Here is an 87,756-nt window from a genome sequence, read left to right as displayed (position 1 = left end):
TGCCATCAGACTCGCTCGAAACCGTATTCAACCCGCACACATCATCGCATGGTCATTCTGGCGTAGAGCTCATCAGGCGGCCGCTCAGCGCGCGCACGTCAAAACAAAAAGGCAACTGTAATGCTAGCCGATCGGCCTTAAACAGAGTATTGAGTTACTTATGCAACTTTCCGTATGTCAGCCGTTATTTTTATGGTCAATGATCCCACTCCTACAGCGGCTACCGGCTCAACAAAGGGTGCTATGCGAATTACCTCGAAGGTTGCGGCGGGAGCGCTAATTCCAGCGTTTGCAACGATTATCTTTAACGTCCTGAACTTCTTCTTTGAGAATTACCAGACTAGACCCCTGCCACAATTGCCGCATTCTGTTTTCGATATAGGGGTGGGTTGTGCGTTTTCGTTGGTTGGTATTTGCGTGGCTGCGAAAGAGCACTCCCTAACCAACTCATTTCTAATCATATTCGTTGGTCTGCTACTAATGATCCTCGCGGGACAACTCCTTAACTTATTTTTGGGGTGGGACAAATCGTACATTGTTTGGGTCACTAACATAACCGCGCTTCTTACGTTGTCTTGGGCAATAAGCGAGGTTGAGTAGAGAAACGACATGGAACATGAACAAGAAGTGCATCCGCTGACGCAAGCAAACAAACATTCTGATGTCGGAAGCTTGGGCCTCCAACAAAAAGTCAGGACGGCTGTCGTGTCGGCTCTAATCGGTGTAATTGGCCTCATGTTGGGTGCCGCTGTTACTTTTATGATTGCAGAATTCGTACGGCTGGTGCCCGGCAAGATCGGAAATTTTGATTTTGTCAAAGACACCCTTTTTACGTTGGTGCCTTCTGTTTTGGGTTTGGCGGCATCCATCGGTGTATTTTATTTCGGTCGAAGGGCTAGGTGACGCCGCTACTCGACCGGCTGCACCGAATGCAGGTGATCCGGATGGTCTTTCGTGGTCGTAGCCGAAAGCCGGAAGAAGCATTGGCCTGCAAAGAACGCCTTTAGCCCTCGGAATTGCTCGGGGGGCGGATTGACCTCGGACGCGTGGACCGACTGATCCGGACTTCCAGTAAGGAGTTGGCGGATTGATCGCTACTGTCGCTTGAGAGCCACGTAGTCGCGCGCCATCATAATGCGGCTCGTCCGACGCTTTACGAAATACAAAATCCTGCTACAAAGGCAAATGGCACGAGCGCAAATATTGTAGGTTTTTCAAGGCTGAAGCTGGGCATCGGCAGTACCCACCCAACTGTACCAACAAAATCAGTTCGTTCTTCGTTCGCTGCGCGTTTAGGTGGTGATTTTGGATAGCGCGTGAGCGAACGGCGTCCGAGCCCGGTTCCTTGTGAACGGTAGGGATATCCGGCATCGTGGAGAACGACGGGAGGATTTACCGCGCGGGCACCTCCGCCGCGGGCGGATCGCCAGGCTTTGCGCGGTCTGGTTTGACGAATTGTCCGGCTAAAGTCGCAATCATCAAGATCGCTCCGAACAACATTAAGGATGTCACAACGCGGTTGCTTCTTCGTCGCGCGAGGTGGTCTGGAAGCGGAAATTGGTAACTCACCCGAGCGTGTTCATCGGCCAATAATGAAATCCTGTTTTTGAAGCCTTTACTCGAGCCATCAAAAAAGAAGCTGCCGGTCAGCAAGTGAATTGCAAGTTTACCTTCGGGCTGCAAATCGCCCAACTTGATCGGGGTGTCCGCCTTCGCCTCGATCAGCGCTCCGTCACCAATCTGAATCCATCCTCTGCTGGGCGCGCTAAACGTAAGATTGGTGAGCTTTTTGCGGCTGTTGTTTTTCAGCTCCATCTTGACGTAACCCTCTGCATTGAGGATGCCGCGAATTGTTTTGAGAATGTTCCATCGTTCCTCGTCCGTCGGGCTGTTATTCCTCGAGAGATTTTTGATTTCTTCGTACAATGCATCCATCGCGCGCGACTGATTTACGGTGACGCACACAATAAGTCGCGAGGACCACTCGAAAATCCAAGTCAATACACGCGGAACGATAAATGAAACGATCCCAGCTCCAACGAGCCCCCAAATCGCCCAGTTCGTCCAAGCCGTCGTATCCACGTTCTCCCCCTTCGGTCCCTGTTTTCGCCAACTCTATTGGTAAATAGTTTCGAGCTGATGGTACATGATCTCGTCCACTCGGCAGGCCGCCCGGTAAATCTGGGTTCGGCTCTTTTCTTGTTTGTCTCGCTCCAAACATTCGAGCACAAGCGGTCGAACGTCCGCTATCGCCTTAAAATCGTTTGGCAGACCGTGAAGGGCATGGGCGAATGCGCTGAGCTCTGCGTCATTTTTCGGAACAGACATTTTGCCTGCTAGAAAGTCGGACAATATAGCTTTCGGCCTGCCCGTATAAATCTTGTAGGCCGACTGAGTGCCGCGCAACCGATGAACGATAGCATCTCGGCTAGCGGGCATGCAGGCCGCTAAGCCGCGTAAATCTTCGACTAGATCATCAATGCTCATGGATAGTTGATGCGCATAATGCCAAATGGGCATCCACTTTCTTTGATAATAGGTTTGCGCGTGCAAATATTGGAGGGGTTCACTCACCAGATTTCCGAGGAGGAAATTTTCGATAATCGAGTGTGGCGTGATGTTTTCTCTTATGACATGAACTCGATCTCTGTCCGCGGCTGTTATCGGCTGGACGTCGCCGACAAGTCGCAGGGTGGGTGCGCCTTTGGTCTGCGTAAAATCTCCCTCGCGCACGAATTGGATTGACGGCAGCAGTTCCTTGTCAATGACGAAGCTGCCTGTCCGCCCAAACACTTCGCCAGTATCGAGATCGATAGTCGCGCCCGCGCCCGAAGCGACGCGCGTCATTCTCCTGCTGAATTCGGCGACCGCGCGAGCTTCGCGCTCTTCGATAATTGCCCTTAGTTCTCCCGGCTTGATCTGCCGCGTTTCGCCGACATACCGGAAATAAACAGCGCCCTCTCGCAGATCGGTTCCCATGCTCTTCAGTGCGATCACTGGCGCCCTTTCATGCTTCTCGACGTAGAGAACTCCGATCTTCTTTCCTCCGATTACAATCGAAACACGCGCAACTCTGGGAACGGGATCGAGGAAACTGACCAAGTGCGAGTTCAGCATCGATGGATCAAGTGTTTCGAACTTGTCGTCTGTCATTCCGTCGGCCGTATTTGCTCCATCCTTGACACCGAACAAAATGTGGCCGCCCCGGTTATTTGCTAAGCCCGCGATAGCCCGAATGACCTTGCCGCTAACTGAATAATTGAGTTTGCACTCGACCCTGTCTGTTTCGCCCGCGCGAACATGCCAGACGCTTTTGCGTTTTTCGAATAATGCTTCGATGTACTCGATGTCAGTCGGAGACTGCGGCCCCTTGGGATAAATGGCGGCGTGCTCTGTATCCCACTTGGTTAAAAACGCGGCGAGTTCGTCGTCGTTAGCGGCGGCGACGTCTTTGGCATAACTACCATCCTTGATCTGCGTAATGCGGCCAGAGCTAATAAGACGATCAGCATGGTTGAAATAGAAATGAACCTGATCGTTCTTCATGCCTTTGGCGAGCATGGCGCGTACTAAGCCGACCTCGACGTCGGTCATGTTTCTCTTTTTTGCCATTTCCAGCCCCCGTCAGTAGAAACAAATCTACATGAGTGGGTTCGGGAAGATACTCAATCCCAAATAGTACCAATGCCTACTTGACCCAATCCGGCCAGCATCCATCTTCCTCATGCCGGCCTGTGCGATTGGTGCAGGTCTGGTCGAGCAGTCGCTGCCCGACATCCTTCCATAGCGCATGCCGCCCGTAAACCTGGCCGCGTCAGCCTTTTGGATTTCGACGCACAGGGCGTGAATTATGGTCAGCGCATCGTGATGCGTGACACCACCGACTTATCGGGTGATCCGTCTTGCTTCAAACCTGGTGTTCCGAGTGCGAACGCGATGACGAGCAGTAAAACACTCGCGACGATTATGCTAAGGAAGTAGCGATCCATCGACATCAACGACTTGCTTTGAGGCTCGTTCCGGCTTCGCGCCAAACGGCGGTAGAGGCCGGCAACTGAAGCGGCCTTCCGTCACGTCGCGGGCGGCTCAATGTCCGGTGCAATGGGCGTCAAGTCAGGCGGCGCGCCTGGTTCGTCCACTTGCAATTTAAGATCAGCGGCCTTGTCCAAAAGAGCTGCGGAAATCTTGGGGTCCGTTGTTGCTTTAGCCATCCCAAACAGGATCGCCGCTTGACGCACGAAGTACTCTTTTCCGATCACCTTGCTGTCCCCGTGGTATCCCAGCGCCGACGCCATTACGCGCCAGCCGGGGATTCGTTCCGGGGAACTGTTACAAACCGAACTTTATTTAGTTCCATCCTCTTAGGCGGACTTTCGGGCGAAATAGGCATTTTCCCGAGCAGAACAGGGGACAGCTTAGACACGAGAAAGATACGAGCCAGAGATGGCTACCGGGAACAAGTGGCAATGCTCCTGAATTATGTCGACGTCTGGAGGATACCGGACACATGCTAAGACGGCCTCAGCGCGTCCCCCGAAGGCGCTGGGGCCGTTTTTGTTTGCATACGTCGCAGGCAGTTATGCGCTTTGCCACGGAACCCCGCGCCGATCGAAGCTTCGGCGCCCCGGTATCGTTTGCGCCGCGTCTATGTTCGTGGCGGACTAGATTCCATTGATCCAGATCAAGACTGGCCGACACCCTATGGGCTCCGACCACGTTTGGGGCCTATTTCGCGCGTTTGTAGACGATCTCAGAAGAGCCGCCAACCGATGTTGAGGGGTTGGCGACCTTCAATTCGTCCGCAGCAATTGTGAATGCTCGCGTCTGTTCGGTTTCTGCCCGATTTGGGAACGAACTGCCCTCAAATTTCAGCGTGTAGTTTTTTTTCGTTTCGTCGACCGTGTATGTGCCGAAGGTGGCAATGCTTCCCTGTACCACGGCTTTGTTTTCCTCGGGCGTACCCTTGGCGCGGTTATTCGACGCAAACTTCGGAAGATCGGAGCGCACAATTTGCGACGAGAAGTACCCGTTCTCGGTGAAGATCAGCAGCCCTTTTGGATTGGTGCCCCACGCCGGACTGCCGTCCGGAAGTTTGGTTGTAGAGGAGACGAACGTCCAGGTCCCCACGAGTTGCTCCTTGATCGACCTCTGTTGACCAACGACGTTGCTCGGCAGCAGGGCGACTCCCAAGACCATCAGTACAGACGTGCCGAACACACTGGGCCGATTCATATTCTCCTCCCTGTCTCTCGAATTGGCTCCGCACGAACCTGAGCTATCTCGGGGGGGATGGCATGGCCGAGGAATGGTGGTCGACGATCAGCCAACGCTCGCCGTTCTTGACGTAGGTGAAGCTGTAGCGCGCGGGCAAGTTCTTCGGCTCGCCATCCTTGACATATGAGAAGGTATAGTAGCCGGTATTCACCGCCGCATTCCCGTACACGCGGATCAGCTGATCGCCGAAGGCGACCTTGAGGCTGGGCAGAACCTTGAAGGCGCTCACGAAGTAATCTCGTAGTGCCGCCCGGTCGGAGCGCACGGTCGGCGACAGCGTGCCCCAGAGTACGGCATCGTCCGAATACAACGGTAACATCTTTTCGGGATCGGCTCCGCCCAGAGCCTGTCCCCATGCCAAGGTCGCTGCCGCCACCTCCGCTTTCGGCTCGGCCAACGCGCTGGAGCCGAACGATAACAACACCATGCACAGGGCAAGTGCTGCACTCGCTACTTTTGGAAAAGATCGCATGAAATCCTCCCTTGCGAGCCAGATCGTTCCGCTTGAGACGGCCTCTTGCAATGCAAGCGGCTACTGTTTGCGCGGATCGTCAGCTGGGTTGATGTAATCGATGCCACCTGGGCCGATAAATTGAACTTGAAGTATCCCTTCCTCGCTTCCGGTCCAAGCGTAATGCGCGTGTTTTGCGGGGTACACCCATAACGAGCCTGGCTTTAGGAGATCACCCTTCTTTTCGAATTTTTCACCATGGCTGGTGCCGACGTCGCCGCTTATGATTGTCACAACTTCGGAATAGGGATGTGTATGCGGAGGCATTTGGAAATTAGGTGGAAACTTGATGCGTAAGACGACAACGTCGCCCGCCTTCGTGGGATCACCGACCAAAGTTGCAATCTGAACCCCCTTCGGAAAGGCTGGATTATCCTTCCATATGAGCGCATCGGGCATCACCCGGACCGCAGTATTTTGCGCCATTGCCGGAATCGAGAGTGCAATTAAACCGGCCGCCGTTAGCAGCAATTTTTTCATGCGAGTTCCTCCCAAGCTATAAGCAGCAAGAGACGCAAATCGCAATGCGCGGTCAACGTGGAAACTAGGATTGAAGCTGCGCACCACAACGTTGCGTGCGTCAACACGAGTCAAACTATATCATTAGCGGCCGGCGAACCATAAGTCAGAGATGTTGACTTAATAGGTGCCAAGAACAATCCGTATCCGCTTTGGGGGTACTTTCGGACTTGGACGCGCGCAGTTCGGAGGTCCGCTTTACCCGATAAGCCGACATTGCGAGCGTCACGCCGCCGCAGGAAATCGGGTGCCGAGCTTGCGACAGATCACTACTTCGCCATCGCGCTTCAAAAACGAGCGCAGAGTAACCCCTGCGGAATGCCATACAGTCCACGGGTCAGCCTCGACTATGAGCGGATCATTGCCCAGCGCCATGGCCCGCAGAGATGCAGCAGTACTATGTAAGCTGCAAGATTTCCGGTGACACTCTTTGCGTCCTGCTGCTGTTCGCGATCATAAATCTGGCGAACCGTGAATTTCTCTTCTTCGGTCAACCTTACGAGCGAGGCGATTTGCAATTTATTGACCTTAACGACGTCTAACCGCATCGCCTGTTAAAACCCCTTAGTTTGCAGGGTTTTCTTGCATTTTGTCGGCCGATCTTATCATCCTCTTAAGGTCTCTAACACCGTGCAAAATTAACGGGCTGTTTAACGGCAGCTGCTAGATGTGGGGGGAGGACTGCGGGTCGCGCAGGCCTGTCGATTATTTGTGGCGTAAGCATTGAGTGGGGGAAAGATGGCGGTTGATTTGTCCATGCCGGTTCTGGTGGTCGATGACTACAGCACCATGATCCGCATCATCCGAAATCTTCTGAAGCAGCTCGGCTTCGACAATATCGACGATGCCAGCGACGGCTCGGCGGCGCTGAACAAGATGCGCGGCAAGAAATACGGGCTCGTGATTTCCGACTGGAACATGGAGCCGATGACCGGCTACGACCTGCTCAAGGAAGTCCGCGCCGACCCCAATCTGGCCACCACGCCCTTCATCATGATCACGGCCGAATCCAAGACCGAGAACGTGATCGCCGCCAAGAAGGCCGGCGTGAACAATTACATCGTCAAGCCGTTCAACGCGGCGACGCTGAAGACCAAGATCGAGGCGGTCTTCCCGGACATGGCGACGGCGTAAGGCGCCTGGTCTCCAGCTCGCTCCAATTCTCGTGATGCCCGGCCCAATCCCGGGCATTGCTGCGCTCCCATGAGTCCACGCCCTACCAGGTCTTGGCCCTACCAGGTCTTGCGTTTTCGGATGATGTAAGGCCCATTCCTACTTTGCATGGGGTTGTTTTCGCAATTTTGAGTCCGGTGCAGCGATGCACCTACCACTTGAGCTCGCGCATCAGCGCGCGGGGCGGATGGCCGAACAGCTCCTTGACCGAAGCGGGATCGAGCTGATCGATGCCCTCGAATTCCTCGGAATGGATGCCGCGGGTGAGGAACAGACAATCGATCCCGAAGCCGAGCGCGCCGGTGAGGTCGGTCCGCACCGAATCGCCGATCGCCAGCACACGGTCGAGCGAGGTCGGCCGGCCGCGGCGTTCGGCGGCGAGCGCCATGGCGCGTTCATAGATCGGGCGGTGCGGCTTGCCGTAGAAGATCACCTCGCCGCCGAGTTCGCGATAGAGCTCGGCGATCGCGCCGGCGCAATAGATCAAGCGGTCGCCGCGTTCGACGACGATGTCGGGGTTGGCGCAAACCAGCGGCAGCTTGTGCTCGCGCGCCTGCAGCATCATGGCGCGGTAGTCTTCCGCCGATTCGGTCTCGTCGTCGAACAGGCCGGTGCAGACGATGTAGTCGGCCTGCTCCAGCGGCGCCATCACGGCGTCTAGCCCGCGATGGATCGACGAGTCCCGATCCGGACCGAGCCAGAACATCTTCTTGCCGGGATGGTCGGCGACGAAATTCCGGGTCAGGTCGCCGGAACTGACGATGGCGTCGTAGGTATCGTCGGCGACACCGAGCTTGCGCAACTGGCGCTGCACGGAATCGGCCGGCCGTGGCGCGTTGGTGATCAGGATGACGGTACCGCCGCGCTGGCGGTAGGTGTGCAGCGCCTCGCAGGCTTCGGGGAAGGACTCCAGCCCGTTATGCACCACGCCCCAGATGTCGGAGAGGATCACCTCCACACCGTCCACCAGGCCACGCAGCTGCTCGATGAACCGCAATGAGGTCATGATTGCGGAAGCCTGTTAGCCCGGTCCCGCGGCGCGGCGCGCCAATGCGGCATTGCCGGTTGCCCGCATCGGGGGCTCTGAGGCCGGGCCGGCGATGGGAACGGTGTTGCTGGAGCCATTGCGAGCGCCGGATTCCTTGTTCGCTGTCGCCCCGCCGGTAGCAGATGCCCCCTCGGGCCGCAACGGGCGCGGCGGCGCAAACAGAAAACCCTGTCCAAACCGCACGTCATAGTCGAGCAGGTCCACCACCGCGCGCTCGCCCTCGATCTTTTCGGCGATCAGGTCGATGCCGAAGCGGCCGAGCAGATCGGAAAGGTCGGAAGGGTGGATGTCCGAGGTCGAGCTCTGCTTGGGATCGAGCAACAATGCCGCCGGCACCTTGATGAAACGGACGCCGCGGTCGGCGAGGTCGCGCGGCTCGATCCGCAAGTCGGTGACGTGATCGATCGAGAAGCGGTAACCGCGCTGCGACAGCGCGGCGAGATTCTCGATTTCGGTCGGGCCGAGGTGGCGGAACGTCGCCTGCTTGAACTCGAGCACGAAGGACGGCGCCAGCGCCCGATTGGCCTCGAGGAAGTCGAGGCATTGCGCGAAATTGGCGGAATTGCCGAGCGTCGCCGCCGAGACGTTGCAGAACACGCCGACGTCCTTGTTGCGCACCATCAGGCGGCGCAACACCTGGATACAGCGCAGCATCACCATATGATCGATCTTGCCGATCAGCCCGCCGGCTTCGGCGGTGGGGATGAAATCGTCGGCGGCGAGGATCTGGTCCTTTTCGTCGCGCAGTCGCGTCACCGCCTCGTAGAAGCGCACCTTGCGCTGCGGCAGCGTCACCATCGGCTGCAGGTAGATGTCGAGCCGGCTTTCCTCGACGGCATTCTTCACCGCGGCAAGCAGCTGCGGCTGGCTGCGCGAGTGCGGAGCGGCTTCCGCGGCCGCCGTGGCCGCAGCCGGCCTTGCAGCCGCAACCGGCGCAGGCTTGACGGCGGGGGCCGCTTGTTCCGGGGCGATCGCCGGTTGTTCCGGCGGTTCGGAATGCGGCCGGCCCGACGGGGCGGGGGGCGCGGCCGCAGCGCCCGAGGCCAGCAGATCCTCATGGCTCGCCACCGAGATGGCCAGTTGCTTGACCAACCCGCCGAGCTCGTTGATCTCGCCGAGGACGGCCTGGATGCGGTCGGAGCTCGCAGAGTTCGCCGACACCACCCGGCCCTCGACCGCGGCGAGCCGGCGGCCGAATTCGGCGACCTGGCGGGCGAGGTCGGCGGTGCCGCGGGAAAGATCGGCGATCTGGCCGCCGACGTCGGAGCGGTCGCGCAGCCGCATCGACACGGCGTTGTAGAGGATCAGGAAGGTCAGCGCGGTGAGCGCCACGATCGCGGAATCGGTGCCGCTGAAGCCGGCCACCGCATGCAGGACGAGGCCGAGGGAGGCTGCAACCAGCACCATGCAGATGGCGATGAAAATCGTCGAAATGCGAATCATGTCGCGCGCTACGCCCTCAGGTCGGAACTGTATTCACCCGGGAAAACACGGAAGTTGCAGGCACGTTCCGCCTTGCGCTCCCCGAGCGGCGCAACCTTAGCATCAATGTTGATTCGCAGAGCTAATGTTCTTTGGGCACGGCCGGAACTGGTGGTGCACAGTCACGCGTCCCGACCCTTATGCGCAATTGCGCATCAGGGCCGGGGCACGGGGCAGCCGCTACGCCGTCGCGCGGATCACCTTGGTGACCTTTTCGATGATTTCGCCGATCTGGTCCTCGGTGATGATCAGGGGCGGGGTCAGCACCAGCGTGTCGCCGGCGACCCGCAGCATCAGGTCATTGTCGTGGAAGGCGCTGTTGAGCCCGGCGAAGCCGCGCTTGCCCGGCGCATCCGCAACCGGCGCCAAATCGATGCCGGCGGTCAGGCCGACGGTGCGGATATCCACGACATCAGGCTGGTTCCGCAGCGACATCACCGCATCGGCAAATTTCGGCTCGAGCCCGTGAGCGCGCTCGAACAGCTTTTCGTCGCGGTAGATGTCGAGCGTGGCGAGACCCGCCGCGCAGGCCAGCGGATGGGCCGAGTAGGTGTAGCCATGGGCGAGTTCGGTCGCATATTCCGGGCCGCTCATGAAGGCGTCATGGATGGTGTCGCGCACCAGCACGCCGCCCATCGGCGCGGCGCCATTGGTGACACCCTTGGCGAAGGTCAGCATATCAGGCACCACGCCGTAGCGTTCGGCGGCAAAAGCGAAGCCGAGCCGGCCAAAGCCGGTGATGACCTCGTCGAAGATCAAGAGGATGCCGTGCTTCTGGGTGATCTCGCGCAGCCGCTTGAGATAGTTTTTCGGCGCCGGCAGCACGCCGGTCGATCCCGCCATCGGCTCGACGATCACGGCCGCGACGGTGTTGGCGCCGTGCAAATTGACGATGCGTTCGAGCTCATCGGCGAAATGCGCGCCATATTCGGGCTCGCCCTTGCTGAAGGCCTGCTTCTCGCGGTCATAGGTCGCCGGCAGATGATCGACGCCCGTCAACAGCGAGCCGAACATCTTCCGGTTGCCGACGATGCCGCCGACGGAGGTGCCGCCAAAACCGACGCCGTGATAGCCGCGCTCACGGCCGATCAAGCGGATGCGGCTGCCCTGGCCGTTGATCTGGTGATAGGCCAGCGCGATCTTGAGCGCGGTGTCGGCCGCTTCCGAGCCGGAATTGCAGAAGAACACGTGGTCGAGGCCTGTGGGCGCCAGTTCCGCGATGCGGCTGGCGAGCTCGAAGGCCTGCGGGATGCCGAACTGGAACGGCGGCGCATAGTCCAGCGCCTCGGCCTGCTTGGCGATCGCCGATGAAATCTGGGTGCGGCCATGGCCGGCATTCGTGCACCACATGCCCGAGGCGCCGTCGATGATCTTGCGGCCGTCGACGGTGAAGTAGTGCATGTCCTTGGCGCCGGCGAGCAGCCGCGGGTTCTTCTTGAACGCCCGGTTCGCGGTGAACGGCATCCAGTGCGCGGCGAGGTCGTTCGGAACCGCGACGGGGGTGGGACGGGGGCTCTTGTCCAGCATGGGCGGCCTCTCTTCTGTTTGGGGCGATGGGCTAATGCCAAACTATCAGTTTCGTCCCTGAACGGGAACGCCAGCACGCCGTGATATTTCCGCGCAATTCCGTAAATTCAGAGGTCGGCGGCGGCGATCCAGAACACTTCGCCCTCGGAATCCGCGGTATCGAGCCAGAGCAGCGGCAGTTGTGGATAGGCGGCTTCGAGTTGCGGGCGGCAGCGGCCGATCTCGCATAACAGCCCGCCCTGCGGCGTCAGGTGCGCTTCGGCCTCGTCGAGGATGCGGCGGACGATGTCGATCCCATCCGCGCCGCCGTCGAAGGCAAGCTTCGGCTCGGCGCGGCATTCGCGCGGCAGATCGGCCATGCCCTGCGCGTCCACATAGGGCGGATTGGAAATGATCAGGTCGTAGCGCTTGCCGCCCAGCGGCTTGAACAGATCGCCGCGGTACAGCTTCAAGCGATCCTGTAGCCCGTAGTCTCCGACATTGCGCGTGGCGACATCGATCGCGTCTTTTGAAATATCCACCGCGTCGATCGCGGCATTCGGAAAATTTCTGCTCGCCAGAATGGCAAGACAGCCCGAGCCGGTGCAGAGGTCGAGCACGCTATGTATCGACGCCGGGTCGCCGATTAGCGAACCGTCTTCCTCGTCATATTCTTCGTTTTCCTGGCGACCGAAATGCGTGTCCAGCAATTCGCCGATGAACGAGCGCGGCACGATGGTGCGCTCGTCGACATAGAACGGCAGCCCGCGCATGTAGATCTTGTTGACGAGATAGGCTGTGGGTTTTCGCGTCGTGACGCGTCGTGCGATCAGATCGAGGATATTCTTGCGTTCGGCTGATGTGACGCGCGCGGTGGCGAACGCCTCGAACTGGTCAGGATGCAGATGCAGCGCCTCGCAGACCAGGAAGGCGGCGTCGGCAACCGGATCGGTGGTGCCGTGCGCGAATACCAGCTCGGCTTCGACGAAGCGGCTGACGGCGTAGCGGACGAAATCGAGCAGCGTCAGCAATTCGCCCGCGCCGACCTTGGGAAATTTCGATGAGCCAGCGCTGCGCTTCGCCGCCGGTTTTGCGCGTTTAGCCATCACAGGGTTTGGTCCAGCGCGCGGCTGCGGCGTCGTCGTGATCGCGCGCCTCGATCCAGCTCGTGCCTTTTTCGCTTTCCTCGCGCTTCCAGAACGGCGCGTTGGTCTTCAGATAGTCCATCAGGAATTCCGCCGCTTCGAAGGCTGCCTGCCGATGCGGCGATGCCGTCACGACAAGCACGATGTTCTCGCCCGGCGCGATGCGGCCGAACCGGTGAATGACGGTAAGGCCCTGCAACGGCCATCGCGTCAGCGCCTCGTCGGCGTGGCGGGCGATCTCGGCCTCCGCCATGCCGGGATAATGCTCGAGCGTCAAAGCAGCGATCGGTTCGCCGTCCTCGCTGCCGCGGCAGATGCCGCTGAACGAGACGACGGCGCCCACATCGGTGCGGCCCTTGGTCAGCGCCGCGATTTCCTGCGCGACGTCGAAGTCGGCTTCCTGGATACGGATGGTCGCGGTGACGGACATGGACAGGGTTAGCCGCCGGTCATCGGCGGGAAAAATGCAATCTCGCGCGCGCCTGATATCACGGCGTCCTGCTTGACATGGGTATGGTCGATCGCGGCGCGGATCACCTTCGGCTTTTCGAAGGCGTAGGCATAAGCCTCGCCGCGGCTGGACAGCCAGCCGATCAAATCGTTCACCGTGCGCACGTCGGCGGGCGGCTCGACGGTTTCCTCTGCCACGCCGATCCGCTCGCGTACCCAGGCGAAATATTTCACCCTCATCCTTCATCCTCCTTGATGAGGTGATGGATGCCGGCGCGGAAATAGTCCCAGCCGGTGTAGATGGTGAAGATCGCCGACACCCACAGCAGGGCGATGCCGATCAGGGTGGTCTGGGGCAGAATCTGCTCGCCGGCCTCGCCTGCGATCAGGAAGCCGATCGCGACCAGCTGGACCGTGGTCTTCCATTTTGCGAGCTTGGTCACGGGCACGCTGACCCGCAGCGCCGCCAGATATTCCCTCAAGCCGGAGACCAGGATTTCGCGGCACAGGATCACGATGGCGGCCCACAGTGTCCAGCCATGGATACTGCTATCGGCTGCCAGCATCAGGAGGCAGGACGCCACCAAGAGCTTGTCGGCGATCGGGTCGAGCATCCGGCCAAAAGCGGACTGCTGATCCCACATTCGCGCATAGTAGCCATCGAGGTAGTCTGTCACCGCGGCGGCGATAAAGACGGCCAGGGCCACCCAGCGCAGCCACAGCGGGCCGTCCAGGATGGACTGGGCGAAAACGCAGCCGACCACCACCGGAATAGCGGCAATGCGGGCGTAGGTCAGGATATTCGGCACGGACAGGGTTTTGCCCTGTCCCCTGGTTGTTGCGATGTTCATCCGTCTTACCAATACCGCTGGAGCGTGAAGGTCAACCGTGCGAACCTAGATCATCTGTCGCAGGCGACGCCCAAATGACATGCCTCTCGATTCGAGGTCTCTCAACCCGGCTGCGCATGGAAAAACTCGAAAATCTTGCGGGCGCTTTCGGCGCTAACGCCTGGAACCTTGCCGAGGTCCGCGATCGAAGCCCGCTCGATCTCCTTCAGCGTTCCGAAGTGATGCAGCAAGGCACGTTTGCGTGACGGGCCGATGCCCGGGATTTCCTGCAGGCCGGCTTCCCGGATGTCTTTTTTTCGCAGTTTGCGGTGCGAGCCGATCACGAAGCGATGCGCCTCGTCGCGCAGCCGCTGGATGAAATACAGCACGGGATCGCGCGGCTCGAGCTTGATGGCTTCACGGTCCGGCATGAACAGGGTTTCGCGCCCGGCGTCGCGGTCCGGGCCTTTGGCCACGGCCATGAGGGAGACCTGGGTAAGTCCCAGACCCTCGAAAATCTCCCGGACGGCGTTGAGCTGGCCGCGGCCGCCGTCGATGATGACGAGGTCGGGCCATTGCGGAAACGAATCATCGTCGGCCTTCGCCTTTGCGGCGTCGCCCTCCGGCGGCTTCAACAGCCGCTTGAAGCGCCGTTCGAGCACCTCGCGCATCATCGCGTAGTCGTCGCCGGGCGTCAGTCCCTCGGACTTGATGTTGAACTTGCGGTACTGGTTCTTGATGAACCCATCCGGCCCGGCCACGATCATCGCGCCGACCGCGTTGGTGCCCTGGATGTGGCTGTTGTCGTAGACCTCGATGCGCTTCGGCACCTGCGGCAGTGCGAGCGTGGTCGCCATCCCTTCCAGCAACCTGCTCTGCGTCGCCGTATCGGCGAGCTTGCGGCCCAGTGCCTCGCGCGCGTTGGTCAGCGCATGCGCGACCAATTCCTTTTTCTCACCGCGCTTCGGCACCGAGACTTCGACCTTGTAGCCGGCCTTCACGCAAAGCGCGTCGGCAAGCAGTGATGATTCCTCGATCTCATGGGACAGCAGGATGAGTTTCGGCGGCGGCTTGTCGTCGTAGAATTGCGCGAGGAACGAGGCCAGCACTTCCTCTGGCGTGAACGACTTCTCCGCGCGCGGAAAATAGGCGCGGTTGCCCCAGTTCTGGCCGGTGCGGAAGAAGAACACCTCCACGCAGGAATAGCCGCCCTCCTGATGGATGGCGAATACGTCGGCTTCTTCCAAGGTGCGCGGATTGATGCCCTGCTGCGACTGGATCGCCGACAGCGCGGCAAGGCGATCACGATACAGCGCCGCGGTCTCGAATTCGAGCTCGGTGGATGCCTTCTCCATCTCGCTGGCGAGCAGCTTCTTTACGGCGTGGCTGCGGCCGGACAGGAAATCGTTCGCCTCGCGCACCAGCTCGCTATAGCCGGGGAAGTCGATCTCCCGCGTGCAGGGGCCCGAGCAGCGGCGGATCTGATAGAGCAGGCAGGGCCGGGTGCGGCTTTCGAAGAAACCATCGGTGCAGGAGCGGATCAGGAAGGCGCGCTGCAGCGCCGTGATGGTGCGGTTGACGGCGCCGGCGGATGCGAACGGCCCGAAATATCGCCCGGGCCTGGTTTGCGCGCCGCGATGCTTGAGGATCTGCGGCGCCCAATGGTCGCCTGATATCAGGATGTAGGGAAACGACTTGTCGTCGCGCAGTTGCACGTTGAAGCGCGGCCGCAGCTGCTTGATCAGATTGGCTTCCAGCAGCAACGCTTCGGTCTCGGTCGTGGTGGAGACGATCTCGACCGTCACGGTCGCCGCGATCATGCGCAGGATGCGTGCCGGCAGCGGCGCGTTGACGCGGGCGTAGGAAGCAAGCCGCTTGCGGACGTTTTTCGCCTTGCCGACGTACAGCACGTCGCTTCCGGCATTAAGCATGCGGTAGACGCCAGGTGAGGTCGGCGCCAGCCGCACCGCGTTTTCGATGGCCGCGTGGCCGACCGCCAGCGGGCCTTCGGCAATCGCCTCGGCGGACTCTTCGGGGGCTTCCGGCAGGCGCCCCTCGTCGTCCTCCTCGGCGGCGGATGTCGCGGGATCGACGTCGGCGGCAGTCAGGTCCTGTGGCGGCAAATCCGATTGGGAACCCCGCCGCGCCTTGCTCGGAGATTTCGGATGGTCGGTAGAATCGTGATCCATGGGCCTAAATTAAGCGCTGCAAGGCGGCATCGCCAGCGCTCGCGGTGCTCCTTTGGGAAAGGCGCCGGTAACGCATTCTTAAGACTGATGAGTGGGCGGTAACCCGGCTTAACAACCCTTTAACTTAAAACTCTCGATAAATCTTACCGGAATAAAGTGGGGTTCCGTAACCAAACCGGTGTCTCGCCCGGCTTGGTCGCGGCAGTTGCGTGGGGTTGCGTGATGAGCAGGTTTGTGTGGGGCGCGCTGGCGCTGGTCGCTACAGGCTGGACCATGTCGGCACGGGCAGCCGACCTTTACGGATCGCGCGCACCCTATACCGTCAACCAGCCGCTCAACGCCTATAGCTGGGCCGGTCCCTATCTCGGCGGCAACCTCGGCTATGCCTGGGGTTCGGTCGCCAACAATCCGACCAAGCCGTCCGGTTTCGTGGGTGGTGTCCAGGCCGGCTACAATTGGCAGAACGGAGCGTGGGTGTTCGGTCTCGAAGGCGACATCCAGGCGACCGGCGCCGAAGAAACCTTCGCGCCGTGGAAGTTCTCCAACCCCTGGTTCGGCACGGTTCGCGGCCGCGCCGGTTACGCGTTCAACAACATCTTGTTCTTCGGCACCGGCGGTCTCGCCTTTGGCGAGCTGCGCGCCACCACCTTTGGCGTGTCGGAATCCCATACCAATGCGGGCTGGACGCTCGGCGCCGGCGCCGAGATGGGCTTCGCCCCGAACTGGAGCGCCAAGATCGAATACCTCTATGTCGATCTGGCCAACAGCAACTTCGTCATTACAGGCGCGTCGAATGGTTACCGGTTCGGCTTGATCCGAGCCGGAGTGAACTATCGCTTCTGAGAACAAAGAAACTGTCGACTACCATCTCCCGGCGGCAGTAAGTCGCCGGGATTTTTTGCCTTCAGGCCGGGTTTACGTGCGCGGGCGCCGCGTGCCTCAACGCTCTGGGCGGCGATGCCGCGCCCAGCGCAAATCTTCACAGCCAAAAATTCAGTCCGCGTCCAACGTGAGCGTCAGATTACGATGAAATCACCAGGTTGACCGCCTTGGGGCCTTTGCCCTTCTTGTCCGGTTCGACCTCGAACGTAATGCGCTGTCCTTCTGTCAGATCCTTCAATCCGGCCCGCTCGACGGCCGTGATGTGCACGAACACATCGCGGCCGCCATCATCGGGCTTGATGAAGCCGTAGCCGCGTTCTCCATTGAAGAACTTGACTATTCCAGTCATGGCCATCGGGAAACTCCTCCCCCGTATTGCTCTGCCGCTACGCGCATCTCGCGTATCGGCCGACCGGACATTCGCTGCCGGAAGCCTGGCCACCTGAGCCGATCGGGTTCACGGCGCCGACCGACCTGGATTTTTATTCGGCCTTGATCACTCCGCCGCAACCATTCGCGGAAGCGGAACGTAAAGCCAGTCCCAATGGCCTGAGCATAATACGGTTTCGCGTAAATTGCCTACGGCCCAATCACACTTTTCAGAGGGAGTACCTCTTCAGGGCTTGGGTGTCTCGAGCCTGAAACGGCCGGCCCCGCCCTGGCCGAGCGGTTTTTCGAGTTCGGGTAGAATTGTCTTCAACTCACCCGCCAGCGTCCACGGCGGATTGACGATCAGGAGCCCGGTGGAGGCGAGGGGGCCGCCCGCCGCCTGCGGCGCAACGGAAAATTCGAGCCGCAGGCATTTCCCGGCCGGCTTGCTGGCGGCGGCTGCGCCCGCGACAAGGCGCGCCAGGGTGTCGGTGGCGCGCCGGCTCTTTACCGGATACCAGATCAGATAGCTGCCGGTGGGCCACTTCGCGTAGGCTTCGGCGAATCCGTCGGCCAGCGTCTCGAATTCGTCCTTTTGCTCGAAAGAGGGGTCGATCAGCACCAGGCCGCGCCGCTCGTTGGGCGGCACGAAGGCCGGCAACGCCGTCCAGCCGTCGAGGTCGACCACCCGCGCCTGGCTGTCGCGGCGCAGCGCATCGATCAGTTGCCTGCGGGCGCCGGGCTCGATTTCGCAGGCCGTAAGGCGGTCCTGCGGCCGCAGCAGCGCGCGGGCGATCAGGGGCGATCCGGGATAGGCCTCAAGCTTGCCCGGCGCGTTGAATGCCCTGACGATATCGAGATAGGGGGTCACCAGCGGCAGCGTGTTGTCCGAAAACCGCGCCTGCAGCACCCGCGCAATGCCGGTCAGCCATTCGCCGCTGCGGCGCGCTTCCTCGCCTGTGAGATCGTAGCGCCCGGCGCCGGCATGGGTGTCGATGACGCGAAACGCGGCCTGCTTTTCCTGCAAATAGGCCAGCATGCGCACCAGCACGATGTGCTTGATGACATCGGCAAAGCCGCCGGCATGAAAGGCGTGTCGGTAGTTCATAGGGGAGGGGTTACGACATCGGGGCGCGGAAAGTAACCCATATCGTCGAAGATGCGAGCGGCGGATGACGTCTGGCGTTGCCGAGGTGTCCGTCTCATCGCGCGATGATTTAACCGGCCATCCACAGAACCGGCCAAAACCATTGCATGGCAGATTGCTGCAAATGCAGCCCATCCGCTAACTTTCTATTTAAGGGTGTATGGTGTTCTGGTGCTCCTGGGAAAGAAGGAAGTGCCTCATGAGTGTGATTGCCGCTGCCTATTCATCGTACACCACTTTGTCGATTTCGCAGGCCGGCACCGCGGCAGCGGATGCAGGCACCAAGAGCAGCACGGCAAGTGTGTTCAGCCGGGCATCGTCATCGGCGCCCGATGCCCCGGTCACCACGGTCAGCATCTCGTACCGCGCAAAGCTGTTGCTGGCGCGGGCGTCGGCAGAACAATCCGCCGTCGATCAGCTTCAGGCACAGCTCGATGCCTTTCGCACCGGTGGGCCGGCAGCGGCGCTTCGCGGCGCCGATGCCAACGACGGGTTGTCGGTCGGCATGGATCTGTTCGAGATTATCAGCGGAGCTGGTGACGACAGCATCCACGTTCAAGCCAGTAACGCCACGATCAATTCCGGCGCGGGCAACGATGTGATCGGTGTCGATGGCCAGGCCAGCGTCGTCGCCGGCGAGGGTGACGATGTCGTCTTCACCTATGGTCATTCGACCGTGGATGGCGGCGCCGGCAATGATCATATCAGCACGTACGGTCATTCAACGGCCGCCGGCGGCGACGGCGATGATTCTATCAGCACCTATGCGTATTCGAGCGTTTCGGGTGGTAGCGGAAACGACATACTCAGAACCTACGGCAATTCCACCCTTGATGGCGGTGCCGGCGACGACAGCCTCAGCGCCTACGATCACGCCAACCTGAGCGGCGGCGCGGGCAATGACTATATCGGCGCCTACGACAATGCGGTTGTCGATGCCGGTACCGGTGACGACACCGTCCGCACCTACTCACATGCGACTGTGTCGGCCGGAGACGGCGATGACCATGTGTGGACCCATGATTATTCCGTCGTCGACGCTGGCGCTGGCAACGATATGATCTGGGCCGGCGGATCTTCGACGGTGACGGGCGGCACCGGTGACGACATCATCAGCGTAACGGGTGATAATTCCACGATCAATTTTGCCAAGGGTGACGGCAACGATGTCGTTCGGATCGACAACGGCAGCGACAGCGTCGATCTCTCGATCAGTGGTTATTCGCTGGATGATGTTATCGTCACCCAGCAGCTCGGTAGGACCACCGTAAACTTCAAGGGCTCGGACGATTCCCTTGTTTTCAATGGATCGGCACGACTGAGCTTCGCCGATCACACCAGCGTGGATATTCGCGCCTGACGCAGCTTTGGCGTCGAGGGGATCCCGGCCATCCACGTGCCCTGCAGACGACAATGAAGCCGTGGATGACCGGGAACGCAGACAACTCTGGGTAGTCTGCGCAGGGTGGGCCGCCATGCCTTGGTATATTGCCTTGGCATGACGGAAGAGGATCTTCAGCCGCCCCGCACCGGCGGCATTACCACCTCGTCGCGGCGGCAGGCGCGGCGGTCGGTTTCCTCGCAGGCGCGGAATTGCATGTCCTTGCTCAGGCAGACCCGTACTTCGCTCAGGCGCCGGCCGGAGCAGGTCACCGAAATCGCCGAACTGCTCAGGCCCGGATTGATCTTGATGAAGGCCGCCTCGAGATCGCCCGGAGCGATGGTCTTCTGCTCCGACAATTGCAGGAATTCCTCGGGGATCTTCACCGCCGCGCGCGCCTTGCGGATGCTCTCGAAATAGGCCCGCGCGCCGAGGCCCGAACAGGTGCCGTGCTTGTCCCACTCGTTGAAGATCAGGCCGGGCGCCGGCATCAGGTCCAGCATCGAGGTCATGATGTTGCGATCGAGCCGCGGCGAGGGCCGTTGGCAATATTCGGGAAAGCCGCGCTCATATTGCGGCCACAGGCCGTGAACCACGAAGGAATAGGGCCGTTCGCACTGGACCTGTGAGCGCCCGCTATTGCCCCGCTCGGCCGCCACCTCGCAGAACGAGGGCGACCATGACAGGGCAAGGACATAAAAATCGAACTCGCCCGGGGCGTTCTGCCGGCGGTCCTGCGCGGACGCCATCCCGGCGGAGACGACGACAAGCGCCAGCGAAATCAGAAGCCGCGAAATAATAACGGATCGGTGCATCGAACGCCCCTCTACTCGACTACCGGGAGCCTAGCAGGGAGCCAGAACATTTCAAGAACAAAATTAGATGATCGCGAACGTCAGCCACCGAAGGCTCTGTTCAATCGGCGCGGAGCAGGGAATCAGGGCCGGGCGGCCCGGCAGCCGGGGCTATAGGCCCAGTTGCGATCAAGTCCGGTCACGCACCATTCGACGCCCTGGCCGAAGCCGGCAAAGCCGCCATCCTCGATGATCGAGTAGTGCACGGTGCGCATCTTGCCGTCGCTCAGCATCACGTCGCCGCTGCAATAGCGGCGCGGAATGTTGTCGGATTGCCAGGGCCGAAACGCGGTTTCATGGATCCGGCCAAAGCCGGTGATCGTCAGCGCCGAATTCCAGAACTTGCCCTCTTTCTCCTGGAATCGCGCCGCGATCGTCGACAGCGCCCGCTCGCATTCGGCGACGCGGCCATCATAGCTGGGGCCGAACAGCCCGAAATTCAGCTCCAGCGGGTTGGCGGCCTGGGCGGCAGGGTTGGAGGCCAGCAGGGCAAGCGCCGCTGCCATCGGGCCAAGTGCTCTAAGGCCAAGTGCTCTGGGGCCGAATGCTCTTAAGGATGTGAACAGGTTGCGCATGGGGAATCCGCCGGTAAGCCAACACGCGAGACGGTGCCGCGAAGCCCTGACGAGGTCAAGTGCAGCGCGGCAACACCTGACGACCAAGTCCGTCTCGTGCTGCAACCATTCTTTTCACGGCCATCAGCGCACACTATGGTGGGCTTCGAGCGAAATGGAGTCTGCGATGCGAAGAATTGTGGCCGCGTGCCTGATTGCCATGTGCCTGGTCGTCATGGGCGGAATGCTGGCGGGCGCGCCGGCGCAGGCGCACTGGTGGGACATCGACACGGTGCCGCCGTTCAAGGGCAATGACACCGGCGGCATCATCGCCTATCCGCTCGCGATGCAGGCCGACGCCCGTCAGCTCGCCGTTGATCACTGCGCTCGTTACGGCAAGGTGGTGAAATTCCTCGGCGTGCAGCCGAATTACGGCGGCTATGTTTCCTTTGCCTGCCGCTGGGTGCCCTATGGTGCCGCCGAGCGGCCGCTGCGCACGCTTTACTGAGCGCGATCCCGCTAGCTTTCCCCGGCTGGACATGTTTTTGCCACGCGAAGCGTGTGTTCACTCGCGCGCACGATATCGTGGAAGAATTCAGGTGGGAGCACAGGCATGAGACGACTGCTTCTTGTAACTTGTTCGGCGCTTGGCCTGCTGGCCCTGTTGCCGGTGAACGGCGCGGTCGCCGTCGAGCTGCCGGTGCGCAAGGCCGGTCTGTGGGAGATGAAGGTGCTGAGTGGCGGCTCGGTGCCCGAGATGACCATGCAGCAATGCACCGACGAGACCACGGACAAGGACATGAGCACCGCCATGTCGCCGGTGGCCAAGGAGATCTGCTCGAAGCAGGACATCCAGAAGACGGCGACCGGCTATGTCACCGATTCGGTCTGCGGCGTCGCCGGCATGACGATCAAATCAAAGGCCGAGATCAACGGCGATTTCAATTCTGCCTACACCGTGAAAACGAGCTCGCACACCGAGGGAGGGATGGGCGGCGCCCCGCGCGACAGCTCCTCGACGATCGAGGCGAAGTGGATCGGCGCCTGCAAAAGCGATCAGAAGCCCGGCGACATCATGATGCCGGGCGGCATGAAGATGAATATCAACGACATGCAAAAGCTGAAGGCGCTGATCCCGAAACAGCCGGCGAAGTAACGAGGCCATCGTAGCCCGGATGGAGCCAACGGGTCGCGCGAATGCGCGCCCAGCGACGAGCGCATTTGCGCTCGCACTGTGATGACAGGCTCCGCGAAATCCGGGATTCTTTGTGCGGGCACGAATGTCCCGGATTGCGCTTGGCTCCATCCGGGCTACTGATCAACGCGTCTACACCGGTACCCTTACCGCCGCTCTCAATCCGCCCATCGGGCTGTCGCTGAGCGTGATGTCGCCGCCATGCGAGCGGGCGATGTCGCGGGCGATGGCCAGCCCCAGGCCGGTGCCGCCTTCGTCCTGGTTGCGGGCATCGTCGAGCCGCAGGAACGGCTTGAACACTTCCTCGCGCATATTGGCGGGAATACCGGGGCCGTCGTCGTCGACCGTCACCGTCAGATAGCGGTGATCGCGGTGGCCGGTGATCGAAACCGTGTTGGCGTGGCGCGCGGCGTTGGAGACGAGGTTGGCGATGCAGCGCTTGAACGATGCTGGCTTCACCGTCACTACGGGCAGGCCGTGGAACGTCACCGTCGCGGTATGGCCGTGGCGCTCGGCGTCGCTGCGCAACTCTTCCAGCGCCTTCGCCATGTCGGTCGGCTGCGCGGTCTCGCCGCTGTCGCCGCGCGCAAAGGAGAGATAGGCCTCCAGCATGCCGGCCATTTCGTCGACGTCCTTGCGCATGCCGTCGACTTCGGGGCTGTCGCCGATCAATGCGAGCTCGAGTTTGAAGCGGGTCAGGATGGTGCGCAGATCGTGGCTGACGCCGGCCAGCATGGCGGTGCGCTGCTCGATCGAGCGCTCGACACGCGCCTTCATTTCCAGGAACGCCTGCGCCGCCTGCCGCACTTCCCGTGCGCCGCGGGGGCGGAAGTTCGGCGCCTCGCGGCCCTTGCCGAAGCTTTCGGCGGCTTCCGCCAGCCGCAGGATCGGCTTGATCTGGTTGCGCAGGAACAGCACCGCGACGATCAAGAGGATCGAGGAGGTGCCGAGCATCCAGAAGATGAAGATCTCCGAATTGGAGGCGTAGGCCCTGCTTCGCTGCGCGAACACCCGCATCACCGCGTCGTCGAGCTGGATGCGGATCTCGACCAGGTTGGACTTGCCGACGGTGTCGATCCAGAACGGACGGCTGATCTGGCGGCTGATCTGCCCCGAGAGCGACTGGTCGAGCAGCGAGAAGAACGGCTTTGGCCCCGGCGTGGGCATGTCGCCCGGCGGGAGGAAATCGACCACGAGCCCGAGCCGCTGCTGCGCGATGCGCTTGAGTTGCGTGCGATCCTTGTCCTGCGGATAAGTCTTATAGATGTCGATCAGGCCCGCGATATCCTGCACCACGGCGGCCGATAAATGCCTTGTCACCGTGTTCCAGTGCCGCTCCATGAACACGAAGGCGACCACCGTCTGCAGCATCACCATCGGCACGATCATGATCAGAAGCGCGCGCGCATAGAGGCCGGTCGGCATCCAGCCCTTGAACGCGTTGCCCATCCAGCCATTGACCGCGGAGACGCGTTGCGATGCGTTGCGAATCAGGGTCAAGCCGGTGTCGAGCGTACTCATGAAAATCGGCTCAGGGCGATGCGACCAGACGATAGCCGATGCCGCGCACCGCCTGCAGGAACAGCGGATTGGCGGGATCGCGCTCGATCTTGCGCCGCAGGCGGTTGATCTGCACGTCGACCGCGCGCTCGTTCACCGTGCCGCCACCGGTCAGCGCCGCGCGCGGCACGGTTTCGCCGGGAGCGACCGCCAAGATGCGCAGCATTTCGCGCTCGCGGTCGGTCAAGTGAATGATCTCCTCGCCCTGGCGCAGTTCGCCGCGGTCGAGATGATAGACGTAAGGGCCGAACGCGATCTGCTCCAGCGCCTCCACCGGCGGCGGCGCGCTGCGCTTGAGGATGTTGCCGATCCTTAAGACCAGTTCGCGCGGCTCGAACGGTTTGGCGACATAGTCGTCGGCGCCGATCTGCAAGCCCTCGATCCGCGCCTCCGCCTCATGGCGCGCCGTCAGCATGATGATCGGCACCGAGGAGGAGGTGCGAATGAACCGCGCCAGCTCGAAGCCGGTTTCGCCGGGCATCATGACGTCGAGGATCAACAGATCAAAATGCAGGCCGAGCAGTTTGGCGCGGGCGTCGTTCGCGCTCGACGCTGTCGTGACGCGATAACCCTCGCCGGACAGAAACCGCGACAAAAGATCGCGGATACGGCGGTCGTCGTCGACCAGCAGCAGATGCGGGGCGTCGTCGGCCATTTGCTGCGTTGCGCGCGCGGTGGCTGTAGCGATGGTTGCTCCTTGCGCCACGATCACTCCCTTGGCTTCTTGCCGGTCCCGAAGATCGCTTCGAGCACCTTGTCGGGGTCTTCGCGATCGATCATCGCGCGCAGGAACTGGCTGATAACAGCGACGCCTTCGGGGTTGATGTCCCGGAGCGCGCGGGTGATGCGATCGGTCTGCAGCCCTGCGAGCTTTGCCACCAAGGCTTCGCCCTTGGGGGTGGCGTAAAGAAGGCGCTGCCGGCGGTCGTTATTGCCGGTCTTCTGGATGATGTAGTCCTCGTCGAGCAACTGCTTGAGTACCCGGCCAAGCGATTGCTTGGTGATCCGCAACACGTCCAGCAGGTCGGCGACCTTGAGGCCGGGATAGCGGTAGACGAAATGCATCACCCGGTGATGGGCGCGGCCGAACCCGAAAGCCTCGAGCTCATGGTCGGCATCGCCGACGAAGTCGCGGTAGGCAAAGAACAACAATTCGATGATGTCCCAGCGCATTTCGCCCGCCCGCTGGGCAGGGGACGTGCCGGCGGCGCCTTGCGAATCGGGGGTGGCCGGGCCCTTTGAGAAATTTATGTCAGTCATGTTGACATATCTTGGGTTCAATGTTACAAAACTACTAGCCACGACGAAACTTTAAGTCGTTTCGAACCTGGCGACGTGTCAGGCAGCCGGAAAAAGTCAGCGATGGCAGCAACGGCCGCAAATGAACTACCGTGAGATTGTCGAGCGGCATTTCGGCAAACATACTGGACTTCGTCATCCCGCAAAAGCATGTCCTCAACCGACATGACGGCGGCGGAAGCCGGCCGCAAGGCTGGTGATGGGTGAAGCCCAGGCCTGTGACGTCCAGACCTATTGAGCCAGCAGGCCCGGAGAGGCCGGCCGGCGCCAGAATCGCGCCGATTCCGGCAGCGGAAAGCAAGGGCAAGGGAATGAGTTTGAAATTCGAAATCCAGCCGACGGCGAATCCGACGCCTGAGAACGAGCGCACGGCAAAGCTCGCGGACCCGGGCTTCGGCCGGATTTTCACCGATCACATGGCGATCGTCCGCTACAACCAGGCCAAGGGCTGGCATGACGCGCGCGTCGAAGCCCGCGCGAATTTCTCGCTCGATCCGGCCACAGCCATCCTGCACTACGCGCAGGAGATTTTCGAAGGCCTCAAGGCCTACAAGCGCGACAACGGCGTGAACCTGTTCCGCCCCGAAGCCAATGCCAGGCGCTTCCGGAACTCGGCGGAGCGCATGGCCATGGCGCCGGTGCCAGAGGCTCTGTTCATCGAAGCGGTCGAGCAGGTCGTGCGCATCGACAGCGCCTGGATCCCGGGCGGCGAGGGCAGTCTCTATTTGCGGCCCTTCATGATCGCGAGCGAGGTCTTCCTCGGCGTGAAGCCGTCCGCGGAATACATCTTCGCCGTCATCGCTTCGCCGGTCGGTTCCTATTTCAAGGGCGGACCTGCGCCGGTGTCGATCTGGGTGTCGGAGAACTACACGCGCGCCGCGATCGGCGGCACCGGCGCCGTCAAGTGCGGCGGCAATTACGCCGCGAGCCTGCGCGCGCAGGCCGAGGCCATCGAGCACGGCTGCGATCAGGTCGTTTTCCTCGATGCGATCGAGCGCCGCTATATCGAGGAACTCGGCGGCATGAACGTCTTCTTCGTGTTCGACGACGGTTCGCTGCTGACGCCGCCGCTCGGCACCATCCTGCCGGGCATCACCCGCGATTCGATCATCGCGCTGGCGAAGGATTCCGGCACGCCCGTGCGCGAAGAGCTCTACACGATCGACCAGTGGCGTGCGGATGCCGCCAGCGGAAAGCTGAAAGAGGCCTTCGCCTGCGGCACGGCGGCCGTCATCTCGCCGATCGGCAAGGTGTGTTCGGCGAGCGGCGAGTTTCTGATCTCTGGCGGCGCGGCTGGCCCCGTCGCCATGGGGCTGCGCAAGAAACTGGTCGACATCCAGTACGGTCGCGCTGAAGACCCGCACGACTGGATCAGAAAGGTCCTGTGACCGGCGGCGGAATTATTCCGCCGCTTCCGCGACAGATCACTTGAGCGCCGGGGGTGCGCGCGTCTCGTCGAGCCGCGCGAGGGCTGATGTGCGGCCAATTGAAGCAGCGCCAATCCGGGAGAGCGCCCATGGGAGTTTCGTTCGACAAGATCGATGGCGTCATCTGGTACGACGGCAGGCTGGTGCCGTGGGCCGACGCCAACGTGCACATTCTCACCCATGGCCTGCATTATGCGAGCTGCGTGTTCGAAGGCGAGCGCGCCTATGGCGGCAGGGTCTTCAAGAGCACCGCGCATTCCGAGCGGCTGAAGAACTCGGCCAGCATCCTCGATTTCGAGATTCCCTGGTCGGTCGCCGAGATCGACGCCGCCAAGCAACTCGTGATCGACAAGAACAATCTGCCCGACGCCTATCTCCGCCCGATCGCCTGGCGCGGCTCGGAGATGATGGGTGTCTCGGCGCCGACCAACACCATCCATCTCGCCGTCGCCGCCTGGAACTGGCCGAGCTATTTCGATCCGGCCGAGAAGCTGAAGGGCATCCGGATCGGCATGGCCGAATACCGGCGGCCCGATCCGGCGACGATTCCGGCGATGGCCAAGGCGTCCGGTCTCTACATGATCTGCACCATCAGTAAGCACAAGGCGGAGCGCCAGGGTTATGCCGATGCCATGATGCTGGACTGGCAGGGGCGGGTCGCCGAATGCACCGGTGCCAACATCTTCTTCATCAAGGACGGCAAGATCCACACGCCGATTGCCGACTGCTTCCTCGCCGGCATCACCCGCGCCACCGCGATCGACCTCGCCGGGCGCCGCGGCATCGAGGTGATCGAACGCCGCATCATGCCGGAGGAACTCGACGGCTTCACCGAGTGCTTCATCACCGGCACCGCGGCCGAAGTGACGCCGGTCTCCGAGATAGCGAATTGGAAGTTCACGCCCGGCAATATCTCCGAGCAGTTGATGGCCGACTACACCGCCGAAGTGCAGCCCAAGGGCAAGGCCACGGCTGCCTAAGGCCCGGATCTCTCTTCCCCTCTCCCCGCCGGCATTGCCTTGGGATGGATGGTTGTCGAACTGGATAGAGGAACTCGGCTGGTCGGGCCGCGTTGGTGATGCCGAAGATTGATGAAGCATTCCCGGCCGATAGCAGCATCCGCGACGCCGCTGCACAAGCTGATCGGAGCGAGCTGATTTTCAGGCGAAATGCGAAGCCATCATGGCCACGATCTTGGAGCGCTCAGAAACGGGCGGACAAGAGCAACACGGAGGGCACATGAGAAACATCGTGAACGAGGACGGCGAGATCATCGCCAAGGCAACGAAAGACGGTACACTGGTCGGCGGTCACCACCGCCTCATAGTGGCGGGCAGCCTCAGTCAAAAACTGTTCTGGCAAGATACCGGCGAACCTGTGAAGCTTGACGCCTTGATGCATCAAAATTCTCATCGACGTATAGCTTGATGCGCTCAGCCCACGTTAGCGAACGGCTTACTTCTTCTCGTCCTTCGGGGCCGGTGCACCGTCCTTGTCCCTTTTGATATTGCCCTTGGTTGCGCTCATGCCGGTGGTGTCCATCGAACCATCTGGCTTGGCGCCGCTCGTCGTTCCGGGCCTCTCCATGCCGGTCTGCGGAGCGGGGCCGGTGTTCTGGGCAAAGGCCGAGCCGCACAGGAGCGCAAGAGCGGTTACGGTAATAAGCTTCCTCATAGATCTCTCCTTTGCAGACCTACAATAATTCGGCGCGCAAAGTGTGGTTCCTGGACCGTGAACTCTTCTGCGGCTTTGTGCGACCAACTCCCCGGATTGCGGATAGAATTCGGTGCGTGAAATGGTGACAATGACCTCAGCCCTCTCAATATGCTCCAAATGCGTCGCGGCGGCTGTCGTTGCGGCGGCCCTCGCGGCTTTCGGCTCCCCGACAGGGGCCGTCATGGCCCAGGACCGTTCCCCGGTGATCGACCTTAGCTCCGGCGACGCGGAGATGAATGCCGCGATCGCAAAGGGGCGGGCCACGCTGCCGACGTTCTGGGCCTCCTACGACGCGCCAAAACCGTCGGAGACCGGTCACTCCCTCAAGGTGCGGTTTCCGAATCCGAGGAATAATGGCGAGCACATCTGGATCGCCGAGGTGAAGAAGACCGCGGACGGCCGCTATTCGGGAAGGTTCGCCAACGCGCGGCGCGATCTGCCCGGCAAGAAGGCAGGTGACGTGACCGAGTTCAAGGAGGCCGACATCTCGGACTGGATGTTCACGCGGAACGGCAAGATCGTCGGTGGCGAGACCATCAAGCCGCTGCTGAAATCAATGCCGAAGGCCGACGCCGACGCGCTTCGCGCGCGGATGGAATCGCCTTAAAGGGGGCCCCGAGGCCAAATGGGACGTTCTGGGCAAAGCCCGCCTGGTGGGTTAGGTGCGTGGGATCACCCTAGTTTTGCCGCCGGCGGTGCCAAAAAGCGGCTTTCCCCGTCAGGGACATGCTGATACCAACGCCGCCCATGGCTGAAAAACCCAAAAAACCCCAGAAGCTCCGCGCCCGCTTGCCGCGCGGGCTGGAAGATCGTGGTCCGGCGGCGATTGCCGCCACGCGCCAGATGGTCGAGAAAATCCGCGAAGTCTACGAGCGCTACGGTTTTGAGCCGGTGGAAACGCCGGCGATGGAGTTCACCGACGCGCTCGGAAAGTTCCTGCCCGACCAGGACCGGCCGAACGAGGGCGTGTTCTCGTTCCAGGACGACGACGAGCAGTGGATCTCGCTGCGCTACGATTTGACTGCGCCGCTGGCGCGTTACGTGGCGGAAAATTTCGACGCGCTGCCAAAACCGTATCGCAGCTACCGCGCCGGCTATGTCTACCGCAACGAAAAGCCCGGCCCCGGCCGCTTCCGCCAGTTCATGCAGTTCGACGCGGATACGGTGGGCTCCGCTTCGCCCGCGGCCGATGCCGAGATGTGCATGATGGCGGCGGATACGATGGAAGCGCTCGGCATTCCGCGTGGCAGTTATCTGGTGAAGGTGAATAACCGCAAGGTGCTCGATGGAGTGCGCGATGCGCTCGGCATCGCCGATGACGGACAATGGCTGACCGTGATGCGCGCGATCGACAAGCTCGATCGGCTCGGCATTTTCGGCGTACAGCAATTGCTGGGTGATGGCCGCAAAGACGAGTCAGGTGATTTCACCAAGGGCGCGGGCCTCAAGGCGGAAGACATTGCCCTGGTCGTCAGTGCGATCGAACAGGGCGCTCAGATCGACGCGCGGCTGCGCGACAGCAAGATCGGACAGGAAGGTCGCGACGAACTCGACGCGATCAGCAAGCTTATTTCGGCATCGGGCTATGGGCCGGATCAGATCGTCATCGATCCTTCCGTCGTCCGTGGCCTCGAATATTACACTGGCCCCGTCTACGAGGTCGAACTCACTCTCGAAACCAAGGACGAAAAAGGCCGCCCGGTCCGCTTCGGCTCGGTCGGTGGCGGTGGCCGCTATGATGGCCTCGTCTCGCGCTTCCGCGGCGAGCCGGTGCCGGCGACGGGATTTTCCATCGGCGTGTCGCGGCTACAGGCCGCGCTGACGATGCTCGGCAAGCTCGACACCCGGCCGGACTTCGGGCCTGTGGTTGTCACCGTGTTCGATCGCGACCGTGTCGCCGATTACCAGAAGATGGTGGCGCAGTTGCGCAATGCGAAGATCCGTGCCGAACTCTATCTCGGCAATCCCAAGAACATGGGCAACCAGCTCAAATATGCCGACCGCCGCAACTCGCCTTGCGTGATCATCCAGGGCTCGGATGAAAAGGCGCGCGGCGAAATTCAGATCAAGGACCTGATCGAGGGCGCGAAAGCCGCTGCCGCCATCGCCTCCAACCAGGAATGGCGCGAGACCCGTCCGGCGCAGTTTTCCTGCGGTGAGGACGAGATCGTCGCAAAGGTGCGCGAAGTGCTGGCGCGCCATGACGTGAAGTGGGGATAGCCATTCATTCCAGGCGTCATGCCCGGCCTTGTGCCGGGCATCCACGTCTTGTTTGATACGGGGGATCGTGGACGGTCGGGAAGGGCTCGGCTATCGCGCGAAGAAAAGCAACGAGGAGACGAGAATGCCTGAGATTACCGTGAGCATGGCCGCCGGCCGCACCGACGAACAGAAGGCCAGCATGATGCGTGACATCACGCAGGCACTGGTCAAGAACCTCGGCGTCGATGCCGACGCGGTGGTGATCCAGATCAACGAAGCGCCGCTGGCCCACAAGATGAAGGGCGGCAAGACGTTTGTGGAACGGGCGGCGGCTGCTGCTGCGGCGAAGAAGTAGCGCGTCTCTTCCTTCTCCCCTTGTGGGAGAAGGTGGCGGACGTAGTCCGCCGGATGAGGGGTTCCATCGGCGAATACAGTGAGAGAGATTCGCTCGCGGAGAAAGACCCCTCACCCGTCTCAATCGCGCGTTTCGCGCGATTGATCCACCCTCTCCCACAAGGGGAGAGGGGAAGGGGAAGCAATCCATGGACGCACGCGACTTCATCAAGATCGGCATGAATGCCGAGCGGACGCTGGTCGTGCCGGCCGAGCGCACGGTCGGGCATTTCGTGCCTGATATGCCGATGGTCTACGCGACGCCGATGATGATTTTGGAAATGGAGATGGCATCGAGCGACGCCATCAGGGCCCATCTTCAGCCGGGCTGGATCACGGTCGGCACCGAGGTCGATATCCGCCATCTCGGCGCGTCGCTGGTTGGGGCTGTGGTGCGCGTCACGGGAAAAGTCACAGCAGTGGAGCGCCGCGTGATCCGCTTCGAGGTCGAAGCCTTCGAGGGCGAGCGCAAGATCGGCGACGGCCGCCACGCCCGCGGCCTCGTCAATGTCGAGATGTTTACCAAGCGGCTGGGTGCGAAGTAGCTGCTTGCCCACCCTACGCACTTCTACTTCGCCAGTTCCTTCGATCGCTTCGTCGCCGCGGCGATGGCGCGGATCATCAGCGGCTGCATTCCGTCCTGGCCCATCAGCACTTCCAGCGCGGCCGCCGTGGTGCCGCCGGGCGAGGTGACGTTCTGGCGCAGCGTGGCGGAATCCTGTTCCGAGCGATGCAGCAATTCGCCGGAGCCGGCGACGGTTTCGCGCGCGAGTTTTGTGGCGAGATCCGCCGGCAGACCGGCCTCGACACCGGCGCGCGCCAGTTCTTCGGCGAGCAGGAACACATAGGCCGGGCCGGAGCCGGAGACAGCGGTCACCGCGTCCATCAGGCCTTCATCGTCGACCCATTCGACCGAGCCGGTGGCGCGCAGCAGCGCATCGGCGGTGGCGCGCTGCGCGGCGCTGACATTCTTCGCCGCGACGGCAACCGTGATGCCGCGGCCGATCGCGGCCGGCGTGTTCGGCATGGCGCGAACCACCATGCCGCCGCAGACCTGTTCCAGCGCAGCGATGGGCGTGCCCGCCATGATCGAGACGACCAGCGTGTCCGGTCCGACGAGCTGCTTCAGCGCCGGCCCTGCTTCGCGGAACATCTGCGGCTTCACCGCGACCACCAGCGTATCGGCGGTGCCGGCGTCGTTCGGATTGAGACGGACGCCCTTGGCGGCGAGCGCCTTGATGTCGTCGGACGGGAGGGGCTCGACGACGATGACGCGGCTTGCGTCGAGGCCGCCGGCCAGCCAGCCGGTCAGCATCGCGCTGCCCATCTTGCCCGCGCCGGCGAGCGCGATGGTGCCGTTGAGGTTGGTGAGGGGATTAGCTGCGGTGACCGACGACGACATGCGACATACTCCCTCGTCGTCCCTGCCTAGTGCGCAATTGCGCACGGGCGCAGGGACCCATAACCACAGGCGGTTCTAGTGAAGCGCGGGAAGGGCTACAAGCAGTTTGCGTGAGCCCAGCGGTCACGGAGTATGGGTCCCTGCATTCGCAGGGACGACGCGGCGTGTGTGGAGGCGGCGAGGCTACGCCTCGCCCTCGGTATCGAACATCGCCGCGCTCATCGCCTCCGCGGCGGTCTTTCCGGCCCAGACCACGAACTGGAACGCGGGGTAGTAGCGTTCGCAGGCGTGGATGGCGCCGGCCAGCATGGCCTCGCATTGCGCGGTCGAGGCGGTCAGCCCGCCCGGCAGCACCAGCGCCTGCCGGTACATGATCATGCCGGTATGGGTCCAGATGTCGAAATGGCCGACCCATAATTGCTCGTTGATCGCCGCGATCAGCCGCTGCACTTCGGCGCGGCGCGCAGGCGGAATCTTCATGTCGAAGGCGGAAGCCAGGTGCAGCGCCTCGATCTCCGCCATCCAGGTGAAAGAGAGCTGATAGTCGGTCCAACTGCCCTTGGAGACGATGGTGACTTCGTCTTCGCCGGAGCGCTCGAACGCCCAGTTGTTCTCGGCGGCAATGTCCTCGACCGCCGCGAGCGGGTTGTTCCGGGAATCGATAATGCCTTCGAGGAGGGACATGCCGTCTCGACCTTGTTTTTGAATTCTTCTGATACGCACGCGGAGCACGGCGCGTTGAACTGATGCGCCGGCGCCGGCTGCAATTCCCCCGATCGCTGATCCTCCCGGGGCCTGCCGAAGCTCAAGTGATGTGATTTGCGGAATCCGCGCAACTGACCCCTGAGTCCGTCCACAGGCCAAAGCCGCGTTGTTCACAGCAGATCGCGGCCATGATTATTAATTTGAGAACAAACCGGAATCGGATTCGAGCGCCGCGGAGTCCGGCGGCCGGAGAAATCGGGCCGGAATGCCACAATGGTTAATTTTTTCTTAATTTTCCCGGAATGACCTGATTTCGTATCGCGACGGGGACGGCCGGCGGGAACGCCGCGGCTACTTCTCGCGCGCGACCAGCGGACACACCTCGATGGCTGTCCCCAGCACCGCGCCTTCGATTTCGACGCACGGCCGGGAAGCATCGACGCGCATGCCATATTGCTCCAGCAATGGCTCGCGGATCGGCTTGCCGCGCCTGTGCAATTCCCATGCGCCGCCCGGCAGCGGATTTTCCAACGCGGTGCGAATGCGGCGGTCGAACTTGCCGTCGGGCATGATGGGCAAGGCAATGTCGGCGATCTGATAGAACCGCGATTGTGATGGCAGAAGCGGGGCGACATAGGCCAGCGGCTTGTCGAGAAGAAGATAGACAGCGGGCTGCTCAAGGGATTTTGAGATGCTCGGATTATAGGGATTGGACCAGGGGCGGCGGAACCAGTCTCCCGGTTGCGACCACAGCGCGATGGCCAAGGCTACGGCAAGCATCACCGCATTCATGCGCACCGAAGATACGCGGAGCGAGGCAGAGCCGGTCGTGGCGGCGATGCAGCGATGGATCAGCAGGACGATCAAGGGTGCGCACAACAGCTCCAGCACGATCGCGTAGCGCTGGATCGAAAAAACGGCGAGCCATGCCGCATAGGAGACGATGAAGAACAACAGGAACTGAGTATCGCGGCGCGTGAAGATATCGGTGCGTGTGACAAGGCCTCGGCCGATGCCGAGCACGATCAACACCGTCGCAACCGCAAACCGCGCGTCGCGGAACGGATATTCCGAGCTCCTGTTGTCGCCGACCAGCCAATAGAAGGGATACGCCAGCGCGTCCAGCATGCTGCGGGGCAGGAATTGCCAGTCCATGATGTTCGTCGGCATCAATTCCCGGGACTGGAATACGGCGTTGAAGAGCGGGAAAATCGGGTTGCCCAGCTCGCGCCACAGCATCAGCCCCCACGCGCCACCCGACGCCAGCGCACCGACCGCGCCGCCAACTCCGAGGCAGAGCGTTGCCAGCAGCGGCCGGCTGGCGACAAGCACGGCGGCGGCCGCACCGAGCGCATAGACGGCATTGGTCAATTTCAGCCCGACGGCGGCGCCGATCAGCAGCCCTGCGAGAACGTAGCGTCCGTGATGCGATCCATCCGCCGACAGGATCAGGACACAGCCGGCCAGAATCGGAAGCGCGGTGAGAATGTCGGAGAAGCTCGTGCCGACCTCCGAAAGCGTCATCGGCCCGACCGCGGCAATCAGGATCGACGCGCCGATCGCGCTCGCCGTCGCTGCTTCCCGCAGCAGGACGCGGACGAGAAAATAGATCAGCAGCAAATTGAGGCCGTGCACCGCGCCGATGATCATCAGGCCGTAGGGCAGCGGCAGCAGATGGCGCAGATAATAAACCGGGAAATAGACGGCCGGATTGAAATAGGTCTGAAAGCCGGCCGGCAACGCGTCAATGCCGTAGCGGTAGTTGATGACCGCCCAGACATTGTACTCGTGGTAGTTCAGCCAATCCCAGTTGACGTCTTCGCCGACAAACCAGGTGTAGATCGCGCCGGCCAGGAGCGAGCCGAGCGCAATGACGATCGGTACCAAGGTCCTGGTTTGAAAAGCGAGCCATTGCCAGGGCCGATCAGCGGGCCTTCCGGCATCCGTGCGGGAAACGTCGGTGGCGAGTGTCACGCTTGCCTCGTTTGTATCGCTGGGATGACCGGAGTTGAAAGACACATCTAGGACGCGTCTTTTTAAGGATTCGTGAATGTATCGCCTCGCATCCGATCTCGCAGACCTGTTCGCAAATTGTGCGTTAACGCCGGTCCGCATCTCCATCGCAACATCGTCGAGATCAATCCGCCGATGGCGCCTTTGCCTGTCTGCCGGGCGTGGCGCTGGCGCGTGCGCGCGGGACGTAGCCGGGAGCGCCGCGGCTTTTATTCCGGCTTGAGGCCGCCGGTGCGGACCACCTTGCCCCACTTCTCGGTTTCGTCGGCGATCAGCCTGCCGAAATCGGCCGGTGAGCCCGGCATCGGCGCGCCGCCGATGGCGGCAAGCTTGGCCTTCATGCCGGGATCGGCGATTGCCGCATTGATTTCCTTGTTGAGCTTCTCGACGATCTCGGCCGGCGTGTTTTTCGGCGCGGCGAAACCGTACCACTGGCTGGCTTCATAGCCGCCCACGAAATCGCCCACGGTCGGAATCTCCGTCAGCTCCGCCATGCGCGCGGCCGTGGTCACCGCGAGCGCGCGCAGCTTGCCGGTCTTGATGTGATCGGCGGTGCCGGGCGCGGCGGCAAACAGGATCTGCACTTGGCCGCCGAGCAGATCCGTCAGCGCTGGGCCCTGGCCGCGATAGGGGACGTGGACCATGTCGACGCCGGTCATCATCTTGAACAGCTCGCCGGCCATGTGCGGCGCGCTGCCGCTGCCCGCCGAGGCCATGTTGACCTTGCCGGGATTGGCTTTGGCGTAAGCGATGAATTCGGGAAGCGTCTGCGCAGGCACTGAGGGGTGGACCAGCACCACCATCGGCACGTGGATGACGCCCGCGACCGGCGCGATGTCGCGGACAAAATTGAAGTTCAGTTTTTCGTAGAGCGAGGCGTTGACCGCGTTCGGGACGGTTGCCAGCAGCAGCGTGTAGCCGTCGGGAGCGGCGTTCACGACCGCCTCGGTGCCGATATTGCCGCCGGCGCCGGTGCGGTTCTCGATCACGAAGGGCTGCCCGAGATGGTCGGCCAGCCACTGACCGATCAGGCGCGCGGTGATGTCGACGCCGCCGCCGGCAGCGAACCCGGCGACGATTTTCGTCGGCCGCGTCGGATAATCGAGCGCGGACGAAAGGCGCGGCAAGGCGGGCGCCGCGATGAGTACGCCGGCGAGTTTGAGGAAATTCCGGCGAAGAAGAAATTTCATGCTGAGCGCCCCCCTGTTGGCAGCAAGCCTATCCCAATTGCCGCGGCCTGAGCAAAGCCGTCCGCGGATCACGCTTGCGCGCCCTGTTCCGGCGGCATGGGGACATGCCTTTTCCCCATGCCAAAGGTGCTTGCTGATTCCCCGGCGTTGGTCATATTCTCAACGCAGGTCGTCCATTCCGGGCGGCCGATGTTCTCAGGGCGGGGTGAAAATCCCCACCGGCGGTAAGGGTGACGTAGCCCAAGCCCGCGAGCGCCTTCTTCTCTCCCGAGAAGAAGGGTCAGCAGATTCGGTGTGAATCCGAAGCCGACGGTTACAGTCCGGATGAAAGAGAACGGTTTGCGGCGGCCTTCGCGCGTTTGCGCGTGGGCTGACGTCGTTCCGTATGCCCTGATTCTGGTCCTGAAAGAGGAAAGCCATGAATCAGATGTTGCAAGAGCCTGAAGTCCAATCCCCAGCCCAAACTGTTGAAGCGAGCCACGTCCCTGACGTGCCCGAGCGTCCACCGGCGCCGGCGCATCCGCGTTTCGTCAAGCCGCAGCGGATCGCCTTCGTGCAGTCGTCCTGGCACCGCGACGTCGTCGAGGAGTGCCGCATCGCATTCCTCGAAGAGATCGAGGCGCGCCATATAACGCGCGCGCAGGTCGATCTGTTCGAGGTGCCCGGTTCGTTCGAGATACCCTTGCATGCGCAACTGCTCGCCAAGACGCGGCGCTACACCGCGATCGTGGCCGCAGGGCTGGTGGTCGATGGCGGCATCTACCGCCACGAATTCGTCGCCGACACCGTGATCAAGGCGCTGATGGATGTGCAGCTCAGAACCGAGGTGCCGGTTTTCTCCGCGGTGCTGACACCGCAGCAATTCCATGACAGCGCCGTGCATCACGACTTCTTCCGCAAGCATTTCGTCATCAAGGGCATCGAGGTCGCGGAAGCCTGCGCCAACACGCTGCACAGTCTGGAACGGCTGCGCGGCCAGGTGGCCGCGGGGATCGTGGGGTAACGTCAATGCGAGCCAACGGGTCGGCCACAGGCCGGACCCGTTGGCTGCTCGCAATGACGAATGCAGCGTCAATTGGAGTTATCGATGGTCAATGCCGGACAAGACCCTTCCGATTGGCTCGGCCTGTCAGGCCGAGTCTGCGTGGTGACGGGTGGCGGTGGCGGGATCGGCCGCGCCGTCGCCGTCAGTCTCGCCCAGGCGGGCGCCCGCGTCGCCGCGATCGATCTCGATGAGCGCGGTCTTGAAGTGACGCGCGAAGAACTCGGCAAGCTTGGTGCCGAGCATGTCATCGCTCGCTGCGATACGACTGACGTCGAGAGCGTCACCGCTGCGTCCGCGACAATCGAAAAATCGCTCGGGCGGTGTCACGTGCTGGTCAACACCGCCGCCGTGCTGCGGCCCGGCGCGCTCGACTCGTTGTCGCTTGCCGAATGGAACGCGGTTCTGTCGGTCAACCTGACCGGCTACTTCGTCTGCGCGCAGGTTTTCGGCCGGCAGATGCGCGCGCTCGGTCGCGGCAGCCTGGTTCACGTGGCTTCGATCGCTGGCAGCAATGCGCAGGGGCAGAGCGGAGCCTACAGCGTCAGCAAGGCCGGCGTGATCATGCTGTCGCGGCAACTCGCCAACGAATGGGGTCCGCATGGCATTCGCAGCAACGTCGTCAGCCCCGGCATGGTGATCACGCCGATGAGCCAGGCCTTTTACGATACGCCTGGGGTCACCGAGCGGCGCGCCGCGGTAGTGCCGATGCGGCGGGTCGGCATGCCGCAGGACATCGCCGATGCGATCCTGTTCCTCGCCAGCGACCGCGCGTCCTATGTCAACGGCGACGAGATCATGGTCGACGGTGGCTACGCCAACATGCTGATGAACCTGGTGCCGCGGCCGGGATTTGAGTGAGGCGCGCGGCGGCGCGTAGGATGGGTAGAGCGAAGCGAAACCCATCAATTCATTGCGCGGAGAGATGATGGGTTTCGCTGCGCTCTACCCATCCTACGACGTCATCTCAGTCGAACAGGCTCGACACCGATTCTTCCGACGCGGTGCGGCTGATCGCTTCCGCGATCAGGGGCGCGATCGACAGCGTGCGGATGTTGGCGGCCTTGGTGACCGCCTCGGTCGGCAGGATGGAGTCGGTGATGACGAGTTCCTTCAGCCGCGAGCCGGCGATACGCGCCGCCGCGCCGCCCGACAGCACACCATGGGAGATGTAGGCGTAGACATCCTTGGCGCCATTGGCGAGCAGCGCATCCGCCGCGTTCACCAGCGTGCCGCCGGAATCCACGATGTCGTCGATCAGGATGCAGGTGTAACCGGCGCAGTCGCCGATCACGTTCATGACTTCGGACTCGCCGGCGCGCTCGCGGCGCTTGTCGATGATGGCGAGCGGCGCGTTGATGCGCTTGGAGAGACCGCGGGCGCGTACCACACCGCCGACGTCGGGCGACACCACCATCACGTTGGCGAGGTCGAAGCGTTCCTTGATATCGCGCACCATCAGCGGCGAAGCGTAGAGATTGTCGGTCGGGATGTCGAAGAAGCCCTGGATCTGGCCGGCATGCAGGTCGAGCGTCATGACGCGATCGATGCCGGCATGCGTGATCAGGTTGGCGACCAGCTTGGCCGAAATAGGTGCGCGCGAGCCGACCTTGCGGTCCTGTCGGGCGTAGCCGAAATAGGGGATCACTGCGGTGATGCGGCGGGCGGACGACCGGCGCAGCGCATCGGTGATAATCAGGAGTTCCATCAGGTGGTCGTTGGCCGGAAACGACGTCGACTGGATGATAAACGCGTCCGAGCCGCGCACGTTCTCGAGCACCTCGACGAAGATTTCGTTGTCGGCAAAGCGGCGGACGCTGGCCTTGGTCAGCGGCAGGTTCAGCCCTTCGGCGATGGCCTGCGCCAGCGCCGGGTTGGAATTGCCGGCGACCAGCTTGATCGAGCCGTTTTTGGCCGCCATCAACGCTTCTCCTCGCGCCTTGCTGGATACGACGTTCAGCATATCGAGAAATCCTCGGAACCGGCGCTTTTGATGGGCGAGGAGATATCAGGCGGGTGGCTTGGCTGGCAACCCGTCGGCCCGGTTTTCCCGGTCAAAAAACGGCAAATACGTGACTTTTACGGGGGCGCCTATTGGGCGCTGTAGCTGAGCGAGGTGACGGCGAGCGCATCCTGCGCGGGTACGGCGCTTTCCACACTCGCGACTGCGGGACCGCGGCGCTCGGGGGCCGGGGCCGGCGCGGCATCCGGAATTCCGTTAATCATACCTGACAGACCGCTGAGGCCGGCCTGCGCAATCTTGCGCAATACGAGGTCGTCGGCCGCCGCCCAGGCGTCGCGTCCGGCCTTGCCGGCCGCTTCTTCGCCGGAAAGCCGCAGCGCGCGCTGCTGGTTGTTGTCGTAGACGTCCCAGACCCAGGCGATCACGGTCTTGCCGCGCACCACCTGCGCCGAGAGATAGCCGCGCACGCGGTAGGAAGCCCCGCCCTCGCGGGAGACGATCAACAGGTTGCGCAGCTTCGATTCGCTGTCGAGCACGCTGACCATCCGGTCGAACACCTGCGGCGGCGGACCGTCGATCGATTCGAACGCCACGGTCGGGCCGCTGCCCGTCGAAACCATCGCATACGAGCCGCTGGCTGCGCCTCCGCCGGCACAGCCGCCGAGCGCCGAGGCGACGACAAGCAGCACTGCCGCGATCATGGCGCGCGGCGCTTGCAGGCACGAAGCTGGAACGGTGTCGTTCATTGCTCCCTGCGATATCGTTAAAATGTGTTAAGGTCTAGGGCAGCGGGTGTACCGGCCCGCCAAAAAGATTGCGTCGAGCTCGCCCCCGTTCACCTTGTTGTCGCCAGAATCTTTCAACCCGGCAGGATGATCCATGCGAGCATTCGTCCTCGACGGCTATGGCGCGATCGCCGACCATGTCCGCCTGGAAGGCGGCGCGATCAGGCCGGTGATCGATCGCGAATTCGCGTTCGAGCAGTTGCCCGATGCGCTGACCTATCTTGAGGCCGGCCGGGCGCGGGGCAAGGTGGTCTTGAAGGTGCGGTAGGAATCAGTCGCTTGCCATTCTCCGCGTCGGCAACGCGCAGCGATATCACGGTCTGCCTTTAACCTGGCTCGGTCCGGCCAGCCGCAATAACCACAAGGACTTCCGCCTTTTGCCGGCCCAGGCTGTGCACCTGGTGCGGCATCTCCCCGGAGAAATACAGGCAATCGCCCTTTTCGAGCTTGAGCTCTTCACCATCGAGCTCGATCGCGACCCGCCCGCTGACGACGAACAGCATCTCCTCGCCGGAATGGAACGCCCGTTGAATCGTCTCGTTTGCGGCGGCCGAATTCCGCGACGACTTGAACGGTGGCATGAACAGAAACGGCTCCATGCTCTTGTGCGGACGCGCGGCTGCCAAAGCCATCAGTCCGAACGATCCATTCTTCATGGGATCGGCACCTTCTTCCTGATGCCGGTGGACGGTGTAGCGCGGCGCGGCGCTCGATTTCGGATCGAAGAAATAAGCGACGTTGACGTCCAGTGCCGCGGCCATGCGAAGCAGCGCCGCAATCGACGGCGCCTTCAGACCGCGCTCGACCAACGAGATATAGCCGCGCGTGAGCTCGCTCATGCTGGCGAGCCGGTCCAGCGTCAGTCCCTTGGCCGCGCGCAATCTGCGCAGATTGAGACCCACTCCGGCGGTCCTGCTGACGTCAAGCAAAGCGGATCTCCTTCCAGGATCGTCCAGCTGATGCGGCTCCGGGCATCAGGCACCGATACGCATACAACGAAAGCGGGATGGCGGATATCGTCCTATCAGTAAACATTTGCATTGCAGGAATTTACAGCAAGGGCCGGGAAAATATAGGCAAAGATGTGCGAAAATCCGCCATTTTAGGCTATTTATTTAGCATTACCTGCCTTTTGCCGACTTCCTCGCCAAATGCCGCTTTTCGCGACGTTGATTTCTATAAGTAAACATGGTCGCTTTCGAGCACGCACGGAGGTTCGAAGGGCCGATCTTATGCTGCAGCTTTTTCCAGCGTGGAGATCGCGGCGGTTGCGGCCGTACCCCGAGCGCCGACGTCCACGCTGGGGCGGCTGAACCAACCAGCGAAAATTCCTGAGACGACCGAACTGCGCCGCGGGGAGCCGCGATGCGGAACGGAAAACTGCGCCTGAAACTGAACATGTCTTTTCAAGGAGCGACCCGATGACCGTTGCAGAAGGATTCTCCACCGCTAGCGTCCCGGACGACGCCGCAAATCTGCGGCGTATCGTGTGGTCGAGCGTGATCGGCACCGCCGTCGAGTGGTACGACTTCCTGATCTACGGTGCCGCGACCGCGCTGGTATTCAACAAGGTGTTTTTCGCCGCCGGCGATCCGGCGCTGGCGACCATTGCCGCCTTCGGCACCTATGCCGTCGGCTTCCTGGCCCGGCCGCTGGGTGCTGCGATCTTCGGCCATTTCGGCGACAAGGTCGGCCGCAAGGCGATGCTCGCCGTTACGATCATCGTCATGGGGCTCGGCACTTTCCTGATCGGTTTGTTGCCGACCTATCAGCAGATCGGCGTCGCGGCTCCGGTGTTGCTGGTCGTGTTGCGCTTCCTGCAAGGCATCGGCCTCGGCGGCGAGTGGGGCGGCGCTGTGCTGATGGTCGTCGAGAACGCGCCGAAGCACCGGCGCGGATTGTTCGGCAGCATGGTTCAGGTCGGCAATCCCATCGGAAACCTGGCGGCGATCGGCATGTTCGCGCTGGTGTCGCAGCTGCCGGAGAGCGAATTCATGGCGTGGGGATGGCGCATTCCGTTCCTGATCTCCGTGCTCCTGGTCGGCGTCGGCCTTTGGATACGGCTGCGCATGGAAGAGACGCCGGCCTTCCGTCAGCTCAAGGCGAGGAACGAGGTCGCAAGGATGCCGGTCCTCGACGTCTTCAAATATCATCGCCGCCCGTTCTTCACCGCGGTGTGCCTGAAGATCTCGGAGATCGCCTATGCCAGTATCGCCGGCGTCTTCGTGATGTCGTATGCAACCTCGCGTCTCGGACTATCGCGCGGGCTGATCCTCAACGGCGCATTCATTGCGTCGTTTGTCGCGCTGTTCTCGATTCCCCTGTTTGGGTGGATGTCGGACAAGCTCGGCCGCAAGACGATGTTCTATGCCAGCTGTCTGTTCTCGGCACTATTCGCATTCCCGCTGTTCTGGCTGCTCGACACCCGCGATCCGACGATCGTGATCCTGACCATCGTGGTCGCGATCAGCTTTGGCCAGATGGTGATGTTCGGCATCGGGGCGCCCTGGTATTCCGAACTGTTTACCGCACGGCTGCGCTATACCGGCGCCTCGCTCGGCTTCCAGGTCGGTGCGGCCTTGAGCGGCGGACTGAGCCCGCTGATCGCAGCGTCACTGATGACCTGGGCCGGCGGCGCCACCTGGCCGGTCTCGCTGTTCCTGATCGCCTGCGCGCTGATCACCGCGGTCGCGACATTCGTTGCACCGGAAACGGCCAACAAGGAGCTGACCTGATGCTCGATACCATCCAGACATCCGACCGCGGCGCGGTTGTGCCGGGCTGGACCGGCGTCGTCCGCCACCTCCATGTTACGCCGCGTGCCTTCCTGCCGATGCGCGAGATGCGTGAGATCAAGCTGGTCGAAGGCAAGGGCATCGAGGGCGATCGCTACATGATCGGCCGAGAAGCGGGCTTTTATTCGCACAAGCCCGAAGAGGGACGGCAGGTGACACTGTTCGAGTTCGAAACGCTGGTGGCGCTAAAGCGCGACGCCAGTATCGAGCTCGGACCTGAGGAACACCGGCGCAACGTCACCGTCGAAGGCGTGCCGCTCACCCATCTGGTCGGACGTCGCTTCTGGCTCGGGGAAACGCTGCTGGAAGCGACGCGGCTGTCGATCCCTTGCCGGCACATCGAGGAGATCACCGGCAAGGCGATTTTCGATCCGCTGATCAACCGATCCGGGCTCAACTGCAAGATCCTCAAGGGCGGGATCGTGCGCACCGGCGACGCCGTGCGGAATTTCCAGTGATGGCTGTTCCGATCACGACGATCACGACGATCGTCGAGTCCATCGAGGACGCCGGGCCGGACGTCAAATTGTTCTCACTGGTCGATCCCGACTGCTGGGAGCTGCCGCCCTTTCGCGCCGGTGCGCATATCGATTTGCGTCTGCCCGGCGGAATGGTTCGAACCTATTCGCTGTGCAACGACCCCGCCGACAACAAATGCTATCGCGTGGCCGTCAAGCGCGAGCCGGCCGGGCGCGGCGGCTCGGCGAAGCTGCACGATCAGGTCAGGGTCGGCGACGTGATCGGCGTTTCGCTGCCGCGCGGCGGATTGGTTTTGGACGCGGCGATCTCCCGCTTCATCTTCGTCGCGGGCGGCATCGGCATCACGCCGTTCTTGTCGGCGGCAGCGTTGCTGCTGCGGATCGGGCGGCCGGACTTCACGCTGCACCTGCTGACGCGCGGCGAGCCGCCGCTGGCGCGCCTGGTGGCGCCATTCGTGCAAAGCGGGCATGCGATCCTGCACGATACGGCTACAGCCGGACGGCCGGATCTTGCCGCACTGATCGGCCTGCCGGCGCCCAAAACGGCGATCGGATGTTGCGGCCCCGCCGGCATGATCGACGACTTCGAGCGGGCTTCGCGTGACTGGCCGGGTGAGCGCGTCCATGTCGAGCGCTTCGTGCCGCCGGCATTGCCGGCTGATCCCAATTCACGGCCGTACACGCTTGCGCTGGCGCGCTCGCAGATCGAAACTCGCGTCGAGCCCGGACAAACCATGCTCGCCGCACTTCTCGATCTCGGCATCGACATTCCGGCATCGTGCTGCGGCGGCATATGCGGCGCGTGCAAGGTGGACTGGCTCGAGGGTAGCCCCGTGCATCGCGACCGCGTGCTATCGCCGGCCGAGCGCGCCCGCAGCCTGATGGTCTGCGTCGCCGGATCGGCGGGCGTGCGCCTGGTTCTGGACCTCTGACGCTACTCGCGCGCCAGCGCAATCGCGTGGACGTGGCGGCCGTAGTCCGGTTCTTTCCGGTGCACCGAGCGGCGGTAGCTGTAGAATCGCTCGTCGGAATAGGTATCGACGCCGATATCGTCGATCATCAGCACGCCGGCATTCTCCAGCCGCATGCGGATGAAGCCGGCGAGATCGAACATGGCATGGCCTGATCGAGCCGAGGGGATGAAGAAGACGGCATTCTCCGCGTCAGCGTCCAGAAAACGCTCGACGAATTCGCTGCCGACTTCATAGGAGTGCTGGCGGATCAGCGGGCCGATGGCGGCGACGATGCCGGAGCGGTCGGCGCCGAGTTTCTCCATCGCCTCGATGGTCGATTCCAGCACGCCCGTCAGCGCGCCCTTCCAGCCGGCATGCGCCGCGCCGATCACGCGCGCGCTGGCGTCGGCGAACAGGATCGGGCCGCAATCCGCGGCGGTGACGCCGATGGCGATGCCTTCCGTGCGGGTGACGAGCGCGTCGGCGCGCGGCTTGTCGCCCTGCCATGGTCCGGTCGCCACCACGACGTCGGGTGAATGGATCTGGTGCGCGCTGAGCAAGCGCTCGGGCGCAACACCCATCTGCTCGGCCATCCGGCGGCGATTTTCCGCGACACTGGCCGGATCGTCGTTGGAGCCGAGGCCGCCATTGAGACCCTGGTAGATTCCGCTGGATATCCCGCCCTCGCGGGTGAAGAAGGCGTGGCGCAGCCCGGGAATGGCTGCGAGCAGCGACGATCCGAACGTCATGCTGTTTCGTCTCCAGGCGCCGGCGGTTCGTCGCTGAGGCCCGCGACCATGGTGAGATTGGGTTCGGTGACCGCAAGCACCTTGAACATCGATCCCATGCCGCCGCGGCCGCTGTCGGTCAGGCGCTTCAGCGCGGCGGAAATATCGGCGGAAACTTCCGGCGTGGTTTTTCCCATTAGCGTGACGGCCCGCGTCTCGATACCGAGCCGCTTGAGGAATTCGCCCTGCGTCACCGGGCCGTGAACGCGCGCGCCGACATCTTCCGCCGCGCGCGCCAGCGCCTGGAAATCGACATGGGCGGTGACGTCGGCCTGGCCGGGATTCCTCAGGGGATCGGCAAAGCTGTGGCGGGCGATTGCCTGGAAGGTGTCGCCGGCGTCGCTGCGCAGATGGCCGTAATCGATGATCAGCGCCGCGCCGTCCTGGTCGCGCACCCGCGTCGCGATCTTCATCATTTCGTTGTCCGGCCGCCATTCGAACACGGCACCGACAGGGGCCGCGCGCACCAGCGGCGGCAGCAACACCTCGAAGCGTGGCATCGGATCGGCCGAGGCCGCGAATACCAGCTTGCCATCGGGATCGAGGTCAACCACGCGCTCGTGCCAGCCGGTCTCGCGCTTGACCACCTGGTGGATCGGCAGCACGTCGAAATATTCGTTGGCGAGAATGACCGCGGGGCCCTCCGGCACGTCGTCGATACTGTCATGCCAGCTGATGTTGCGCGCGCCGGATAGCGTCGCCCGCTGTTTTTCGCGCAGGACCGGATTGACCTCGACGAGATCGATGTGGAGCGATTGATAGAGCGGCGGCAGCACCCGGATCGCGCGGAGCGCGTCCGCCATCATGGTGCCGCGGCCGGGACCGAGTTCGACCAGCCGCAGCATCGGCGGCGACCCGATTGCCTTCCATACCGAGGCCGTCCACAGACCGAGCAGTTCGCCGAACATCTGGCTGACCTCGGGCGCGGTGGTGAAATCGCCCTCGCGGCCCAATGGATCGCGCGACACGTAATAGCCGTGCTCGGGATGCATCAGGCACAATTCCATGTACCGCCAGACCGGCATCGGTCCTGACGATCGGATCAGCTTGTGGATCTCCGACTGCAACGGCGAGAATTCGGTCACGGCCTGCCTTAACTCGACTTCTGTATATGCTCCGGCGCCTTGCGGCGCCATGCCTTCATGATCAGGATGGCCCCGGCAATGATCATGGGTACCGACAAAAGCATACCCATGGTCAGCCCACCCCACAAAAATCCAAGCTGGGGATCGGGTTCGCGGAAGAATTCGCTGGTAATGCGCGCAAGCGCGTAGATCGTGATGAAGCTGCCGAGGATCAGGCCCGGCCGCTTCAACGCGCCCATCCGGACCATGATCGCCAGGATCGCAAACAGCAGGATACCCTCAAGCGCCGCTTCGTAGAGCTGGCTTGGATGGCGGAAAAGTTGTTTCGCGTCATCGGGAAAGACCATTCTCCAGGGCACGCTGGCATCCGCCTCCCGCCCCCACAACTCGCCTTTGATGAAGTTGGCGAGGCGTCCGAGCAATATTCCGACCGGAGCGACCGCGGTCGTGATGTCGCCAAGCGACAGGATGGGGATATTGTTCTTGAGCGCAAACAGCATCACCGCGGCGACGCAGCCGAGAAAGCCGCCGTGAAAGGACATGCCGCCCTCCCATAATTTGAGAATGGCGGCGGGATGCTCGATGAAGTGGGGAAGGTTGTAGAACAGCACGTAGCCGGTACGGCCGCCGAGGATGATGCCGAGGGTGACCCAGAGAATGAAGTCGTCGAGTTGCACGGGCGCGATCGGCGCCGGCCCGCCCCACAATTTCTCGCTTCCGATCAGCGCGCGCGCATATATCCATCCGATCACGATGCCGCTGATATAGGCCAGCGCATACCATCGGATCGCGAGCGGTCCGATCGAGATGGCGACGGGATCGATTGCCGGAAAGGTGATGGTGAGAAAGGGCATCTGGTGCGATGCCTACGGCACGAGGTTACGGCGATAGAGCGCCAGCAGCCGCTCCCAGTGCCGTTCGGCGGCGTCGCGGTGGTAGACCGGACGTTTCGGGAAGGCAAAACCGTGATGGGTGCCGGGGTAGATCTCGACCTCGTTGTTCGATCCCTTCATGCCGGCCGCGACCTTGTCGATAATCTCCTGCGGCGCATAGATGTCGGTCTCGGCGCAGGCGAAATAGAGTTCGGCCTTGGTCTTCGAGGCGGCCAGATGCGGGCTGTCGGGCTGGTCGGTCGCAAGATGGGTGCCGTAGATCGAAGCCGCCGCCCTCACACGATCCGGAAAATGCGTCGCCGCGTTGACCGCGTAGCGGCCGCTCATGCAGTAGCCGACGGTGCCGACGATTTTCGTGTTCGCTGCTTGTTGCGTCTCGGCATAGGCGAGCAGCGCCTTGGTGTCTTCCATCACCATGGGAATGTTGATCGAGTTCATGAAGCCGAACATCCGCTTGCGCTCGGGCGCTTCCGGATCCGGCGGGATCGGTCCCAGCTCCATGACGCCGGAGCGGTAATACATATTGGGCAGCATCATGTAATAGCCCGAGGTGCCGAGCCGCCGCGCCATGTCGCGCAGTTCCTCGCGGATCGCCGGCGCATCCATGTAGAAGATGATGACCGGAAACGGCCCGCCGCGCTCGGGATGGCTGATGAAGGTCGTGGTCTTGCCGTCCTTGGTCGCAATATCGATCTGCTGGTCGATCATGGGCGTTTCTTCTTGCTTTGTGATTCTGGGGGCTGGCTGGACGTTTCGATACGATTGCAAGGAAAGGCGGGCATGACAAGGCGAACGGCCGTCAGTCTTGAACCGCGCACTTGAACCTTGCCCTTGAACCCCGCTCTGGGGATTGCCATTGTCTTGTCGTGACGATCAATTTGCAGCGACCGGAGCGTTTTCAGATGACCCAGACCAGCAATCGGTTTTTCGACGAGATCGGCCGTTTGATGAACGACGCCGCCGGCGCCGCCCAGGGCGTCAAGCGCGAGGTCGATACGGTCATGCGCAACCAGGCCGAACGCATCCTGCGCGACCTCGACCTCGTCAAGCGCGAGGAGTTCGACGCGGTCAAGGACATGGCCCGCCTGGCGCGCGAGGAGAACGAGGCCCTCAAGAGCCGGATCGCGGCGCTGGAAGCCAAGCTCGGCATTTCGCCGGCAGCACCAGATGCCAGCGCAGTCTGAAGACCGACGGGTAGGGGGATTTACCCCGTAGCCCGGTAGCCCGGATGGAGCGCAGCGCAATCCGGGGCAGTTTCTCAGCGGATAGGGTGTTCCCGGATTTCGCTGCGCTCCATCCGGGCTACGGGCCCCCAAACCCGCCAAAAAATCCCTTCATTTCCTTGTCATTTCGTCCCTTTGGGGCTAAAAGCCCGCCACGTCCGCAGCCCCCGCACCCCTGGAGGCTTGCTGTGGGACGCCAGCGGGCCGCGATGCGGCCTTTAACTTTTTAGAAAACAAGGACTTAACACGATGGCGACCGTCAAGGAATTGAAGGCGACCGCGCGTCCGCAGAGCGGCAAGGGGGCCGCCCGGGCAGAGCGTCGCGCCGGGAGAGTGCCCGGAGTGATCTATGGCAACAACCAGCCCCCCGTGACCATTTCGGTCGACGACAAGGAACTGCGCCAGCGCATCCTGGCCGGCCGTTTCCTGACCACGCTGTTCGACATCGATCTCGAGGGCAAGAAGCACCGCGTGATTCCGCGCGACTTCCACCTCGATCCGGTGAAGGACTTCCCGGTGCATGTCGATTTCATGCGGCTCGGTGAAGGCGCGACCATCCGCGTCAGCGTTCCTCTGCACGTCGTGAACGGCGAAACCTCGCCCGGCGTCAAGCGCGGCGGTACCATCAACATCGTCACCCACACCGTCGACCTCGAATGCTCGGTCGATAACATCCCGCAATACCTCGAAGCCGATGCCGGCGCGCTCGAAATCAGCTACTCGCTGCATCTCTCGGACATCAAGCTGCCGACCGGCGTGAAGGCGCTGTCGCGTGAGGACGCGACGCTGGTGACCATTGTGCCGCCGTCCGGCTACGCCGAAGAACAGAAGGCTGCTGCGGCTGCTGCGGCTTCAGGCACGGCTGCCCCGGCGGCAGGTGCTGCGGCGCCGGCTGCTGCTGCGCCTGCGGCGGGTGCTGCGGCTCCGGCAGCTGGCGCGAAAGCGCCGGCTGGTGGCGACAAGAAGAAGTAAGCAGCGGCAGGATGCCGCGTCATGCGCCTGTTTGTCGGTCTCGGTAACCCCGGTTCGAAATACGCGAACAACCGGCACAACATCGGGTTCATGGCCGTCGATGAAATTGCGCGGCGTCACGGTTTCGCACCGTGGCGCCGCCGTTTTCAGGGCGAGACTTCCGAGGGCACGCTCGATCGCGAGAAGGTCGTTCTGCTGCGGCCGACCACCTACATGAACGAATCCGGGCGCGCGGTTCAGGAAGCCGCGAACTTCTTCAAGCTGTCCGCCGGCGACATCACCGTGTTTCAGGACGAACTCGAACTGCCGGCGGCGAAAGTGCGCGTCAAGATCGGCGGCGGCATCGCCGGTCATAACGGGCTACGCTCGATCTCCTCGCATATCGGCAACGACTATCGCCGGGTGCGGCTCGGGATCGGTCATCCCGGCGTCAAGGATCTGGTGCACAGCCACGTGCTATCGGATTTCGCCAAGAGCGACCGCCCCTGGGTGGAAGCGCTGTGCGAAGCGGTGGCCGAGAATGCCGGCTTGCTGGCAACGGGTAAGGATTCGACGTTCCAGAACAAGGTTCATCTGGCGCTGCAGGCCAAGGGATTTTTTCCGTCAAATGAGGACAACGGCGAAAAGCCGGCGTGACCTCTCCACCGTCATGGCCGGGCTTGTCCCGGCCATCCACGCCTTTGACGCTGAAGGACGTGGATGCCGGCACAAGGTCGGGCATGACGAACACCGATCGAGGACGAAATGGGATTCAAATGCGGTATCGTTGGCCTGCCCAATGTCGGCAAGTCGACGCTGTTCAACGCGCTGACCGAGACGGCAGCGGCGCAGGCGGCGAATTATCCGTTCTGCACCATCGAGCCGAATGTCGGCGAGGTCGCCGTGCCTGATCCTCGGTTGGACAAGCTGTCGGCGATCGCAGGCTCCGCGCAGATCATCCCGACGCGATTGACCTTCGTCGATATTGCGGGCCTCGTTCGCGGCGCCTCGAAGGGCGAAGGCCTCGGCAACCAGTTCCTCGCCACCATTCGCGAGGTCGACGCGGTCGCGCATGTGGTGCGGTGTTTCGAGGATTCCGACATTACCCATGTCGAAGGCAAGATCGCGCCATTGGCCGACATCGAGACCATCGAAACCGAACTGATGCTCGCCGACCTCGACAGCCTTGAAAAGCGCGTCGACAATCTCGCCAAGAAGGCCAAGGGCAACGACAAGGACGCCAAGGAAGCGCTCGACCTCGTCAACCGCGCATTGGTGCTGCTGCGCGACGGCAGGCCGGCGCGGTTTCTGGAGCGCAAGCCGGAGGAAGAGCGCGCCTTCGGCATGCTGGGCCTCCTGACGTCGAAGCCGGTGCTCTATGTCTGCAATGTCGAGGAAGGTTCGGCCAAGGACGGCAACAGCTTCTCAAAACAGGTGTTCGAGCACGCACAGAAGGAAGGCGCGGTCGCGGTGGTGATCTCGGCCAAGATCGAATCCGAAATCGCGACCCTGTCACGCGAGGAGCGCGCCGATTTTCTCGAGACGCTTGGTCTTGAAGAGGCCGGCCTCGACCGCCTGATTCGCGCCGGCTACCAGTTGCTGGACCTCATCACCTATTTCACCGTGGGCCCAAAGGAGGCCCGCGCGTGGACCATCCACCGCGGCACCAAGGCGCCCGCGTCGGCCGGCGTGATCCATACCGATTTCGAGAAGGGCTTTATCCGGGCCGAGACCATCGCCTTTGCCGACTATGTCGCGCTGAACGGCGAAGCCGGCGCCCGCGACGCCGGCAAGCTGCGGCTGGAAGGCAAGGAATATGTCGTCGCCGACGGCGACGTGATGCATTTCAGGTTTAATAACTGATTAGTGTGGTCATTCCGGGATGGTGCGTAAGCACCAGACCCGGAATCTCGAGATTCTCAGGTGCGCGATTGCGCACCGTAGTTCGATGCTGCGCATCGCCCCGGAATGACGACCTCAGCGCATCTGCCCCTGATCGCGGATTGCGCCGAGATGCTCGTTGATGCGGAAGACGATCAGGATGAATTCCGCGGCGATGCGCGAAAACACCACGCCGACCACGATACCGGCGATCGAGGACAACAGCAGGATGAATCCGCCGAACGGGCTGATCGCCATCGCGGCAAGCGCCGAGAAGATCCCGGACAGGCCGAACAGAACGATCAAGCCGATGACCAGCCAGTAGAAAGTCTTGATGATCGTGGGCGTGATGAAGCGGTCCCACTGAAACAGATCCTGAAAATCGAGCATCGATGGTTCTCCGGCGAGTCAAAAACCTGGTCCCAGATGGCACAGGGCTAGACCCGAAAACTGCTTCGGGCAAGTCAGGGATGAGCGCCGGAGGCGGTACTCGCCTCTGGCGAACGAGCCATGCGGGTGGGCGGGTTGAGATTGCCGCAAATAACGGCCACATTCAGGCTTCCCTCCCGTAATCCTCAATGCAAATCTCCGATAGATGATAACGCTGACCTTTGAAGACTTCACGCCCGGCCATTTCGGCACGTACGGACCGCGCCACGTCACGCGCGAGGAGATTTTGGCCTTTGCCGCCGAATTCGATCCGCAGCCGATGCATCTGGACGAGGAGGCGGCCAAGGCGTCGATGCTGAAGGGGCTGTCCGGTTCGGGCTGGCATCTCGGCTCGATCATGATGCGGATGCTGTTTGATGGCTTTATCGGCCGTACCGCCTCGCTCGGCTCGCCTGGTGTCAACGAGATGCGCTGGCTGGCGCCGCTCCGACCGGGCGACGACCTGACGCTGGATGTCGACGTCGCGGAGGCCAGGATTTCGAAGAGCCGTCCCGAGACCGGCATCGTGACCTTCAAGGGGGCGATCCGCAACGCGGCCGGCGTGGTGCTGTGCGAGATGGAGTCGCCGATCATCGTGCGCCGGCGCACTGAGGCGGGGGCGAGGTAGCGATGCGTTTCTTCGAAGACATCGAGATCGGCGCGCGGCGCGAGTTCGGCTCGTTCACCTTCGCCGCCGACGACATCAAGAAGTTTGCCGCCCAGTTCGACCCGCAGCGCTTTCACCTCGATGAGGAGGAAGGACGCAAATCCCTGTTCGGGGGACTGGCTGCATCGGGTTGGCACGTCGCCGCGGTCTGCATGAAGCTCCTGGTCGCCGACGGCAAGCGCTTGACGGCCGAGGCTGTCGCACGCGGCGAGAAGGTCGCGGTGTGGGGGCCCTCGCCGGGCTTTCGTGAATTGCGCTGGATCAAGCCGGTGCTGGCCGGCGACACGATCCGCTTCTCCAACCAGGTCGAAACCAGGCGGACTTCGGAGAAGCGCCCCGAATGGGGCATCCTGCAGGCCCGCAATACCGGCACCAACCAGCGTGGCGAGGTGGTGTTCTCGTTCCTCGCCACCGCCTTCGTGCCGCGCCGGAGTCCGGGTTAATTGTAGCCCGGAGGAGCCAACGGGTCGCGCGAATGCGCGCCCCGCGACGAGCGCAATTGCGCTCGCACAGTGATGACAGGCTCCGCGAAATTCGGGGCCGGTCTCACCGGGCATCACCGGCGTTCCCGGATTGCGCTTCGCTCCATCCGGGCTACGTGCCTACGTGCCTACCCGCGGCAACTTGGTTAGCGAATTGTGCCGTTAGCACCTCGTAATCCATGACTCCACGGAACGGATTATTTGCTAACGCATTTTGAACTTTCTGCCTGCCAAATGCGTCTCAGGGGAAGTACCGAGGGGATGATGATGGCAGATCGCGGCAGCCTGAAATTCGTCGGCTTTATTTTCGCAACCGTCACGATGGCGGTGATGCTGACCGCCACGATGGTGGTGAAAAGCTACGCCGACGGTGTCTACACGATCGAGGACACCGCGTTCGTCCGCCAGTAGTTGCGGATCGGATAGCCATGATCTGATAGCCAAGAGCGCTGAAGAAGTTCAGCGGCTCCAGATCAGCGTCATTGCCACGACCGCAAGCGTCAGCAGTCCGACGAAGCGGATCACGATCGTGCCCATGCTGTGCGACGATTGCCTCAGCGGCATTGAATTCATGTTGTCTGGCTGAACGTTTTGCATCGCAGGTAGTGTCCCCAAAAGGTGCCTGCCGTCACGTGACGACATCCGTCTTTGGACGCGAGCGTGTTTATAAAGTTCAGATCGAGCACAGCCAAACAAAACCGCCGCGCTCCCATACGGAACGCGGCGGAGTGTTAGATTTTTGCAACGATCGCGCTTAGCTGTTGCGCAGACCGTCGGCGGCGCGCTTCCACTGCGTGACGTTGTCGGAGATCATGCGCGTCGACTTCATCGCGGCCTGGCTGAGCTGGGCATAGCCGGAGATTTCGCGCTGGACGCGCTGGCCTTCGGCATGCAGCAGGTCGCGGAGGCTTTCGAGTTCGGAAATCAGCTTCTCGATTTCCGCAAGCGAGGTACCGGCGACCCGCTGGATCAGCGAATTGACGTTGTTGACGGTGGCTTCCGCGTTCGGATCGAGCGGCGCGGTGTCCGGGGCGACCGCGGGGCGGCGCAGATAGGCGATGTCGTTGCGAACGAATTCGCGGATGCCGGCCTCGACTTCTGATACGGCGGCGAGATCGTTGTCGACCTCCGGGGTTTCATCAATCTGTTCGGGGCGAATGGTGGCGTTCATCGGCAATTCCTCTGTTTCGCTTTCAGGCGAGCGCGGACGTCCCCCGCACGACGAAGTGGAGCGTTCCCATCTGCGCTGCCGATTTTGGCCGCATCTTGGCCATTCTGCGGCAATGGTTGATCATTCTCGGGGGCGGCTCTTTCGGGCCGGAAAACGCGTCAAATCGGGACAAATCCGGGCCTTACCAGCTGCGTTTGAACCCTGCGCTGAGGCTCTTGTTGGCGGCGCCGGACGGCGTTTCGCCGATCGAGCCCGAGATGGTGACGCCGTCGAACAGCTTCTGCTCGGCGCCGACCTTGCGCAGCCATTTGTCGTCCGAGGTCGACAGGGTCTGCCCGGCGATCAGGCTGGTGCCGGTGTCGGTGATGCTGAGCCTCGCGGATTGATCGGTCTCATAGCTGCGGGCCGGATGGCTGACGATGCCGGGCACCGGCACGATGCCCTGCTGGATCAAATTGTAGTCGTTCTTCAGGGTCACCGAATACTGCTCGCTGAGCGGCAGCGATTTGCTCAAGGAGGTGCCGAGCCTGCTCTGCTCGGATCCGGGATCGACGCGGGCTTCGACCGAGGTCTTGTCCCAAATCGAGGCGACGCCGGGGGCCGTGATCGCCGCCCAGGCGGTGCCGGACGATTGCGGCAGGCTGCCGCCATTGGCGAGTTTTTCCGAGAGCTGTTCAGACGTCGTCGCCGTGCCTTGCCGTGCGACCGTCATGTCGGCGCCGATCCGCGTATCCCAGAACGGCGTGATGGATTGCTTGACCGACACCGCGGAGGTGCCGTTCGTTCTTTCATTGGCGGACCACGCGGCATCCACGCTGGCAGCGGCTTTCGACGCGCCGCTTCCCTTCGGCGCCGGACCGGTCAGGATCGACACATCGACATCGAGCAGGCTCCAGTCGAGCTTGCTGACGTCGATGTCCTTCATGATGTCGACGTCGTTGACGCTGGGAGCCGCCTCGGTCTCTTCCACCTCAGGCATGTCCGGATCGTCGTCCGCCGGCGGCGTTTGTGCCGCTGCCGCCAGTATCGAAGTCAAAGTGATGCCGGCCGCCAGCATTGGCAGCCGTGCCCAGCCAAATCGCATTTTGGGAATCATTGCCCGCCCGCATTCCAAGTCGCGCCCAGAATGCGTTCGCTCTGTCGCGAAATTATGGCGGGTGCAACGATCCTGCTCGCTTCACGCGAACGTCATGGCCGGGCACAGCGCGTCACAGCGCCAGATGACCCGGCCATCCACGCCCCCTTGGGGCTGGCGAAGGAAGACGTGGATGCCCGGGCGCGAAGATGCGATTTGCGCGCCCGGGCATGACGATTGGAATCGATTGGCGTGAGCTAGACCGCCATCCGCGGCAGGTGGATCGGATAGCCCACGGTCTGCTCGACCAGATCGAAGGTGTCGACCAGCACGCGGAAGTTGGTCAGGCGGCCGGCCCTGAACTGGGCGAAATGGGCGATCCGCAAGGAGATCGGCTTGTTCGAATCCAGCGCGGTCAGCGAATAGCGCATCATCGAGGCGGCCGAATCCACGCCCAGCATGATCGATTCGCGGTCGAAGCGGTGGACGCGGAAGTTGTCGGCGATCTGCCTGACCACATCGATCACGGCCGCCTTGCCGCGGCGCGAGCCGAAGAACGGGTACATGTCGATCGGGCCAAAGATCGCCCAGTCGACATCCTCGTCGAGCAGGGCTTCGAGATCGGCTGGCTGGCGTTCATTGATCGCGCGATGCAACGCGCGCGAAAAACGCCAGAGACTATGCTCTGTCATTTTGGTTTGGTCCTTGAAACTGGATTTTCAAAACAGCAGTCGCGCCCAAATGGGCGTCTTCATCGACGCCGGGCCGAAATGCTGAACTTCACTGTTGCAGCTACAAATAGAGGACCACGGCCAAAACGCAATTGCCGTTTTTGCATTGCACAAATGCGGCGTTTCCGGCCGTTTGCCGATCACTTAACGGTCATGACCGCGCACCGGCTGCCGCTCGATGGCGATTTCGGCGTCGCGAATGGCGATGATGCCGAACAGCAGGGCGCCGCCGATACCGCCGATCGCGGCCCCCAGCGGCATGAAGGTGAAGAACACCAGCATCCCGCTATAGCCTTCAAAACTCGTGGTTTTGAAGATTTCCACCCAGGCGAGGCCGGCCCCGATGCCCAGTGCCGCGCCTCCCAAGGTCCCCAACGCCAAACCAAGCAAGGCCAGCAATGCGATCTTCATACGTTCTTCGTGTCCGGAAACAGCCTTGTGGTGTGTCACGGCCGGCGCGGTGAGGTTCAATGGCGTTTGGAATATCCGGCGAAGCGTTCCGCATTTCATCTGTCATTCCGGGTTCGATGCTACGCATCGCCCCGGAATGACGGAGTGCGTAGACGCTAGATCGGGTCCGGCCGCCTGCCGGTCAGGATCGCGGCGATATCGCGTTCGAGCAGTTGCTGGACCAGATCGAAGGTATCGATGACTTCCCTGATATGGCTGATCTTGCCGTTGCGCAGCGTGTAGAAGCCGGCGATGTCGAACTGCACCATGCGCTGATTGATGTTCTTGCGGAAGAACACGCGGATGAACGCGGACGCCTTGTCGTTCTCGGTGACCAGCATCGGCACCTCGCAGCGCAGCTCGGAATAGCGGGCGCGCACTGCATTCCACATCTCGCGCATTTCGGCCTTGCCGCGGCGATGGCCCATGTGCGGCAGGATGTCGATCGGGGCGTTGGCGAGGAATTCGATGTCGTCGGTGCAGCGCTCCAGCGCGGCCTCGACATCGCCGGAATACAGGACGTTGAGGAAATCCAGCACGTGCTGACGATTTGATCCCTCGGTCATTCGCCCACCTACCTGTGCTCGATCCCGCGCTTGCGGCCAGACCCATTGTGAACGGAACGGCAGAAGTATCAGCCAAAGGAACTAAAGTATCTGTCGCGATGGTTTCGAAATGGTTCACTGCTACGGGCCGCGCGGCGGGAAGGGGCGCGGTATCTTATTGCTTGCCGAACTCCGCTTCCGGTGGGGCCGTCCTTTTCGAAGATCACCGAGCCGCCGAAATCGGTGGCATGGCTTTTTGCGGCCGGCGACAATGCATGCGCCGTTGCATGCAACCGTTCTGGGAACGATCCCTCCACGGCCGGCGTTGCTTCCGTTGATAACGGAGACCATGATGACGAAGACCGTTCCGCCCATCCCCGAGGACAACCAGAGCCACAAGGGCCCAGGCAGCGCGCCCAGCGTTCCCCTCGACACCACTAAGGGCCATCGCGACGACGAGAAGAACAACATCCGCGAACAGGCCGCGCACGGCAATCTGACGCAGAATACGAGCAACCGCCGGTCCGGGTGAGGTGGGCAATGGCGCGGCTGCGATTTCGGATTCGAATGTCAAACAGCTAGAACCGTAGGATGGGTGGAGCGAAGCGATACCCATCAATCGTGATGGACGCAGCGCTCGATGGGTTTCGCTTCGCTCTACCCATCCTACAAGAAGACACACCTTCGCATTCTCGCGGCGCGACGCGCCCGAAGTCATGCGATCGGCGATGCCCTCGAAAAACGAAGAGGGCGCAGGGAAAGCCGGGTGCCCTCAGCACCCGCAGTCGTGCGCACAAAATGCACATGGGTGACTGCAAGGTGCGCCGGAACACCCGGCCTTCCCTGCGCAATGGTGTTACGGCTTATAGCGCGCTCTTCCCGGCGACGAATTCCTCTTGCCACCGTCGCTGACGGATTGGCGATTGGCCGACACCCGGTTGGGCTCGACAAATCTCCATCAGCTTGACACCAGCCACGGGTGCCAGAACCACACGCCTTTGCCGTCCGCGGCTTCCCTCACCAAAACGCTTCGACCGGCTCATGTGCTGCCGACCAAAATTCTGGCGAAGGCGTTTAAGCGCCGGTCGTCTGCGCGCCGTTGCTCGCTCACAAGCCGAAGCCCGCCCTGCGATCCCGTTCGCGCCCGACGCTGCCGCGTCCATCGCATCCCGCACCCAACGTCCGTGACGATCGCGATACGCCCCTCTAGCGGGTGCGGGATGGCGGGAGTTGTAGGGGTGATTTGGGGTAACCGCGAAGCGAATTATTTTCGCGACGAGGACTGGACCAAGCCATGTGTGATTTGCCCGGCAGGCAACGCAATCGGTAGTAGTGTTCTCGCGAAAGAGGCGTACGCGGCGCGAGAGGCTGCGGCTCCTTGCCATGGCATCACTTGGCGCGATGCGGCTCGCCGTCGACGCGTGGATCGAGCAGGACGGCAAGCGCCCGCTGGCCAAATACATTCAGGATGCTTTCAAGAATTTGAAAGCCGAGATCTGATTGGCCACCGATCGATTGGACACCTGCCTAACTAGCGACACGACAGCCCTGCCTCAATCTCGGTCCAAAAGCCGCAATGCGAATTTGCGTGCGCGCCGTGGTGTGTCGCATGAAGCAAAGCACCAAGGTGATCGCGAGCAATGCAAGAGAAGCGAGAAGGATACGTGGCATGTTAATCCGTAGCTGCTGTTAAAGCACTCGCGTCGATACAGGTCGGCATTGCCCATAAGGGCACTGGGCAGAGCCCGAGCTGCTCGCCGAGATCGAGTACCGGCCAGATCAGCCGAGAGCAAGGTGCGCCATCCTTTCTTCAAGGGCTGCGGGGATACGCCGGCCATAGGTGCGACGAGTTCCCAAGGAACAGTTGAATTGGTCTGCTATGGGTCGGCGGAGGGGCGGGTTGAGCGTACGTTGAAGCCGATATTCACCGCGTCACCGTTTCTCGAAAGCTTGACCTCGTTCCGGCGCGTCGGTTCCGCATCGGGCCGAGCTGGTCGGCGCTCCGCCTGATGACGAAATGCCGCCAAATAGCAATGCTTCCGTCGGCCGATCTCCAATACGTAATAAGTTAGGGTCCGCTATGAGTTCGTTCGAGGAATCTCCGGCAGTCCCACACCGTGGCGCTTCCGACGGGCTGGATTTCGCTCCGGAAGCCCTTAGCCGTTTAGCGCGGCGAGATCGGGCCTCTCAAGGCGAACCAGCGATTTCGTCACTTCGACCGCTCCTGCTATGCGTTCTGTCGCTGGCGATGCTTGCGCTCGACTGCAACGCCGTTCGAGCCCAAGGCACAGTCCCTGACAGAGAATTGGTAGTGGCGACCAAGGAGGCCCCGCCCTTCGCGATGAAGCAGCCGGATGGGAGCTGGGGCGGTATCAGCATCGAACTTTGGAGAAAAATCGCTGCTGGAGCGCATCTGCGCTTTCGCCTGGTCGAGACCCAGAACGTGCAGGATCTGCTGGATGACGTCGCGAAGGGCACCCTCGACGCCGGTGTCGCGGCAGTAACTGTGACCGCTGGGCGCGCACGCAGCGTCGATTTTACGCAACCCTTCTACAACACCGGGCTTGGGATTGCGGTGCCCATCAATGAAAGCGCCTGGGTATCGATCGGGCGGGCACTTCTTTCCTTCGGCTTCTTCCAGGCTGTCGCCGTACTGCTTTGTTTTGCGATGGCGGTCGGCTTCCTCATTTGGCTACTGGAACGCGGGAAAACGGAACATTTCGGCGGAGGAGCCAAAGGGCTCGGCTCCAGCTTCTGGTGGTCGACTATCGCCATGACACAGGCGGGAGCTGCTCAGAATGCGCCAGCGACTCTTCCAGGGCGAATCGTCGCAATCGGGTGGATGATCGCTTCCATCATCGCTGTAGCCGTGTTCACCGCAGGTATCACCTCCACCCTCACGCGCCGAGGGCTCGAAGGCGCCGTTCACGGCTTCAACGACTTACGATCCGTGCGCGTCGGCGCTGTCGCGAACTCTGCGACAACCGACTACCTAACTCGTCAGCAACTTTCCTTTCGAGCATTTCCGGACCCTCAAAGCGGCCTATCTGCATTGAGCCGCGGCGCGATCGATGCCTTCGTCCATGACAAACCGCTTCTGACCTGGACCGTCCGGAAGGATTTCTCGGCCTCGGTTCGTGTTGTCGACACCAGCTTCAGCAGCGAGAGCTATGCAATCGTGCTGCCGAAGGGCAGTACCTTGCGGCCTATGCTCGATCTCGCCGTGCTCGATCAGATCGAAAGCGATTGGTGGCGACAAACGCTATTCCAAACCCTTGGAAATGCACGATCTCCCTAACTGACCGTTGCGACCCGCTTTCAGCGTTATCTCAAGTTCCGCAGGCTGTGCGAGTGGAAAGGCGCCATTCCGCCGCTTGCGACAGTCACCGCGCGGCGCGATCTCTTGAGAGCACCAGGCGCTACTAGGGCTTATCGGCACGCTGATGGATAACTGATGGCACGAGCCAGCCAGCAGGAGCTCCCGAATTTGTAGTCTCAATTCAACGAAACTAGCACGACTTGCCCTTGACGCCCGGCCGGTGCCTCGGGATGCTGCGCCCGGCAGCAGCAAGTCCAAGGATTACTCATGGCGATCATTTCAGTTCTAATTGGCGTTCTGATCATTGTGGTCGTGGGCGCAATCTGTTTTTGGGCCATCGACAAGTTTGCTACCGACGGCCGATTGGCAAACCTCCTCAAATTGCTGGTGGTGCTCGTTTGCTTAGGCGCGATTGTGCAACGCCTGCTTGTCCTAACCTATTAGCCCATACTCCTCGTGATAGATCCTCCACGCACGTTACGTCAAACGGCCGGCAGTATCGCGATCCAAGCGACACCACAGCCAGCGGATGATCAGGCGAGCCGTAAGCGTCCCTCCGTAAAGGTCTGGGGGAATCCAGCAAATCAGGGTAGATCGGCCGAAACCAATGCGAAGTCGTTAGAAAGACGATTTGACCGTCAGCCCTGCCGTCCGGGCATCCTGTATGAATGTATGTGCTTCTTCATTGGACATGGTGAGGTCAACGCCGCCGAGGAATTCCTCTCCCTTGGGCGTATTCGCACGAAATGTCGTCTCGTGTCTGCGGATATCAACAGTATAGTCAATGTCGCTTTGTGCTTCGGGCATGGCATTCTCCTCGATCCGAAGCCTGTCGCCGATGCAAGGAGCGAACTGAATCTAGGCGAAGAACGTCCATGATCAGCTGATCAGGCCGAAGAAGCGCTAGATTGTTCTAAAGCCGACTTTCGATGCGACAGTTCTTGCAACGGACGTCGCGCAACCGCTTCTAGCGCGCCAAGCATCCTTTCGCCCTTGTTTTGCTTCCGCCGAGATGAGCCATCAGTCGCTTCATCGGCTCGAGCGGGGTCGGCCGGTTGGCCAAACCCAGGCGAGGGAAGACAGCGAGTCTGTCGGACAATGCCCTGCGGTCAATTTGCATCGTTCTGTCCGTCTGACTCACAACCGGATTGATGGGGTACACGCCCCGCGGACAGTAACTACCGTTTCTTCCACCCACCGCGATGTCCCGGCGCGCCGCCGCTCGATCGCGGCGCAGGGCCGAATTCGGGGCCGGATTGGCGGGAGTCGGTTGGCTGGAAGATTTTGCTGCCGGTCTCGGACTTGCTCGGTTTGGCGCCGCCGGGGCGGAAAGGCAGTGACTCCGGACCGTGCATTTCGTCGAGATGAGGCTTGTGGACCTTTGAACCGCCACCGCCGCTGGCCTTGATCGCCGAAGACACGCTCTTCTTCTTCATCGCGCTGACCGGCAAATTCGCCGCCTCGCCGTATTTCTTCGTCCCCGCGTAGGCGCCGGCCTTGCCTTGCACCGCGCGCTGTTTGGCGGTGGGATCGTCGACGACAGCCATCTCTGTCGCGCGGAGGCGTTTGACTTCGTCGCGGAGTCTCGCGGCTTCTTCGAAATTCAGATCGGCGGCGGCTTCCCGCATGCGGGTTTCGAGGTCGGACAACACCGCCTCGAAATTGTGGCCGATGGAGATGACATCGTCGGCCATGCCGCCGTCGCCGATCTCGACCAGCACGTGGTCGCGCTCGTAGACAGAGTTCATGATGTCGCCGATCGACTTCTTGATGCTCTCCGGCGTGATGCCGTGCGCCGTGTTGTACTCGACCTGCTTCTCGCGGCGGCGGTCAGTCTCGGCGATGGCGCGCTCCATCGAGCCGGTCATCTGGTCGGCGTAGAGGATCACCTTGCCGTCGACGTTGCGCGCGGCGCGGCCGATGGTCTGGATCAGCGAGGTCTCGCTGCGCAGAAAGCCTTCCTTGTCGGCATCGAGGATCGCGACCAGCGCGCATTCGGGAATGTCGAGGCCTTCGCGCAAGAGGTTGATGCCGACCAGCGCGTCGAACGCGCCGAGGCGCAGATCCCTGATAATCTCGATGCGCTCGATGGTGTCGATATCGCTGTGCATGTAGCGCACGCGAATGCCCTGCTCGTGCAAATATTCGGTGAGGTCTTCCGCCATGCGCTTTGTGAGAACCGTGATCAGGCTGCGATAACCGGCCTGCGCAGTGGCACGGACCTCGCCGACGAGATCGTCGACTTGCGTGCGCGCCGGGCGGATGTGCACGGGTGGATCGATCAGGCCGGTGGGACGGATCACCTGCTCGACGAACACGCCGCCGCTTTCGTTCAGCTCCCAGCCGCTCGGGGTCGCCGACACCGCGACCGATTGCGGGCGCATCATGTCCCATTCCTCGAACCGCAGCGGACGGTTGTCCATGCAGGAGGGCAGGCGGAAACCGTATTCGGCGAGCGTCGCCTTGCGGCGGAAGTCGCCTTTGAACATGCCGCCGATCTGGGGCACGGTGACGTGGCTTTCGTCGGCGAACACCAGCGCGTTGTCGGGCACGTATTCGAACAGCGTCGGCGGCGGCTCGCCCGGGCGGCGGCCCGTAAGATAGCGCGAATAGTTTTCGATGCCGGCGCACGAACCCGTCGCCTCCATCATTTCCAGATCGAAGGTGGTGCGCTGCTCCAGCCGCTGCGCTTCCAGCAGGCGGCCCTGGTTGTTGAGTTCGTCGAGCCGCAGCTTCAATTCGCTCTTGATCGACTTGATCGCCTGCACCAGTGTCGGGCGCGGCGTCACATAGTGCGAGTTGGCGTAGATCTTGATGAATTCGAGATCGTCCTGCTTGTGGCCGGTGAGCGGATCGAACTCCTCGATATTCTCCACGGTGTCGCCGAACAGGTTCACGCGCCAGGCGCGGTCTTCATAGTGCGCCGGGAAGATGTCGATGACGTCGCCACGGACGCGAAAGGTGCCGCGGGTAAAGTCGGCCTGGGTGCGCTTGTATTGCAGGGCGACGAGGTCGGCGATCAACTGCCGCTGGTCGATGCGCTCGCCCTTCTTCAGGGCAAATGTCATCGCGGTATAGGTCTCGACCGAGCCGATACCGTAGATGCAGGAGACCGAAGCCACGATGATGACGTCGTCGCGCTCCAGGAGCGCGCGCGTCGCCGAGTGGCGCATGCGGTCGATCTGCTCGTTGATGGACGAGTCTTTTTCGATGTAGGTGTCGGTGCGCGGGACGTAGGCCTCGGGCTGGTAGTAGTCGTAATAGCTGACGAAATACTCCACCGCGTTGTCGGGGAAGAAGCTCTTGAACTCGCCATAGAGCTGGGCGGCCAGCGTCTTGTTCGGCGCCAGGATGATGGCGGGGCGTTGCGTGGCCTCGATCACCTTGGCCATGGTGTAGGTTTTGCCCGAGCCGGTGACGCCGAGCAGCACCTGCGTGCGGTCGTTGCGGTTGATGCCTTCGACCAGTTCGGCGATCGCGGTCGGCTGGTCGCCCTTCGGCTCGTATTCGGACTTGATCACGAAACGCACGCCGCCTTCGGACTTTTCCGGGCGCGGCGGCCGATGCGGCGTCCAGACCTTCAGCTGGCCGCCATCGCCCTTGAATTCCGGGCGGCCGTCGCGGATCAGATTCTCCAGCGCGTCGGCGGTCGCCTTGACGCCGAGCGCCTCCATCTTGTTGCGCGGCGGACGGGCCAGCGCCTCGTCGTCGTCCTCCGCCGTCGGCAGGCCGAGCTGGCGCGCGAGTTCTGGGTCGAGCGTCGGGATGGTCGCCGAGGTGCCGTAATTGGCTTGCGGGGCCTCTTCGAGACCTTGGCTGGACGCATCGCGTTTCGCGACGTCATCGCTCGTCCCTTTGGTCGAGGCCCGCGCGCGATGCGCTGCGGCCTCGCCGCCGGCGCGGCGGTCCCACGAATTGTCCGGCGGCGGCTGCAGGCCGGTGCCCGAGCCCATGCCGGCATCGCCGCGGTTGATCGCGGGATTGAGCAGTTCGGCGAGCGCCGGCCCGATCGGCTGCACGTCCGGCCGATGGGCTTTGGATTTCGGGGTTTTGCCTGATTTTTTGGGGGTGTCGGGTTTCTTCGCCATGCGGCGAATATGGGATGAGTCAGCCAGCGAGAAAAGGGTAAACGGCCTCGCGCGCGATGCTGCACGTCGTCATGTCAGCAGATGTCAGCAAGCCGATTTGGAACCGCCGCGCCTTACGCCGTCAGCGGGGCGGTCGGGGTTTTGACGATATCCAGATGAATCCCGCTGCAGCGGGTGCATCGCATCGTCCAGTATTCGGCGCCGGCGCGGCCGGGGATGATGCTCAGCACGGCGAGCGAGGCGCTGCAATCCGGGCAGTTCGAGAGCACCGGCGTCGCCTGCAGGGTCTGTTCGGGAAGGGGTAGGGAGATTCCGCCGGCGGTGCTTAGGGATTCGCGAACCGCGGCTTGAAACGGTCGATATGGGCCTTCGCGTCCGCAATCGCCGCTTCCGGATCCGACCACGCGAAACCGACTTCGAGGGTCGGAAACGCCATTCCATCGATCACCACCGGCTCCTGGTCGGCCCGTTGAATCCTGGCGTGCCATAGCCCTCTCCCTGCTTCGAACGACTGAATTTCAAAGCCACCATAGATCATGGCGTGTCCCCCGGATTTGTCCCATGGCGGCAGAACAGCATGGTCCGGCAAAGGCAAATGTGAACGGGTTCACATGTCCGGTGATTTTTGCCGGCAAGGGAACCGTCATCGCCCGCCTTGTGCGCAATTGCGCACTGGGGCGGGCGATCCAGTATTCCAGAGACAGCAGTGATTAAATCGAGAGGCCGCGGCGTACTGGATACCCCGCCTGCGCGGGGTATGACGATTTGCTTGTGATGCGACCAGACATCACGACCACCGCGGAAATCAGCGCCGCGCCAAAATATGATCGGCGAGCACCACGGCGTCGTCGCCGACGCCCGACAGGAACGAGGAGTTCATTTTCGACAGCCATTGCAGGCCGAGGAAATACAGGCCCGGCATCGCCGTGATGCCGTAGCGATGGACCGCTTCGCCGCGCGCGTCCAGCACGGGGAGATCGATCCAGCCGAAATCGACGCCGTAGCCGGTGGCCCAGATCACCGCGGAGATGCCTTCGGCGGCGAGGTCGAGATGCGTGAGCGGCGCGGTGACGCAAGGCGGGTCGGCGAACGTCGCGCGAGCGTCGGGGTCTTCGGGCAACTCCATGCGGCGCCGTTTCACATACGCGTCCACCGTGTCGAGGAAGGTGGTGTAGACAAGATCGCCATTGGTCATGCTTTCGGCAAGGCCGGGTGCAATCTCGATCACGCCGCGATGCGCCGCCTCGATGCGTCCCACCAGGATCATGCCGTCGGCGGCGAAGTTGCGGAAATCGATGGTGCGGCCGCCATAGGCGCCGGAAATGACAGGGCCCAGGCGCGCGGGCCCACGCTCCTCCGGCGAGACCTGATCGAGGCGCATCTCGGCGAGCCACCAGATCAGGTCGCGGCCGCGGTAGCGGCGCGGCAGGCGGCGGTGCCGTCCGATCGAGAGGTAGACGCGGCGGCCGGCCTGCAGCAATTCCTCGGCGATCTGTGCGCCCGACGCGCCGGCGCCGGCCACCAGCACCGCGCCCGGCGGAAGCTGTCCGGGATTCCTGTAGTCGGCGGCATGGACCTGGAACACGGGATGATCGTGCAGCATGTCCGGGACGAGGTTGCGCTGATAGGGACCGGTGGCGATCACGACATTATCCGCCGCGATCGTGCCGCCGGTGGTTTCGGCGATGAAAGCCGCACCGTCACGCCGCGACAGCCGCGTTACCGCGACGCCGCAGCGGATCGGGGGGCTGACGAATTTTGCATAGGCCTCGATGTATTCGATGATGTCGTCCGTGTTTGCAAAGCCATCCGGATCGCTGTGCGGAAACGGAAAGTCCGGCAACCGCACCGACCAGTTGGGAAACTGGAATTTCAGCCCGTCCCAGCGTTCGCTGCGCCAGCGTTCGGCGATCCGGTGGCGTTCGAGCACGAGGTGCGAAAGCCCGCGCTCTTTCAGCCGGTGGCTCATCACGAGGCCAGCCTGGCCGCCGCCGATCACCAGCGTCTCGATCTTTTCATCCGGCATGTCTGTGGCCCCTGCGGCGTGTGGCGGGCTCCGCCGCGGCGCGGACAATCCAGCGCCGGAACGCAGCGAAATCGCGCTGGGCGGTGCTGAAACCGCGATACACCAGATACCAGCGCATGCCTTTCGGCACGCTTAACGCGAATGGCGCGACCAGCCGGCCGGCGGCAAGGTCGTCGTCGATATAGGGGCGAATGCCCATGGCGATGCCGAGGCCGTCGACGGCGGCCTGCAGCGCCTGGCCGTAAAATTCGAACTCCGGCCCGCGGGCGGTGAGGCGGGCCGTGCCGGCGGCCTCGAGCCATGACGGCCAATCGTCGGGCGAATGTGCCACCCGCAGCAGCGTCGGCCCCTTCAGGTCGCCGGGGCGTTTGAGCTGAATGGCAAGGCGCGGCGCGCACACCGGCAGCAGGTCTGCGGCAAATAATGGCTCGGCGATCAGGCCGGGCCATTCGCCGTCGCCGAGCTTGATGCCGCAGCTCCAGTCCTCGCCGAACGGCACCGCGGCGCCGCCGGTGGTGATGCGGACGTCGATATCCGGCTCCTGCTTGCGGAAATCCGCCAGCCGCGGGATCAGCCATTTCATCGCAAAGGTGGGACCGACCCCGATGGTCAGCACGCGCACGCTGGAGGGGACGGTGACCTGCGCGGTCAGGCTCGCCAGCGCATCGAAGATCGGCGTCAGCCCGCTCTGATAGGCGCGGCCCGCCGCCGTGGTGGCGAGGCGGTTGGCCTTGCGTTCGAACAGCGCCACCCCCAGCCGTTCTTCCAGCAGATGCACCATCCGGCTGACCGCGGCGGCGGATACGTTGAGCTCAGTGCCGGCGGCGGCAAAGCTGCCGGTCCTGGCCGCAGCCTCGAACGCCTTGATACCGTTGAGAAAGAGCAGCCGCCGCACATAACCCTCAGGAAAACTGATGCCAGGGCAAGATAACTCAGTTTGCGCACGCGTCACAAGCGAGGCAGAAGAATAGCTGTGGTTGAATCGGTGCGAGGGAGACTATTCCGCGCCGGGACCTCGGTCTGGGCCGCGCTGATACAGGAGACTTCTCTTGACGCCCCTCATGATCGCAGCCCTCGGTGCGTTGATGGTCGCGACAGCGTTCCTGTCGGGCCTGTTCGGCATGGCCGGCGGGATGATCCTGATCGGCGTGCTGTTGATGCTGATGCCGCTGCCCACCGCGATGGTGCTGCATGCGATCACGCAGATGGCGTCGAACGGCTGGCGCGCCTTTCTGTGGCGGGCGCATATCCGCTGGCGGCCGGTGTTCGTCTATCTGATCGGCTGCGCGCTGGCGCTCGGGGTGTGGTCGATCGCCCGCTACGTGCCGGACAAGCCGATCGCGCTGCTGCTGCTCGGCGTGACGCCGTTCATGGCGCGGCTGATGCCGAAGAACATCAAGCCCAATCCCGACAGCATCTGGCAGGGCTCGTTCTACGGCTTCATCTGCATGGGCCTGATGCTGATGACCGGCGTCTCCGGTCCCCTGATGGACACCTTCTTTCTCGGCGGCAATTTCGGCCGCCGCGAAGTGGTCGCCACCAAGGCTACCTGCCAGGTCGCGAGCCATCTCACAAAGCTGATTTATTTCGGCGGCATCGTCGACCAGGCAGCGACGCTCGATCCAGTGCTGGCGGCGGTCGCCATCGCCGCCTCGATGCTCGGCACCACGCTGGCGCGGCGCATCCTGGAGGCGATGAGCGACGTGCAATTCCGCACCTGGGCGAACCGGCTGATCACGACGGTCGCGGGCTACTACATCCTTTACGGCGGCTGGCTGTTGTTCACACGAACGAACGCGATGGCGTTTTGAGTTGAACCACTTCTGATGCGGAGGCGCTGATGACCGAGGCCACCGACGCACTGGTGCTCGACCTCGTCGAATGGATCGGCCGCGAGCCGCGGCTTTATTCCGAGGTGATCGAGACGTGGCGCACCTCATGCCCGCGCCTGACCATCTGGGAGGACGCCGTCGATCGCGGCTATGTCACGCGCCAGCCGGGCGCGAAGATTGCGATCACCGAAAGCGGCGCCAAATTCCTGCGCGCGCACGGCCGCGGCGCATGAGAAGCGCCCATCACATTCGCGCGCGCGGGGCCGGCGCCAATTGACTTGCGCCAGCGATCCGCCCAAATTCATGCAGTCGCATCTTTCTTGCGAAAACAACAACCTAGCGCATAGCAGGATCGCCCCATGATCGACCTTTACTACTGGACCACGCCGAACGGCCACAAGATCACGATGTTCCTCGAAGAGGCCAGGCTGCCTTACAAGATCTTTCCGATCAACATCGGCAAGGGCGAGCAGTTCAAGCCGGAGTTTCTGGCCATTGCGCCCAACAACCGGATTCCCGCGATGGTCGATCATGAGCCGAAGGGCGGGGGCAAGCCGATCTCGATCTTCGAGTCCGGTGCGATGCTGCTGTATCTCGCCGAGAAGACCGGAAAATTCCTTCCCGCCGATCTCTACGGCCGCTATGACGCGATCCAGTGGACGTTCTGGCAGATGGGCGGGCTTGGTCCGATGGCCGGGCAGAACCATCACTTCAGAAATTACGCGGTAGAGAAAATCAAATACGCGATCGACCGCTACGTCAACGAGACCAACCGGCTCTACGGCGTGCTCAACAAGCGCCTCGCCGATCGCGAGTTCATCGCCGGCGACTATTCGATCGCCGACATGGCGAGCTATCCCTGGGTCGTGCCCTACAAGAACCAGGACCAGAACATCGACGACTTCCCGCATCTGAAACGCTGGCTGGAAACCATCCGCGCCCGGCCCGCGACCGAGTGCGCTTACGCCAAAGCCAAAGAGGTCAATCCGAATTTCGGCCAGCCCGTCAACCGCACCGAGGAGGAACGCAGGATCCTGTTCGGCCAGACCGCGGCGGTGGTGCGGTAGCCGCGTCCCCTTACGGCAAATTCACCCGCGATGCGCGGGCCAGGCCCCGCGTATCCATCGCCCCGCCACAATGGGATTGAAGGATTCGTCCGTTCAATCCCGGATATCTATCCCAAAGACGCATAGGCAATATCGGCGAATCGCGGCGAGAATTGCAGCCTGAACGCTCAACTTTTGCCGGGCCACGGCGTTATCAGACCGCAGGACTCACTCTTTCGGAGACGATTGTGAACACCACACTGAAGTTGAAGCCACGTCCAACCAACGTGGCGTTGATCGCCTGGCAGTTCACCGGACAGCCGCTGCACGACTGGCCGAGCTGGGTCCAATCCAGTTGCTCGCTGCAGCGAAGCGAGGACGGGCACCTCGAGCTTCGGCATGAAAGGCAAAGCGGGACGCAGATCGTGTATCTCGGTGAATGGCTGGTGCGCGATCTCGATGGCGGCGTGTGCTTCTACACCGATGCCGAGCTGTGCAAAGAGTTCGACATCGCACCTGGAGCGTGATGTCGATGGGTCGACGGCGGGAGGCGTCGGCCGAGACCGTGCGGCGGCGCTACGAACTCGGCTCGAACGGACCCGGTTCGGAGAAGCCCTCGATCGATTCGACCTTGGCGTAGTTCTCGGCGATGCTCTCGGGTGTCAGATGTGCATCGTAGAAGCCAGGTCCAATGACGATAGCGATACGTTGGATTGCTCCAGCTCCCACGTTGTAGATGCGGTTCGTCTCCGAACAACTATCGCTTGCCAGCCAGACGATCGCGGGCGCAACAGCCTCAACCGGCATGCTGGCTCTTCCATCTGCTTCAGACAGGCGGGATCCCGCGGCCGGGTGCATCCTCGTGTACCCGACTGGCGAAATGGTGTTCACGAGTATCCCATGTTCAGCACCTTCAATTGCAAGAATGCGCATCAATCCGACTACTGCGCATTTGGCCGCCGCATAGGTGGCTTGGCCACGTAGTCCGAACAGACCGCTGACTGACGTCGTAAGGATAATCTTCCCATAGCGCTGTGCGACCATATACGGCCAAGCAGCCTTCACCGTGTTAACCGGCCCGCCGAGGTGCACGCGCCAATAGTGATCGAAATCGTCAAGGGTGGCGTCCTCGAATAGCTGGCTTCCGCAGATACCAGCGTTGTTCACGAGAAGGTCTATCCGCCCGAAATGTTCGATGGTCGCCGCGATCAGGTCACTGCCACCTTCAGGGGTGGAAATATCGCTGTCATTCGCGACTGCCTCGCCTCCACGTGACCGAATGAGGTCGGCCACCTGTTCCGCTATCGTGGAGTCTTTCCCGAACCCCGATACGTCGGTCCCCAGGTCGTTCACCACGGTCCGGGCACCGCGTTCGGCGAGAAGCTCGACGTATGCCCGCCCGAGCCCGCGGCCTGCGCCAGTCACAACCGCGACCTTCCCCTCCAACGAAATTCGCTCAGTCATCTCGCTATCCTCTTCCGACGAGATTCAACGCCCCTCCGTGCGACCGCGACATCAAATGCTGGGGCGCTTTAGCAAAGCCAGATTACCATGGGCATGAGGTGAGGCGTCAGTCGTTCAGGTCCTTCCCGTAACCGTCCTTGATCTGTGGTACGCTTGCGTGGCGATGCGATATGAGCCGAGAAGGTAGCCATCGGGCGTGTTAGCTCGCGTCGGCCGCATCATGGAGCAACTCGAGCCAGGCCTGCGAATCCGCTGAATGACGAAACGCCCTAGTCAGTGAAGCTGGTCACACAAATCGAAAAATAAACCGCTGGCACCACGCTCCGATTGGCCACAATCTGGAAGTGGGTTTTGCTGATTGAACCCTCTCGAGGGGTATCGAGCTAATTTACCTGAACCTTTATTGATCTGACACCGCGACACACCGGTACCCCTCTTCTCCCAACATTTTTGATTGGAGGAAGTGATGGCAACACAAGTGAATGTCCAGCCCGGCCATGGCAAAGCTGGCCGCCAACCGACCCGACAATTTCTGGATTCGCTTTCCGGGCACGACGATCCCGGAATGTTCGGGCGAATGTTCCCGAATCTCGAACCGCTCGCCGTCGACGACGCTCCGCTGAAAGAGCTTGCCGACGCGATGAAGGACGCCAATCCGGGCGATGCCGCCGGTAACAACACCAAAATCCCTGCCGGGTTCACCTATCTCGGCCAGTTCGTCGATCACGACATCACGCTCGATCTTACCTCGCTCGGCGACAAGGAAGCCGATCCCACCGCAGTCGAGAATTTCCGTACGCCGGCGCTCGATCTCGACAGTGTCTACGGCCTCGGTCCCGACGGCAGCCGGCAGCTCTACGCGCGCAATCCCGGCGATGCCGACGGCAAGACGCCCGGTCCGAAACTGCTGGTCGGCAAGACCATCAGCGTTGACGCCGTAACCATTACGCCGCGCAACGACTTGCCGCGCAATCCGGAAGGCTTCGCGCTGATCGGCGATCATCGCAATGACGAAAATCTCGTCGTTGCGCAGACCCACCTGGCAATGCTGAAGTTTCACAACAAGGTCTGCGACCATCTCGCGGCGTCCGGGGTGCCGGCCGGCGAGATATTCGCGCAGGCGCGCCAGCTGGTGACCTGGCATTATCAATGGATGGTGCTGCACGATTTCGTGGAGCGCATCACCGAGAAAGGAATCGTCGCCAAGATCCTCGATCAGGGGCGCCGCTTCTACCGCTTCAAGAAGACGCCCTACATGCCGGTCGAGTTCTCCGCGGCGGCGTACCGCTTCGGCCACAGCATGGTGCGCGAAGTCTACAGCCACAACCGCATCTTCACGCCGGGCGGCGGCATTCCGGCCACGCTCGATCTGCTGTTCAGATTCACCGGCCTGTCGGGCGGAATCATCGGCGATCTCGCGCCTGATCCGGTGCAGCCGCCGCTACCGATTCCGGTACTTTCGAGCAACTGGATCATCGACTGGCGCCGCTATCACGAAGTGCTGGCGGCCAATCCCCCCAATGTGCGGCTCAATCCCTCGCGCAAGGTCGATCCGTTCCTGATACCCCAACTGCACGATCTGCCGGGCGGCGGCGGTAGCCTGCCATTCCGCAACCTGAAGCGCGGTGTCATGCTGGGATTGCCGTCGGGACAGGATGTCGCCAGGGCGATGAGGATCAAGAATCCGCTTACCCCGGCCGAGATTGCGAAGGGAACGGACGGCGCGGTGGCCAAGAAGCACGGCCTGCATGAGCACACACCGCTCTGGTACTACATCCTCAAGGAAGCGGAGCAGCGCGGCGGCGGCGAAAAGCTCGGACCGGTCGGGGCTACGATCGTGGCGGAAGTGTTCGTCGGCCTCGTGCACGGCGATCATCAGTCGTATCTGTGGCTGAAGGGCAAGAACTGGAAGCCGACACTGCCCTCCCAGACGCCTGGCGATTTCACCATGGCCGATCTGCTGAGGTTTGTCGGCGACATCAGCCCGATCGACGGCATCTCGACGGTCTAGGTGTTGCGGGTCTGCGATTGCGCGGCCTAAAGCTGCGCAGTCGCATGTTTCAAATCCCTGCTTCCATCGTCATGGCCGGGCATAGCCGTCTGAAGGACGGCGTCGCTTCCGCTCGCCTATGCCCGGCCATCCACGTCTTTGGACATGACGGAAAAGAAAGACGTGGATGCCCGGGACATCTAGCGCGAAGACGCGCTTCGCGCTTCTGCCCGGGCATGACGCGAGTGGGGAGTGTGCGATTCATGCGGCGAGCAGGTCGTCACTTGCACTGGCGGCCATGAAGGCTAATCTGGCGACCGTCTTCCAAGAGGTCGCCAATGTCGCTCAAACTTTTCGAACTCGTCGGCACCGACGCATCCCGTCCCTTCAGCCCGTTCTGCTGGCGGACGCGGATGGCGTTGGCGCATAAGGGGCTGTCGGCGGAAACCATCCCGTGGCGCTTCACCGAGAAAGGCGCGATCGCGCCGCATGGTTCGGAAAAAGTGCCGGTGCTGCTCGACGGCGATAGCGCGGTCGTCGATTCCTGGACCATCGCCAACTATCTCGAAGACACCTATCCGGACCGGCCGTCACTGTTCGGCGGCGAGGGCGGCCGCGCCATGGCGCGGATGCTGAACTGGTGGGGCGACGGGGTGATCGGCGGCATGTTTCCGCTCATCATCGCCGACATCCCGCTCAACCTGAACCCGGAGGACGCGGCCTATTTCCGCAAAAGCCGCGAGGCGCGCTTCGGCAAGCCGCTGGAAGAGATCATGGCCAGCCGCGACAAGGCGGTCGAAGGTTTCCGCAAATCGCTCGACCCGTTGCGGCTGACGCTAAGGACGCAAGCCTATATCGGCGGCGCGAAGGCGAACTATGCAGACTACATCGTGTTCGGCGCGTTCCAGTGGGCGCGGGTGGTCAGCCCGTTCAAGCTGCTGATGGAGGACGATCCGGTCTATGCCTGGCGCGAGCGGCTGTTCGATGCGTTTGATGGGCTGGCGCGGAAGTCGCCGGGATATCACGGGTAGCGGCAGCAGCAGCGATAGACGTGATCGCTGTCGCTGGCGCAAATCAGCAGGCAATGATTGCGCGACTGTCCGGCCAATCGCCAAGGCTGTAAATTAGTTCTATCCGATAACGATGTTAGCTGTGACGTAAAATGAAGGCGTAGTCTTATCTCCTTGCTAGCCGTTAGGGGGAGGCGTGTCATGACCGACCTTGAAGCCAAATTGGAGCGGTTTGAAACTCTTGCTGCCGAATGCGATTTGATTGGCAAGCTGACGACGGATGGGGCGAAGCGCGAGCTGTACCTGCGCCTCGCCTTTCATTACCGCGAACTGGTGGACGACCTGCGGACGGTGCTTGCGACCAAAAACGCCGCCTAGTCCACCAAACGGAACCTGCAGCGTGATTTCTGCCTGGCGTCAGCGGCCGCGATAATTGCGGCGGCGTTAGCGCGGGCACCGATTGACAGCCGCGAGACGGCCCGGCATCCTGACCCCCGCTGCATGTAGGGCGCATCGGCTTTCGGCCGAAGGGGCAATGCCCACCTACGCGACGTCAACCGTAGCCGCGCCCATGCCGAATATCGAAAACCTTCGCAAACAGGCCAAGCTCATCCTGCGCTGGCATCGTGACCGCTACTATCCGGTCGCCGCCCAGATCAGGTCGGGCTTGCCCCGCTTCAGCCAGATGATCGATCCTGACATCCTCGCGCACCATTTTCGCCTCAGCGATGCGCAGGAACTGGTCGCACGGCAGCATGGTTTCGAGAGCTGGCAGGCGCTCAAGACAGGATTTTCGACCATGTCGGATCATGCAGACACCACTTCCACCGCAGCCGTCGTCACCGCCGCCGAGCCGCAGCTCTTCGTCGCCGATATCAAGGCGTCCTGCGATTTCTTTACGGGCAAGCTCGGCTTCACCGTGGTCTTCACCTATGGCGAGCCGCCATTTTACGCCCAGGTCGCGCGCGATGCGGCACGGATCAACTTGCGCTGCGTCGCCAAACCGCTGATAGATCCCGAACTGCGCGACCGCGAAGAGTTGCTCGCCGCTTCGCTCACGGTCGCGACCGCGGAAGAGATCAAAAAACTCTTCCTTGCGTATCAGTCGGCGGGCGTCACCTTCTTCCAGACGCTGAGGCGGGAGCCCTGGGGCGCGCGCAATTTCATCGTGAAGGATCCGGACGGCAATCTGCTGCTATTTGCCGGGCCGGTGGAGTAACGACGACCGCTCCCGCAACGTCTGCAGCACCGCATTCAGGTCGGGGAGTACGGCCGCGCATTTCGCGCGCGCCTCGTCGGTCGGCGGTGCCATGTCCGGCACCATGATCGTGATCGCGCCGGCGGCGTGGGAGGCGGTCACGCCGTGATTGGAATCTTCCACCGCGACGCAGACCTGTGGCGCGAGGCCGAGGCGCGAAGCGGCTAGGAGATAGAGGTCCGGGCTCGGCTTGCCGTGCGCGACATCGTCCAGCGTCAGGATGGTGTTGAAGCGCGAGCGGATTCCGGCAAGCGAAAGATTGCGCTCGGCGGAGCGGCGCGACGACGAGGTCACGATCGCCATCGGGCAATTGGCGGCGGCGAACCCGTCGAGTAGTTCCAGCGTGCCTGGCTTGAGCGGCAGGCCGGCCTCCATGAACTTGTCGCGATTGGCGAGGAAGGCGCGGTTGATCTCGGCGAGCGGAAAGTTGTTGCCGTAGCGATCGAGCAGCATGGCCTCGCAGGCTGGTCCGGGAAGGCCGACCATGGCGTGGCAGAGCGCGATGGCGTCATCGGCGTAGCCGCTCGCACTGAGCGCCGCGACCAGGCTGTTGAAATAGACTTTCTCGGTGTCGAGCAGCGTGCCGTCCATGTCGAGCAGGACGGCGCTGACATTCCATTTTCCGGTCACGTCGCACTCGCGTCCGCGCGCTGTTCCGCCAGCTTGCGCAGGCAGTCAGGGCAGAGACAATCGTCGCCATCCGTGGGCATCGGCAGGCGGAACGCCTCGTCGCTGCACCAGCAGGGGCCGGACAGGCTGCAATTGAATTCGGTTCCGCATCGGGCGCAGGCGAGGCGGCGCGTGGGCTGATTTTCCAAGCGATTTGTCATCAACGGGGCAACATCCTGACGCGGAATTAATCCCGGGTTCATGCCGAAGCGCGTTATACTCGACAGCTACTATACGCCCGGGAAATTCCAAGGGAAATCCGATGGCCCGCGATTCGCAAGCAGCCCTTGTTGCGCTCAATCGCTTCGGACTGGGCGCGCGCGGCGGGGCATCCGGCGATTTTCTCAATGCCGCCTCCGATCCGCGCGGCTTCGTCAAGGCAGAACTCGCCCGTCCCAATGGCGTACTGCTCGAAGTGCCGGGATTGCAGTCGACGCCGGCGCTCGGCAAGGCCGTGTTCGACTATCAGTTCGAGATCCAGCAGGCGCGCGACGCCGCCGCCAAGCAGGCCGCGCCTGCCACCGAAGGTCAACCGCCGCCGGATGCGAAAGCGCAGCGCAGAAACCTTTCGCTCAACAGCATCGCCATGGATATGGCGCCCAAAGAACCGTCAAAGGAGCCGCCGCCAAACCCGCCGGAAAACCCCAACGCGGCCATGGCGCCTGCTGAAGCGATGCGTCCGAATGCGCCAAAGCCGCCACCGGCACCGCTCAACATCATCCAGAAAACCTTTCGCGCCGAAGCGCTGGCGCGGCTGCAGCGGGCCGTCATGGCCGATTGCGGATTTACCGAGCGGCTGGTGGTGTTCTGGTCCAATCATTTCTGCATCTCCGCCAACAAGGGCGGGCCGGCGCGGATGTGGGCCGGCTCGTTCGAGCGCGAGGCGATCCGGCCGCACGTGCTCGGGCGTTTCGGCGACATGCTGAAGGCGGTCGAGCAGCATCCGGCGATGCTGTTCTTTCTCGACAACCAGCAATCGCTGGGCCCGGATTCGCGCGCCGGGAAAAACCGCAACCGCGGACTGAACGAAAACCTTGCCCGCGAAATCCTGGAACTGCATACGCTCGGCGTCGGCGGCGGTTATTCGCAAGCGGACGTCACGTCGCTCGCGAACATCATCACGGGCTGGACCTATGCGGGAAGGCTGGGGCAATTGGGTGCGCCCGGCAGCTTCGTGTTCAATGCTAACGCGCATCAGCCCGGCGCGCAGCGGGTGATGGGAAAAATCTACGACGCCCCCGACGTCAGGCAGGGCGAGGCGGTGCTGGCGGACATTGCGCGCCATCCGTCGACTGCGAAATTCATCGCGACCAAATTCGCGCGTCACTTCGTGGCCGACGATCCGCCGCCGGCTTTGGTGGCGCGGCTCGCCGACGTCTTCACGCGAACCGACGGCGATCTCAAGGCGCTGGCGACGGCGCTGGTGGATTCCGATGATGCCTGGAAGGCGCCGCTCTCCAAGATGCGCTCGCCTTACGAATTCCTGGTCGCGGCCGGAAGATTGCTCGCGCAGATACCGAACGATCCCGGCCGCTATCTCGGCGGCCTCAACGCGTTGGGCCAGCCGCTGTGGTCGCCCGCGGGGCCGAACGGCTTCCCTGATACGAACGCGGCCTGGGCAGCGCCGGAAGGCATCAAGCTGCGGCTCGATATCTCAGCGCAGATCGCCTCCCGGCTCGCCGACGGCGTCGATCCGCGCGACCTGCTCGAACTCGTTGCCGCGGACGCGGCGTCATCAGAGACGCGGAAAACCATCGAGCGCGCAGAATCGCGGCAGCAGGCGCTGGCGCTGCTGTTGATGTCGCCGGAATTCCAGAGGAGATGACAGCCATGGAAACGACAACGGGTTGCTGCGATGACATGCGATCGCCGGTGACGTCGCGGCGCGCGCTATTGCTCGGCGGCGCCTCCTTTGCGGCATGGGCCTATTTGCCGAAATTCGCGCGCGCCGCCGACGGCCGCGATCCGCGGTTGGTGGTCGTCATCCTGCGCGGCGCGCTCGATGGGCTCGCCACCGTCGCGCCGATTGGCGATCCTGACTATGCCGGCCTGCATGGTTCGATCGCATTGTCGTCGAGCGGTCCGAACGCGGCTGTAGGGCTCGACAATTTCTTTTCGCTGCATCCGGCGATGCCGGAATTTGCGCGGATGTATCGCGAGAAGAAGGCTGCCGTGATCCATGCAGTGGCGACGTCGTACCGCGATCGTTCGCATTTCGACGGGCAGGACGTGCTCGAAAGCGGTTTTGCGGGTCCGGGCCGGGTGCAATCCGGCTGGCTCAACCGCGCGCTGGAAGGCCTGCCGAAAGGCGAGCGGGTGACGAGCGGACTTGCGGTCGGCCCGACCACGCCGCTGGTGCTGCGCGGCGCGGCGCCAACCGTCGGCTGGGCGCCGGTCGCGCTGCCGCAGGCGGCGGAGGATACCGCGATGCGGCTCGTCGAACTTTATCAACACCGCGATCCCGCGCTGGCGAGCGCGTTGAAGCAGGGGCTGGCGCTCGACAAGGCCGCGCAAGGCGACGACATGAAGCCGAAGCCCGGCACCAATGGCGTGGCTGCGATGCGGCTGGTGGCGCGCGGCGCCGCCAAGCTGATGGCCGCCGACGACGGCCCGCGGATCGGCGCGCTCGCCTTCGACGGCTGGGATACCCATGCCAACGAAGGCGGGCCGGTCGGGCGGCTGGCGCAATTGCTCGGTGGCCTCGACGGCGCCTTGGCGGAATTCGAAACCGGACTGGAGCCACGCTGGCGCGACACCGTGATCGTGGTCGCCACCGAATTCGGCCGCACCGCGCGCATCAACGGCACCCAGGGCACTGACCACGGCACCGGCACCATCGCGCTCGTCGCCGGCGGCGCGGTGAAAGGCGGCCGCGTGATCGCGGACTGGCCGGGGCTGAAGCCCGCCAATCTCTATCAGGCCCGCGATCTTGCTCCGACCACCGATCTGCGCGCGGTGATGAAAGGCGTGCTGAAGGATCAGTTCGGGCTGGCGGAGAAGGTGCTGGCGGAGAGCGTGTTTCCTGACAGCGCCGCAGTGAAGCCGATGCAGGGATTGGTGGGGTGATACACCGTCATTCCGGGGCGCATCGAAGATGCGAACCTCAGATGTGCAATTGCACATCGGGGAATCTCGAGGTTCCGGGTTCGTCCTTCGGACGCCCCGGAACGACGCCGCTACTTCGTGATCCCATCCACCTCCGCCATCTCCTCCGCGCTCAAATCCCAGCCGATCGCTTTCACGTTCTGCTCGACCTGTTCGACACGCGTCGCGCCGGCGATGACGCTTGAGACTTGCGGGCGGGAGGCGAGCCAGGAGAACGCGAGTTCGAGCATGGTGTGGCCGCGGGCTAACGCGAACGCCTGCAGCTTTTCGACGATGTCTTCATTGCGCGACGTGACGTAGCGGTCCTTCAGCGCCGGCGCCTTGGCGAAGCGGGTGTCGTCGGGCGCGGCGGCGCCGCGCTTGTACTTGCCGGTGAGGAGGCCGCTGGCCAGCGGGAAGAACGGCAGCAGGCCGAGCTTGTATTCCGTTGCCGCGGGCAGCAGATCCTTTTCGATGCCGCGCACCACGAGGCTGTATTCGTCCTGGCAGGAAACGAAGCGGCTGACATTCATCTGCCGTGCCAGCATTTCCGCTTCCGCGATGCGCCAGGCCGGAAAATTGGAATTGCCGATGTAGCGGACCTTGCCCTGGCGGACGAGATCGTCGAGCGCGCGCAACGTCTCTTCCATCGGCGTTAGCGAATCGTAATCGTGCTGCTGGTAGAGATCGATGTAGTCGGTGTTCAGCCGCGTCAGGCTGGCCTCGACCGCGGACATGATGTAGCGACGCGAGGCGCCCTGCCTGGTGCCGTCGGTTGCCATCGGCTTGGAATATTTCGTCGCCAGCACGATGTCCTTGCGGCGGTCGCCGAGCACGGTGCCGAGCACGGTCTCGGAGCCGCCCATGCCGGCATAGATGTCGGCGGTGTCGAACAGCGTGATGCCGAGGTCGATCGCCTTGTGGATGACCTTACGCGAGGTCTCGAGGTCAGTGCGCTGGCCGAAATTGTTGCAGCCGAGCCCGACGGCGGAAACGCGCAGGCCGGAGCCGCCGAGGTTGCGAATTTGCATGGATCGATCCTGTGGGAAGCACGCGGGGAGAGGGGGCCGGCATTGTGGCCCGCACGGCTTCGACCCGCAAGCAGCTGTAATATCGGCCGCCACGCTTGGCAGCCATGCGGCACAAAAAGATGCGGCCCCGGTCAGACGCGGCGACTGACGGGGGCCGCTTGGGGCGCGTGATCTGAGACGGGGGGCCTGATCAGACGCAGGCGCAACCTATCCGCGCTTTGTTACGCGGCGGTGACATCAGGACTTATCCACAGGTGGCCTGACGGGACCGTCTTCACAAAACCGTGTCAGAACAGCTTGCGGTAGACGACGAAGCCGGAGCGCTCCGCCACCTTGTCGTAAAGCTGCATCGCGGTGTGGTTGGTCTCGTGCGTCTGCCAATAGACGCGGGAGGATCCCGCGAGCTTCGCCTGTTCGTACACGCCGTTGATCAGGGCGCGGCCGACGCCCTTGCCGCGCGCTGCCGCGCGCGTGAACAGATCCTGCAGATAACAATTCGGCTCGATCATGGTCGTAGAGCGGTGAAACAGATAATGCGTCAGCCCAAGCAGCTCGCCGCCGCTCTCGGCGACCAGCGCATGCACCGGCTCGTAGGCGTCGAAGAAGCGCGCCCACGTCATCGCCGTGATCTCCGGCGCAAGCGCGGTCGGACCCGAGCGGCCGTAGAAAGCGTTGTAACCGTCCCATAGCGGAAGCCATTGCGCGTGGTCCTGACGGGTGACGAAGCGGATGGTGAGGTCGCCGGACATGCGGGATTCCGTCTGTAGCGGGGTGGCGCGTCGAGGCCGCGCAGGAGGATGCCCGTTCATTACTACAGACAGGGCAGGAGGAGATCAATGTCGCAGCGTGCGCTGTGTGCCGCCGCTATTCCGCGGCGCCGAGGTGGTGGGCAAGGCTGCGATAGCTGCCGCGCAGGGCGCGATAGTAGTCGGCGCTGCCGGGATCGTCACTGTGGCGGACGAGGTCGGTGACCGGCGTATAGCTCAGCATGCGTCCGCCATCGGGCAGCGCCGTGCAAATGAAGCGCAGCACCTGTCCGTCGGCGAGATCGATGTTGATGGGCGTGGAATCGCCGACCCGGATCATTTCGGTGCGCTTGGCGATGAAGGCGTTCAATTCGTCCTCCGGCATTTGCCAGGCGCCGGTGTCGCGGCCGTGATACATCAGCGCGATGAAGGGCGGCTTGCTGTCGGCCTGCTCGTCGGACAGCTTGAAGTAATCGCGGAAGGCGCGGTTGATGAACTCGGCGCGGGTATCGGCATCGAGCAGCACGATGCCGATGTCGACCTGATCGAGCGCGGCCGACAGTCGTTCGGCGGTGGCATGATGCTTCTTCTCCCACGCGAACGCATCGACCCATTTCTGCCGCAGCAAGCCGGTGATGAGCGCGGTGCCGCCGGCGGTCACCGCCAGCAGCAGCATGCGCGCCAGGTCCGACATGTCGTACCCGGGCGCTGTGCGGTGGTTGAGGAAGAGCAGCGCGGAAGCCGCTACCGCAATGACGGCGCTGGCCATGCCGGAGACGATGCCGCTGACGGAAGCGGCAAGGGCTACGATGCAGACGAACAGCGGCGCGGGATTGGGGACAGGAACGAAATGCCGATCGACGAGGAAGGCTGCCAGGGCCGTCGCTGTCGTAAGAGCCGGACCGGAGATTGCGCGCCAGTTTAACTGCATGCCGTTCTCGTCACTTGCCGGGAATAAGACGCAAGCATGCCTGATTGTTGCGATTGTGCACGCCTTTCTGCCGCCAGTCTTAAGAGAGCGTTGCGCCAATGCGGCGGGCTTTCGTATTTTTGAAATCAAATGATATCGAGTTACGGAACGCCGTACCGCGCCCGACGATTGAGCCGCACGATATTTGCGCGATATTTGCAACGATATTTACAAGAGGACATCGATGCCCACTGTTTCCCCGACGCTGCTGCCGATCCTGATGCTGTTCGCTTCCAACGTCTTCATGACCTTTGCCTGGTATGGCCATCTGAAATTCAAGGAGAGCCCGCTGGCGCTGGTCGTGCTGGTGAGCTGGGGTATCGCCTTCGTCGAGTACTGGCTGGCGGTGCCGGCCAACCGTTGGGGCAGCGCGGTGTATTCGGCGGCGCAGCTCAAGACCATGCAGGAGGTGATCACGCTGGTGGTGTTCGCCTGCTTCTCGGTGCTCTACCTGAAGGAGCCGCTGGGGTGGAATCACGCGCTCGGTTTTCTCTTCATCGCCGCGGGTGCGTTTCTGATTTTCCACAAATGGGCGTGAGTTGATGGCAACGGCGTGTTCGGGGAACGCCGCTCAATCGCATGAGCCACTGAAGGCTGAGAAAGTAGCGAAGAGAAAGAAGGCTGGAAAAATGGCCCGCTAGTAATGATAGCGGCACTGAGCAATGTCGAGTTGCTGAGCGTCACCCTTTCCAGAAACGCGATACACCAAGCGATGTTCGCCTGAAATGCGGCGCGACCACCATCCCTGGAGCGCATGTTTAAGGGGCTCTGGTTTCCCAAGCCCCTTGAACGGATCGCGCTTAATATCTTTGATTAAACCGTTTATGACTTCGAGGATCTTTTCATCCTCCTTTTGCCATTGCAGATAGTCTTGCCAGGCATCTTCCGTCCAAGCGGTTTTCATGCCTTGGCCGAACCTGCCTTTGTTGGCTCGATCAACTCGCGTTCGGTTAGTTTGCCCTCGTCCGCTTCCTTGATGGAACGTAGAAGACGTACTGCATTGGCGGGACTCTTCAGGAGGTGGACGGTCTCCATGAGACTCTCATACTCATCCTCGGCCATGAGAACGACGGTGCGGGCATTCTGGCGGGTGACGAACAGGGGGGCGCGATCATCGCAAACCTCGTCCATGTAGGACGCGAGGTTGTTGCGCAGTTCAGTGTAAGAAACGTGCGCCATCTCTTCTACCTTTGTTACCTTTGTGCTGTACGGCGATATGTACAGATATATGTACATATAGTGCGCGTGTCAACAAGAGGTTTAGTTCCCCGCCGTTCCCACCAAATACGCAACTTCACTTCGCAACCGGCGCCACCCGCAATACCCGTCCGTTCGAACTATCCGTCAGCAGCCACAGCGCGCCGTCCGGCCCCTGGCGAACGTCCCTGATGCGCTCATGCAGGTTTTGCAGCAGGCGTTCCTCCGACGTCACCACGTTGCCGTTCAGCGTCAGCCGCACCAGCATCGCGCCGCGCAGCGCGCCGGTAAACAGGCTGCCGTTCCATTTCGGAAACAGCTTTCCGGTATAGAAGGCCATGCCCGACGGCGCGATCGACGGCACCCAGTATTTGAGCGGCTGCTCCATGCCGTCCTTGGCCGTAGCGTCGTGGATCTTGGCGCCGGAATAATCGATGCCGTAGCCGATCACCGGCCAGCCGTAATTCTTGCCCTTGCCGATCAGGTTGACCTCGTCTCCGCCGCGCGGGCCGTGCTCGATTTCCCAGAGCTCGCCGGAGGTGGGATGGATCGCGAGCGATTGGGCGTTGCGATGACCATAGCTCCAGATCTCCGGTTTGGCGCCGGCGCGGCCAGCGAACGGGTTGCCAGATGGCACCGAACCGTCCGGCGCGATCCGGATCAGTTTGCCGAGATGGTTGCCGAGATTCTGCGCCTGGTCGCGGTGAGTGAAATGATCGCCCATCGCCACGAACAGATTACCGTCCTCGGCCTGCGCGATGCGGCAACCGTAGTGATTGCCTGACGACAGCGGCCCTTGCTGGCGGAAGATGATCTTGACGTCATCGAGGCGGCCGCTGCCGTCGTTGAGTTGTGCGCGAGCGACCGTGGTTCGCCCGCCACCTTCGGTTCGTTCGGCAAAGCAGAAATAGATGGTTTTGTTCTGCGCAAAGGCTTTGTCGACGACGACATCGAGCAGGCCGCCCTGGCCGGACGCCCAGACCTCGGGAACGCCCTTCAGCGGCGGCGAGATCTGTCCTTCGCTCGTAACGATGCGCATGCGGCCCGGACGCTCGGTCACCAGCATCTTGCCGTCGGGCAGGAACGCCAGCGCCCAGGGATTAGCGAGGCCTCTGGCGATGGTCCGGACTTCGAGTTCGCCCGCCGACGAACCAAATGCCTGTTCCTGGCCGCGGGTGCTGGTGGCGATCAGGAACGAGACGGCAAGCAGGATCGCGACCGCCAAGGCGGCGGTCACAAGGCCGACAGGTGTCTTCATCCTGTCCGTCCAATCGCGATGACGGTCATCGCGCGTTCGCTAATGATGCAAACAGAAAAGCCGCAACCATTACGGAAAGGGCATCGCCACGGTGGCTTTGATTGACAGCACCGTCAGGGTGACCATGACGCAAAGCGAAAGCGTGCCGATCGCGAGCGATGTGGCGATGGCACCAAGTAACCGGGAAGAAGCGACAGGCGCTCGGCTGCTCTCGAAGCCGACCGCGCCGGGTGACCGTATCATTGGCCTAAATCCTTGTAACGCGGGACGAATCACCCGCGACTCACGCGACGTCAGGAAAATCTTGCAATGATCACCGGCAACATTGCGGCGACCGGAGGCTGAAAATGGCGGGAATGCGGCAAAGGTTAACGTTATGCCCGCTATTGTTAACCTTTGGCGGCATGCTCGCGTGAAAGTGAGGAGGCCGGCGGCAGGCGCGGCGGCGGTTATGCGCCGGCGGCGATGTCGGCCTGGTCGTCGACCTCGGCCTCCGGCTGCCAGTCCATGGTGACGAAGCCGGGGGTCTGCTCGACCCGCCGCAGCCAGGCGCGGATGGCGGGGAAGGTCGCCAGGTCATAGTCGCAGCGGTCGGCGACATGGGTGTAACCGTACAGCGCGATATCGGCGACCGTCAGCTGCCCCGCGGCGAAATAGGCGCGGGTCTTGAGATGGTTTTCCATCACCTGAAGCGCGGCATAGCCGCGCTCCATCCAGTCCTCAAGCGCATGCGTCTGCAGGTCGCGGCCGCCTTTGACCAGCGACAGCCAGAAATAGGCAGCGCCGATATTGGGCTCGAGCGCGTGCTGCTCGAAGAACATCCATTGCAGCGCTTCGGCGCGCTCGACCCGTGACTCCGGAGCCAGCGAAGTGCCGCCGCAGACATACCAGAGGATGGCGTTGGACTCGGCGAGATAGCGTCCGTCGGCGACTTCCAGCAGCGGCACCTGTCCGCTGGGATTCTTCTCCAGAAAATCCGGTGTGCGGCTTTCGCCGCGGAGAATGTCGACTTCGATCGCCTGATACGGCGCGTTGAGCAGCGCCAGCGCAAGGCGGACCTTGTAGCTGTTGCCGGAGCGCTGCATCGAATAGAGTTTGTACATCGTCGTTGGGTTCACTTAAGGCTCGAATCGCGCACGCGGTAGGCGCACTGCGGAAAGCTCTTGCGCCGCAACGCGGCTAAACAATGATGCCGATACGAATGCGTCGCAAGGCCCGCGGAATGGAAAAAGTCGAAAAGCTCTACTGCACTGCACGCGCGCAGCATGGCATGCCACGGCGCTGGGATCACGTGGACGAGAGCGGAGGCGCAAACCGATTCAAGCCTTCGCGATCAAGCTGCCCGCGCCCCCTTCCGGCATGAGCGAAGGGGAAACCGAATCGCGTGCGAGACACCTTGGCGTTGAGTCGACATGGGTTGCGAACAGGCGTGCGCCGCGCCATTCGCCAGCGCGTGGTGGAGAACCGGGATGCCGGGCGGCCTTCGGCTGCGGGCATGCAGGGTAGTGGCCGTGTAGGACAGCCTCGGGCCGTCAACCGCTCTCGGCATCGCGATCCGTGCCGGACGTTCGAGCCTTGCCGGGCCCCTTGTCAGATATGAGTCAATTCGCCGCGGAACTTTGCGAATATTACGCCGATATTGCTCCGATCGTACCGAGCCTGTTCGACGCTCTCCAAAGTTTGACCCCTATCCGGCCAAGCTTCTTGCGATGCAGCGCGCCGCGCCTTAGGGTGCAGCGTTCCCATCAAAAAGAGTCGTGAATTTCTTCAGCTCACGACGTTTGCCAGGAGATGATGATGCCCTTCCTGTCCGCCTCGCTCGCCCGTGTGAAGCCGTCCGCGACGATTGCGGTCACGGATAAAGCGCGCGCGCTGAAAGCGGCGGGCCGCAACGTCATCGGTCTTGGCGCCGGCGAGCCGGATTTCGATACGCCCGCCAACATCAAGCTGGCGGCGATCCGCGCCATCGAGGCCGGCAAGACCAAGTACACCGATGTCGGCGGCATTCCCGAGCTGAAGGAAGCCATCATCGCAAAATTCCAGCGCGAGAACGGCCTGACGTACAAGCCGAACCAGATCATCGTTGGCACCGGCGGCAAGCAGGTGCTCTACAACGCGCTGATGGCGACGCTCAATCCCGGCGACGAGGTGATCATCCCGGCGCCGTACTGGGTCAGCTATCCCGAGATGGTGGCGCTCGCCGGCGGCGAGACGGTGCCGGTGGTGTGCCCGGCGTCGAGCGGCTTCAAGCTGCGGCCCGAGGATCTCGAAAAGGCGATCACGCCGAAGACCAAGTGGATCATCCTGTGCTCGCCGTCGAACCCGACCGGCGCCGCCTATACGCGTGCTGAGCTGAAGGCGATCACCGATGTGCTGATGAAGCACCCGCATGTCTGGGTGATGACCGACGACATGTACGAGCACCTCGTCTATGACGACTTCCAGTTCGCAACGCCCGCGCAGGTCGAACCGAAACTGTACGAGCGCACGCTGACGGTGAACGGCGTGTCGAAAGCCTATTGCATGACCGGCTGGCGCATCGGCTATGCCGGCGGCCCCGCCGACCTGATCAAGGCGATGTCGACGATCCAGTCGCAGTCGACCTCGAACCCGTCGTCGATCGCGCAGTGGGCTTCGGTGGAAGCGTTGAACGGTCCGCAGGACTTCATCCCGGTGCACAACAAGGTGTTCAAGGAGCGCCGCGATCTCGTGGTGTCGATGCTCAACCAGGCCAAGGGCATCGAATGCCCGCGGCCCGAGGGCGCGTTCTACGTCTATCCGTCCTGCGCCGGCACCATCGGCAAGACCTCGCCGTCCGGCAAGGTGATCGCCAATGACGAGGACTTCGTCACCGAGCTTTTGGAGAGCGAGGGCGTCGCCGTCGTGCAGGGTTCGGCGTTCGGGCTCGGACCGGCGTTCCGGATTTCCTACGCGACCAAAACCAGTGATCTCGAAGACGCCTGCAAGCGCATCCAGCGCTTCTGCGGCAATTTGAGATAAGAGGCGTTTTCAAGCGAAGCCTGTCCTGCGCTTGATGCGGGAAGGCTTACCGGTTCGCGTCAAGAAAACGCGTCAGAAGAAAGGCGTGTCAAATCACAACAGGTCGTGATGATGTTTTGACGACTTCTTGAGGAAGCGCCATGTTTTCGACACGGCGCTTCCATCCTGTCCGCTCCGCTGAATTTGTTCATCAACATGCGGAGACTGGGACACATGCGATTCCTGACATTGACACTCGCCACGCTTTCGCTGCTCGCGCCGATCGCAAGCGCTGACGCGGCGCCGCCGGTAGTTCGCGCCGGCATCCTGCAATGCCAGGGCGGCCAGAATGTCGGCTTCGTGGTCGGCTCGGTGACGAGCCTGGAATGCGTGTTCCGCAGCGAAGGCCGCCGTCCTGAACCTTACATCGCCAAGGTGCAGCGCATCGGTCTCGATCTCGGCGTCACCGAGCAGACGCAGTTGTCCTGGGCGGTCAGCGCGCCGAACAGCCGGCTCGGACGCGGCGAACTCGCCGGCAGCTATGGCGGCGTCGGCGCCAATGCATCGATCGGCGTCGGCGGCGGCGGCAATTTTCTGGTTGGCGGTCCCGCCAATGCCTACGCGCTGCAGCCGATCAGCGTGCAGGGACAGACCGGGCTGAATGTCGCTGCCGGCATCGCCGGCCTCGAGTTGCAGCCGTTCAACGGCTACGCTCCGCGCCGGCACACCCATCGCCGCCATCGTCACCGCAGCTGAGGATGACACGTTAAGGAAAGGGCCCGCGCAAGCGGGCCTTTTTTGCGTCTAGGAGCCTGTCCCTATAATGGACTTAGGATTAAGCGAGGCGGGTTCTGAAGCTTTTTGGGGAGACAGGTTCTCCTCAGCGTGCGGCGGCGAGTTTTGCGAGGTTGTGGGCGATGCAGATCATGGCCCATTCGGCTTTGACCTTGTCGATGCTGCGCAGGAGGAACTGGCGGAAGCCTCT

General features: G+C 62.4%; 102 protein-coding genes, 2 pseudogenes and 1 riboswitch. Of the genes and pseudogenes, 46 read left to right on the top strand and 58 right to left on the bottom strand.

All coding sequences use genetic code 11. The features are described 5' to 3' along the window. Both C7G61_RS45680 and C7G61_RS34005 read left to right on the top strand, forming a co-directional pair. Nucleotides 1–203, top strand: a pseudogene (locus C7G61_RS45680) (hypothetical protein); the annotation flags it as partial. A 406-nt stretch (nt 204–609) separates the two neighbouring features. Continuing rightward, nucleotides 610–903 (top strand): hypothetical protein, encoded by a 294-nt coding sequence (locus C7G61_RS34005; RefSeq protein ID WP_108522068.1) that lies wholly within the window; start codon nt 610–612, stop codon nt 901–903. A 489-nt stretch (nt 904–1,392) separates the two neighbouring features. Here the strand turns inward: C7G61_RS34005 and C7G61_RS34000 are convergent, their stop codons facing one another. From C7G61_RS34000 to C7G61_RS44150, 7 genes are all read right to left on the bottom strand, one after another. Then, nucleotides 1,393–2,082 carry a hypothetical protein gene (locus C7G61_RS34000; protein WP_108522067.1) on the bottom strand — a complete coding sequence of 230 codons (690 nt, stop codon included), beginning with the start codon at nt 2,080–2,082 and terminating at the stop codon, nt 1,393–1,395. A gap of 33 nt (nt 2,083–2,115) precedes the next feature. Next, on the bottom strand, nt 2,116–3,594 hold the full coding sequence (locus tag C7G61_RS33995) for an AlbA family DNA-binding domain-containing protein (protein WP_190242094.1): 1,479 nt from the start codon (nt 3,592–3,594) through the stop codon (nt 2,116–2,118). A 476-nt stretch (nt 3,595–4,070) separates the two neighbouring features. Continuing rightward, nucleotides 4,071–4,295, bottom strand: a complete 225-nt coding sequence (locus tag C7G61_RS33990) for a hypothetical protein (RefSeq protein ID WP_108522065.1) — start codon at nt 4,293–4,295, stop codon at nt 4,071–4,073. A gap of 430 nt (nt 4,296–4,725) precedes the next feature. Then, nucleotides 4,726–5,232 (bottom strand): lipocalin-like domain-containing protein, encoded by a 507-nt coding sequence (locus C7G61_RS33985; RefSeq protein ID WP_108522064.1) that lies wholly within the window; start codon nt 5,230–5,232, stop codon nt 4,726–4,728. A 43-nt stretch (nt 5,233–5,275) separates the two neighbouring features. Beyond that, nucleotides 5,276–5,746, bottom strand: a complete 471-nt coding sequence (locus C7G61_RS33980; protein WP_108522063.1) for an SgcJ/EcaC family oxidoreductase — start codon at nt 5,744–5,746, stop codon at nt 5,276–5,278. Nucleotides 5,747–5,806: 60 nt separating this feature from the next. Then, on the bottom strand, nt 5,807–6,265 hold the full coding sequence (locus tag C7G61_RS33975; protein WP_108522062.1) for a cupin domain-containing protein: 459 nt from the start codon (nt 6,263–6,265) through the stop codon (nt 5,807–5,809). Between the two features lie 386 nt (nt 6,266–6,651). Continuing rightward, a complete protein-coding gene (locus C7G61_RS44150) occupies nt 6,652–6,852 on the bottom strand; it encodes a hypothetical protein (RefSeq protein ID WP_145963736.1) in 201 nt (66 codons plus the stop codon). A gap of 190 nt (nt 6,853–7,042) precedes the next feature. Here C7G61_RS44150 and C7G61_RS33970 point away from each other — a divergent pair, with 190 nt between their 5' ends. After that, complete coding sequence (locus C7G61_RS33970) at nt 7,043–7,438, top strand: response regulator (RefSeq protein ID WP_057835874.1); 396 nt, start codon at nt 7,043–7,045, stop codon at nt 7,436–7,438. A gap of 190 nt (nt 7,439–7,628) precedes the next feature. Here C7G61_RS33970 and C7G61_RS33965 read toward each other — a convergent pair whose 3' ends face one another. The 8 genes from C7G61_RS33965 to uvrC form a co-directional block, all read right to left on the bottom strand. Continuing rightward, on the bottom strand, nt 7,629–8,483 hold the full coding sequence (locus tag C7G61_RS33965; RefSeq protein WP_108522061.1) for a TIGR01459 family HAD-type hydrolase: 855 nt from the start codon (nt 8,481–8,483) through the stop codon (nt 7,629–7,631). Between the two features lie 15 nt (nt 8,484–8,498). After that, complete coding sequence (locus C7G61_RS33960; RefSeq protein ID WP_108522060.1) at nt 8,499–9,968, bottom strand: EAL domain-containing protein; 1,470 nt, start codon at nt 9,966–9,968, stop codon at nt 8,499–8,501. A gap of 219 nt (nt 9,969–10,187) precedes the next feature. Then, nucleotides 10,188–11,534, bottom strand: coding sequence for an omega-aminotransferase AptA (gene aptA / locus C7G61_RS33955; RefSeq protein WP_108522059.1), 1,347 nt, complete (start codon nt 11,532–11,534; stop codon nt 10,188–10,190). A gap of 107 nt (nt 11,535–11,641) precedes the next feature. Then, nucleotides 11,642–12,619: a 50S ribosomal protein L3 N(5)-glutamine methyltransferase gene (gene prmB, locus C7G61_RS33950; RefSeq protein ID WP_108522058.1), complete on the bottom strand. Its 978-nt coding sequence runs from the start codon at nt 12,617–12,619 to the stop codon at nt 11,642–11,644. Next, nucleotides 12,612–13,088 (bottom strand): molybdenum cofactor biosynthesis protein MoaE, encoded by a 477-nt coding sequence (locus tag C7G61_RS33945; protein ID WP_108522057.1) that lies wholly within the window; start codon nt 13,086–13,088, stop codon nt 12,612–12,614. The genes prmB and C7G61_RS33945 overlap by 8 nt, the downstream gene beginning before the upstream one ends. Before the next feature lie 8 nt (nt 13,089–13,096). Next, entirely contained in the window at nt 13,097–13,348 is a 252-nt protein-coding gene (gene moaD / locus C7G61_RS33940; protein WP_108522056.1) for a molybdopterin converting factor subunit 1, read from the bottom strand. Further along, nucleotides 13,345–13,959: a CDP-diacylglycerol--glycerol-3-phosphate 3-phosphatidyltransferase gene (gene pgsA, locus C7G61_RS33935; protein WP_108522055.1), complete on the bottom strand. Its 615-nt coding sequence runs from the start codon at nt 13,957–13,959 to the stop codon at nt 13,345–13,347. The genes moaD and pgsA overlap by 4 nt, the downstream gene beginning before the upstream one ends. Nucleotides 13,960–14,060: 101 nt before the next feature. Next, a complete protein-coding gene (uvrC, locus tag C7G61_RS33930; RefSeq protein WP_108522054.1) occupies nt 14,061–16,127 on the bottom strand; it encodes an excinuclease ABC subunit UvrC in 2,067 nt (688 codons plus the stop codon). Nucleotides 16,128–16,349: 222 nt separating this feature from the next. Between uvrC and C7G61_RS33925 the strand changes: the two genes are divergently transcribed. Continuing rightward, on the top strand, nt 16,350–16,970 hold the full coding sequence (locus C7G61_RS33925; RefSeq protein ID WP_190242093.1) for an outer membrane protein: 621 nt from the start codon (nt 16,350–16,352) through the stop codon (nt 16,968–16,970). Nucleotides 16,971–17,148: 178 nt separating this feature from the next. On the opposite strand, the gene C7G61_RS33920 is transcribed toward C7G61_RS33925, so the two are convergent. Together C7G61_RS33920 and C7G61_RS33915 are read right to left on the bottom strand one after the other, a co-directional pair. After that, complete coding sequence (locus C7G61_RS33920; protein WP_108522052.1) at nt 17,149–17,364, bottom strand: cold-shock protein; 216 nt, start codon at nt 17,362–17,364, stop codon at nt 17,149–17,151. 261 nt (nt 17,365–17,625) lie between these two features. Continuing rightward, on the bottom strand, nt 17,626–18,486 hold the full coding sequence (locus tag C7G61_RS33915) for a 23S rRNA (adenine(2030)-N(6))-methyltransferase RlmJ (RefSeq protein ID WP_108522051.1): 861 nt from the start codon (nt 18,484–18,486) through the stop codon (nt 17,626–17,628). 244 nt (nt 18,487–18,730) lie between these two features. On the opposite strand from C7G61_RS33915, the gene C7G61_RS33910 reads away from it, so the two are divergent. Continuing rightward, nucleotides 18,731–19,885, top strand: a complete 1,155-nt coding sequence (locus tag C7G61_RS33910; RefSeq protein WP_190242092.1) for a calcium-binding protein — start codon at nt 18,731–18,733, stop codon at nt 19,883–19,885. Between the two features lie 155 nt (nt 19,886–20,040). On the opposite strand, the gene C7G61_RS33905 is transcribed toward C7G61_RS33910, so the two are convergent. Together C7G61_RS33905 and C7G61_RS33900 are read right to left on the bottom strand one after the other, a co-directional pair. Beyond that, nucleotides 20,041–20,721 carry a ribonuclease T2 family protein gene (locus C7G61_RS33905; protein ID WP_108522049.1) on the bottom strand — a complete coding sequence of 227 codons (681 nt, stop codon included), beginning with the start codon at nt 20,719–20,721 and terminating at the stop codon, nt 20,041–20,043. A 122-nt stretch (nt 20,722–20,843) separates the two neighbouring features. Further along, nucleotides 20,844–21,335, bottom strand: coding sequence for a hypothetical protein (locus tag C7G61_RS33900; RefSeq protein WP_108522048.1), 492 nt, complete (start codon nt 21,333–21,335; stop codon nt 20,844–20,846). 166 nt (nt 21,336–21,501) lie between these two features. Between C7G61_RS33900 and C7G61_RS33895 the strand changes: the two genes are divergently transcribed. Both C7G61_RS33895 and C7G61_RS33890 read left to right on the top strand, forming a co-directional pair. Continuing rightward, nucleotides 21,502–21,822: a hypothetical protein gene (locus C7G61_RS33895; protein WP_108522047.1), complete on the top strand. Its 321-nt coding sequence runs from the start codon at nt 21,502–21,504 to the stop codon at nt 21,820–21,822. Nucleotides 21,823–21,927: 105 nt separating this feature from the next. Next, complete coding sequence (locus C7G61_RS33890) at nt 21,928–22,470, top strand: DUF3617 domain-containing protein (RefSeq protein WP_108522046.1); 543 nt, start codon at nt 21,928–21,930, stop codon at nt 22,468–22,470. A gap of 171 nt (nt 22,471–22,641) precedes the next feature. On the opposite strand, the gene C7G61_RS33885 is transcribed toward C7G61_RS33890, so the two are convergent. From C7G61_RS33885 to C7G61_RS33875, 3 genes are read right to left on the bottom strand one after another with little or no spacing between them, the layout of a single operon-like run. After that, on the bottom strand, nt 22,642–24,030 hold the full coding sequence (locus tag C7G61_RS33885) for an ATP-binding protein (RefSeq protein ID WP_108522045.1): 1,389 nt from the start codon (nt 24,028–24,030) through the stop codon (nt 22,642–22,644). A 10-nt stretch (nt 24,031–24,040) separates the two neighbouring features. Next, nucleotides 24,041–24,724 (bottom strand): response regulator, encoded by a 684-nt coding sequence (locus C7G61_RS33880; RefSeq protein ID WP_108522081.1) that lies wholly within the window; start codon nt 24,722–24,724, stop codon nt 24,041–24,043. Nucleotides 24,725–24,777: 53 nt separating this feature from the next. Continuing rightward, the gene (locus tag C7G61_RS33875; protein WP_108522044.1) at nt 24,778–25,329 is read right to left on the bottom strand and encodes a MarR family winged helix-turn-helix transcriptional regulator; all 552 of its coding nucleotides are present in this window, start codon (nt 25,327–25,329) and stop codon (nt 24,778–24,780) included. A gap of 350 nt (nt 25,330–25,679) precedes the next feature. Here C7G61_RS33875 and C7G61_RS33870 point away from each other — a divergent pair, with 350 nt between their 5' ends. The 3 genes from C7G61_RS33870 (at nt 25,680) to C7G61_RS33860 (ending at nt 28,223) form a co-directional block, all read left to right on the top strand. Further along, nucleotides 25,680–26,756, top strand: coding sequence for a branched-chain amino acid aminotransferase (locus C7G61_RS33870; protein ID WP_108522043.1), 1,077 nt, complete (start codon nt 25,680–25,682; stop codon nt 26,754–26,756). A 128-nt stretch (nt 26,757–26,884) separates the two neighbouring features. Next, a complete protein-coding gene (locus C7G61_RS33865; RefSeq protein ID WP_108522042.1) occupies nt 26,885–27,775 on the top strand; it encodes a branched-chain amino acid aminotransferase in 891 nt (296 codons plus the stop codon). 202 nt (nt 27,776–27,977) lie between these two features. Beyond that, the gene (locus tag C7G61_RS33860; RefSeq protein WP_244608589.1) at nt 27,978–28,223 is read left to right on the top strand and encodes a hypothetical protein; all 246 of its coding nucleotides are present in this window, start codon (nt 27,978–27,980) and stop codon (nt 28,221–28,223) included. A 27-nt stretch (nt 28,224–28,250) separates the two neighbouring features. On the opposite strand, the gene C7G61_RS33855 is transcribed toward C7G61_RS33860, so the two are convergent. Then, nucleotides 28,251–28,469: a hypothetical protein gene (locus C7G61_RS33855; RefSeq protein WP_108522041.1), complete on the bottom strand. Its 219-nt coding sequence runs from the start codon at nt 28,467–28,469 to the stop codon at nt 28,251–28,253. 223 nt (nt 28,470–28,692) lie between these two features. On the opposite strand from C7G61_RS33855, the gene C7G61_RS33850 reads away from it, so the two are divergent. From C7G61_RS33850 to C7G61_RS33835, 4 genes are all read left to right on the top strand, one after another. Then, on the top strand, nt 28,693–29,118 hold the full coding sequence (locus C7G61_RS33850; RefSeq protein WP_244608588.1) for a YegJ family protein: 426 nt from the start codon (nt 28,693–28,695) through the stop codon (nt 29,116–29,118). A 119-nt stretch (nt 29,119–29,237) separates the two neighbouring features. Then, nucleotides 29,238–30,731 (top strand): histidine--tRNA ligase, encoded by a 1,494-nt coding sequence (gene hisS, locus C7G61_RS33845; RefSeq protein ID WP_420836812.1) that lies wholly within the window; start codon nt 29,238–29,240, stop codon nt 30,729–30,731. A 124-nt stretch (nt 30,732–30,855) separates the two neighbouring features. Next, a complete protein-coding gene (locus C7G61_RS33840; protein ID WP_108522038.1) occupies nt 30,856–31,068 on the top strand; it encodes a tautomerase family protein in 213 nt (70 codons plus the stop codon). A 187-nt stretch (nt 31,069–31,255) separates the two neighbouring features. Beyond that, nucleotides 31,256–31,651 (top strand): thioesterase family protein, encoded by a 396-nt coding sequence (locus tag C7G61_RS33835; RefSeq protein WP_108522037.1) that lies wholly within the window; start codon nt 31,256–31,258, stop codon nt 31,649–31,651. Between the two features lie 23 nt (nt 31,652–31,674). On the opposite strand, the gene proC is transcribed toward C7G61_RS33835, so the two are convergent. The 4 genes from proC to C7G61_RS33815 form a co-directional block, all read right to left on the bottom strand. Continuing rightward, entirely contained in the window at nt 31,675–32,508 is an 834-nt protein-coding gene (gene proC / locus C7G61_RS33830; protein ID WP_108522036.1) for a pyrroline-5-carboxylate reductase, read from the bottom strand. 183 nt (nt 32,509–32,691) lie between these two features. Continuing rightward, nucleotides 32,692–33,192, bottom strand: coding sequence for a type III secretion system chaperone family protein (locus C7G61_RS33825; RefSeq protein ID WP_108522035.1), 501 nt, complete (start codon nt 33,190–33,192; stop codon nt 32,692–32,694). Nucleotides 33,193–33,564: 372 nt separating this feature from the next. After that, nucleotides 33,565–35,187 carry a glycosyltransferase family 87 protein gene (locus C7G61_RS33820; RefSeq protein ID WP_244608587.1) on the bottom strand — a complete coding sequence of 541 codons (1,623 nt, stop codon included), beginning with the start codon at nt 35,185–35,187 and terminating at the stop codon, nt 33,565–33,567. Between the two features lie 248 nt (nt 35,188–35,435). Continuing rightward, on the bottom strand, nt 35,436–36,416 hold the full coding sequence (locus C7G61_RS33815; protein ID WP_108522034.1) for a Bug family tripartite tricarboxylate transporter substrate binding protein: 981 nt from the start codon (nt 36,414–36,416) through the stop codon (nt 35,436–35,438). 187 nt (nt 36,417–36,603) lie between these two features. Continuing rightward, nucleotides 36,604–36,756: riboswitch (FMN riboswitch) on the top strand. Nucleotides 36,757–36,834: 78 nt separating this feature from the next. Between C7G61_RS33815 and C7G61_RS33810 the strand changes: the two genes are divergently transcribed. Both C7G61_RS33810 and C7G61_RS33805 read left to right on the top strand, forming a co-directional pair. Beyond that, on the top strand, nt 36,835–37,419 hold the full coding sequence (locus C7G61_RS33810; RefSeq protein WP_108522033.1) for a 6,7-dimethyl-8-ribityllumazine synthase: 585 nt from the start codon (nt 36,835–36,837) through the stop codon (nt 37,417–37,419). Nucleotides 37,420–37,503: 84 nt separating this feature from the next. Then, on the top strand, nt 37,504–38,319 hold the full coding sequence (locus C7G61_RS33805) for an SDR family NAD(P)-dependent oxidoreductase (protein ID WP_108522032.1): 816 nt from the start codon (nt 37,504–37,506) through the stop codon (nt 38,317–38,319). 106 nt (nt 38,320–38,425) lie between these two features. On the opposite strand, the gene C7G61_RS33800 is transcribed toward C7G61_RS33805, so the two are convergent. Both C7G61_RS33800 and C7G61_RS33795 read right to left on the bottom strand, forming a co-directional pair. Next, entirely contained in the window at nt 38,426–39,379 is a 954-nt protein-coding gene (locus C7G61_RS33800; RefSeq protein ID WP_190242091.1) for a ribose-phosphate pyrophosphokinase, read from the bottom strand. A 170-nt stretch (nt 39,380–39,549) separates the two neighbouring features. Further along, entirely contained in the window at nt 39,550–40,167 is a 618-nt protein-coding gene (locus tag C7G61_RS33795; RefSeq protein WP_108522030.1) for a hypothetical protein, read from the bottom strand. A 184-nt stretch (nt 40,168–40,351) separates the two neighbouring features. Here C7G61_RS33795 and C7G61_RS33790 point away from each other — a divergent pair. Further along, nucleotides 40,352–40,474: pseudogene (locus C7G61_RS33790) on the top strand (zinc-binding dehydrogenase); the annotation flags it as partial. A gap of 58 nt (nt 40,475–40,532) precedes the next feature. Here C7G61_RS33790 and C7G61_RS33785 read toward each other — a convergent pair. Further along, the gene (locus C7G61_RS33785; protein ID WP_108522028.1) at nt 40,533–41,135 is read right to left on the bottom strand and encodes a helix-turn-helix domain-containing protein; all 603 of its coding nucleotides are present in this window, start codon (nt 41,133–41,135) and stop codon (nt 40,533–40,535) included. Nucleotides 41,136–41,212: 77 nt separating this feature from the next. Here C7G61_RS33785 and C7G61_RS44145 point away from each other — a divergent pair, with 77 nt between their 5' ends. From C7G61_RS44145 to C7G61_RS33770, 4 genes are all read left to right on the top strand, one after another. Then, a complete protein-coding gene (locus tag C7G61_RS44145; RefSeq protein WP_145963735.1) occupies nt 41,213–41,392 on the top strand; it encodes a hypothetical protein in 180 nt (59 codons plus the stop codon). Between the two features lie 235 nt (nt 41,393–41,627). Further along, nucleotides 41,628–42,941, top strand: a complete 1,314-nt coding sequence (locus C7G61_RS33780; RefSeq protein ID WP_108522027.1) for an MFS transporter — start codon at nt 41,628–41,630, stop codon at nt 42,939–42,941. Then, complete coding sequence (locus C7G61_RS33775; protein WP_108522026.1) at nt 42,941–43,459, top strand: MOSC domain-containing protein; 519 nt, start codon at nt 42,941–42,943, stop codon at nt 43,457–43,459. Before C7G61_RS33780 ends, C7G61_RS33775 begins: the two co-directional genes overlap by 1 nt. After that, a complete protein-coding gene (locus tag C7G61_RS33770; RefSeq protein ID WP_108522025.1) occupies nt 43,459–44,412 on the top strand; it encodes a PDR/VanB family oxidoreductase in 954 nt (317 codons plus the stop codon). The genes C7G61_RS33775 and C7G61_RS33770 overlap by 1 nt, the downstream gene beginning before the upstream one ends. Before the next feature lie 2 nt (nt 44,413–44,414). Here C7G61_RS33770 and pgeF read toward each other — a convergent pair whose 3' ends face one another. Genes pgeF through C7G61_RS33750 form a run of 4 tightly spaced genes read right to left on the bottom strand, consistent with a single transcriptional unit; the run spans nt 44,415 to nt 47,907 of the window. After that, nucleotides 44,415–45,182, bottom strand: a complete 768-nt coding sequence (gene pgeF / locus C7G61_RS33765) for a peptidoglycan editing factor PgeF (protein WP_108522024.1) — start codon at nt 45,180–45,182, stop codon at nt 44,415–44,417. Further along, complete coding sequence (locus C7G61_RS33760; RefSeq protein ID WP_108522023.1) at nt 45,179–46,306, bottom strand: class I SAM-dependent methyltransferase; 1,128 nt, start codon at nt 46,304–46,306, stop codon at nt 45,179–45,181. The genes pgeF and C7G61_RS33760 overlap by 4 nt, the downstream gene beginning before the upstream one ends. An 8-nt stretch (nt 46,307–46,314) precedes the next feature. After that, nucleotides 46,315–47,160, bottom strand: a complete 846-nt coding sequence (lgt, locus tag C7G61_RS33755; RefSeq protein WP_108522022.1) for a prolipoprotein diacylglyceryl transferase — start codon at nt 47,158–47,160, stop codon at nt 46,315–46,317. A gap of 12 nt (nt 47,161–47,172) precedes the next feature. Next, the gene (locus tag C7G61_RS33750; protein WP_108522021.1) at nt 47,173–47,907 is read right to left on the bottom strand and encodes a dienelactone hydrolase family protein; all 735 of its coding nucleotides are present in this window, start codon (nt 47,905–47,907) and stop codon (nt 47,173–47,175) included. Nucleotides 47,908–48,101: 194 nt separating this feature from the next. On the opposite strand from C7G61_RS33750, the gene C7G61_RS33745 reads away from it, so the two are divergent. The 4 genes from C7G61_RS33745 (at nt 48,102) to ychF (ending at nt 51,236) form a co-directional block, all read left to right on the top strand. Then, entirely contained in the window at nt 48,102–48,383 is a 282-nt protein-coding gene (locus tag C7G61_RS33745; RefSeq protein ID WP_108522078.1) for an accessory factor UbiK family protein, read from the top strand. 288 nt (nt 48,384–48,671) lie between these two features. Beyond that, nucleotides 48,672–49,394, top strand: a complete 723-nt coding sequence (locus C7G61_RS33740; RefSeq protein WP_108522020.1) for a 50S ribosomal protein L25/general stress protein Ctc — start codon at nt 48,672–48,674, stop codon at nt 49,392–49,394. 21 nt (nt 49,395–49,415) lie between these two features. Next, the gene (gene pth / locus C7G61_RS33735) at nt 49,416–50,030 is read left to right on the top strand and encodes an aminoacyl-tRNA hydrolase (RefSeq protein ID WP_108522019.1); all 615 of its coding nucleotides are present in this window, start codon (nt 49,416–49,418) and stop codon (nt 50,028–50,030) included. Between the two features lie 108 nt (nt 50,031–50,138). Then, on the top strand, nt 50,139–51,236 hold the full coding sequence (gene ychF / locus C7G61_RS33730) for a redox-regulated ATPase YchF (RefSeq protein WP_108522018.1): 1,098 nt from the start codon (nt 50,139–50,141) through the stop codon (nt 51,234–51,236). 114 nt (nt 51,237–51,350) lie between these two features. Here ychF and C7G61_RS33720 read toward each other — a convergent pair whose 3' ends face one another. After that, entirely contained in the window at nt 51,351–51,644 is a 294-nt protein-coding gene (locus C7G61_RS33720) for a DUF4282 domain-containing protein (protein WP_108522017.1), read from the bottom strand. 208 nt (nt 51,645–51,852) lie between these two features. On the opposite strand from C7G61_RS33720, the gene C7G61_RS33715 reads away from it, so the two are divergent. The 3 genes from C7G61_RS33715 to C7G61_RS45070 all read left to right on the top strand — a co-directional run bounded on the left by C7G61_RS33715 (nt 51,853) and on the right by C7G61_RS45070 (nt 53,243). Beyond that, nucleotides 51,853–52,311, top strand: coding sequence for a MaoC family dehydratase (locus C7G61_RS33715; RefSeq protein WP_190242095.1), 459 nt, complete (start codon nt 51,853–51,855; stop codon nt 52,309–52,311). 2 nt (nt 52,312–52,313) lie between these two features. Continuing rightward, nucleotides 52,314–52,793: a MaoC family dehydratase gene (locus C7G61_RS33710; protein ID WP_108522015.1), complete on the top strand. Its 480-nt coding sequence runs from the start codon at nt 52,314–52,316 to the stop codon at nt 52,791–52,793. Between the two features lie 303 nt (nt 52,794–53,096). Beyond that, complete coding sequence (locus C7G61_RS45070) at nt 53,097–53,243, top strand: hypothetical protein (RefSeq protein ID WP_190242096.1); 147 nt, start codon at nt 53,097–53,099, stop codon at nt 53,241–53,243. Between the two features lie 343 nt (nt 53,244–53,586). Here C7G61_RS45070 and C7G61_RS33705 read toward each other — a convergent pair whose 3' ends face one another. From C7G61_RS33705 to C7G61_RS33685, 5 genes are all read right to left on the bottom strand, one after another. Beyond that, nucleotides 53,587–54,003 (bottom strand): hypothetical protein, encoded by a 417-nt coding sequence (locus C7G61_RS33705; protein ID WP_108522014.1) that lies wholly within the window; start codon nt 54,001–54,003, stop codon nt 53,587–53,589. 181 nt (nt 54,004–54,184) lie between these two features. Then, on the bottom strand, nt 54,185–55,060 hold the full coding sequence (locus C7G61_RS33700; protein WP_108522077.1) for a hypothetical protein: 876 nt from the start codon (nt 55,058–55,060) through the stop codon (nt 54,185–54,187). 275 nt (nt 55,061–55,335) lie between these two features. Further along, a complete protein-coding gene (locus tag C7G61_RS33695) occupies nt 55,336–55,770 on the bottom strand; it encodes a nuclear transport factor 2 family protein (protein WP_108522013.1) in 435 nt (144 codons plus the stop codon). A 183-nt stretch (nt 55,771–55,953) separates the two neighbouring features. Beyond that, the gene (locus tag C7G61_RS33690; protein ID WP_108522076.1) at nt 55,954–56,220 is read right to left on the bottom strand and encodes a hypothetical protein; all 267 of its coding nucleotides are present in this window, start codon (nt 56,218–56,220) and stop codon (nt 55,954–55,956) included. A 155-nt stretch (nt 56,221–56,375) separates the two neighbouring features. After that, on the bottom strand, nt 56,376–56,825 hold the full coding sequence (locus tag C7G61_RS33685; RefSeq protein ID WP_108522012.1) for a nuclear transport factor 2 family protein: 450 nt from the start codon (nt 56,823–56,825) through the stop codon (nt 56,376–56,378). Between the two features lie 331 nt (nt 56,826–57,156). Here C7G61_RS33685 and C7G61_RS33680 point away from each other — a divergent pair, with 331 nt between their 5' ends. The 4 genes from C7G61_RS33680 to C7G61_RS45060 all read left to right on the top strand — a co-directional run bounded on the left by C7G61_RS33680 (nt 57,157) and on the right by C7G61_RS45060 (nt 60,567). Next, nucleotides 57,157–57,336, top strand: a complete 180-nt coding sequence (locus tag C7G61_RS33680; RefSeq protein ID WP_190242089.1) for a hypothetical protein — start codon at nt 57,157–57,159, stop codon at nt 57,334–57,336. A gap of 800 nt (nt 57,337–58,136) precedes the next feature. Further along, the gene (locus tag C7G61_RS47595; RefSeq protein WP_420836811.1) at nt 58,137–58,304 is read left to right on the top strand and encodes an acyl-CoA-like ligand-binding transcription factor; all 168 of its coding nucleotides are present in this window, start codon (nt 58,137–58,139) and stop codon (nt 58,302–58,304) included. Nucleotides 58,305–59,115: 811 nt separating this feature from the next. Then, the gene (locus C7G61_RS33675) at nt 59,116–60,102 is read left to right on the top strand and encodes a transporter substrate-binding domain-containing protein (protein WP_244608585.1); all 987 of its coding nucleotides are present in this window, start codon (nt 59,116–59,118) and stop codon (nt 60,100–60,102) included. A 288-nt stretch (nt 60,103–60,390) separates the two neighbouring features. Beyond that, complete coding sequence (locus C7G61_RS45060) at nt 60,391–60,567, top strand: hypothetical protein (RefSeq protein ID WP_171985690.1); 177 nt, start codon at nt 60,391–60,393, stop codon at nt 60,565–60,567. Nucleotides 60,568–60,741: 174 nt separating this feature from the next. Here the strand turns inward: C7G61_RS45060 and C7G61_RS33670 are convergent, their stop codons facing one another. The 4 genes from C7G61_RS33670 to C7G61_RS33655 all read right to left on the bottom strand — a co-directional run bounded on the left by C7G61_RS33670 (nt 60,742) and on the right by C7G61_RS33655 (nt 64,749). Next, nucleotides 60,742–60,930 carry a hypothetical protein gene (locus tag C7G61_RS33670; RefSeq protein ID WP_108522011.1) on the bottom strand — a complete coding sequence of 63 codons (189 nt, stop codon included), beginning with the start codon at nt 60,928–60,930 and terminating at the stop codon, nt 60,742–60,744. Nucleotides 60,931–61,301: 371 nt separating this feature from the next. Continuing rightward, nucleotides 61,302–64,211: an excinuclease ABC subunit UvrB gene (uvrB, locus tag C7G61_RS33665; protein WP_108522010.1), complete on the bottom strand. Its 2,910-nt coding sequence runs from the start codon at nt 64,209–64,211 to the stop codon at nt 61,302–61,304. Between the two features lie 113 nt (nt 64,212–64,324). Next, complete coding sequence (locus C7G61_RS33660) at nt 64,325–64,480, bottom strand: hypothetical protein (protein ID WP_420836810.1); 156 nt, start codon at nt 64,478–64,480, stop codon at nt 64,325–64,327. A 56-nt stretch (nt 64,481–64,536) separates the two neighbouring features. Continuing rightward, nucleotides 64,537–64,749, bottom strand: coding sequence for a hypothetical protein (locus C7G61_RS33655; protein WP_108522009.1), 213 nt, complete (start codon nt 64,747–64,749; stop codon nt 64,537–64,539). Between the two features lie 23 nt (nt 64,750–64,772). Between C7G61_RS33655 and C7G61_RS45055 the strand changes: the two genes are divergently transcribed. After that, nucleotides 64,773–64,925 (top strand): hypothetical protein, encoded by a 153-nt coding sequence (locus C7G61_RS45055; protein ID WP_190242087.1) that lies wholly within the window; start codon nt 64,773–64,775, stop codon nt 64,923–64,925. 91 nt (nt 64,926–65,016) lie between these two features. Here C7G61_RS45055 and C7G61_RS33650 read toward each other — a convergent pair whose 3' ends face one another. Together C7G61_RS33650 and C7G61_RS33645 are read right to left on the bottom strand one after the other, a co-directional pair. After that, a complete protein-coding gene (locus tag C7G61_RS33650; RefSeq protein ID WP_108522008.1) occupies nt 65,017–66,237 on the bottom strand; it encodes an NAD(P)-binding domain-containing protein in 1,221 nt (406 codons plus the stop codon). After that, nucleotides 66,227–67,132 (bottom strand): LysR substrate-binding domain-containing protein, encoded by a 906-nt coding sequence (locus C7G61_RS33645; RefSeq protein ID WP_108522007.1) that lies wholly within the window; start codon nt 67,130–67,132, stop codon nt 66,227–66,229. Before C7G61_RS33645 ends, C7G61_RS33650 begins: the two co-directional genes overlap by 11 nt. Nucleotides 67,133–67,286: 154 nt before the next feature. On the opposite strand from C7G61_RS33645, the gene C7G61_RS33640 reads away from it, so the two are divergent. The 4 genes from C7G61_RS33640 to C7G61_RS33625 all read left to right on the top strand — a co-directional run bounded on the left by C7G61_RS33640 (nt 67,287) and on the right by C7G61_RS33625 (nt 69,642). Beyond that, nucleotides 67,287–68,048 carry a sulfite exporter TauE/SafE family protein gene (locus C7G61_RS33640; RefSeq protein WP_108522006.1) on the top strand — a complete coding sequence of 254 codons (762 nt, stop codon included), beginning with the start codon at nt 67,287–67,289 and terminating at the stop codon, nt 68,046–68,048. Nucleotides 68,049–68,077: 29 nt separating this feature from the next. Then, the gene (locus tag C7G61_RS33635; RefSeq protein WP_108522005.1) at nt 68,078–68,302 is read left to right on the top strand and encodes a hypothetical protein; all 225 of its coding nucleotides are present in this window, start codon (nt 68,078–68,080) and stop codon (nt 68,300–68,302) included. Between the two features lie 126 nt (nt 68,303–68,428). Continuing rightward, nucleotides 68,429–69,136, top strand: coding sequence for a glutathione binding-like protein (locus tag C7G61_RS33630; RefSeq protein ID WP_108522004.1), 708 nt, complete (start codon nt 68,429–68,431; stop codon nt 69,134–69,136). Between the two features lie 227 nt (nt 69,137–69,363). Further along, nucleotides 69,364–69,642 (top strand): hypothetical protein, encoded by a 279-nt coding sequence (locus C7G61_RS33625; RefSeq protein ID WP_108522003.1) that lies wholly within the window; start codon nt 69,364–69,366, stop codon nt 69,640–69,642. A 49-nt stretch (nt 69,643–69,691) separates the two neighbouring features. Here the strand turns inward: C7G61_RS33625 and C7G61_RS33620 are convergent, their stop codons facing one another. Beyond that, nucleotides 69,692–70,579 carry an SDR family NAD(P)-dependent oxidoreductase gene (locus tag C7G61_RS33620; protein ID WP_108522002.1) on the bottom strand — a complete coding sequence of 296 codons (888 nt, stop codon included), beginning with the start codon at nt 70,577–70,579 and terminating at the stop codon, nt 69,692–69,694. A gap of 466 nt (nt 70,580–71,045) precedes the next feature. On the opposite strand from C7G61_RS33620, the gene C7G61_RS33615 reads away from it, so the two are divergent. The 4 genes from C7G61_RS33615 to C7G61_RS33605 all read left to right on the top strand — a co-directional run bounded on the left by C7G61_RS33615 (nt 71,046) and on the right by C7G61_RS33605 (nt 74,798). After that, on the top strand, nt 71,046–72,590 hold the full coding sequence (locus C7G61_RS33615; protein ID WP_108522001.1) for a peroxidase family protein: 1,545 nt from the start codon (nt 71,046–71,048) through the stop codon (nt 72,588–72,590). A gap of 317 nt (nt 72,591–72,907) precedes the next feature. Beyond that, nucleotides 72,908–73,600, top strand: coding sequence for a glutathione S-transferase family protein (locus C7G61_RS33610; protein WP_108522000.1), 693 nt, complete (start codon nt 72,908–72,910; stop codon nt 73,598–73,600). Between the two features lie 180 nt (nt 73,601–73,780). Continuing rightward, nucleotides 73,781–73,957 carry a hypothetical protein gene (locus C7G61_RS45050; protein ID WP_190242086.1) on the top strand — a complete coding sequence of 59 codons (177 nt, stop codon included), beginning with the start codon at nt 73,781–73,783 and terminating at the stop codon, nt 73,955–73,957. 193 nt (nt 73,958–74,150) lie between these two features. Continuing rightward, nucleotides 74,151–74,798 (top strand): VOC family protein, encoded by a 648-nt coding sequence (locus C7G61_RS33605; protein WP_108522072.1) that lies wholly within the window; start codon nt 74,151–74,153, stop codon nt 74,796–74,798. Here C7G61_RS33605 and C7G61_RS33600 read toward each other — a convergent pair. Both C7G61_RS33600 and C7G61_RS33595 read right to left on the bottom strand, forming a co-directional pair. Continuing rightward, nucleotides 74,775–75,467 carry an HAD family hydrolase gene (locus tag C7G61_RS33600; RefSeq protein ID WP_108521999.1) on the bottom strand — a complete coding sequence of 231 codons (693 nt, stop codon included), beginning with the start codon at nt 75,465–75,467 and terminating at the stop codon, nt 74,775–74,777. The genes C7G61_RS33605 and C7G61_RS33600 overlap by 24 nt on opposite strands. Beyond that, nucleotides 75,464–75,667, bottom strand: a complete 204-nt coding sequence (locus tag C7G61_RS33595; RefSeq protein WP_108521998.1) for a cysteine-rich CWC family protein — start codon at nt 75,665–75,667, stop codon at nt 75,464–75,466. The genes C7G61_RS33600 and C7G61_RS33595 overlap by 4 nt, the downstream gene beginning before the upstream one ends. 101 nt (nt 75,668–75,768) lie before the next feature. On the opposite strand from C7G61_RS33595, the gene C7G61_RS33590 reads away from it, so the two are divergent. Both C7G61_RS33590 and C7G61_RS33585 read left to right on the top strand, forming a co-directional pair. Then, nucleotides 75,769–77,331 (top strand): DUF1800 domain-containing protein, encoded by a 1,563-nt coding sequence (locus C7G61_RS33590; RefSeq protein WP_108521997.1) that lies wholly within the window; start codon nt 75,769–75,771, stop codon nt 77,329–77,331. Between the two features lie 5 nt (nt 77,332–77,336). Further along, nucleotides 77,337–78,572 (top strand): DUF1501 domain-containing protein, encoded by a 1,236-nt coding sequence (locus tag C7G61_RS33585; protein ID WP_244608584.1) that lies wholly within the window; start codon nt 77,337–77,339, stop codon nt 78,570–78,572. 110 nt (nt 78,573–78,682) lie between these two features. Here C7G61_RS33585 and C7G61_RS33580 read toward each other — a convergent pair whose 3' ends face one another. The 3 genes from C7G61_RS33580 to C7G61_RS33570 form a co-directional block, all read right to left on the bottom strand. Further along, the gene (locus C7G61_RS33580) at nt 78,683–79,621 is read right to left on the bottom strand and encodes an aldo/keto reductase (protein WP_108521996.1); all 939 of its coding nucleotides are present in this window, start codon (nt 79,619–79,621) and stop codon (nt 78,683–78,685) included. A gap of 287 nt (nt 79,622–79,908) precedes the next feature. After that, the gene (locus tag C7G61_RS33575) at nt 79,909–80,370 is read right to left on the bottom strand and encodes a GNAT family N-acetyltransferase (protein ID WP_108521995.1); all 462 of its coding nucleotides are present in this window, start codon (nt 80,368–80,370) and stop codon (nt 79,909–79,911) included. Between the two features lie 115 nt (nt 80,371–80,485). Next, the gene (locus C7G61_RS33570) at nt 80,486–81,298 is read right to left on the bottom strand and encodes a PAS-domain containing protein (protein WP_108521994.1); all 813 of its coding nucleotides are present in this window, start codon (nt 81,296–81,298) and stop codon (nt 80,486–80,488) included. Between the two features lie 223 nt (nt 81,299–81,521). Here C7G61_RS33570 and C7G61_RS33565 point away from each other — a divergent pair, with 223 nt between their 5' ends. Beyond that, nucleotides 81,522–81,875, top strand: coding sequence for a DMT family protein (locus C7G61_RS33565; protein WP_108521993.1), 354 nt, complete (start codon nt 81,522–81,524; stop codon nt 81,873–81,875). A 99-nt stretch (nt 81,876–81,974) separates the two neighbouring features. Here the strand turns inward: C7G61_RS33565 and C7G61_RS33560 are convergent, their stop codons facing one another. The 5 genes from C7G61_RS33560 to C7G61_RS33545 all read right to left on the bottom strand — a co-directional run bounded on the left by C7G61_RS33560 (nt 81,975) and on the right by C7G61_RS33545 (nt 84,895). After that, nucleotides 81,975–82,241 carry a Txe/YoeB family addiction module toxin gene (locus C7G61_RS33560; RefSeq protein ID WP_108521992.1) on the bottom strand — a complete coding sequence of 89 codons (267 nt, stop codon included), beginning with the start codon at nt 82,239–82,241 and terminating at the stop codon, nt 81,975–81,977. Further along, nucleotides 82,238–82,516, bottom strand: a complete 279-nt coding sequence (locus C7G61_RS33555; protein WP_108522070.1) for a type II toxin-antitoxin system Phd/YefM family antitoxin — start codon at nt 82,514–82,516, stop codon at nt 82,238–82,240. Before C7G61_RS33555 ends, C7G61_RS33560 begins: the two co-directional genes overlap by 4 nt. A gap of 115 nt (nt 82,517–82,631) precedes the next feature. Beyond that, the gene (locus tag C7G61_RS33550) at nt 82,632–83,792 is read right to left on the bottom strand and encodes a PQQ-dependent sugar dehydrogenase (protein ID WP_108521991.1); all 1,161 of its coding nucleotides are present in this window, start codon (nt 83,790–83,792) and stop codon (nt 82,632–82,634) included. Between the two features lie 69 nt (nt 83,793–83,861). Then, complete coding sequence (locus tag C7G61_RS45045; RefSeq protein ID WP_190242085.1) at nt 83,862–84,035, bottom strand: hypothetical protein; 174 nt, start codon at nt 84,033–84,035, stop codon at nt 83,862–83,864. 206 nt (nt 84,036–84,241) lie between these two features. Next, nucleotides 84,242–84,895 (bottom strand): glutathione S-transferase family protein, encoded by a 654-nt coding sequence (locus C7G61_RS33545; RefSeq protein WP_108521990.1) that lies wholly within the window; start codon nt 84,893–84,895, stop codon nt 84,242–84,244. 694 nt (nt 84,896–85,589) lie between these two features. Here C7G61_RS33545 and C7G61_RS33540 point away from each other — a divergent pair. Continuing rightward, nucleotides 85,590–86,792 (top strand): pyridoxal phosphate-dependent aminotransferase, encoded by a 1,203-nt coding sequence (locus tag C7G61_RS33540; RefSeq protein ID WP_108521989.1) that lies wholly within the window; start codon nt 85,590–85,592, stop codon nt 86,790–86,792. A gap of 213 nt (nt 86,793–87,005) precedes the next feature. Beyond that, complete coding sequence (locus C7G61_RS33535) at nt 87,006–87,527, top strand: DUF992 domain-containing protein (protein WP_108521987.1); 522 nt, start codon at nt 87,006–87,008, stop codon at nt 87,525–87,527. Between the two features lie 124 nt (nt 87,528–87,651). Here C7G61_RS33535 and C7G61_RS33530 read toward each other — a convergent pair. Then, the coding region (locus C7G61_RS33530; protein WP_145963526.1) for a transposase at nt 87,652–87,756 on the bottom strand (105 nt) is incomplete at its 5' end.

Origin of the sequence: Bradyrhizobium algeriense (genome assembly GCF_003062295.1) — a bacterium.
GTDB classification, from domain to species: domain Bacteria; phylum Pseudomonadota; class Alphaproteobacteria; order Rhizobiales; family Xanthobacteraceae; genus Bradyrhizobium; species Bradyrhizobium algeriense.
The sequence above is the reverse complement of the archived record's forward strand: the minus strand, read 5'-3'. Positions and strand labels throughout refer to the sequence as shown.

Bases quoted from the DNA above. Each gene is read 5' to 3' on its own strand.
- uvrC (WP_108522054.1), bottom strand. From the start codon at position 16,127: ATGGATCACGATTCTACCGACCATCCGAAATCTCCGAGCAAGGCGCGG.
- C7G61_RS45055 (WP_190242087.1), top strand. From the start codon at position 64,773: ATGGCGGCAGAACAGCATGGTCCGGCAAAGGCAAATGTGAACGGGTTC.
- C7G61_RS33720 (WP_108522017.1), bottom strand. From the start codon at position 51,644: ATGCTCGATTTTCAGGATCTGTTTCAGTGGGACCGCTTCATCACGCCC.
- C7G61_RS33995 (WP_190242094.1), bottom strand. From the start codon at position 3,594: ATGACCGACGTCGAGGTCGGCTTAGTACGCGCCATGCTCGCCAAAGGC.
- C7G61_RS33655 (WP_108522009.1), bottom strand. From the start codon at position 64,749: ATGATCTATGGTGGCTTTGAAATTCAGTCGTTCGAAGCAGGGAGAGGG.
- C7G61_RS33850 (WP_244608588.1), top strand. From the start codon at position 28,693: ATGGCCCAGGACCGTTCCCCGGTGATCGACCTTAGCTCCGGCGACGCG.
- pgeF (WP_108522024.1), bottom strand. From the start codon at position 45,182: ATGACGTTCGGATCGTCGCTGCTCGCAGCCATTCCCGGGCTGCGCCAC.
- C7G61_RS33990 (WP_108522065.1), bottom strand. From the start codon at position 4,295: ATGGCGTCGGCGCTGGGATACCACGGGGACAGCAAGGTGATCGGAAAA.
- C7G61_RS33690 (WP_108522076.1), bottom strand. From the start codon at position 56,220: ATGAAGATCGCATTGCTGGCCTTGCTTGGTTTGGCGTTGGGGACCTTG.
- C7G61_RS33705 (WP_108522014.1), bottom strand. From the start codon at position 54,003: ATGAACGCCACCATTCGCCCCGAACAGATTGATGAAACCCCGGAGGTC.
- lgt (WP_108522022.1), bottom strand. From the start codon at position 47,160: ATGCCCTTTCTCACCATCACCTTTCCGGCAATCGATCCCGTCGCCATC.
- C7G61_RS33770 (WP_108522025.1), top strand. From the start codon at position 43,459: ATGGCTGTTCCGATCACGACGATCACGACGATCGTCGAGTCCATCGAG.
- C7G61_RS33985 (WP_108522064.1), bottom strand. From the start codon at position 5,232: ATGAATCGGCCCAGTGTGTTCGGCACGTCTGTACTGATGGTCTTGGGA.
- C7G61_RS33980 (WP_108522063.1), bottom strand. From the start codon at position 5,746: ATGCGATCTTTTCCAAAAGTAGCGAGTGCAGCACTTGCCCTGTGCATG.
- C7G61_RS33700 (WP_108522077.1), bottom strand. From the start codon at position 55,060: ATGCTGGCGGCCGGCATCACTTTGACTTCGATACTGGCGGCAGCGGCA.
- C7G61_RS33860 (WP_244608589.1), top strand. From the start codon at position 27,978: ATGGCCACGATCTTGGAGCGCTCAGAAACGGGCGGACAAGAGCAACAC.
- C7G61_RS33580 (WP_108521996.1), bottom strand. From the start codon at position 79,621: ATGCAAATTCGCAACCTCGGCGGCTCCGGCCTGCGCGTTTCCGCCGTC.
- C7G61_RS33695 (WP_108522013.1), bottom strand. From the start codon at position 55,770: ATGACAGAGCATAGTCTCTGGCGTTTTTCGCGCGCGTTGCATCGCGCG.
- C7G61_RS33890 (WP_108522046.1), top strand. From the start codon at position 21,928: ATGAGACGACTGCTTCTTGTAACTTGTTCGGCGCTTGGCCTGCTGGCC.
- ychF (WP_108522018.1), top strand. From the start codon at position 50,139: ATGGGATTCAAATGCGGTATCGTTGGCCTGCCCAATGTCGGCAAGTCG.
- C7G61_RS33540 (WP_108521989.1), top strand. From the start codon at position 85,590: ATGCCCTTCCTGTCCGCCTCGCTCGCCCGTGTGAAGCCGTCCGCGACG.
- C7G61_RS45070 (WP_190242096.1), top strand. From the start codon at position 53,097: ATGATGGCAGATCGCGGCAGCCTGAAATTCGTCGGCTTTATTTTCGCA.
- moaD (WP_108522056.1), bottom strand. From the start codon at position 13,348: ATGAGGGTGAAATATTTCGCCTGGGTACGCGAGCGGATCGGCGTGGCA.
- C7G61_RS33945 (WP_108522057.1), bottom strand. From the start codon at position 13,088: ATGTCCGTCACCGCGACCATCCGTATCCAGGAAGCCGACTTCGACGTC.
- C7G61_RS33915 (WP_108522051.1), bottom strand. From the start codon at position 18,486: ATGAACTACCGACACGCCTTTCATGCCGGCGGCTTTGCCGATGTCATC.
- C7G61_RS33815 (WP_108522034.1), bottom strand. From the start codon at position 36,416: ATGAAATTTCTTCTTCGCCGGAATTTCCTCAAACTCGCCGGCGTACTC.
- C7G61_RS33810 (WP_108522033.1), top strand. From the start codon at position 36,835: ATGAATCAGATGTTGCAAGAGCCTGAAGTCCAATCCCCAGCCCAAACT.
- C7G61_RS33630 (WP_108522004.1), top strand. From the start codon at position 68,429: ATGATCGACCTTTACTACTGGACCACGCCGAACGGCCACAAGATCACG.
- C7G61_RS33575 (WP_108521995.1), bottom strand. From the start codon at position 80,370: ATGTCCGGCGACCTCACCATCCGCTTCGTCACCCGTCAGGACCACGCG.
- C7G61_RS33550 (WP_108521991.1), bottom strand. From the start codon at position 83,792: ATGAAGACACCTGTCGGCCTTGTGACCGCCGCCTTGGCGGTCGCGATC.
- C7G61_RS33895 (WP_108522047.1), top strand. From the start codon at position 21,502: ATGCGAAGAATTGTGGCCGCGTGCCTGATTGCCATGTGCCTGGTCGTC.
- C7G61_RS45045 (WP_190242085.1), bottom strand. From the start codon at position 84,035: ATGATACGGTCACCCGGCGCGGTCGGCTTCGAGAGCAGCCGAGCGCCT.
- C7G61_RS33595 (WP_108521998.1), bottom strand. From the start codon at position 75,667: ATGACAAATCGCTTGGAAAATCAGCCCACGCGCCGCCTCGCCTGCGCC.
- C7G61_RS33900 (WP_108522048.1), bottom strand. From the start codon at position 21,335: ATGCGCAACCTGTTCACATCCTTAAGAGCATTCGGCCCCAGAGCACTT.
- C7G61_RS33965 (WP_108522061.1), bottom strand. From the start codon at position 8,483: ATGACCTCATTGCGGTTCATCGAGCAGCTGCGTGGCCTGGTGGACGGT.
- C7G61_RS33775 (WP_108522026.1), top strand. From the start codon at position 42,941: ATGCTCGATACCATCCAGACATCCGACCGCGGCGCGGTTGTGCCGGGC.
- C7G61_RS33855 (WP_108522041.1), bottom strand. From the start codon at position 28,469: ATGAGGAAGCTTATTACCGTAACCGCTCTTGCGCTCCTGTGCGGCTCG.
- hisS (WP_420836812.1), top strand. From the start codon at position 29,238: ATGCTGATACCAACGCCGCCCATGGCTGAAAAACCCAAAAAACCCCAG.
- C7G61_RS33970 (WP_057835874.1), top strand. From the start codon at position 7,043: ATGGCGGTTGATTTGTCCATGCCGGTTCTGGTGGTCGATGACTACAGC.
- C7G61_RS33905 (WP_108522049.1), bottom strand. From the start codon at position 20,721: ATGCACCGATCCGTTATTATTTCGCGGCTTCTGATTTCGCTGGCGCTT.
- pgsA (WP_108522055.1), bottom strand. From the start codon at position 13,959: ATGAACATCGCAACAACCAGGGGACAGGGCAAAACCCTGTCCGTGCCG.
- C7G61_RS33670 (WP_108522011.1), bottom strand. From the start codon at position 60,930: ATGCCCGAAGCACAAAGCGACATTGACTATACTGTTGATATCCGCAGA.
- C7G61_RS33880 (WP_108522081.1), bottom strand. From the start codon at position 24,724: ATGGCCGACGACGCCCCGCATCTGCTGCTGGTCGACGACGACCGCCGT.
- C7G61_RS33710 (WP_108522015.1), top strand. From the start codon at position 52,314: ATGCGTTTCTTCGAAGACATCGAGATCGGCGCGCGGCGCGAGTTCGGC.
- C7G61_RS33555 (WP_108522070.1), bottom strand. From the start codon at position 82,516: ATGGCGCACGTTTCTTACACTGAACTGCGCAACAACCTCGCGTCCTAC.
- C7G61_RS33590 (WP_108521997.1), top strand. From the start codon at position 75,769: ATGGCCCGCGATTCGCAAGCAGCCCTTGTTGCGCTCAATCGCTTCGGA.
- uvrB (WP_108522010.1), bottom strand. From the start codon at position 64,211: ATGGCGAAGAAACCCGACACCCCCAAAAAATCAGGCAAAACCCCGAAA.
- C7G61_RS33795 (WP_108522030.1), bottom strand. From the start codon at position 40,167: ATGAACGACACCGTTCCAGCTTCGTGCCTGCAAGCGCCGCGCGCCATG.
- C7G61_RS33960 (WP_108522060.1), bottom strand. From the start codon at position 9,968: ATGATTCGCATTTCGACGATTTTCATCGCCATCTGCATGGTGCTGGTT.
- C7G61_RS33750 (WP_108522021.1), bottom strand. From the start codon at position 47,907: ATGATCGACCAGCAGATCGATATTGCGACCAAGGACGGCAAGACCACG.
- C7G61_RS45060 (WP_171985690.1), top strand. From the start codon at position 60,391: ATGGCGATCATTTCAGTTCTAATTGGCGTTCTGATCATTGTGGTCGTG.
- C7G61_RS33680 (WP_190242089.1), top strand. From the start codon at position 57,157: ATGACGAAGACCGTTCCGCCCATCCCCGAGGACAACCAGAGCCACAAG.
- C7G61_RS33635 (WP_108522005.1), top strand. From the start codon at position 68,078: ATGACCGAGGCCACCGACGCACTGGTGCTCGACCTCGTCGAATGGATC.
- C7G61_RS33805 (WP_108522032.1), top strand. From the start codon at position 37,504: ATGGTCAATGCCGGACAAGACCCTTCCGATTGGCTCGGCCTGTCAGGC.
- C7G61_RS44145 (WP_145963735.1), top strand. From the start codon at position 41,213: ATGGCGGATATCGTCCTATCAGTAAACATTTGCATTGCAGGAATTTAC.
- C7G61_RS33745 (WP_108522078.1), top strand. From the start codon at position 48,102: ATGACCCAGACCAGCAATCGGTTTTTCGACGAGATCGGCCGTTTGATG.
- C7G61_RS44150 (WP_145963736.1), bottom strand. From the start codon at position 6,852: ATGCGGTTAGACGTCGTTAAGGTCAATAAATTGCAAATCGCCTCGCTC.
- C7G61_RS33780 (WP_108522027.1), top strand. From the start codon at position 41,628: ATGACCGTTGCAGAAGGATTCTCCACCGCTAGCGTCCCGGACGACGCC.
- C7G61_RS33925 (WP_190242093.1), top strand. From the start codon at position 16,350: ATGAGCAGGTTTGTGTGGGGCGCGCTGGCGCTGGTCGCTACAGGCTGG.
- C7G61_RS33875 (WP_108522044.1), bottom strand. From the start codon at position 25,329: ATGACTGACATAAATTTCTCAAAGGGCCCGGCCACCCCCGATTCGCAA.
- C7G61_RS33615 (WP_108522001.1), top strand. From the start codon at position 71,046: ATGGCAACACAAGTGAATGTCCAGCCCGGCCATGGCAAAGCTGGCCGC.
- C7G61_RS33605 (WP_108522072.1), top strand. From the start codon at position 74,151: ATGCCGAATATCGAAAACCTTCGCAAACAGGCCAAGCTCATCCTGCGC.
- prmB (WP_108522058.1), bottom strand. From the start codon at position 12,619: ATGGCTAAACGCGCAAAACCGGCGGCGAAGCGCAGCGCTGGCTCATCG.
- C7G61_RS33740 (WP_108522020.1), top strand. From the start codon at position 48,672: ATGGCGACCGTCAAGGAATTGAAGGCGACCGCGCGTCCGCAGAGCGGC.
- C7G61_RS33835 (WP_108522037.1), top strand. From the start codon at position 31,256: ATGGACGCACGCGACTTCATCAAGATCGGCATGAATGCCGAGCGGACG.
- C7G61_RS33585 (WP_244608584.1), top strand. From the start codon at position 77,337: ATGGAAACGACAACGGGTTGCTGCGATGACATGCGATCGCCGGTGACG.
- C7G61_RS33920 (WP_108522052.1), bottom strand. From the start codon at position 17,364: ATGGCCATGACTGGAATAGTCAAGTTCTTCAATGGAGAACGCGGCTAC.
- aptA (WP_108522059.1), bottom strand. From the start codon at position 11,534: ATGCTGGACAAGAGCCCCCGTCCCACCCCCGTCGCGGTTCCGAACGAC.
- C7G61_RS33570 (WP_108521994.1), bottom strand. From the start codon at position 81,298: ATGCAGTTAAACTGGCGCGCAATCTCCGGTCCGGCTCTTACGACAGCG.
- C7G61_RS33975 (WP_108522062.1), bottom strand. From the start codon at position 6,265: ATGAAAAAATTGCTGCTAACGGCGGCCGGTTTAATTGCACTCTCGATT.
- C7G61_RS33650 (WP_108522008.1), bottom strand. From the start codon at position 66,237: ATGCCGGATGAAAAGATCGAGACGCTGGTGATCGGCGGCGGCCAGGCT.
- pth (WP_108522019.1), top strand. From the start codon at position 49,416: ATGCGCCTGTTTGTCGGTCTCGGTAACCCCGGTTCGAAATACGCGAAC.
- C7G61_RS33885 (WP_108522045.1), bottom strand. From the start codon at position 24,030: ATGAGTACGCTCGACACCGGCTTGACCCTGATTCGCAACGCATCGCAA.
- C7G61_RS33825 (WP_108522035.1), bottom strand. From the start codon at position 33,192: ATGTCCCTCCTCGAAGGCATTATCGATTCCCGGAACAACCCGCTCGCG.
- C7G61_RS33545 (WP_108521990.1), bottom strand. From the start codon at position 84,895: ATGTACAAACTCTATTCGATGCAGCGCTCCGGCAACAGCTACAAGGTC.
- C7G61_RS33610 (WP_108522000.1), top strand. From the start codon at position 72,908: ATGTCGCTCAAACTTTTCGAACTCGTCGGCACCGACGCATCCCGTCCC.
- C7G61_RS33560 (WP_108521992.1), bottom strand. From the start codon at position 82,241: ATGAAAACCGCTTGGACGGAAGATGCCTGGCAAGACTATCTGCAATGG.
- C7G61_RS33535 (WP_108521987.1), top strand. From the start codon at position 87,006: ATGCGATTCCTGACATTGACACTCGCCACGCTTTCGCTGCTCGCGCCG.
- proC (WP_108522036.1), bottom strand. From the start codon at position 32,508: ATGTCGTCGTCGGTCACCGCAGCTAATCCCCTCACCAACCTCAACGGC.
- C7G61_RS33565 (WP_108521993.1), top strand. From the start codon at position 81,522: ATGCCCACTGTTTCCCCGACGCTGCTGCCGATCCTGATGCTGTTCGCT.
- C7G61_RS34005 (WP_108522068.1), top strand. From the start codon at position 610: ATGGAACATGAACAAGAAGTGCATCCGCTGACGCAAGCAAACAAACAT.
- C7G61_RS33685 (WP_108522012.1), bottom strand. From the start codon at position 56,825: ATGACCGAGGGATCAAATCGTCAGCACGTGCTGGATTTCCTCAACGTC.
- C7G61_RS33800 (WP_190242091.1), bottom strand. From the start codon at position 39,379: ATGGCGGCCAAAAACGGCTCGATCAAGCTGGTCGCCGGCAATTCCAAC.
- C7G61_RS45050 (WP_190242086.1), top strand. From the start codon at position 73,781: ATGACCGACCTTGAAGCCAAATTGGAGCGGTTTGAAACTCTTGCTGCC.
- C7G61_RS33620 (WP_108522002.1), bottom strand. From the start codon at position 70,579: ATGACTGAGCGAATTTCGTTGGAGGGGAAGGTCGCGGTTGTGACTGGC.
- C7G61_RS33865 (WP_108522042.1), top strand. From the start codon at position 26,885: ATGGGAGTTTCGTTCGACAAGATCGATGGCGTCATCTGGTACGACGGC.
- C7G61_RS33870 (WP_108522043.1), top strand. From the start codon at position 25,680: ATGAGTTTGAAATTCGAAATCCAGCCGACGGCGAATCCGACGCCTGAG.
- C7G61_RS33840 (WP_108522038.1), top strand. From the start codon at position 30,856: ATGCCTGAGATTACCGTGAGCATGGCCGCCGGCCGCACCGACGAACAG.